Source organism: Curvibacter sp. EU05-FHT14A10, from assembly GCF_058791075.1.
In genome coordinates, this window is sequence record NZ_JBYTDE010000007.1 from 112,629 (window position 1) to 223,396 (window position 110,768).

Below are 110,768 nucleotides of genomic sequence, written 5' to 3' on the forward strand. Positions count from 1 at the left end.
AGGAGGCAGGCACAATCGCGACCTGACCTTGCGCAAGCGGCATTCGCCCTTGCAGGGGTGTTTGGCCGACATGAATGGATGTAAAGCAGGAGTGAGCAGGACATGACATGGGACGCAGAGGCTGATTTCGACGTTCAGGGCACGGTGGCGCGCCTGTTTGTTCACCCCATCAAATCCTGTGCGGCCGTCGAAGTGCAGGAGGCCGTGCTGACCGAAACCGGCCTGGATCTGGACCGGGCCTGGATGGTGGTCGACCCGGACGGCCTGTTCGTGAGCCAGCGCGAGCTGCCGCGCATGGCCCTGATCCGGCCCCAGCTCAAAACCTTCGAGATGGTGCTGCGCGCCCCGGGCATGCTGGCCTTGCACCTGGCCATTGAGGGTGTCGAGACGCCCTGCACCGCTCAGGTCTGGAAAGACCGGGTCAAGGCCTACGACATGGGTGACCTGGCCGCCCAGTGGTTCAGCGATTTTCTGGGGCGTCCCCTGCGTCTGGTGCGTTTCGACCCCGAGCAGCGCCGGCTGTCCAGTCTGCAGTGGACTGGCGGCCTGGAGGCCCCCAACCAGTTCAGTGATGGCTTTCCGGTCCTGGTCTGCAGCGAAGCGTCGGTGGACGACCTCAACCAGCGCCTGGGGCAGGCCGGCCATGCGCCGGTCGGCGTGGAGCGTTTTCGGGCCAACGTGGTGCTGGCGGGGGTGGAATCGTTCGACGAAGATCGTCTGGAAGACCTCGTGATCCGGGCCGACGAGGGGCCCGTGGTGCTGCGCCCGGTCAAGCCCTGCACCCGCTGCCCCATCCCCGACATCGATCCCGTCACCGCCACCAGCAGCCCCGAAGTGGGCGACACTTTGCGCACCTTCCGCCGGGATGACCGGGTGGGCGGCGGCATCACCTTCGGCATGAACGCCATTGTGATCGAGGGCGCCGAGCGCCTTTTGCGCGTGGGGCAGGTGGTGCAGGGGCGGTATCGCTTCGATTGATTCGGCGCTGATCAGTACAATCAGCGCCAATTTCCCCAGGCAAGGCAAGAGGTCGATCCATCAGGGCGCCGCTTGCAGGTTTGGCGCGTGGCCCAGTCACTTGCGCCGCGGAGCCCGGGAACCATCACCAAGAAAGCAACCTCCATGAGCCTCAAATGCGGCATCGTGGGCCTGCCCAACGTCGGCAAGTCCACTCTTTTCAACGCCCTGACCAAGGCCGGCATCGCGGCCGAGAACTACCCCTTCTGCACCATCGAGCCCAATGTGGGCACGGTCGAGGTGCCGGATCCGCGTCTTGACCAATTGGCCGAGATCATCAGCCCCGAGCGCATCGTTCCGGCCATCGTCGAGTTTGTCGACATCGCCGGCCTGGTGGCTGGTGCCAGCCAGGGTGAAGGCCTGGGCAACCAGTTTCTGGCCCACATCCGCGAAACCGACGCCATCGTCAACGTGGTGCGCTGCTTTGAAGACGACAACGTGATCCACGTGGCCGGCCGTGTCGACCCGATCGCTGACATCGAAGTCATCCAGACCGAGCTGTGCCTGGCCGACCTTGGCACGGTTGAAAAGACCTTGCAGCGCTCGATCAAGGCCGCCAAGTCGGGCAACGACAAGGAAGCCGCCAAGCTGGTGCAGGTGTTGACCCGCGTGCAGGCCACCCTCGACGAGGGCAAGCCGGTGCGCACCCTGGACCTGAGCAAAGAAGACCTGCTGGTGATCAAGCCGCTGTGCCTGATCACCGCCAAGCCGGCCATGTTCGTCGGCAACGTCAGTGAAGACGGCTTTGACAACAACCCCCTGCTGGACCGCCTGAAGGAATACGCCGCCGGCCAGAACGCCCCCGTGGTGGCCATCTGCGCCAAGATGGAAGCCGACATGGCCGACATGAGCGACGAAGACCGTGCCATGTTCCTGGCCGAGCTGGGCCAGGACGAACCGGGCCTGAACCGCCTGATCCGCGCCGGCTTCAAGCTGCTGGGCCTGCAGACCTATTTCACCGCGGGCGTCAAGGAAGTGCGCGCCTGGACCATCCATGTGGGTGACACGGCGCCCCAGGCCGCCGGTGTGATCCACGGTGACTTCGAGCGTGGCTTCATCCGGGCCCAGACCATTGCCTTCGAAGACTTCATCGCCTTCAAGGGCGAGCAGGGCGCCAAGGATGCCGGCAAGATGCGCGCCGAAGGCAAGGAATACGTGGTCAAGGATGGCGACGTGATGAACTTCCTGTTCAACGTCTGATCCCGTTCCCCACGGACTGACCACGAAGCCGCACCCTGGTGCGGCTTTGTCGTTTTCAGGGGACGCCCGGGTGAGCGGCTTGGCAAGACCGGTCGCTGACAGGGCATTCTTTGCACCGTCTGATCTGCCCACACCATGAGCCCTTCTTTGCCCGACCTCACCCTCATCATCCCTACCTTCCGCCGCGAGGGCTTGCTGCTGGAGGCTTTGCACAGCGCGCTGGCGGTGCCGGGGCTGGCCCTGGAGGTGCTGGTCATCGACGACAGCCCCGAGGGTGGAGCTCGGGCTGTGGTTCAGGCCCTGGGGGATCCCCGGGTGCAGTACCTGCAGCAGGTGCCGCCCAGTGGAGGCCGTCCGGCGGTGTTGCGCAATCGGGGGGCTCAACTTGCCCGGGGACGGCTGTTGTATTTCCTGGACGACGACGATCACGCCATCCCGGAGGCCCTCGCTGAGGCCTGCAGGCGTCTCGATGGCACTGCTTGCGGGGTGGCGATCGGTTTGCCCCGGCCTTTTGGGGCGGTGCCTGCCCGGGTCGAAGAGGAGCGCCGCTATTTCGAAGGGGCCGCTCGTTTCCTGGCTCGTCACCCCTCACGTTGGGCGGTGACCGCGCGACTGCTCTTCGGTCATGCCCTGGTGGTTTGCAGTACCTATGTCGTCCGCCGTGATGCCTTTCTGGCCGTGGGCGGCTTCCTCACCGACATGGCGGTCTACGAAGACATCGACCTGTGCATGCGCGTGGTACGCCAGGCCGGGCATCTGCACCTCGGGCAGGCCATTGTGGAGCGACGGGTGGGCGGCCCCAGCCTGATCAGTCAATCGACCCAGGCCCAGATGCTCGATGCCTATCGCCTGTCGCAGGCGCACTACCGCAGCCAGCGTGGGCCGATTGAAACCCTGGCCCTCAAGCTCCTGAACCGTGGCCTGGCCTGAGGCGTCGGGGCACGGTGATCAGCGAAGGGTGATCGACGCAAAGGCCGCTTGGCTGGTGTTTTGAGGGGCAAAGGCCGATAATTCGGTCAAATTAACCGGCTGTCCGCTGCGAATTCGCCATGAACGCCATCAACTCTTCTACCCCCAACGGCTTGCTTGCGGCCCAATCGGCGTCACTCACGCGGCTGCAGTCGCTGGGGCAGAAGCTGTCGTCGGGCCGGGCGATCAACTCGGCGCTGGACAACGCAGCCGGCCTGGCCCAGTCCAGTTCCTTCAGTGTTCAGCTGTCGAGCACGGCCGTGGCCATGCAGGGCTTGCAGGATGGCAGCTCTCTGTTGCAGACCGCGTCCGGGGCCTTGGGTGAGGTCAGTTCCAACCTGCAGCAGCTCAATGATCTGGCCGTGCAGGCCGGCAACGGCAGCCTGTCGGCCAGCGACCGGCAGGCCCTGCAGGCGCAAGCCAGCCAGCTCACCCAGAACCTCAACCAGATTTCGGGCAACACCCAGTTCAATGGCCAGAACCTGCTGGACGGCAGTTTCAGCGCCAGCCTGCAGACGGGCCCCAATGCGGGCGACACGCAGAGCCTGAGCCTGGGCAGTGTGTCGGCCAATGCCCTGGGGGTGGGTGGCATCGACCTCACCAGCAGCAGCGGGCAGGCCAGCGCCATGCAGGCCATCGGTCAGGCGCTGCAACAGGTGAATGACCAGCAGGCGGGGGTGGGGGCGTCGCAGTCCGGGCTGCAGGCCAATTTCGATCAGCTCAGTGCGCAGTCCGGGGCCTTGGCGTCGTCAAATGCCAGCCTCAGCGATGCCGACCTGGCCCAGTCCGCCTCCAGTTTTTCTCAGGAGCAGGTGCGCCAGACGGCTGCCACCCGCATGCTGTCGCTGTACCAGTCGATGCAGAAGGACACGCTCAGCCTGCTGCCCAAGTAAGGGGGCTGCCCGGGGGCTTTCAATCCTGGTCGCCCGCGCTCAGGGCGCCTTCCACCAGCACCTGATGGATCAGGCGCCGGTCCAGGGCCAGCCAGATCAGGATCGGGGCCAGCGTGGGCAGCAGCAAGAAACCAATCTGGTAGGCCGCGCCGATCAGGTTGACGTCGAAGGCATCGAACCGAGTCTGGCTGCGCGTGGCTTCACCGGCCTGCACCGCCACCTGCAGCAGCCAGGTGAAGCACACCCCCCAGGCCTGAAAGGGCAGCAGGGCGACCGCACCGGCCGGGATCTTCCACCACCAGCCCTTGGCCCGCACGGCCAGGAACAGCGCGGCCAGCAAGGGGATGCCATAGGCGTAGGTGAGCACGTTGGCCTCGGGGGCCACATCGGCCAGGCGCCCGCCGGGCATCTTCACACTGAGGCCGGTCAGCAGCACCTGCTGGGTGCCATGCAGTTCAGAGCCCTGGGCCCAGAACGGAAACACGGCCTTCATGGCCCATTCGGCCAGCCAGGCCGGGGCCACGGCCACGTAATTGCGCCCCAGGTACCACAGCGCCAGGCAGGGGATCAGCCACAGCAGGGCGCGCAGAAAAAAGCCGCTGATGACGCTGTGCGAAGCCCGCTTCATGAGGCGGCCCCGGTAGCGGTCCCGGCATGGGCCTGCAGGTGTTCACGGCGGAAATCCTGGCGTGCCACCCAGCGCATCCAGACCAGCCAGACCACCACCACGTCAAGCATGATCAGGGCCTGCCACAGGTAAAGGTGGGCAAATTCGAAGGCCTGGGCGTTCCAGCCTGCCAAGTAGAACAGGGTGATGATGCGCACCAGGTTCACCATCTGGATGGCGACAAAACCGATCCCGATGCCCACCAGCTTGTAGCGCCAGCGGGCCGGGTACGCCGTGAGGGCCGCCAGCAGGATCAGGCAGGCTTCGACACCGTTGCAGCCGGCTTCGATGGACACGCCCATGCCCGTCTTGGCGTTTTGCAGCACCTTGCCGTACGAGACCACATTGGCGTCCACCGCCTGCACCAGAAAGGCGCTGGCCGAGGCCAGAAAGGTTGTCCAGGGCACGATCAGCCACTGTTGGATCGGCGGGGTCAACTCACCCACGAACAAGACCACCAGCAACACCAGGAAGATCGAGAAGAAACGCAGCATGGACAGGTCGCTCTTGAAGGGGGGTGTGAGTTCAGTTCAAGCCGGCACTGTAACTCAGACGCCTGCCCCTGGCCGGTGCTTGCGATCAGCCTGGAAACAGTTTCATCAGCACCGTGGTCATGGCCAGATAACGCAGGCCCTTGCCCAGCAGCATCCAGCCCACGCAGGGCCAGAACGGCAGGCGCAGCCAGCCGGCCACGGCACACAGCGGGTCGCCCAGCAAAGGCAGCCAGCTCAGCAGACAGGCCATGGGCCCCAGGCGCTGCAGCCAGCCCAGCACGCGCAGGTGGTGGGGGGAGCGGTGATAGTGGTCGGCCACCCGATGGGCGCCATAGCCCATCCACCAGTCCAGCGCGCCACCCAGGGTGTTGCCCAGGGTGGCCACCGCGATGGCGGGCCAGAACAGCTCGGGGTTGAGCTTGAGCAGGCCGAACAGGGCCGGCTCCGAGCCCAGGGGCAGCAAGGTGGCCGAGATGAACGACACCACAAACAAGGTGCCCAGGCCGTATTGGGGCAGGGCCAGAAGGGCGAGCAGAGAGTCGAGCCAGGCTTGCATGGGGCCCAGTATAGGCAGGCGCAGCGTGCGCCAGATCGACAGCCGGCAAGCTCACGGAGCGCGCATTTCAATTGCTGAAATTTTGAGCAGCTACAATCGTGCCTCATTTTTCAGCATGCCGTTGCCGACGGCCCCCATTTCCCCTCCACCCATCCCCCCCTGCTTGACCCATGCAGATCGGACACCTGTCGCTTGAAAATACGCTGTTTGTCGCCCCCATGGCGGGGGTGACGGACCGGCCTTTCCGTCAGTTGTGCAAATCGCTGGGGGCCGGCTATGCGGTGAGTGAGATGGTCACCTCGCGCCGTGATTTGTGGAACTCCCTGAAGACGTCCCGCCGCGCCAATCACGAGGGCGAGAAAGAGCCGATCGCGGTGCAGATCGCCGGCACCGAGCCCCAGATGATGGCCGATGCCGCGGTCTACAACATCGAGCGCGGTGCCCAGGTCATCGACATCAACATGGGCTGCCCGGCCAAGAAGGTGTGCAACAAATGGGCCGGTTCGGCCCTGATGCAGGACGAGGCCCTGGCCCTGTCCATCGCCGAGGCCGTGGTGCAGGCCTGCCTGCCCCACGGTGTGCCGGTCACCCTCAAGATGCGCACCGGCTGGTGCCAGACGCACAAGAATGCGGTGGTGCTGGCGCGGGCCTTCGAGTCGGCAGGCATCCAGATGTTGACCGTGCATGGCCGCACCCGTGAGCAGGGCTACAAGGGCCAGGCCGAGTACGACACCATTGCCGCCGTCAAGGCCGCGGTGCAGGTGCCTGTGGTGGCCAACGGTGACATCGACAGCCCGCACAAGGCGGCCGAGGTCCTGGCCTATACCGGTGCCGACGCCTTGATGATCGGGCGGGCGGCCCAGGGCCGCCCCTGGATCTTCCGCGAGATCGGGCACTACCTGAGCACAGGCACCCTGCTGGCCCCACCTTTGGTGGCCGAGGTGCGTCGCCTGCTGCTGGAGCACCTGCAAGACCATTACGCGCTGTACGGTGAATTCACCGGCGTGCGTTCGGCCCGCAAGCACATCGGCTGGTACGTGAAAGGCCTGCCTGACGGCGAAGCCTTCCGCACCCGCATCAATGGCCTGGAAGACAGCGCCGCCCAAACGGCGGCTGTCGCTGATTATTTCGACGCCCTGGGAGACCGCATGGAGCGCTTGCCGGACAGCCCGGCTGCCGCCCTGGCCGGCGAGGACGAAGAACCCCTGGAAACCGCTGCATGAGCAACAAGAACATTGAAGACTGTGTCCGTGACAACCTGCTGGCGTATTTTCGCGATCTGCACGGCGAAGAGCCCCATGGCATGCACGAGATGCTGATCCGCCTGGTCGAGAAACCGCTGCTGGAGGTGGTGATGGCCCAGGCCGAGCACAACCAGTCGCGCGCGGCCGAGTGGCTGGGCCTGAACCGCAACACCCTGCGCAAGAAGTTGATCGAGCACGAACTGCTCAAGTAAAGAACCCGGCCCAGCGCCCCGGCCAGAGCCGCCTCCCCCTTTTTCCTATCCAAAACTGAAGACCCTCGCATGAACGCACTTCTTTCTGTTTCCGACAAGACCGGCATCGTCGAATTGGCCCGGGAACTGCACGCCCTCGGCATCAAGCTGATCTCTACCGGCGGCACTGCCAAGCTGCTGGCCGAACAAGGCTTGCCGGTCACCGAGGTGGCCGAGGTGACGGCCTTCCCTGAAATGCTGGACGGCCGTGTCAAGACCCTGCACCCCAAGGTGCACGGTGGCCTGCTGGCCCGCCGCGACCTGCCCGAGCACATGGCCGCCCTGGCCGCACACGGCATCGACACCATCGACCTGCTGGTGGTCAACCTGTACCCGTTCGAAGCCACCGTGGCCAAGCCGGGCTGCACCCTGGAAGACGCGATCGAAAACATCGACATCGGTGGCCCCGCCATGGTGCGCAGTGCGGCCAAGAACTGGAAGGACGTGGGCGTGTTGACCGACGCTTCGCAGTACGCCGGCGTGGTGGCCGAACTCAAGGCCAACGGCAACAAGCTCAGCGACAAGACCCGCTTCGGCCTGTCGGTGGCTGCCTTCAACCGCATCAGCAACTACGACGGCGCCATCAGCGACTACCTGTCGGCCTTGAACTTCGAGGAAGGCAACAACACCCCCTCCAAGCAACTGTTCCCGGCCCAGAGCAATGGCCGTTTCATCAAGCTGCAAGACCTGCGCTACGGCGAGAACCCTCACCAGCAGGCCGCCTTCTACCGTGACCTGTACCCCGCACCGGGCTCGCTGGTCACCGCCGAGCAGCTGCAGGGCAAAGAGCTGAGCTACAACAACATCGCCGACGCGGATGCGGCCTGGGAGTGCGTCAAGAGTTTTGACGTGCCGGCCTGCGTGATCGTCAAGCACGCCAACCCCTGCGGCGTGGCCGTGGGCAGCGGTCCGCTCGAGGCCTACAGCAAGGCCTTCCAGACCGATCCCACCTCGGCTTTTGGCGGCATCATTGCCTTCAACCGCACCCTCGATGCCGCAGCGGCCCAGCAGGTCAGCAAGCAGTTTGTCGAGGTGCTGATGGCGCCCGACTTCACGCCTGAAGCGCTGGAAGTCTTCAAGACCAAGGTCAATGTGCGCATCCTGAAGATCGCGCTGCCGGCCGGTGGTGCCACTGCCTGGGACAAGGGCCAGAACCTGATGGACGTCAAGCGCATCGGCTCGGGCCTGCTGATCCAGAGCGCCGACAACCACGAGCTGCAACTGACTGACCTCAAGGTCGTCACCACCAAGCAACCCAGCGCCGAAGAGCTGCAAGACCTGCTGTTCGCCTGGAAGGTGGCCAAGTTCGTCAAAAGCAACGCCATCGTCTTCTGCAAGGGTGGCATGACCATGGGCGTGGGCGCCGGCCAGATGAGCCGCCTCGACTCGGCCCGCATCGCCAGCATCAAGGCCGGCCATGCGAACCTGAGCCTGCAAGGCACGGCCGTGGCCAGCGATGCCTTCTTCCCGTTCCGCGATGGCCTCGATGTGGTGGTGGACGCGGGTGCCACCTGCGTCATCCAGCCCGGTGGCTCGATGCGCGACCAGGAAGTGATCGATGCGGCCAACGAGCGTGGCGTGGCCATGGTCTTCAGCGGCGTGCGCCACTTCCGCCATTGATCAGGGATTGATCGCAGCAGGGCTTCGGGGCCTTCAGCCCCCACAACCTGCCCAGCGCCCTGCAGCCTCACGGTTGCAGGGCGTTTTTTCTGGGCGTTCAGCGTCGGGCCGACACCACGATGCCGCCCACGATGAAGGCGAACGCCACTGCGTGGTACAGGTGCGGGTGTTCGCCCAGGAACAGCGTGGACATCAGGGCGGCAAACAAAGGCGTGAGGTTGATGAAAAACCCCGCCACCCCGGGGCCGGCCTGTTGCACCCCACTGCCCCAGCAGCGGTAGGCCAGCAGGGCAGGGCCCACGGCGATGAAGGCCAGCGCGGCCAGCAGCGGCCAGCCCCAGCTGATGTGGGCGGGGGTCAGCAGCCACTCACCGCCCGCGAACAGGCCCGACCAGCCCAGGCCGAACACCATCTGGGCGATCAGAAACCCCGACCAGTCCTGGTGCAGGCCGGGTGGCTCGGCGGTGCGCACCAGCAGCCAGCTGTAAAACGACCAGGCGATCGTGGCCAGCAGCATGAACAGGTCGCCCGCCACCAGCTTGAAAGCCATCAGCTGGGCCCATTCGCCGCGGCTCAGCACCAGCACCACCCCCACGATGGACAGCAGGGCGCCCAACAACTGCTGGCGCACCACCGGCACGCCAAAGAACAGCGCGCCCACACTCAGCATCCACACCGGCATGCTCGATCCCACCAGCGTGGCATTGATCGGGGTGGAGGTCTGCAGCGCCAGGTACTGCAGGGCGTTGTAGCAGCCCACCCCCAACAGGCCCAGCACGCTGTAGCGCCGCCAATGGGCCCACAAGGGGCTGTCGCGGCGCAGGGTGCGGCCCGCCAGCGGCAGCAGCAGGACGAAGGCGATGGCCCAGCGCAGCAGGTTCAGCGTCATGGGCGGCACCAGCTCATGCACCAGCCGGCCCACCACGGCATTGCCCGCCCAAAGCAGGGGGGGCAGGGTGAGCAGGGCGATGGTCGAGGGGCTGAGTCGGTGTTGCATGGGGGCGCACTTTACAGGGCCGGCGCCGGCCTTGCGCCCAGACCTCTGCACACCCCGCCGATTCGTGGCACCATTTCGCCCGGTTTGGCCTGCACCGCAGCTGCTGGATGCAGCGGCCGTCCTCAACTTCGTTCCCTTCGCCCCCCGCAACCGGAGACATCCCATGACCCGCGCCGTACGCATTGACCAGCCTGGTGGTCCTGAACAACTCAAGATCGTGAATGTGGACGTGGGCCAGCCCGGCCCCGGCGAGATCCGCATCCGCCACCATGCGGTGGGCCTGAACTACATCGATGTGTACCAGCGCACTGGCCTGTACCCCTTCCCCATGCCGCTTCAGCTCGGCATGGAAGGCTCAGGCGTGGTCGAATCCGTGGGCGAGGGCGTGACCCACCTGCGCGCTGGCGACCGTGCCGCCTACGCGGCCAACCCGCCGGGCAGCTATTCAGAGGTGCGCGTGATGCCGGCCCGCAACGTGTGCAAGTTGCCCGACGACATCTCGTTCGAGACCGGCGCCGCCATGATGCTCAAGGGCCTCACCGCCCAGTACCTGCTCAAGAAGACCCGCCCGGTGGAAGGCCTGCAGCCCGGCGACTTCGTGCTGTTCCATGCTGCTGCCGGCGGTGTCGGCCTGATCGCCTGCCAATGGGCCAAGGCCCTGGGCCTGCAGCTGATCGGCACCGCAGGCTCGGATGCCAAGTGCGCGCTTGCCAAGGCCAACGGTGCGGCCCACGTGATCAACTACAGCACCGAAGATTTTGCGGCCCGCGTCAAGGAGATCACCGGCGGCCAGGGCGTCAAGGTGGTGTACGACTCGGTGGGCAAGGACACCTGGGACAAATCCCTCGACTGCCTGCGTCCCTTCGGCCTGATGGCCAGCTTCGGCAACGCCTCCGGTCCGGTCGCACCCTTCGCCCCCGGCATGCTGGGCGCCAAGGGCTCGCTGTATGTCACGCGCCAGACCCTGTTCACCCACATCGCCACCCGCGAAAGCAACCAGGCCATGGCCGATGACTTGTTCGAGGTGGTGCGCAGCGGTCAGGTGAAGATCCACATCGAGCAGCGCTACCGCCTTGAAGACGTGCAGCAGGCGCACCGCGACCTCGAAGCCCGCAAGACCACGGGCTGCACCATCCTCACGCTGTGAACCCCGGCAAGCCTTCGAGTCCGCCCTGGCTGCTGGACCTGCGTGCACAGGCCCGCCAGGCGCCACGTCGCCCTCGTCTGCCTTTGGTGGCGGCGGGGCACACCCTCGGCTCGGTCGAAGACGGTGTGCTGGCCAGTCTGCCGGGCGCGGCCGGCCTGGGCTTGTCGCGCCAACTGGATGAGCGTGGCCCGAGCTGGCACCTGCAGGCCGAGGCCTCCGAGGCTGGCCTGAGTGCTGCCCTGCAAACGTTGGCCCTGGCCCTGCGGGCGGCTGGTCGCTGTGGCCCCTGGCGCAACGAACAATTGGCGGTGGTTGGGGCCCAGGGGCAGCGCCTGGGCACCATCGAGCGTGGTGCGGTGCGCGTGCTCGGCCTGGCCACGCAGGCCGTGCACCTGGTGGGGCTGGCCCCCGACGGGCGCCACTGGGTGCAGCAGCGCGCCCACGACAAACCCAACGACCCCGGGATGTGGGACACCTTGATGGGCGGCATGGTCTCGGCTGCCGACACCCTGCACGAGGCCCTGGCCCGCGAAACCTGGGAGGAAGCCGGCCTGCATGTCGAGCAGATGGCCGCCCTGAGCCATGGGGGGCATGTCGAATTTGCGCGCCCCAGCGCCGAGGGGGGCGGCTGCGGCTACATGGTCGAGCGCATCGACTGGTTTGTCGGCCAGGTGCCGGACGGGCGTCCGCCCGAGAACCAGGATGGCGAGGTGGCCCAGTTCGCCCTGCTCACCCGCGATGAACTGGTCCAGCGGGTGGCGGCCGGCGAATTCACCCTGGAAGCCAGCTTGATCATTGCGGCCAGCCTGGGGCTGTAGCCGAATTCAGCGCTGGGCGAAGCGATCGGTGGCAGCCAGCAACTGATCCTGGATGCCGGGTTCGGTCCAGGCATGGCCGGCCCCCTCGATCAGGTGGAACTCCGAGCCGGGCCAGGCCTGGTGCAGGGCGTGCGCGTAACGTGCCGGGCAAGGCATGTCATAGCGGCCATGCACGATCACCCCCGGGATGCCCGCCAGGCGATGGGCCTCGCGCAGCAGTTGGCCATCTTCGAGCCAGGCGCCGTGCATGAAATAGTGGTTCTCCAGCCGGGCGAAGGCCAGGGCAAAGTGGGCATCGGCATGCTGGTCGTGGTTGGTTGGGCTGGGCAGCAGGGTGATGGTCTCGCCCTCCCAAAGGCTCCAGGCCAGGGCCGCTTCCTGCTGGCGGGCCGGGTCCGGGCCGGTCAGCAGGCGGTGGTAGGCCGCCATCATGTGGCCGCGTTCGGCCTCCGGTATCGGGGCCTGGAAGCGCGCCCATTTCTCGGGAAACATCTCCGACACCCCGTACTGGTAGTACCAGTCCAGCTCGGCCCGGGTCACGGTGTAGACCCCGCGCAGCACCAACTCGCTCACGCGCTGCGGGTGCTTCTGCGCATAGGCCAGCGCCAGGGTCGAGCCCCACGAGCCCCCGAACACCAGCCAGCGCTCGGTGCCGGGCCGCAACTGCCGCAGGGCCTCGATGTCGTCCACCAGGTGCCAGGTGGTGTTGGCCTCCAGGCCCGCATGCGGCGTGGAGCGGCCGCAGCCGCGCTGGTCAAACAGCAGCAGGTCGTAACGCGCCGGGTCGAACAGTCGCCGGTGCTCGGGCGAGATGCCCCCGCCCGGGCCGCCATGCAGAAACACCGCCGGCTTGGCGCCCGGGGTGCCCACGCGCTCGTAGTAGACGCGGTGGCCGTCGCCCACGTCGAGCAGGCCGGTTTCGTAGGGTTCGATGGCGGGGTAGAGGGGGCGGGGTGGGGGCATGGCGTGAATTGAGGTAAGAAGGACGGCCTGTTCGGTCGTCGGCCGAGACGCATGTTTGTACCAGCCGAAACCCTTGTTGCGTTTGCTACCTTGTCTTGGACCCAAGCGTTCCTACGATGTGCTGTCGAAAGGAGGCTGCAATGTCTGACAAGACACTGAGTTGTTCCCCACGCGAGTTCACAGGTCCACTCAAGGTATCTGATCATGATGCGGTACGGGGATTGATCAAGAGGCTGGAGACCCTCTATCGAGCAAGCACTGCTGCAGGCGAAGATGCAACCCAATACTGGGCAGACATCGCGATCCGTTCGAAAAGCCCATTCGCACCGCTCGCCCATGTCCCTGGTGTCTTCGCTGCGCTTTGGACGCCCGATGTCGCTCCTCAAACTGCGTTGATCCTTGGGACTGCAGGCTTCAACTTTTTAGGGGTCCCTCGTTCGCTGGTGCACTTCTCCACGGCGGATGGGGCTGCAGGCATCGCCCGCACGGGCGTGATCCATTCGACTCGATGGGGACTCTTTGGTCCAGGGGCTTACCTGGCAAATGTTGGACGGCCCCTGAACCTCTTTGTCAGGGCCTCGGCGCGAACGCCGGTCCTCTTGGAGACGCCCGCTGGCACCGCTCGTATCATTCCGTATCTGGTCTATGTTCGATGGGGCCTGTCGTCTTTGCCCATTGTTTTGAAGTAGGCACCTCTTGAAACTTGCTCGCGCCGCCGCGATCCTCTTTGCCTGGGCCTGTTGGGGCTGGGCCGCCTACAGTCGTCAGTGGCTATGGCTCGTGGTGTCCCTGGTGCCCTATTTCATCGTCAACGCTATGGACCCATGAGCGCCGGTCGATTGCGCTGAGTGCGCCTCCCTGAAGGTCTGGAGGGCCTGCATCCTTTGAGGAACCGGTTGCCTGGGTGTGGGGCGCTGGCTGATGGCGTGGCTTCGGCTGGGTGGGGCCCTCAGACCGCCGGCACGGCTTGGCGCTGCCGGGCCACGTCTCGGATCAGCTCCCACGCGGCCTGGGCCAGGGGCGACAGGGCGCGGTTGCGGCGGTGCACCAGCATGATGTCGCGGTCCACCCGGGGCAGCAGGGGGCGAACGGCCAGGCCATTCAGGCCTTCGGGGGGCAGGGCCAGGTGGGGGACCACCGACAGGCCCAGGCCGGCCTCGACCATGCGGAAGATGGTGGTGGGGTGGCCCACGTCCTGGGCGTTTTCGGCCACCACCCCCTGGGCTTCCAGGGCCCGGTCGATCAGGCGTCGGCTGCCGGAGGCGTGGTCCAGCAACACCAGCGATTCGCCGGCCAGGTCGCGCCAGTGCACCTGGGCCTGCCGGGCCAGGGCGTGGCCGGGCGGGCAGACCAGGCAGAAGGGCTCGGACAGGATGGGCTCGCAGTGCAGGTCCTCGCGTTCACCGGGGTCGATCACCACCCCGAAATCGACCTCGCCCGAGCGCACGCTGTCCAGCACATCGTGCTGGATGCGGTCCAGCAAGGTCAGTTGCAGGCCGGGCCATTGGCGCCGGCACAGCGCGATGCATTCGGGCATCAGGTTGGCCGACAGGGTGGGGCTGCTGGCCACGCGCACCCGCCCCCGGCGTTCAGTGGCCATGCCCTGCACGTCCAGCAAGGTGTTGTCCAGCTCCTCCAGCACGCGCTCCAGGCGGGCCGCCAGCTTGCGGCCGGCCTCGGTCAGCTCGACCTCGCGCGTGGTGCGGTTCAGCAGTTTCAGGCCCAGTTGGGCTTCCAGTTCGGTGATGCAGCGGCTGACGGCGGGCTGGGTCAGGCCGATCAACTGGCCGCTGCGGCTGAAGTTGCGGGTGAGGGCCACGGAGCGGAACACCTCCAGTTGACGCAGGGTGACATTCATGAGTGCACATGATAAATCCATCAGTGAAATGCATTTCACTTTTGAATCGGGCTCAGGCCTAATCGCCCACCTGGGCTCGGCATGGCGCGGGGCCCACCCCCTTTGGAGGCCGCATGGCGCGTTCCCGATTCCTTCCCGACAACTACACCTTCGCCATCCTGGGCACCGTGGTGCTGGCCAGCGTGCTGCCGGCCTCGGGCCAGGTGGCCCAGGGCTTCGAGTGGCTCACCGTGGCCGCGGTCAGTCTGCTGTTCTTTCTGCACGGCGCCAAACTCTCGCGTGACGCGGTGCTGGCCGGCATCAGCCACTGGCGCCTTCACCTGGTGGTGGTGGCCAGCACCTTTGTGCTGTTTCCGCTGCTGGGTTGGGCGCTGCGGCCCGTGCTGCAGCCGCTGGTGACGCCCGATCTGTACCTGGGCGTGCTGTTCCTGTGTGCCCTGCCGGCCACGGTGCAGTCGGCCATTGCTTTCACGGCAGTGGCCCGCGGCAACATGCCGGCTGCGATCTGCAGTGCCTCGGCCTCCACCCTGATGGGCATCTTCATCACCCCGCTGCTGGTGGGCCTGTTGCTGCAGCGCCATGCGGCCGGGGGGGATCCGCTGGCCGCCATCGGCCACATCATGCTGCAGTTGCTGGTGCCTTTTTTGGCGGGCCACCTGCTGCGCCCATGGATCGGCGACTTCGTCAAGAAGCGTGCCGCCATGCTCAAGTACGTGGACCAGGGCTCCATCCTGCTGGTGGTCTACACGGCTTTCAGCGCCGCCGTGATCCAGGGCCTGTGGAAGGACATGCCGCTCACCTCGCTGCTGGGCTTGCTGGTGGTGTGTGCCGTGATCCTGGCCCTGGCCCTGGCCAGCACGACCTTGCTGGCCCGCAAGCTCGGCTTCTCGAAGGAGGACGAGATCACCATCGTGTTCTGTGGCTCCAAGAAAAGCCTGGCCAGCGGCGTGCCCATGGCCAAGGTGCTGTTCGCTTCGGGCACCGTCGGGGCCATCGTGTTGCCCCTGATGCTGTTCCACCAGATGCAGTTGATGGTGTGTGCGGTGCTGGCCCAGCGCTACGCCAGCCGGGCCCAAATCGCCAACGACGAGCACTGAAGCCGTCCGGGTGTCTTCGGGCTCCCCGTGTCGCCTGACGGACTGACACCTGGTGGGCCTCTCCTTACAACGGTGGCGCTGCGGCTGTTCGCAGCGCGACATCATTTGCAGGGAGACAACACCCATGGCGATCGAACTCGAACTCACATGCCTTGCCTCAGGCCTTCAATTTCCCGAGGGGCCTGTGCTGCTGCCCGACGGGCATCTTTTGCTCACCGAGATCCAGCGCGGCACGCTGAGCCGCATCACGCCGCAGGGTGAGGTGCAGGTGGTGGCCGAGCTGGGGGGGGGCCCGAACGGCGTGGCCATCGGCCCCGATGGGGCGGCCTATGTGACGAACAACGGGGGCTCGTTCCGTTTTCACGCGGTCGATGGGCTGAACATCCCGGGCGCCACGCCGCCCGAGCACCAGGGCGGCAGCATCCAGCGGGTCGACCTGGCCACCGGCGAGGTGCGCACCCTGTACACCCATTGCGAGGGCCAGCGCCTGATCGGCCCCAACGACCTGGTCTTCGACCGCCAGGGGGGCTTCTGGTTCACCGACCATGGCTGCGGCAACGAGCACTCACGCCAGTTCGGCGGTCTGTATTACGCCCTGCCCGATGGCTCGCGCATCGTGCGTGCCGGCCCGCCGCTGCTGGCCCCCAACGGCGTGGGCCTGTCGCCCGACGAAAAAGTGGTCTATGTGGCCGACACCTACCTGGGCCGGCTTTGGGCCTTCGATGTGCTGTCGCCCGGCGTGGTGCAGACGGTGTCGCCGTTCCAGCCGGCGCGGGTGGTGGCCAACCTGCCGGGTTGCCAGTTTCTGGACAGCCTGGCCGTGCAGGGCGACGGCAAGGTGTGCGTGGCCACCATCCTCAACGGCGGCATCACGGTGTTCGACCCGGCCACGGGCCTGACCGAGCATGCCGCGGTGCCCGATCTGATCTGCACCAACCTGTGCTTTGGCGGGCCCGACTTGCGCGATGTCTGGATCACCGCCTCGGGCACGGGCAAGGTGTACCGCGGCCGTTGGCCCAGCCCGGGCTTGAAGCTCAATTTCTGATCCGTCGATCAGTCAATCAGTTGCCCGCCGTCGTGAAACGGGTAGGGGCCCGGGTAGTTGCCGCTGGCCACGGTGTGGCTGATCAGCACGCCGGCCTCGCTCCAGGCGTGCAGGCCGAAGCCCGGGGGCTCGAGTGTCCAGGCCGAGGCTGCGTCGGGCGCCAGGTCCAGGCAAACCTGGTGGGCCGGTGACGGCACGGTCTGCGCGAGCGTGCCGCCAAAACGCACCTGGATGCTGCGGTGCAGGTGGCCGCAGATGACCCGCTGCACCTGGGGGTGGCGCGCCACCAGGGCCTCCAGCTCGGCGGCACCCTGCAGCAGGCCGATCCGGTCCATGTGACCGATCAGGGTCTGGAACGGCGGGTGGTGCAGGGCGAGGATCACGGGCCGCTCGCGCTGCCGCTCCAGCTCCTCGGCCAGCCAGGCCAGCCGTTGCGGGCACAGCGCGCCATGGCTGGCGCCGGGCACCACGGTGTCGAGGGCGATGAGTTGCAGCGGGCCCACCGGCACGCTGTACTGAACAAAGCCCTCGGTGCCCAGGTAGGCGTGCTCAGGAAAGCTGGCGCGCAGCTGGTCTCGGTCGTCGTGGTTGCCGGGCAACAGGTACACCGGCATGGGCAAGGGGGCCAGCAGCTTGGCCAGGTGCTCGTATTCGGCCGCCCGGCCAAAGTCGGTCAGGTCGCCGGTGATCACCACGGCCTGGGGCACTTGCGGCAGGCGCAGCAGGGTCTGGACGGCCTGGGCCAGGTAGGGGGCGGTGTCGAGGCGGCCATAAGCCAGGCGGCCGGGCTCGCGGATGTGCAGATCGGACAGTTGGGCCAACAAGGTGTTCATGGGGGGCAAGGCATCGGTCGGGTGGGGGAGGGGCAGACCGTTCAGGCGCTGACGGCTTCGGCCGGCATCAGGCTCTGGGGGGCGACACGAACCCCGACGGTATCACCGGCGCGGGCCGGGTGATCGCGGTCCACGTCGACCGAGATCAGCGGCTGGTGCGGCAGGCTGAGGCTGAGCTGCACGCGCTCACCCAGAAAGCGCCGTTGCATCACCTGGGCCTCGGCCACGTCGGGGCGGGCCTCGCACAGCTCGATGTCTTCGGGGCGCAGCAGCAACTGGGGCTGATCACCCCAGACGGGGGGGCAGGGCAGTTCGATCCGGCCCAGCTTCAGCACGTGGCGGCGGCGCGCGTCTTCGTCGCGCTGCAGCCGGTTCACGCGGCCCAGAAAAGTGGCCACAAAGGGGTGCTCCGGGCGGCGGTAAAGGGTTTCACCGTCGCCCACCTGCACGATGCGCCCGGCCTGCATCACGGCCAGGCGGTCGGCGATGGCCAGGGCCTCCTGCTGGTCATGGGTGACGTGCACCGCGGTGATGTGCAGGCGACGCAGCAGTTCGGCCAGCTCGTCGCGCAACTGCTCCTTGAGCTTGGCGTCCAGGGCGGTCAGCGGTTCGTCCAGCAGCAGCACGCGCGGGCGCACGGCCACGGCGCGGGCCAGGGCCACGCGCTGGCGCTGGCCGCCCGAGAGTTCGGCCGGGCGCCGGTGCTCCAGCCCGTTCAGGCGCACCAGATCGACCAGTTCGCCCACCACGCGCCGCTGCTCGGCCACCGGGGTGCCGCGCAGGCGCAGGCCGTAGCCGATGTTGGCCGCCACCGTCATGTGCGGAAACAGCGCGTAATGCTGAAACACCATGCCGATGCCGCGCCGTTCGATCGGCAGCCGGGTGACGTCGGTGTCGCCAAACAGCAGGCGACTGCCCTCATCGGGCAATTCCAGCCCGGCGATCAGGCGCAGCAGCGTGGTCTTGCCGCAACCTGAGGGGCCCAGCAGCGCCAGCACTTCGCCGGGTTCGATGGTCAGGGTGGTGGGGTGCAGGCCACGGGTGCCGTCGGGGTAGGTTTTGGCGCATTGGACGATGTCCACGCGCGTGCGTTCAAGTTCCAAGGTGTTTCTCCATCAGGCGACCCAGGCCCTGCAGGCCCCACAGCACCGGCAGGATCACCAGCAGGAAGACCAGGGTGTAGGCCGAGCCCACCTCCAGGCGCATCGAGGCGTAGCTGTCGGCCAGGCCCACGGGCAGGGTTCGGGTCAAAGGGGTGTGCAGCATCCAGGTCAGGTTGAATTCACCCACCGAGAGCGTGAAGACCATCAGGCAGCCCGACACGATGGCCGGCAGCACGGCGGGCACCAGCACGCCCAGAAAGCGTTGGTCGAAGCGCGCGCCCAGCGAGCGGGCCGCTTCTTCGAGCGAGCGCAGCTCGTCACGCTGAAAGGCCGCGGCCACGGTGCGCACCATGAAGGGCAGGGTGAAGACGATGTGGCCGATCAGCACAAAGCCGTAGCTTTGGCGCAGGCCCTGCCAGGCGCCATAGGTGAGGATCAGTGCCAGTGCACTGGCCAGGCCGGGCACGGCCACCGGGAGGGTCAGCAGCTCTTCCAACAAGCGGGCCCAGCGCGAGCGGCTGCGCGCCAGCGCGTAGGCACAGGGCACACCCAGCAGCAGGCAGGCCAGCACACAGGTGCCCGCCAGGCCCAGCGAGGCCAGCACCGTGCTGCCATAGGTGTCCCAGACCTCGCCCAGCCAACGGGTGGTGAGGCCGCTTTTCAGGCCCCGGGGGTAGTTGTTGAGCAGGCCGGCCAGCACTGACAGGGCCATCGGGGCCAGCATGAACAGGGCGACCAGGGCCGTCAGTGCCAGCAGCAGGGGGGAGGTGGATCGCGCGTGGCGCATGGCATCAGGCTCCGGCAAGGGGCGCTTTGTGGGCGTTGCGGGCGTCGGGGCCCAGTTTTCGGGCCAGCCACAGCACGCCCCAGGTCATCGCGCCCAGGCTCAGCGAGAGGCTGGCTGCCAGCGCGAAGTTGGCGTAGTTGGTGAACTCGTTGTAGATCGTGATGGGCAGCACCTCGTACTGGCTGGCCAGCGTGAAGGCGGTGCCGAAGGCCCCCATGGCGGTGGCAAAGACCATGGCGCCACAGGCCACGGTGGTGGGGGCCAGCTCGGGCCACCAGACATCGCACACCACGCGCCAGGGGCCTGCGCCGAGCGAGCGGGCGGCCTCTTCCAGGGCCGGGTCCATGGCGCCTGCGGCGGCGGTGTAGCTGCCGATGGCCCGCGGCAGCGAAAAGTACAGGTAGGCCAGGAACAAGCCACCCAGCCCGTAGGCCAGGGTCACGCGGCCCGCACCCAGGGCTTCGGTCAGGTCGGCCACCAGGCCCTGGCGCCCGCCCAGCAGGATCATGAAGAAGCCGATGATCACGCCCGGAAACGACAGCGGCAGCGTCAGCAGCGACAGCAGCAGCCCCCGCCCCGCAAAGCGCCGCCGCACCAGGGTCACGCCCACACCAGCGCCCAGCGCCAGGGTGGCTGCGGTCACCACCAGTGACAGGCCCAGGGTCTGCAGCAGGCTCTTCAGGTAGCGGGCCTCGGTCAGCACGGCGAAGTAGGTGGCCCAGCCCTTCTGGGCGGGCAGGGCCACGAGTTGCAGCACGGGCAGCAACCAGAAGGCGGCAAAGAAGGCCAGCGCCGGTGCGGCGCAGGCCAGCCTCAGGGCCTGGGGGGACAGTGTGGGCATGGTGAGGCCGTGGTGGAGGGCTTACTGGGCTTCTTTGAGGTAGCGCTCGGAGAAGGCCTTCTGCACGGCCGCCATCTTGGCGTAGTCGATCGTCCGGGCGCGGGCGTACTCGCTGGCGGGCAGGAAGCGGGCCTGCACCTCTTTGCTCATGGCACTGGCCCGCACCGGGCGCAGGTAGGCGTTGGCCCACAGGGCCTGGCCTTCGTCCGACAGCACGAAGTCGAGCACCTTGCGGCCGTTGTCGGCGTGCGGGGCGTTGGCCACCAGGCTCATCACATAGGGCACCACCAGCGTGCCTTCGGCTGGGATCACGAACTGCACATTGGCCTGGTCCTTGTACTTGGCGCGGTAGGCATTGAAGTCGTAGTCAAGCAGGATCGCGATCTCACCCGACAGCACGCGGGCGTACGAGGTCTGCTTGGGCACGATGGGCTCGTTTTTCTGCAGGGCCTTGAAGTAATCGATGGCCGGTCCGAAGTTGTCCAGCGAGCCGCCGCGGGCCTGGTTGATGGCCACGGCACCCACGTAGCCCACAAAGGCCGAGGCCGGATCGAGGTAGCCGATCAGGCCCTTGTAGTCGGGCTTGAGCAGGTCGGCCCACGACCTGGGCACCGGCTTGCCCTTGAGCGCATCCACATTGACCATGAAGCCCAGCGTGCCCGAGTGGATGGTGAACCAGTGGCCTTGCGGGTCTTTCAGGCCCTCGGGGATGTCGGCCCAGGTCGCCGGCTTGTAGCTGGCCACCACGCCTTCTTTCTGGGCCTGGATGGCAAAGGTGACGCCGAGGTAGGTCACATCGGCCACCGGGCTGGCTTTTTCGGCCACCAACTGGGCCAGCGACTGGCCCGAGTTCTTGTTGTCGGGCGGCACGGTGACGCCGGTCTTGGCCTTGATGGCCTTGATCTGGCTGCCCCAGTCGGCCCATTCGGTCGGGCAGTTGTAGCAGATGGCGTTCTGGGCCAGGGCCAGGGTGCTGGCGGCCAGGCCGGCGGCCAGGACGCTGGCACGCAGCAAGGGGGTGATGAGTTGTCGCATCGGTTCACTCCAAGGTTGTGAAAAGAGAGAGGTAAAGAGAAGGTGTCAAGAGGCCAGGGGTTGGTCGGGCGAGGCGCAGGTCTCGCCCACCCGGAAGCCATGGGCCAGGCTGCGGCTGCCGCTGGGCGGCGGTGGCAGGCCTTCCTGCAGGGCCTGCAGCAGCCATTCGACGCTTTGGCGCCCCAGCTCGGCATTGGGTTGGGTGATGGTGCTCAGGCGCAGGCTCAGGTCTTCGCCCAGGGCGATGCCGTCAAAGCCCACCACACTGAGCTGGCCGGGCACCGACAGCCCGGCCAGGCGGGCGGCGCGCAGGCAGCGCAGGGCCAGCAGGTCGTTGGAGCCGATCAGGGCGGTGGGCCGGTGCGGCCCGCGCAGGTGTTCGATCAGGGTGTGCTGGCTGGGCTCCAGAAAGGGCACCTCCAGCACCGGGGCCGGGTTCAGGCCGGCGGCGCGCATGCCGGCAGCGTAACCACGGCAGCGTTGCTGGGCGCGGTCGGAGGCGGTGCGCTGGCCGCTGACCATGGTGATGTGCCGATGTCCTTGCTGCACCAGCCGGCCCACCAGGGCCGCCACCGCCTGTTCACCGTCCACCGACACACAGGGGTGGGCCGGGTGGCGGTTGTAGCAGAGCACATAGGGGTGGCCCAGGGTCTGCAAGCGCCGCAGCGCGGACGACTCGGCCGGGTCGCTGACCACCAGGATCATGCCGTCCACATTGCCCGCCAGCAGGCTGGCCACGGCCTGCTCTTCGTGGGCCAGGCGGTAGTCGGTGGTCAGCGGCACGATGGCATGCCCTGCCGCGCTGGCGGCGCTGGCAATGCCCTGCAGGCATTCGGCAAACACCGGGTTGACCAGGGTGGGCAGCACCACGCCCAGCGTGCGGCTGCGCTGCGTGCGCAGGGTGCGGGCACTGGCGTTGGGCAGGTAGCCCGTGTCTTGGGCGGCTTGCTCGACGAGGGCCCGGGTCTCGGGGGCCACCTTGGCGGGCAGGTTGAACACCCGCGACACCGTGGCCACCGACACCCCGGCCCGGCGAGCTACTTCCTGGATGCTCATGGGGGCTGGAGATTCAATGTAAACGTTTACATTGAACCGTCAGCGTGTGACGAGGTGATGACGGGAAGAGGAAAAAACGAGAAAGCCCGATCCGGTCGCCGGATCGGGGCTGGGGCGTTCAGCGCCCGCGCTTCACGCGCAGCAACTCATCGAGCACCAGGCAGATGGCGCCCAGGGTGATGGCACTGTCGGCAATGTTGAAGGCTGGGAAGTAGCCACCCGGGAACATGGGGGCCAGAAAGTCCCAGTGGAACTGCAGAAAGTCGACCACATAGCCATGCAGCAGCCGGTCCACCACGTTGCCGATGGCGCCGCCCAGGATGCTGGACAGGGCAAACGAGAACAGGCGTTGGCCGCTGTGCTGACGCAGCTGCCACAGGATGAAGCCAGCGGCGGTCAGCCCGATGCCGGTGAACAGCCAGCGCTGCCAGCCCGCCGCGGTGGCCAGGAACGAGAAGGCTGCACCGGTGTTGTGGGCCCGCACGATGTTGAAGAAGCTCAGCACGGTGGTGCTGTCGTGCAGGTGGTAGTAGCCCAGGATCAGCACCTTGGTGAACTGGTCCACGATCAGCACGATCAGCGCCCAGGCCAGCCAGGGCAGCAGGGCCCCCAGGGGGCCGCCCCCTGTCTTCACCATCTGGGCCTTCGGGGCACCGCCGCCCTTGCCGCGTGGCGCAGCCATCAGGCGAAGGCCCGGCTTTCGCCAGCCCCATGCAGGTTGCTGTCACAGCGGCCGCACAGGGTCGGGTGGGCGGGGTTGCTGCCCACATCGTCACGGTAGTGCCAGCAGCGTTCGCACTTGGCGGCGCTGGAGGGCGTGACGCTGGCGCTGGGTTCGCTGTCGGCGGCGGCCTCGGTCAGGCTGGCAGCCGAGGTGATGAAGACGAACTTCAGGTCATCGCCCAGGCTTTGCAGGGCGGCCAGCAAGTCGCTGCCCGCCGGCACGGCCAGGTTCACATTGGCCTGCAGCGAGGCGCCCACCTGGCCGGCCGAGCGCAGGGCTTCGATTTCCTTGTTGACCACTTCACGGGCGGCACGAATGCGGTCCCATTTGTCGAGCAGGGCGGCTTCGGTGGCGCCGAAGTTCCAGTAGGTGTCGATGAAGATCGATTCGGAGTGGCCCACCAGCTTCCAGGCCTCTTCGGCCGTGAAGCTGAGGAACGGTGCCATCCAGCGCAGCATGGCCTGGGTGATCTGGTACAGCGCCGTCTGGGCGCTGCGGCGTGCCAGGCTCTTGGGCGCGGTGGTGTAGAGGCGGTCTTTCAGCACGTCGAGGTAGAAGGCGCCGAGGTCTTCCGAGCAGTAGACCTGCAGCTTGGCCACCACGGGGTGGAACTCGTACTTTTCGTAGTGCGCCAGGATGGTGTCCTGCAGCTGGGCCGCGCGGGCCAGGGCATAGCGGTCGATCTCCAGCAACTGGTCGGCCGGCACGCTGTCGGTGGCAGGGTTGAAGTCGCTGGTGTTGGCCAGCAGGAAACGCAGGGTGTTGCGGATGCGGCGGTAGCTGTCGACCACGCGGGCCAGCACCTTGTCGTCACCGGCGATGTCGCCCGAGTAATCGCTGGCGGCCACCCACAGTCGGATGATCTCGGCGCCCAGCTTCTTGCTGACCTCATCGGGCTCGATGCCGTTGCCCAGCGACTTGCTCATCTTGCGGCCCTGGCTGTCCACCGTGAAGCCGTGGGTCAGCAGCCCGCGGTAGGGCGCGCGACCTTCGACGGCCGAAGCCAGCAGCAGCGAGGAGTGGAACCAGCCGCGGTGCTGGTCATGGCCTTCGAGGTACAGGTCGGCCTCGGGGCCGCTTTCGTGGTGAGCGGCCGGGTGGGTGCCGCGCAGCACATGCGAGAAGGTCGAACCCGAGTCAAACCACACCTCCAGGATGTCGCTGCTCTTGGTGTAGTGCGGCGCGTCTTCGGCGCTCAGGATGTCTTCGACCGTGACGCGGCTCCAGGCCTCGATGCCACCCTGCTCGATCAGCGCGATGGCGCGGTCGATGATGGCCATGGTGTCGGGGTGCAGCTCGCCGCTGTCCTTGTGCAGGAAGAAGGGCAGGGGCACGCCCCAGCTGCGCTGGCGGCTGATGCACCAGTCGGGGCGGCCGGCAATCATGTCGTGCAGGCGGGCCTTGCCGTTCTCGGGGTAGAAGCTGGTCTGTTCGACCGCGGCCAGGGCGATCTGGCGCAGGGTCTGCGGGGCCTTGTCGGTGGTGAAAACGCCCTCGCCTTCGTCCATGCGCACAAACCACTGCGCGGCGGCGCGGTAGATCACCGGCGTCTTGTGGCGCCAGCAGTGCGGGTAGCTGTGGACGATGTCGTGGGTGGCGAACAGGCGGCCGGCGTTGCGCAGGGCCTCGATGATCACCGGCACGGCCTTCCAGATGTGCTGGCCGCCGAACAGCGGGAAATCGGCCGCGTAGGTGCCGTTGCCCTGAACCGGGTTCAGGATGTCGTCGTAGGCCATGCCATGGGCGACGCAGCTGTTGAAGTCATCCACGCCATAGGCGGGCGACGAGTGCACCAGACCGGTGCCGTCGTCGGCGGTGGCGTAGTCCGCCAGGTACACCGGGCTGAAGCGGGCGTAGCCGGGGTCGACGTCGTACAGCGGGTGCTTGAAGTTGATCAGGCCCAGGTTCTTGCCCAGGGTGGTGGCCAGCACCTCGCCGTTCAGGGCGTAGCGCTCCATGCACTTCTCGACCAGCGAGGCGGCCAGCACCAGCAGGCCACGCTCGGTCTTGACCAGGGCGTAGTCCAGTTCGGGGTTCAGGTTCAGTGCCTGGTTGGCCGGGATGGTCCAGGCGGTGGTGGTCCAGATCACGGCAAAGGCGGGCTGGTCCAGGGCCGCCAGCCCGAAGGCCGCGGCCAGCTTGGCGGGCTCGGCGCACTCGAAGGCCACGTCCAGGGTGGTGCTCTTCTTGTCGGCGTATTCGATCTCGAACTCGGCCAGCGAGCTGCCGCAGTCAAAGCACCAGTACACGGGCTTGAGGCCGCGGTAGACGAAGCCGCGCTCCATCACACGCTTCAAGACACGCAACTCGCCGGCCTCGTTGGCGTAGTTCATGGTCTTGTAGGGGTTGTCCCATTCGCCCAGCACCCCCAGGCGCTTGAAACCGGCCATCTGGATGCCGATCTGTTCATTGGCGAAGGCGCGGCTCTTGGCCTGCATGTCGTCGCGGCTGAGGTTGCGCCCGAACTTCTTTTCGATCGCGTTTTCGATCGGCAGGCCGTGGCAGTCCCAGCCCGGCACGTACATGGCGTCCATGCCCTTGAGCTGGCGCGCCTTGACGATCATGTCCTTGAGGATCTTGTTGACCGCGTGACCCATGTGGATCTGGCCGTTGGCATAGGGTGGGCCGTCGTGCAGGATGAACTTCGGGGCACCGCAGCGGGCGTCGCGCAGCTTTTTGTAGATGCCTTTGTCCTCCCAGTCCTGCACCCAGCCCGGTTCGCGCTTGGGCAGGTCGCCCCGCATCGGGAAGGGGGTGTCGGGCAGGTTCAGGGTGCTGCGGAAATCAGGGGTTTGTTCAGCCATGGCTTTGTGTTGGATGGGGCATTGACAGGCTCAAACCCGGGCGCGGCCCGGTACGGGGAGAAGTCAGCCGTTTGCCCTGAGCCTGTTCCAAGGGGCGCGCAGCACGGTGTGCCGGCGTTAAATTCGGTCGCGGGTGGTCTGGCGATGGGTCTCTGCGTGCATGGACGCCAGAAACCGGCGAGCGTCATCGCAGTCCTGGTTGATGCCCTTCATCAGGGCGTCCAGACCGTCGTACTTGAGCTCGTCATGCAGTTTGTGCAGCAGTTCCACGCGGACAATTTTACCGTAGCCCCCGTCGGCACCCAGCGAGGCAGGCCAATCGAAGCAATGGGTCTCCAGCAGGACGCGTCCGCCATTGACGTCATTCGGGTCCAGGGACGGGCGCACACCCAGGTTGGCAACGCCCTCGACAGGGCGTTCGACCAGCCCATGCACGCGCACCACGAAGATGCCGCTGGCGGCGGGTTTCCAGTGCGAAAAGCGCAGGTTCAGGGTGCGGAAACCCAGCTCACGCCCCAGTTTGCGGCCATGCACCACATGACCGCTGATGGCATAGGTGCGGCCCAGCAGGCGGCCCACCGCCTCCAGGTCGCCGCGGCCCAGGGCCTCGCGCACGGCGGAGCTGGACACCCGCAGCCCGCGCACCTCGTAGCTGTTCATGCGCGCCACATCAAAGCCGCGCGCCGATCCGCTGGCGTCCAGCAGGGCGTAGTCCCCGGCGCGCTTGGCACCGAAACGGAAGTCGTCGCCCACCAGCACGTAGCGCACGCCCAGCCCTCGGATCAGCACATCGTCGATGAAGCCCTCGGGGGGCTGGCTGGCCAGCCGGGCATCAAAGGGCAGCACCACGGTCTGGTCTATGCCGCAGCGGGCCAGTTCTTCGAGCTTGTCGCGCAGGGTGCCGATGCGCGCCGGTGCCAGCTCGGCCCGGCCGGTGGCAGCTGCAAAGTAGTCGCGCGGGTGGGGCTCGAAGGTCAGCACGCAACTGGGCACGCCGCGGTGCTGGGCCTCGTTGCGCAGCAAGGCCAGCATGGCCTGATGGCCGCGGTGCACGCCGTCGAAGTTGCCGATGGTGAGCGCGCAGGCAGGGGCAATGCCCGGGTGCTGGAAGCCGCGGAATATCTTCATTGGAATGTTATCTTTTTGATAGCAAGGGGTGCCCGTCAGTCAAGCGCCTGAAGCCAAATTGTCATGAAAACAGGTTATATTGTGCGGCAGCAGGCGCGGCTTCGATGCAAATCGCTGCGGCTGCTCCCGAGATCTGCGTTCCAAGTCAGTGGTTTTCAACCCTTGTAGGAGTGTCACTTGAAGGTCTTGAAGCTGTCCGCCCAGGGCTTGCCCCAGTCCTGGATCACCCTGGAGCAGGCCGTGATTCATTACGCGGCCGGCGAAGTCCGATGGGAGTCCGGCGCCCAGATCGCGGTGTTCCGCGGCGGGCACAATGCCATCACGGGCGAGCAGTCGCAGATCGTGGTCAACAGCATCATCGGCACCAAGGGTGTGCCCAACATCAGCCCTTTTCAGTTGCGCCCGGGCCTGACCAACAGCAAACTCTTTGCACGTGACCGCAATGTGTGCGCCTACTGCGGCGAGCATTTCCATGAAGCCGAGCTGACCCGCGAGCACATCGTGCCCTTCGCCCAGAACGGTGTCGACACCTGGATGAATGTGGTCACGGCCTGCAAGGCCTGCAACCACCGCAAGAGCCATCGCACCCCTGAGCAGGCCCGCATGCCCCTGCTTTACGCCCCCTATGTGCCCAGCCTGTGGGAAGACTTCATCCTGCGCAACCGGCGCATCCTGTCGGACCAGATGGAGTTCCTGATGGCGCATGTGCCCAAATCCTCTCGCCTGAGTGCGCATTGAGCGGTGTCTTGGCTTGTGCTGAAGCCAGCGTGCGCTGGGCAAAAAGCCCGCGCACGTGGCTTTCGAGACCTCAGTAGGTGAGCTCCAGCACGGTCAGGTGCCCCGCTTCTGCGGGCCAGTTGCGCCCGGCCACGGTTTCTCCATTGAACTGACCCACGACCGCCCGCTGTGCCTGCGCGGGCAGGTGCAGCCGTGCCGATGAGGCGCCCGCCGTGCCACTGGACGGCACGCCGGGCAGGCTGGCTTGTCCATCCAGGCTCAGGCTGTCGCGGCGCGGGTCAAAGTACCCGCGTGGGCGGGTGAATACCACCACGCTGCCGGGCTGTCGGGCTTCTGTTTCAGCCAGCCGCTCAGCCCGCAGGTGCACCCAGTCGCTGGAGCGGGCAAAGGGGCTGCGGTAGAGGTGGGTGGTGGCGTAGCCCGGTGCGCTGATCACAAATTCGTAGGCCTGCCCCGCTTCGGCGGTGAAGGGGCCCCACAGGCCGTCGCTGCCCACGGTCTTTTGATGCACCGGGGCGCCCTGGCGCAGCCCTGTTTCAGCGCCCACCGCGTAGATTTCAAGCTTGGCCCCGGGCAGGGGCAGGTTGTTGGTGTAGCTGCCGCTGGCGGGGTCGAGCGGGTTCAGGCCCAGGCCGGTGATCTTGCCCTGCAGCACCGGTCGGGTTTGCATGGCAATGCCCTGGCGGCGCGGGGCCTCCCCGGTGAGAAAGCGCCACATGGCCTCGAAGGCGGGGCGCGAATAGGCGGTTTCGCGGTGGTCCACGCCTGGGATGATCACGTTCTCGGCCCCCTTGAGTTCGGGGCCGGCGGCCGTCACGAAGGTGGGCTGGCCGGGGCGGCCGATCCAGACCCCGTCGGGCGAGGCGAATTTGTCGTTGTGGTCGGACCGGATGGTGAGCCAGCGGGTGGGGCCGTCCACCTCGTCACCGGCCGGGTTGCGGGGGCGGTTGAGCTCACTCAGGAAGGGGCCTGTGCCCGAGAACTCGTTGCCTTCGCGAAAGCCGGGAATCGCCCACACGCCGTGGTTGGGCGTGCCCCCCAGGATGGCGTGGCTGACGGTGCGCTGGCCCCCACCATGGCGGATGTAGTTGCGGATGGCGTTGCCGCCCCGCGAGTTGCCGATCAGCACCACCTGGGTGCTGCCGGTGGCTTGCAGCACCCGCTCGACCTCGGCCTTCAGGAAGGCCATGTGCTCGGCGCTGGAGCTGCGACCGGGTTGAGGCTTGGCATCGTCGTCACGGGCCAGGGGGTAGGGCAGATCGATGGCGAACAGGCGGTCGGCAGGCCAACCTTCGGTCTCGAAGCGCCAGGCCGTGGTGATCCACAGGGCGGCCGTGTCGCCATTGCCGTGCACGAAGACGATGGGCGGGCGAGGTGTCGCTGGGGGCGCCAGGCTGGCGCAGCCCGACAGGGCGCCCAGAGCCAGCGCGCTGCCGGACAGTCCGAGGAAGCCGCGGCGTGACAGAGGGGCTTGATGCGGGGTGGTGCGGGGCATGACAAGGTTCCTGAAATTAAAAATGGCCCGCTGCGAGGGGCAACGGGCCATGTTGATGCCGTGATTTGACGGCGCTGTGGCAAGAACCGGGCGGGCTCAGGCAAAAACGCCGGCCGTGTCCTGCATGCGGCTGGACACCTCACCCAATTGGTGCAGGCTGTCGCCGAAAGTCATCTCGAGTTGGGTGAGCTTCTTGAAGTAGTGGCTCACGATGTACTCGTCGGTCACGCCGATGCCGCCATGCAGCTGCACGGCTTGCTGGCCCACAAAGCGCATCGACTGGCCCAACTGGTACTTGGCCCGTGCCATGGCGGCGCGGCGTTCGGCGGTCGGGGCATTGAGCTTGAGTGCGGCGTAATAGCTCATCGAGCGCGCCAGCTCCAGCTGCATCTTGATGTCGGCCACGCGGTGGCGCAGGGCCTGGAAGCTGGAGATCACCACATTGAACTGCTTGCGCGTGTTCATGTACTCGACCGTCACGGCCAGGGTCTTGTCCATCACGCCCACGGCTTCGGCACAGGCGGCGGCGATGCCGATGTCCACGGCATGCTCCAGGGCGGTCTGGCCGTCGGCGGTGACCAGGGTGGCCGGGGCATTGCTGAGGCTCAGCTCAGCCGCACGACCACCGTCCTGGGTGCTGTAGCCCCGGGCACTGACGCCGGCAGCCTGGCGCTCGACCAGGAACAGCGCGGTTTGGCCGTTGAGCTGGGCCGGCACCAGGAAGGCGTCGGCCTGGTCGCCTGCAGGCACCAGGCTCTTGTGGCCGCTGACCGTGTGGCCTGCGCCGGCGGCCACGGCGGTGGCTTCGGTCGCGTCCAGTCGGTAACGGGCCTTGCGCTCCTGATGGGCCAGCACCACCAGGGCTTCGCCCGAGCCAATGCGGGGCAGCCAGGCCGCCTTGAGTTCGGCGCCGGCGTAGTGGGCCAGCACCGCGCCCGAGATCAGGGCGTGGGCGAAGGGCTCGATCACGATGCCGCGGCCCAGTTCCTCGAGCACCACCATGCCCTCGACCGGGCCCATGCCCAGGCCGCCATCGGCCTCGGGGATGTACAGGCCGGTCAGGCCCAGTTCGGCCAGTTCGCCGTAGGCCTCGCGCGAGAATCCACCGCTGTTGGCAATGCCGCGGCGGCGCTCGAAGTCGTAGCCCTTGTCAACCCATTTGCGCACGGCGTCGCGGAGTTGTTCCTGGTCGTCGGTGAAATCGAAATCCATGTGTGTCTCCTCTCAGCCCAGCACCGTCTGCGCGACGATGTTGCGTTGCACTTCGTTCGAGCCGCCGTAGATGGTGGTCTTGCGCATGTTGAAGTAGGTGGATGCCAGGGGCGCGCAGTAGGCGGCGCCCACGTGCTCGCCCTGCCAGCCGGCGTCCATGGCCTCGTGGATGTAGGGCAGGCTGTAGGGGCCGGCGGCCAGCATCATGAGTTCGGAGTAGCGTTGCTGGATCTCGCTGCCGCGGATCTTCAACAGACCGGCGATGTCGAGCGAGTTCTTGCCCGATTTCTCGGCCGACAGCACGCGCAGCACCAGCATTTCGAGGGCCACCACATCGACCTCCAGCTTGGCGATCTCGTCACGGAAGCGCAGGTCGTCGTACACGCCTTCGGCCTTGGCGATGCGCTTGAGGCGTTCGAGTTCGCGCTTGGCACGGTTCACGTCGGCGATGTTGGTGCGTTCGTGGCTCAGCAGGTGCTTGGCGTAGGTCCAGCCCTTGTTCTCTTCGCCGATCAGGTTCTCGGCCGGCACTTCGACGTTGTCGAACCAGACCTCGTTGACCTCATGGTCGCCATCGAGCAGCTTGATGGGGCGCACGGTCACACCGGGCGACTTCATGTCGATCAGCAGGAAGCTGATGCCGGTCTGCGGCTTGCCTTCGTTGCTGGTGCGCACCAGGCAGAAGATCCATTCGCCATACTGACCCAGCGTGGTCCAGGTCTTCTGGCCGTTGACGATGAACTTGTCGCCACGGCGCTCGGCGCGGGTCTTGACCGAGGCCAGGTCCGAGCCCGAGCCCGGTTCGCTGTAGCCCTGGCTCCACCACACTTCGCCGCTCGCAATGCCGGGCAGGAAGCGCTGTTGCTGTTCGGCGTTGCCAAAGGCCATGATCACGGGGGCCACCATCACCGGGCCGAAGGGCACGACGCGGGGGGCGCCGGCCAGGGCGCATTCTTCTTCGAAAAGGTGCTTTTGCACGGCATTCCAGCCGGGGCCGCCGAATTCCTTGGGCCAGGCATGGCCCAGCCAGCCCTTCTTGCCAAGAATCTTGGCCCAACGTTGCATGTCGTCACGGGTCAGGCGCAGCGCGTTGTGCACCTTGTGTGACAGGTCGGCGGGCAGGTTTTCCTTGACCCAGGCACGAATCTCTTCGCGGAACTTCTGTTCTTCAGGGGTGAATGCCAAATCCATGGGGTTGTCTCCGAATGAAGCTTTTTGTCGTCCGACCGAGGCGTCGGAAGGCAACCCGCGATTTTTAGCACGGTCGTTCGATCAGCCCTGTCCGGGGTGTGACAAGCCCAGTTGTTCGCACAGTTTTTCCAGGGTGGCGCGCAGCGTGGCCACCTCGGCCTCCAGCACCTCGACCCGGGCCTGCAGCGCCGGGCTGGCGGCCGGCGCCGTGCCTGCGGCCGGGGTGCTCAGCAGGGACTCATCCACCGGTCCGCACAGCAGGTTGGCCCAGCGGGCTTCGCGCGAGCCCGGTGCACGGGGCAACTTGAGCACCAGCGGCCCACCTTTTTCGCTGGAGCGCTCCTGCAGTTCCTCCAGAAAGCCTTCGACCGAGGAAATGTCGGCAAACCGGTGCCAGCGCTCGCTGTTGATGCGCAGCTCGCCTGCGGTCTGGGGGCCGCGCAGCATCAGCAGGCCGAGCAGCACGGCGGATTGATCCGGCACTTCAAGCACGCGCTTGAAGTTGTGTTCGTAGCGCGAGGCCCGTCCGCCACTGGTTTCGAACACCAGCGACAGGTGCTTGAGTTCATCAAGCGCCTCCTGGGCTTCGGCATCGCTGAGCTGCATCAGGGGTTCTCGGCTGGTCTTCTGGTTGCAGCCCGAGACCACGGCATTGAGGGTCAGAGGGTAGCTGTCGGGCACGGTGCGCGCCTTTTCCATCAAGGTGCCCAGGACGCGGGCTTCGGTGGGGCTGAGGGGGCGAAGAGGCATGGTGGGGGTCCTGAAACAGAGATCGGTGCAGCGGCCAGGGCGACAGGGCCGGGCCTGCTGGTGGCAAGCCGGATTTTGCCTGCAGCGGGCGGGGCGCGGGTCGAACGGCCGTCGCCTGGTTCGCTCTGGGATAATCGCGGGCTGTTTCCAGAGGGCTCCGGTATGCCGCGGGCCCGTCCCATCCATGAAAAACATCGTGATCCTGATCTCCGGCGGCGGCTCGAACATGAAGGCGCTGGTCCGCGCCGCGCAGCGCGAGAACTGGGCGCAACGCCATGGCGCACGTGTCGTGGCCGTGATCAGCAACAAGGCCGATTCGGCCGGTTTGGCGTGGGCGCAGGCGCAGGGCCTGGCCACCGCTGTCCTGAGCCACCGCGACTTCGCGAGCCGCGAGGCCTTTGATGCGCAGCTGGCGCAAATGATCGACCAGCATGAGCCAGCACTGGTCTTGCTGGCCGGGTTCATGCGCATCCTCACGCCCGGTTTTGTGGCTCACTATGCAGGCCGCCTGATCAACATCCACCCCTCTTTGCTGCCGGCCTTCACGGGGTTGAACACGCATCAGCGCGCCATCGAGGCAGGCTGTTGCTTTGCGGGTGCCACGGTGCACCGCGTGACGGCCGAACTCGATCACGGCGAAATTCTGGGCCAGGCCGTGGTGCCGGTGCTGCCCTCGGACCAGCCTGAGCAGCTGGCCGCCCGGGTCCTGAGCCAAGAGCATCAGCTGTACCCGGCCGTGGTGGCGCGACTGCTGGCGCGTCAGGTTCAGGCCGATGCGCTGAGCTGACTGCCGATTTCGTTCCAGCCGTGCATGTGGGCCTGGTATTCGCGCCGGGCGGCCTGCACCAGTTGCACCAAATCCTGGGTCGAGGCGTTGCTGCTGGCATCGTTGTCGCTGCCTGTGCCGTTGGAGCCGCTGCCGGCGCTGGAGCTCGTCGCTGTCGTGCTGTCGACTTGGCTGGCCAACTGGCTCAGGAAAGTCTGGGCCTCGCTGCTGCTGATGTCGCCGCTCTGATCGCTGTCGATGGTGTCGAACAGGGCTTGCAGTGGATCTTCCGAGCTGCTGGTGCCCGCCGTGCTGCTGCTGTTCAGGCTGTCGGTCGGGGGTGGCGGGGGCGGCATGCCACCGGCTTGAGGAGGGCCATCCCGGCCTTGTGGGCGGGCGGCATCGAACTCGCTGGCGCTCAGGCTGCCGTCGCCATTGGCGTCGAGCTGACTGATCACATCCGAGGCGCTGAGCGCCGAGCTGCTGGTGCCCTGGTCTGAGGCCATCTGATCGAGCAGGCTCTGCAGCTCGTCCTGACTCACGCTGTTGTCGCTGTTGGTGTCGAGCTGGCTGAACAGGTCATCGCCGGCCTGGCCAGTGGCCGTCGAGGCGGACGAACTGCTGGCGGTGTTGCTGCGTGACTGGACAAAGTCCAGCGTCGATGGGGGTGGCGGCAGCACGGATTTCAGGGCATCGCCCAGTTCGCTGGCGCTCAGGCTGCCATCACCATTGCTGTCATTGGCCGTCAGCAGGTCGGTGGCACTGGTGCTGCTGGTGCTGAGACCGGTTTTCTGGGAGACATCGGACAGCAGGTTCTGCAGTTCCGTGCTGTCCACACTGCCGCTGTTGTCGGCGTCGAATTGACTGAACAGGCGCTCGGTCAGACGCCCGCCGCCTGGGGGCCGGGGCGGCATGGCATTGGTCCAGCCACTGCTGGCGCTGGAGACGGTGCTGAGGCTGGTCATGGTGCTTCCTTTCAGATCAGGCTGAAGCGGTTCCCATGCAGACGTCGACCGGTCAATTTGCAGCAGCGTTCATGGGCTGGCCTCGATTTTTCGGGGCCTGGGTAAATCTGGTTTGTCGGTGATGTATCCGGGCTGATACGAAAGTCTTTTCAAAGCTTTGAAAAGCGGGGGTAAAGAAGTTGGACAACCGTTTCCAAGGGCTAACGGGCTGCTTACACTGCCGCCACAAAACGCCTCTTTCATCGCCTCCCCCTTTGCCTCTTTCGACGACCCATGCAACACATTTTGGTGGTGGACGATGACGCAGACATCACCACCTTGCTGGCTCAGTACCTGGGCCGTTTCGGATTCACGGTGCACACGGCTGCCGACGGTGAGTCCATGCGAGCACGCCTCAACAGCCACCCCATCGATCTGGTCGTGCTGGACCTCATGCTGCCCGGTGTGGATGGTTTGGCGCTGACGCGCGAACTGCGCGCCCGCTCCTCGCGCCTGCCCATCATCATGCTCACGGCCCGAGGCAATGCCTATGACCGCGTGCTGGGCCTGGAGATGGGGGCTGACGACTACATGAGCAAGCCCTTCGAGCCGCGAGAGCTGGTGGCGCGCATCCAGACGGTGCTGCGGCGCAGCGCTGCGGGTGCCACTTCGGTACCCCAGGCCGTCGAGGCCGAGGTGGTGCATTTCGATGGCTGGTCGCTTTACCGCATGGAGCGCCATCTGGTGTCGCCAGAGGGCGTGGTCATCCCTTTGTCGAATGCAGAGTTCCGCTTGCTGTGTACCTTCCTGGGCATGCCCCGGCGCATCTTCAGTCGTGACCAACTCATGGAGCAGGCGCGGGGGCGCGCCATGGACGCCTTTGAGCGCAGCATCGATTTGCTGGTGTCCCGGCTGCGGCAGAAGCTGTCGGACGACCCTCGCGAACCGCGCCTGATCAAGACCGTGCGAGGGGCGGGTTACCTGCTCAACGTGCGTTCCGTGCAGGGTCACGTCGGATGGCAGCGCTGAGGCCGGCAAACCCCAAGCAAGACGCGCGAGGCCAGGGCACTGGCGCGCCGCAGGCGGTGCTGTCAGCGCCAGCCTGGCGGCGATGGTTGTACCGTCGGGTACCGAGCACCTTGTTCGGCCGCCTGGCCTTGTTGTTGTTTGTGGCGGTGCTGGCCAGCCATGTTCTGGCACTCACGCTGATGTTCAACCTGCACGACCTCACCGGGCATGGCCCGCCGCCACCGCCGCAGGTGCTTCAGGAGGCCGCTGGCGAGCCCTCGGCGCAGGCTGGGGAGCGGCGTCCGCCCCGGGCTCCGGGCGAGCCAGGCCGACGTGAGCCGCCTGGCCCGCCCAGCCTCTGGGATGCCGGTTTGCTGCTGGACATCGGTGTGCGGCTGGCGGCCTTGATGGTGGCGGCCTGGGTGGGTGCGCGCTGGCTGTCCAAACCCATCGACCGACTGGCGCTGGCGGCCCGCGAGCTGGGCAAGAACATCGATCGTCCGCCCTTGTCCGAAGATGGCCCGGCCGAATGCAAGGCGGCGATCCAGGTGTTCAACCAGATGCAGGCCCGCATCCGCCAGCAGCTGGAGGAGCGCGATCGTTTCGTGGCCGCGGTGTCGCACGATTTGCGCACGCCCCTGACCCGCTTGCGCCTGCGTGCAGAAACCCTGGAGAGCAGCGAGGACCGCCGGCAGTTCGGCCGCGACATCGTCGAGATGGATGAAATGATCACGGCCACGCTGGATCACCTGCGTGGGGTGGCCGACCCGGAACCCATGGTTCAGCTGGACGTGAAGGCCCTGGTGGACAGCCTGGCGGACGACCAGCAGGCCTGTGGCCACTGGGTGCCCGTGCATGGGCGCGCGGGTTTGCTGCCGGCCCAGGCCGGGGCCTTGCGCCGTTGTGTGGGCAATCTGATCGGCAATGCAATCCGCTATGGCGGTCAGACCGAGGTGTTTCTGTGGGACACGGGGGATGAGGTCGGCATCGAGGTGCGCGACCATGGCCCCGGGCTGCCCGAGGCCGAGCTGGAGCGAGTGATGGCCCCTTTCTACCGTGTGGAGGGGTCGCGCAACCGGCACCATGGCGGGGTGGGTTTGGGGCTGTCGATTGCGCGCGACATCGTGGCCCGCCACCAAGGCAGTCTGCAGTTGCGCAACGCTCAGGGCGGTGGCCTGTTGGCCATCGTGGTGTTGCCGCGCCCGCAGGCGGCCCACTGAGGCTCAGGCCGCTGCGGGGTCGGCCTCGTCGACAGGCGAAAAGCGCGGCACTGACCGGCCTCCGATGTCGACGAGTTCCAGGAACATGGCGGCGGGCCTCACCCACAGCCCCTGTTGCCCGTAGAGGGCCCGGTACAGCGTCAGGGGTTCCAGCGTCTCGCTGTGGCGCACGGTGTCGATGACCCGGTACAGGCCCCCGCGGTAGTGCCGGTAAAGCCCGGGTGGAACGCGCGGGCTGAGTTCGGGTAGATCTGAGTCGTCAGGCATGGGGTTTGTCGGCATGAAGGGGCCGGGCAGTATGCCGCAATGGCCGTGCATCCGGGCAAGCGTGGGAAAATGCAGTCTATGCACCCTAAAGCCCTGTTGGATGCCTGCGCCGAACTGGTCAGGCTCTCCCTTCTTTTCGACCACCCCGCTGACTCGGTGGTGTCCCGTTTTTTCCGTGATCACCGCAACCTCGGTCCCCGCGAACGCGCCACGCTGGCCGAGACCACCTACAACGTGCTGCGCCAGAAGTTGCGCTTCGAATACCTGGCCCGCTCAGGCTCCGGTCCGAAGGAGCGCCGGTTGGCCATTCTGGGCTTTCATGGCCCGCGCGATTTCGTCAAGAGCGCGTTGACCGATCAAGAGCGCAACTGGCTCGATGCCTGCGACGCAGTCACCGACGCTGATCTGATGGAGCCGCATCGGCACAACCTGCCCGAGTGGCTGGCGGCGCCGCTCAAGGCCCAGGTTGGCGAGGGCTTCTGGGCCCTGGCGGCCAGCATGAACCAGGGCGCACCCCTGGATTTGCGGGTGAACGCCCTGGCCGACAAGCGCGAGGCGGTGCAAAAGGAGCTCAAGACCGCCGGCATCAAGGCCGAGCCCACGCCTTATTCGCCCTGGGGCCTGCGTGTCGATGGCAAGCCGGCCCTGACCAAGCTCGATGCCTTCACCCGCGGCGCCATCGAGGTGCAGGATGAGGGCAGCCAACTGCTGGCCCTGCTGCTGGATGCCCACCGTGGCGAGATGGTGGTTGATTTCTGTGCCGGCGCCGGGGGCAAGACCCTGGCCATCGGGGCCAGCATGCGCAACACGGGGCGTCTGTATGCCTTTGACACCTCGGGCCATCGCCTGGATGCGCTCAAGCCCCGCCTGGCCCGCAGCGGGCTGTCGAATGTGCACCCCGCTGCCATTGCCCACGAGCGCGATGACCGCATCAAACGCCTGGCCGGCAAGATCGACCGCGTGCTGGTGGACGCTCCTTGCTCCGGCCTGGGGACCCTGCGCCGCAACCCTGATCTGAAATGGCGTCAAAGCCCCAAGGCGATCGAAGAGCTGGTGGTGAAGCAGACGGCGATCCTGCAAAGCGCGGCGCGCCTGCTGAAGCCGGGCGGCCGTCTGGTCTATGCCACCTGCAGCATCCTGCCCCAGGAGAACGAGGCCATTGCCGAGGCCTTTTCGGCGGCCAACCCCGACTTCCTGCCACTGGATGCCGCGCCCACGCTGACCCAACTGAAGGTGCCGCAGGCCGAATTGCTGTGCACCGGTGAGGGCGGGCGTTACCTGCGCCTGTGGCCGCACCTGCATGCCACCGACGGCTTCTTTGCCGCCGCCTGGACGAAAAAGCCCTGAGGCGGGGCGGGGCCGGCCGGCCCCGTCAAGGCGGGATAGCAGGGCAATCCATAAGGTTAAAAAAACCGTGTATAGGCTTTGAGCGATTAAAATTCGTGCTAGCTGCGTCCTGCAGCTTTGTTGTTTGGGGAGCAGTCCCCATGAATTCCTTCATCGAGGACAAGGTTCATACATGTTTTTACCGGATTGGGCTGTGCTGAATGCGGCCATCGACTGGCTGGGTCACGGCCTTTGGGATCTGACCTGGTGGCAGGTCGTGCTGTACACATTGGTGACCACCCACCTGACCATCTGCGGCGTGACCATCTTCCTGCACCGTTCGCAAGCCCACCGCGCGCTGGATCTGCACCCCATTCCCCAGCATTTCTTCCGCTTCTGGCTGTGGATCGGCACCGGCATGGTGACCAAGCAGTGGGTCGCCATCCACCGCAAGCACCACGCCAAGTGCGAAACCCCGGAAGACCCGCACAGCCCGCAGACCCGCGGCATTGAGACCGTGTTCTGGCAAGGGGCCGAACTGTACCGAGCCGAAGCCAAGAACACCGAAACCATCGCCCGTTTTGGCCACGGCACACCGGACGACTGGATCGAGCGCAACCTGTATACGCGTTTCAGCTGGCAGGGCGTGGGCCTGATGCTGATCCTGAACCTGGCCATGTTTGGCGCTTTGGGCGCCACCGTGTGGGCTGTTCAGATGCTTTGGATCCCGATCACTGCGGCAGGCATCATCAATGGCATCGGCCACTACTGGGGTTACCGCAACTTCGAGGCGCCAGACGCCAGCACCAACATCTCGCCGATCGGGATCATCATTGGTGGCGAAGAACTGCACAACAACCACCACACCTACCCGACCTCGGCCAAATTCGCGGTCAAGCCCTATGAGTTCGATATTGGCTGGGTCTACATCAGCCTGATGTCCAAGATTGGATGGGCCAAGGTCAAGAAGACGCCGCCCAAGCTGCAACTCGGCGATATCCGTCCGGTGGCCGACGAAAAGACGCTGGAGGCCTTGATCGCCAACCGCTACGAGGTCATGGCTGGTTACGCTCGCGGCGTTCGCCAGGAGCTGGCGGCGCTCAAGGTCAAGCAAGGTGATGCCCGTCTGCTGGATGCCGCCCGCCGCTGGCTGCACCGTGATGCCGAAAAGGTGCCTGCTGCAGCCCAGCCCGAGCTCGCACAGGCACGTGCTGCCTACCCGGCGCTCGACAAAATGGTGGTGATGCGCGAAGAACTGCGCCAGCTGTGGCTCAACACCTCGCAGTCGCGCGAACAACTGACGCGCGACCTGCAGGCCTGGTGCCGCCGTGCCGAAGAGAGCGGCATTGCCGCCCTGCGCGATTTTTCGATCAGGTTGCGCGCCGCCCAGGCCTGATCGCTGTCAGCCAGTTCGTCAAGAGCCGCCCCCAGGTCATCAGGCCGGGGCGGCTTTTTTGTGGCCGGATCGGGTTGGCCGCGACGGCTGGGGGCGCCTTATTCTCAGCGGCCATGTGCCACCGGCCCCGGCAAGCGGCGATCCCGGGGTTGTGCAGGCTGACCCAGCCCGTGGCTGGGCAGCGCCAGCCTTGAGCGGCCTGTAGCTGAAGTGGCTGACCCCGGTCGGGTTGGCCTGGGTACAGCAGGATTTGCAGCGGCCCGCTCAGGCCTCGCAATTCGCTGCCTTCAGCCACCCACATCAGGCGCTGGCCTGAAGGTTCGAGCGACAGGGTGTGCTGAGACGAGGGCGCACGCGTTGGAGGTCGGGCTGCAAGGGAAGGGGGGGTGTCGTTCTTCATGCCTTCAGCGTAGGGCGCCGACGTCTCGCCCAACAGGCACAGCAGGGCGAAGCTGGAGGCGCATCAGATCTGAAAAATCAGGGCTGTTACGGTAGCAAGGCTGTCTTTCTGTATCTGTTGTGCTCTGGTGCCTTGGGGCATCATGGTCACCTCATGTCCGATCTCCAAACCAGTCTGCGCGCCGAGCCTGTTCCACTTTACCGGCAGGTGGCCGAGCACTACCACCAGGCGATCCGGCAGGGGGTGTTGGGGCTTGGCACCCGCATGCCCTCCGTTCGCGAGCTGATGCAGCGCCATGACGTGAGCTTGAGCACCGCTTTGCAGGCCTTGCGCACGCTGGAGTCCCTGGGCTGTGTGCAGGCGCGGCCTCGGGTCGGGTATTTTGTGTGCGAAGGCCCTCAGGCTTTGCTCGGTGAGTGCTCTGAGCCCGACCTGAAAGTGCCGCTGCACCGTCTGGATGGCGCTGAATTTGCGGGCATCAATGAACGCATTTCGCTGTGGCTTGAAAAGAGCCGCCTGGCCCAGGTGCGCATCGATCTGGGCTCGGCGATGCCGGCGCCCGAATTGTTTGATGGCGCGGCCTTGAATCGCATCGGCGCTGCCTTGTTGCGGGAACAGCCTGAGATCCTCGTGCAGGGGCATTCGCGGCCTGGAACGCATCCGATCTTCCAGGCGGCGATGGCCCGGCGTGCCCTGGAGTCGGGTGTGCATGTGGCGCCCCACGAGGTGATGTCGACGCTGGGTAACTCCGAGGCGGTGAATCTGGCCCTCAGCGCGGTGGCTGAGCGGGGCGATGTGATTGCCGTGGAGTCGCCTACTTTCTATGGCCTGCTGCAGGCGGTGGAGGCGCAGAACCTGCGGGCCATCGAGATTCCCAGCAGTGCCCGCACCGGCTTGTCGCTGGAGGCCCTGGAGTTGGCCGTGCAACAGGAGCCGCGGCTCAAGGCGGTGGTGGCGGTGCCTCATTTGCAGATGCCACACGGGGCGGTGATGCCGGACGATCACAAGGCGCGCCTGGTCGCCTTCTGTGAGCAGCACCGTCTGGCGCTGATCGAGGACGACATTTACCGTGAATTGGTCGATGCCCAGGGCATTTCACGACCGCTCAAGGCCTGGGATCGGACGGGTCAGGTGATCTACTGCGTGTCGTTCAACAAGACCCTGGCGCCGGGCTTGCGTCAGGGCTGGATGAATGGGGGGCGCTGGCACACCCGGGTCCAGATGCTCAAGTTTGCCAAGACCCGCAACATGCAGGTCTGGGCGCAATTGCTGGCGGCGCGCTGTGTGGAGTCAGCGGCCTTTTCGCGGCACCTGAGCCGCTTGCGTGCTCACTTGGGCCGGCAACGTGAGCGCAGCGTTCAGGCCGTGGCACGTCATTTTCCGGTCGGTACGCGCCTCAATGTGCCACCGGGTGGCCTGAGCCTGTGGATCGAGTTGCCTTTGGGGGTTTCTTCATCCCTGTTGTTCGAGCGTGCGCTGGCCTGTGGCATCCGTGTGGCGCCAGGGCCGATGTTCTCCAACACCGGTCGCTATGAGCGATTTGTGCGCCTGAGTTGCGGCCTGCCCTTCACGCCCGAGGTCGAGGCGGCCTATGTCACGCTGGGCCAGTTGGCCAAGGCCATGATCGCGGAGGATCCGCTGGGCCTGTCGGCCGCCTGAGTCCGGACGACTCGGGCTCGGGGGGCTGAGTCCTGGTGGCGCGGGCAACAAAAAAGCCACCGGGCCGGGGCCGGGTGGCTTCGAGGGAAAGGGCTGAATTACTTCAGCTTGATTTCCTTGTAGTCGACGTGCTTGCGAGCTTTCGGATCAAATTTCTTGATCAGCATCTTCTCGGGCGTGGTCTTCTTGTTCTTGGTGGTGGTGTAGAAGTGGCCGGTACCCGCAGTGGATTCCAGCTTGATCTTTTCGCGTCCGCCTTTGGCTGCCATGGTGATTCTCCTTAAGCCTGGCCACGTGCGCGCAGATCTGCGAGCACAGAGTCGATACCGTTCTTGTCGATCAGACGCAGAGCGGCGCTGGAAACACGCAGGCGAACCCAACGGTTTTCAGTTTCAACCCAGAAACGGCGGTATTGCAGGTTCGGCAGGAACCGGCGCTTGGTTTTGTTGTTGGCGTGGGAAACGTTGTTCCCGACCATCGGGCCCTTGCCCGTGACTTCACATTTGCGTGCCATGTGGACACTCCTAAGACTGTTAACGGCCTGAGCCGCACCTCGCCACCCGGGCCGGTCAAGGCACTTGCCAACGTGTTTCGGGACAGGCCCGAGGCACCCGGCAGGGTGGCGGTGGAGGTAATTTGCAAATTGGGTGCAGCCTGAGACCGCGCCTTTTCAGCAAAGCTAAAGATTATAGCCTGGGGCCGGATCTGCCTACAAGCGGTTTGCAGGCAGCGGTCAGTGGTACTGCGTCAGCCCCGTCGTTTTCAGGCCTGACCGTCCTGCTCCAGGAAGCGCTGGGCGTCCAGCGCGGCCATGCAGCCCGTGCCGGCGCTGGTGATGGCCTGGCGATAGATGTGGTCTTGCACATCGCCGGCGGCGAACACGCCCGGCACGCTGGTCATGGTGGCAAAGCCCTGCAGACCCGAGCGGGTGACGATGTAGCCGTCCTTGGTGTCGATCTGGCCCTGGAAGATCTCGGTGTTGGGCTGGTGGCCGATGGCGATGAAGCAGCCGGTCAGTGCGATGTCTTCGGTGCTGCCGTCTTCGGTGCTTTTCAGCCGCACGCCGGTCACGCCCGAGGCATCGCCCAGCACTTCTTCCAAGGTGCGGAACAGCTTGAGTTCGATCTTGCCCGCCGCCACTTTTTCAGCCACCTTGTCCACCAGGATGGGTTCGGCCTTGAACTTGTCGCGGCGGTGGATCAGGGTCACCTTGCGCGCGATGTTCGACAGATAAAGGGCTTCTTCGACCGCGGTGTTGCCGCCGCCGACCACGCACACATCCTGGTCACGGTAAAAGAAGCCGTCACAGGTGGCGCAGCCTGACACGCCGCGGCCCATGAAGCTTTGCTCCGAGGGCAGGCCCAGGTATTTGGCCGAGGCGCCGGTGGCGATGATCAAGGCGTCGCAGGTGTACTGGCCGCTGTCGCCGCTCAGGGTGAAGGGGCGCTTGGACAGGTCCACCGAGTTGATGTGGTCAAAGACGATCTCGGTCTTGAAACGCTCGGCGTGCTCCAGAAAACGCTGCATCAGCTCGGGGCCTTGCACGCCATTGACATCGGCTGGCCAGTTATCGACCTCGGTGGTGGTCATGAGCTGGCCGCCCTGGGCCATGCCGGTGACCAGCACCGGGTTCAGGTTGGCGCGCGCCGCATAGACTGCAGCGGTGTAGCCGGCAGGGCCGGAGCCGAGGATGAGAACTTTGGCGTGTTTGGTGTTAGACATGGTAAAAGCCTGATGAAATAGCGACCGTGGGGTCCCTGTATATGGGGGCGCTGCAGAAGTATCAACTGGTGCCACCGGATCGGTGGCCCTGTGTTTTCAATGATCGCGATTGTAAGAATCTAATCCAGATTCAGGCCCCGGGTGGGTTTACAAGCCCCTGTTAACCTCAGCATCCGGTGATGACGCCGGGTGTGCCAAGGAGATTTCACGACATGACGACCATGGTGTCCAACCTTGAACTGCTGCGGCGTGTGCCCTTGTTCGCTTTGCTGACAGCGGCCCAGGCCGAGCTCATTTCGCGGGTGGTGGTCAAGCGGCGCTTCAAGCGCGGCGAAGCCTTGGTGGAGCAGGGCAGCAAATCGGATGCGCTCTACATTTTGCTCAATGGCCGTGTTCGCGTGCTGACCACTGACAAGCGGGGGCGTGAAGTGATTCTGGCCACCTTGCGCACGGGTGATCACCTGGGCGAAATGAGCCTGATCGACAACCAGACCCATTCGGCCACCGTGCGGGCCGAGATCCAGACCGATGTGCTGACTTTGGGGCGGGCCGAGTTCCTGCGTTGCCTGCAGGACAACAGCAGCGTGGCCTATGCCGTGATGAAGCGACTGGTGCAGCGTTTGCGCCAGGCGGATCAGAAGATCGAATCGCTGGCCCTGATGGACGTGTACGGCCGGGTGGCCCGGGCCTTGATGGAGCACGCCAGCGAGGGCCCTGAAGGGGTGCTGGTGATCCGCGACAAGCTGTCGCGCCAAGACATTGCGAAGATGGTGGGCGCCTCGCGTGAGATGGTCAGCCGGGTCATGAAAGACCTGGAGGAGCGTGGCTTTGTGCAGACCGACGAGGCCGGCTGCATGACGGTCAAGGACCGGCTGCTGCAGCTGACCTGAACACCGCCGGCCCCAGCGCCGCGACACGCTTGCGCTGCGCTAAGCTTGGCGCCCTTGACTGCCTATGACCTATTCCCTTCACACCCTGAATTCCTCCGCCCCGGCCCGTGACCGCGACGCTCCGGTGCGCTATGGGGTCAGCCGTTTCACCCACGAGATCGGCCTGATCGTCTGGGCGGCCCTGCTGGTGCTGTGGCTTCTGGCCTTGCTCACCTACCATGCGCAAGACCCGGCCTGGTCGACCACGGGGGGCGGCCTGAAGGTGCTGAACTGGAGTGGGCGCCTGGGGGCCTGGCTGGCTGATGTCAGCTATTTTATGCTGGGCTTTTCCGTCTGGTGGGGTGTCGCTGCGGCCGTGCGGGCCTGGCTGGCCAGCCTGGCGCGCTGGATGCGTGCAGACGAGACCGGGCAGCCCGGGTCGCGCTGGCCTTTCTGGTTGGGCCTGGTGTTGCTGGTGCTGGCCAGCACGGCGCTGGAATGGACCCGGCTGTACCGCTTCGAGGGGCATCTGCCGGGCCACGCCGGGGGCGTGCTGGGCTACCTCACGGGCCCCTTGCTGATGAAGTGGCTGGGCTTCACCGGGTCGGCGCTGCTGACCCTGACCGTGGGCCTGATCGGCAGCGCACTGGTGTTCCGTTTCTCCTGGGGCCATGCGGCCGAGCGCCTGGGTGCGGCGCTGGATTCGCTGGTGCAGTCGCGCCGCAAGAAGAGCGAGATCGCCGAAGACCTGGCGGTGGGCAAGCGTGCTGCGCGCGAACGCGAGGAGGTGGTGCACGAAGAGCGCATCGAAATCCGTGAACACCACCCGAAGCCGGTGCAGATCATCGAGCCGGTGATGCTGGACGTGCCCAAAAGCGAGCGCGTGGTCAAGGAGCGACAAAAGCCCCTGTTCACCGACATGCCCGACAGCAAGTTGCCGCAGGTCGATCTGCTGGACGGTGCACTGTTGCGGCAGGAGACGGTCTCGCCTGAAACCCTGGAGATGACCAGCCGCCTCATCGAGAAAAAGCTGAAGGACTTTGGCGTCGAGGTGCGCGTGGTGCTGGCTTCGCCGGGCCCGGTCATCACCCGTTACGAGATTGAACCCGCCACGGGCGTGAAGGGCTCGCAGGTGGTGAACCTGGCCAAGGACCTGGCCCGTTCGCTGAGTCTGGTGTCGATCCGGGTGATCGAGACCATTCCGGGCAAGAACTACATGGCGCTGGAGTTGCCCAACGCCAAGCGCCAGACCATCAAGCTCAGTGAGATCCTGGGCTCGCAGATCTACCACGAGGCCAAATCGCTGCTCACCATGGGCCTGGGCAAGGACATCATCGGCAACCCGGTGGTGGCCGATCTGGCCAAGATGCCCCACGTGCTGGTGGCCGGTACCACGGGCTCGGGCAAGTCGGTGGGGATCAACGCCATGATCCTGTCGCTGTTGTACAAGGCCGAGGCCCGTGATGTGCGCCTGCTGATGATCGACCCCAAGATGCTGGAAATGTCGGTCTACGAGGGCATTCCCCATCTGCTGGCCCCCGTGGTCACCGACATGAAGCAGGCCGCCAACGGCCTGACCTGGTGCGTGGCCGAGATGGAGCGCCGCTACAAGCTGATGAGCAAGCTGGGGGTGCGCAACCTGGCCGGCTACAACACCAAGATCGACGAGGCCAAGGCGCGGGAAGAGTTCATCTACAACCCCTTCAGCCTGACCCCCGAGAGCCCGGAGCCCCTGCAGCGCCTGCCCCACATCGTGGTCGTGATCGACGAGCTGGCCGACCTGATGATGGTGGTGGGCAAGAAGATCGAAGAGCTGATTGCCCGCCTGGCCCAGAAGGCCCGTGCGGCCGGCATCCACCTGATCTTGGCCACCCAGCGCCCCAGCGTGGATGTGATCACCGGCCTGATCAAGGCCAACATCCCGACTCGAATCGCCTTCCAGGTGAGCAGCAAGATCGACAGCCGCACCATCCTGGACCAGATGGGGGCCGAAGCCCTGCTGGGCATGGGCGACATGCTCTACATGCCCAGTGGCACCGGCTTCCCCGTCCGGGTGCACGGTGCGTTTGTCAGCGATGAAGAGGTGCACCGCGTGGTCAGCTACCTGAAAAGCCAGGGCGAGCCCGACTACATCGAAGGTGTGCTCGAAGGCGGCACCGTGGACGGTGACGACGGCCCGGGCGGCGAGGGCGGGGGTGAGGGCGGCGAGAAAGACCCGATGTACGACCAGGCCGTTGAAGTGGTGCTCAAGGATCGCAAGGCCAGTATCTCGTATGTGCAGCGCAAGCTGCGCATCGGCTACAACCGGTCAGCCCGCCTGCTCGAAGACATGGAAAAAGCCGGCCTGGTGAGTGCCCTCACCACCAGCGGCCAGCGCGAGGTGCTGGTGCCCGCACGCAACGAATGAGAGTGAGCCCATGAAGATCCGAAACCCTCTGGCAGCCCTGGGATTGGGCTTGATCCTGGCCGGGCCCGCCCTGGCCGGCGGCCTGGATGCGCTCGAAGCCTTTGTCAAAGGCACCCGCAGTGGCAAGGCCGACTTCACCCAGGTGGTGACGGCGCCGGCGCGTGAGGGGCAGGTGGCGCGCAGCAAGAGCTCCAGCGGCGTGTTCGAGTTCCTGCGCCCGTCGCGCTTCCGGTTCGACTACCGCAAGCCGTTTGAGCAGCAGCTGGTCGCCGATGGCCAGACCGTGTGGCTTTATGACGTGGACCTGAACCAGGTCACTGCGCGCAAACAGTCGCAGGTGTTGGGTTCGACCCCGGCGGCCCTGCTGGCCTCGGCACCCGATCTCAAGTCGCTGGAGGCTGAATTCAAGCTCGCGGCCTTGCCCGAGCAGGATGGGCAGCAGTGGGTGCAGGCCCTGCCCAAGTCGCGTGACGGCCAGATCCAGAGCGTGAAGATCGGCTTCAAGGGCGAGCAACTGGCCACCCTGGACATCGTGGACAGCTTTGGCCAGCGATCGGTGCTGAGCTTCACCGGTTTTCAGGCCAACCCCAGCCTGCCGGCCGATGCCTTTCAGTTCAAAGCCCCTAAGGGCGCCGACGTCGTGCAGCAGTAGCCGCGGCTGAAAACAGGTGTTCATCAGGCGGTCTTTACCATCCGTTTGTCAACGTCTGCGTGTCGCTCGTCGTTGCGTGTTCATCGCTTGAAGACTGCTTGGCCACCCGGCCGGTGCGGGCGGCAGGCGGTCCACCAGGAAACCGATCATGGATCTGATGCGTCGCCACCTGCTCGGCGGATCTGCCGCCGGCGCCTGCCTGGGCTTGGCGGGCTGCGCTGCCGTTCCGGCGTCCGACAGTGGCCCGCGTGATCCGCAGGCTGACAGCCCGGCGGCCCAGGTGCGCTGGCTCAACCGCCTCAGCTGGGGCGCCACCCCTGAGGCGGCACGGCAGCTGGCGGGTCTGGGCCTGTCGCGCTGGCTGGCCCAGCAGCTCAAGCCGCAGCCCGGTGCGCTGCTGCCGCCCGAAGCCAAGGCCCAGATTGACGCCATGACCATCACCCGCGAGCCCTTGGTGGCCCGCGTGGTGGCCCTGGAGGCGCAGCGGCGCGCGGCCGATGCCCTGAAGGATGACGAGGCCAAGAAGGCCGCCCAGCAGGCCTATCAACAAGAGCTGAACCGCCAGGGGCGCGAATCGGCCCAGCGTTTCGTGCTGCGCGCTCTCTATTCACCCCAGCAGGTGCAGGAGCAGATGGTCTGGTTCTGGATGAACCATTTCAGCCTGCACCTCTACAAAGGCAATCTGCGCGCCCTGATCCCGGACTTCGAAGAGCAGGCCGTGCGCCCGCATGCGCTGGGGCGCTTTCGTGAGCTGCTGGGGGCCACGGTGTACCACCCGGCCATGCTGCGCTACCTGGACAACGAGCACAACGCGGCAGGCCGCCTCAACGAGAACTACGCCCGCGAGCTGATGGAGCTGCACACCCTGGGCGTCGGCGGGGGCTACACCCAGCAGGACGTGCAGGCCCTGGCGCGGGTGCTGAGCGGCCTGGGCGTGGTCAACCCGCCCGATGCACCCCCTCCGCAGTTGCCACCGGCCCTTCAAGGGCAGTACGTGCGACGGGGGCTGTTCGAGTTCAACCCGCGCCGCCACGACGACAGCCCGCAGACCCTGTTGGGCCAAGCCTTGCCGGGGCGGGGGCTGGCCCGCGTGGAGGTGGCACTCGACTGGCTGGCCAGGCACCCGTCCACGGCGCACTTTGTGGCCCGCAAGTTGATTCTCTTCTGGGTGTCGGATACGCCGGCACCCGGGCTCGTGGACAAAGTGGCGGCGGCCTTTTTGCGCAGCGACGGCAACATGGCGGCGACGCTGAACGCCTTGTTTGCCAGCCCGGAGTTCGCGGCTTCATTGGGCACCTTGTTTCGCGACCCGGTGCACTACGTGCTGGCCGCCGTGCGCCTGGCCTATGACGGGCGCGTCATCCTCAACCCCAACCCGGTGCTGAACTGGATCAACCGCCTGGGCGAGCCCCTGTACGGCCGCAGCACGCCAGACGGCTACCCGCTGGAGGCGGCGGCCTGGTCCAGCGCGGGCCAGATGAGCACCCGCTTCGAGGTGGCCCGGGCCATCGGCTCGGGGCCGGCCGGCCTGTTCAAGACCGAGGCCACGCCCCCGATTGAGAAGCCCGCCTTCCCCCAGTTGTCAAACGCGCTGTACCACCAGGGCCTGGCGCCCAATCTGAGCCCGCGCACCCGGCAGGCCCTGGACCAGGCCACCTCGCCGCAGGAGTGGAACACCTTCTTGCTGTCGTCCCCTGAATTCATGAACCGCTGACCCGAAAGCGAGGCCCTCATGCAACGCCGACACCTTCTTCAGCATTTGGGCGCCGCCAGCCTGGCACCCCTGGCCCTGCACGGCAGCCACAGCTGGGCCGCGCCGGGGGCGGGGGGCAGCAAGTTTCTGCTGGTGTTTCTGCGCGGGGGCTACGACGCGGCCAATCTGCTGGTGCCCACGGCCAACACCTTTTACGAGGAGTCACGGCCCAACATCGCCATCGCCCGGCCCGGTCGCCCACAAGGGGCCTTGTCGCTGGATGCGCAATGGGGCTTGCACCCGGCCCTGGCCAGCAGTGTGCTGCCGCTGTACCAGCGTGGGCAGGCGGCCTTCATCCCGTTTTGTGGCACCGATGACCTCACGCGCAGCCACTTTGAAACCCAGGACAGCATCGAGCTGGGGCAGGGCGTGGGCGAGCGGCGCGATTTTCGATCCGGTTTCCTGAACCGGCTGTGCGCCGAGTTGGGCGGGGCCGAGGGCCTGGGCATTGCCTTCACCGAGCAGTTGCCCATGGCCCTGCGCGGCCCGGTGCCCGTGGCCAATGTGGCCCTGTCCTCGGTGGGCAAGGCGGGGGTGGACGAACGCCAGGCCCGCATCATCGAGGCCATGTACGGCGGCGGCACCCTGGCCACCCCGGTGCGGGAAGGCTTTCAGGTGCAGGCCGAGGCGCGCCAAAGCCTGCAGGCCGAAATGGAAAGCGCCGACCGGCGGGCCATGTCGGCCCGCGGCTTCGAGCAGGTGGCGCGGCGCTTGGCCTATCTGCTGCAGTCGGGGCACGACATCGGCTTTGTCGATGTGGGCGGCTGGGACACCCATGTCGCACAAGGGGGGGCCACCGGTGCGCTGGCCAGCCGCTTCGACGAACTGGGGCAGGGCCTGGCCGCGCTGGCCGAGGGCCTGGGCGAGGCCTGGGGCCGCACCACCGTGGTCGTGATCAGCGAGTTTGGCCGTACCTTCCGCGAAAACGGCAACCGTGGCACCGACCACGGCCATGGCTCGGTGCTGTGGGTGCTGGGCGGTGGCCTGCGTGGCGGGCGGGTGCTGGGCGAGCAGGTGGCCATCAGCCCGTCCACCCTGTTCCAGAACCGGGATTTTCCGGTGCTCAACGATTACCGCAGCGTCCTTGCCGGTCTGCTGGGGCGCCAGTACGGCTTGGGGCCCCAGGCGCTGCAGCGGGTCTTTCCGGGCGCTGCGGTGCGTGATCTGGGACTGGTCTGAGATTGCACGCGGGCCGCAGAAGTCCATGCCCCGATGCGTGGACAATCGAGGAATGAACACGACGCTTCGTTTGGACAAGACGGTCAAGTCATTCCTGTCTCCACATCTCAGGAAGGCGGTTGAACAACGCCGGCTGCTCTCCCCTTGTTCCCTAGGGGCAAGTCATGGCTGATTTGTTCGCTCAAGAGCCTTCGGCCCCCCTGGCTGAAGCACTTCGCCCCAAGACTTTGGACGAGGTGGTCGGGCAGTCGCATTTGCTGGGCGAGGGCAAGCCTCTGAGGCTGGCGTTTCAGTCGGGCAAACCCCACTCCATGATCTTCTGGGGGCCGCCAGGCGTCGGCAAAACCACCCTGGCACGCCTCACGGCCTCCGCCTTCAAGTGCGAGTTCATTGCCCTGTCGGCGGTGTTCTCGGGGGTCAAAGACATCCGGGCTGCGATGGAGCAGGCCCAGCAAAACCTGTCCATGGGCAAGCACACGATCCTGTTCGTGGACGAAATCCACCGATTCAACAAATCTCAGCAAGACGCTCTTTTGCCCTATGCAGAAAGCGGCTTGGTCACCTTCATCGGTGCCACCACGGAGAACCCTTCCTTTGAAGTGAACTCGGCGCTGTTGTCGCGGGCGCAGGTCTATGTTCTCAAATCGCTGACCGATGACGAACTGAAGCTGCTGCTGGCACGTGCCCAAGAACTCGCCCTGGGCCATCTGGTCTTCGACGACCTGGCGCGGGACACGATCATTGGCTATGCAGACGGCGACGCGAGGCGTTTCTTGAACCTGCTCGAACAGACGAGCACTGCCGCCAAGGCTTCTGGCATCACGGCCATCACAGCCGACTTCTTGCAGAACGCCCTGACCTTGAACAGCCGTCGCTTCGACAAGGGCGGTGACAATTTCTACGACCAGATTTCAGCCTTGCACAAGTCGGTGCGGGGCTCCCATCCTGACGCGGCCCTTTACTGGCTGACCCGCATGTTGGATGGGGGGGCGGATGCCCGGTATCTGGCGCGGCGCATTGTCCGCATGGCATGGGAAGACATCGGCTTGGCCGACCCCAGGGCCATGCAGATTGCCAACGATGCGGCCCTGACCTATGAACGCCTGGGCAGTCCGGAAGGGGAGCTGGCCCTGGGCCAAGCGGTCATCTACCTGGCTGTGGCCGCCAAGAGCAACGCGGGCTACAAGGCCTACAACGAGGCCAAGGCCTTCGTGAAGCAGGACAAGAGCCGTGAGGTTCCGGTGCACCTTCGCAATGCGCCCACCAAGCTCATGAAGGAATTGGGCTACGGGCACGAATACCGCTATGCCCATGACGAGCCCAACGCCTATGCAGCGGGTGAAACCTACCTGCCTGAGGGCATCGAGGAACCCGCCTGGTACCAGCCCGTGCCGCGTGGGCTGGAGCTCAAGATTGGCGAGAAACTGGCCCATTTGCGGGCGCTGGACGACGCCGCACGTCGCGGCTGAGTTTTTTTTCATCCCGAATTTCTGAGGTTCGGCGCATTGGCGGTGAGCATTTCTGGTCATGGATGCACTGCTGTGGTGCGTTCTGGATTGAAATCAGCGTTGACGTGGCCCGCACCGCTTCATCGGCTTGGCGAGCCGTCGTTGCTATTGAACTTGTAGCGATGATTTATGATGCCAAGCCATCTTGCGCCACGATGGGTGGGTTCTCGGTTGACGCTGTCAGCCGTTTTCACATCGGGTCTTGTCAGCAGATGCATGAATGAACAGCGTTTTTCATCAGTTTTTGTGATGCCCAAATAGGCCTGCTGATGCAGGTCAAAACACGGGTAAACCCCGGTCAGTCAATAACTTTTTCATTCTGTACCGTTGGCTACAATCCCGCCCACCAACCCGCATCCGATTTTTCTGGCGGGTTTTTTGCTAGGTGGAAGACGGCTTTGTTGTGCCCCGGCGATCCGCCCGGGGATCGGCACGGCATCTGACTCAACGGAGAAACTTTATGGAAATATTGCTGCAGCAGATCATCAACGGTCTGGTACTCGGCAGCATGTATGCCTTGGTGGCCTTGGGCTACACCATGGTGTACGGCATCATCAACCTGATCAACTTCGCCCACGGCGAGGTGCTGATGGTCGGGGCACTCACCAGTTGGACCATCATCGGGTTCATGAAGGACGCGATGCCTTCAGCCCCCGGTTGGCTGATCCTGCTGATCGCGGTGATCATCGCCTGCGTGGTCTCGGCAACGCTGAATTTCGTGATTGAAAAAGTGGCTTACCGGCCGCTGCGCAACAGCCCCAAGCTGGCGCCGCTGATCACGGCCATCGGCATGTCGATCCTGCTGCAGACCCTGGCCATGATCATTTGGAAGCCCAACTACAAGCCTTATCCCTCGCTGCTGCCTTCGGCACCGATCGAAGTGGGTGGCGCGGTGATCACGCCCACCCAGATCCTGATCCTGGGTGTGACGGCGGTTTCTCTGGCGTCGCTGATGTGGCTGGTCAACTACACCAAGCTGGGGCGTGCCATGCGTGCCACGGCTGAGAACCCCCGCGTGGCTGCGTTGATGGGTGTGAAGCCCGACATGGTCATCTCGGCCACCTTCATCATCGGGGCCGTGCTGGCCGCCATTGCCGGCGTGATGTACGCCGCCAACTACGGCACCGTTCAGCACACCATGGGCTTCCTGCCCGGCCTCAAGGCCTTCACGGCCGCTGTGTTCGGCGGCATCGGCAACCTGGCGGGTGCCGTGGTGGGCGCCATCCTGCTGGGCCTGATCGAGTCGATCGGCTCGGGCTACATCGGCGCGCTGACCGGCGGTCTGCTGGGCAGCAACTACACCGACATCTTCGCCTTCGTGGTGCTCATCATCGTGTTGACCCTGCGTCCGTCCGGCTTGCTGGGTGAACGTGTGGCCGACCGCGCCTGATCGGGGGAATCAACATGAACCAAGACAACAAGACCCTCAAGTACGTGGCCGCCGGCGCGGCCCTGCTGTTGCTGCCTTTGCTGCTGCAGTTCTTTGGCAACGCCTGGGTGCGCATTGCCGACCTGGCCCTGCTGTACGTGATGCTGGCCCTGGGCCTGAACATCGTGGTCGGCTATGCCGGCCTGCTGGACCTGGGCTACGTGGCGTTCTATGCCGTGGGCGCCTACATGTTCGGCCTGCTGGCTTCGCCCCAGCTGACCGACAACTTTGCGGCCATCGCCGCCATGTTCCCGGGAGGCTTGCACACACCGTGGTGGGCCATCATCCCGCTGGGTGCGGTGATCGCAGCCTTCTTTGGCGCCTTGCTGGGGGCCCCGACGCTGAAACTGCGCGGTGACTACCTCGCGATCGTGACCCTGGGCTTCGGTGAGATCGTGCGGATCTTCATGAACAACCTGGACCACCCGATCAACATCACCAACGGTCCCAAGGGCCTGGGCCAGATCGATTCGATCAGTTTCTTCGGTCTGGACCTGGCCAAGCGCCTGTCCATCGGCGACTACGACATCAACTCGGTCACGCTGTACTACTACCTGTTCCTGGTGTTGGTGATCTTTACCGTGATCATCTGCTACCGCCTGCAGGACTCGCGCATCGGTCGTGCCTGGATGGCCATCCGTGAAGACGAAATTGCCGCCAAGGCCATGGGCATCAACACCCGCAACATGAAGTTGCTGGCCTTCGGCATGGGCGCCAGCTTCGGCGGTGTCGCCGGTGCCATGTTCGGTGCCTTCCAGGGCTTTGTGTCGCCGGAATCCTTCAGCTTGATGGAGTCGGTGATGATTGTGGCCATGGTGGTGCTGGGTGGCATTGGCCACATCCCTGGCGTGATTCTGGGCGCTGTGCTGCTGTCGGCCCTGCCCGAGGTGTTGCGCTACGTGGCCGGCCCCTTGCAGGCAATGACCGACGGCCGTCTGGATTCGGCCATCCTGCGCCAGCTGCTGATTGCGCTGGCCATGATCATCGTGATGCTGTTGCGTCCGCGTGGCCTGTGGCCCGCGCCCGAACACGGCAAGTCGCTGCAGCAAGTTCGTTAAGGAGAGACACCCATGGCAGAAACCGTACTCAAGGTGTCCGGCATTTCCAAACGTTTCGGTGGCCTGCAGGCCCTGAGCGATGTGGGCATCACCATCGAACGTGGCCAGGTCTATGGCCTGATCGGCCCCAACGGCGCCGGCAAGACCACGTTCTTCAACGTCATCACCGGGCTGTACACGCCCGACACCGGCAACTTCGAGCTGGCCGGCAAGCCCTACCAGCCCACGGCCGTGCATGAAGTGGCCAAGGCGGGCATTGCCCGCACCTTCCAGAACATCCGTTTGTTCTCCGAAATGACCGCGCTCGAGAACGTCATGGTGGGGCGCCACATCCGCACCGGCTCGGGCCTGTTGGGCGCGATCTTCCGCACGGCGGGCTTCAAGGCCGAAGAGGCTGCGATTGCCAAGCGCGCTCAAGAACTGCTCGATTACGTGGGCATCGGCAAGTACGCTGATTTCAAGGCCCGCACGCTGTCCTATGGTGACCAGCGTCGCCTGGAGATCGCCCGTGCCCTGGCCACCGATCCGCAGCTGATCGCTCTGGACGAACCAGCCGCCGGCATGAACGCCACCGAGAAGGTGCAACTGCGCGAGCTGATCGACCAGATTCGGCGCGACAACCGCACCATTTTGCTGATCGAACACGACGTGAAGCTGGTCATGGGCCTGTGCGACCGCGTCACGGTGCTGGACTACGGCAAGCAGATTGCCGAAGGCCTGCCCGCGGACGTGCAGAAGAACGAAAAGGTGATCGAGGCTTACCTCGGCGCCGGTGGCCATTGAGTGAGAAAGACAAACCCATGACAGCGAAAACGCTTTTGAAAGTGGCTGGCCTGAAGGTGTCCTACGGGGGCATCCAGGCGGTCAAGGGCGTGGACTTCGAGGTTCACGAGGGCGAGCTGGTCTCGCTGATCGGCTCCAACGGTGCGGGCAAGACCACCACCATGAAGGCCATCACAGGCGGTCTGGCGGCCAACGCCGGCGACATCTACTACCTGGGCAAGCCCATCAAGGGGCAGGGCGCCTGGGACCTGGTCAAGCAAGGCCTGGTGATGGTGCCCGAGGGCCGCGGCGTGTTCACCCGCATGACCATCACCGAAAACCTGCAGATGGGCGCCTTCATCCGCAACGACAAGGCCGGCGTGCTGGCGGATATCGACAAGATGTTCGCCCTGTTCCCCCGCCTCAAGGAGCGCCGCGACCAGTTGGCCGGCACCATGTCGGGTGGCGAGCAGCAGATGCTGGCCATGGCCCGGGCCCTGATGTGCCAGCCCAAGGTGCTGTTGCTGGACGAGCCCTCGATGGGCCTGTCGCCCATCATGGTCGACAAGATCTTCGAGGTGGTGCGTGATGTGTCGGCCCAGGGCGTGACCATCGTGCTGGTCGAGCAGAACGCCAGCCGTGCGCTGGCCATCGCCAGCCGTGGCTATGTGATGGAGTCGGGCCTGATCACCATGACCGGCAAGGGCAAGGACCTGCTGAGCGACCCCAAGGTGCGCGCCGCCTATCTGGGCGAGTAAGCCACAGCCCTCCGCGGCGTCTGCGGATGGGGCGCTGTGGCTGTCAAGGCCGGGTTTGAACCCGGCCTTTTTCATGGGCGGTGCTTTGGGGCACCCGGCCGCGATGGACCCAGTGGATTGGTGGACATACGGTAAATCTGGGGGATCAGGCGGGGTGCCTGCGGATAATGGCGCCCATGCTGACCTTTTTTCAATCGTTTCCGGTGCCGCTGCAGGCTGCTGCCCTGCTGGTGCTGTCCAACCTGTTCATGACCTTTGCCTGGTACGGGCACCTCAAGAGCCTGGCGCAGACGCCCTGGTACACCGCCGCCTTGATCAGCTGGGGCATCGCCTTGTTCGAGTACCTGCTGCAGGTCCCGGCGAACCGCATCGGCTACACCCAACTCAATGTGGGGCAGCTCAAGATCATGCAGGAAGTGATCACCTTGACGGTGTTCGTGCCGTTTTCGGTGCTGTACCTGCAACAGCCGCTCAAGCTCGATTACCTCTGGGCCGGGCTGTGCATGGTCGGGGCGGTGTACTTCATCTTCCGGGGTGCCTGAGTCTGGCACGGGGGCGGGTTGGGGGGCTCTGCAGCCGCCCATCCAGGCCGGCCGGTTAGAATCAGAGGCTTTGTCATTTTTTCGTCACAATCTGTGACCCCCCTCAGTCCGCTAGGAGTCGCCATGCTGTTTGGCAAGCTGTTGCCCCGAGAAGGCAATTTTTTCGAGATGTTCAACCAGCACGCCCAGCACATCGTGGAGGCTGCGCGTGCGTTCTCCCAGTTGGTGGCCAACTATGCCGACCCCCACCTGCGCGAGAAGTACAACCAGGACGTGGATGCCGCCGAGCATGCAGCTGACCGCGTGACCCAGGATGTCAACCGCCTGATCCACAAGACCTTCATCACCCCGATTGACCGCGAGCAGATCCACTCGCTGATCAACACCATGGACGACGTGGCTGACCTGATTCAGGACTCTGCCGAAACCATGGCCCTGTATGACGTGCGCGTCATGACCGATGAGATCAGCCGCCTCACCGACCTGAGCCTGAAATGCTGTGAACGCCTGCGCGACGCGGTGCAACTGCTCGACAAGATCGCCGATCAACCGGTGGCCGAAGCCGCGCTCAAGACCTGCGAAGAGATTGACCGCCTGGAGTCGGATGCCGACCGCGTGATGCGCTCTGCCATGAGCAAGCTGTTCCGCGAAGAGCCCGATGTGCGCGAGGTGATCAAGCTCAAGGCCATCTACGAGCTGCTGGAAACCATCACCGACAAGTGTGAGGACGTGGCCAACCTGATCGAGGGCATCATCCTCGAGAATTCCTGATCTGGGGCACTCACATGAGCAATGTTCCGGTAGCACTGTGGGCTGTCATGGTGCTGGTCGCCATGGCCCTGGTGTTCGACTTCATGAACGGGTTTCATGATGCTGCCAACTCGATTGCCACGGTGGTGTCCACCGGGGTTCTGAAGCCCGGGCAGGCGGTGGTGTTTGCGGCCTTCTTCAACTTTGTCGCCATTTTCATCTTTCACCTCAGCGTGGCGGCCACGGTGGGCAAGGGCATTGCCGATGCGGGGGTGATCGATATCCACGTGGTGTTCGGTGCTCTGGCAGGGGCCATTTTCTGGAACCTGATCACCTGGTATTACGGGATCCCCAGCAGCTCGTCGCACGCCTTGATCGGTGGCATTGTGGGGGCGGTGATCGCCAAGGCCGGGGCCAGTGCCCTGATCGGTGCCGGCATCCTGCGCACGGTGGCCTTCATCTTCATCTCGCCCCTGCTGGGCTTTCTGTTTGGCTCGCTGATGATGGTGGCCGTGGCCTGGATCTGCCGCCGCACGCGCCCGTCCAAGATCGACCGCTGGTTCCGTCGCCTGCAGCTGATCTCGGCTGGGGCCTACAGCTTGGGCCACGGGGGCAACGACGCCCAAAAGACCATCGGCATCATCTGGATGCTGTTGATTGCCACGGGCTATGCCTCGGCCCAGGAAACAGCCCCACCGACCTGGACCATCATCTGCTGCTACATGGCCATCGGCCTGGGCACCATGTTTGGCGGCTGGCGCATCGTCAAGACCATGGGCCAGAAGATCACCAAGCTCAAGCCCGTGGGCGGCTTCTGCGCCGAAACCGGCGGGGCCATCACGCTGTTCATCGCCACCTTGATGGGGGTTCCGGTGTCCACCACCCACACCATCACCGGTGCCATCGTCGGCGTCGGCTCGGTGCAACGCGCCAGCGCGGTGCGTTGGGGCGTGGCCGGCAACATTGTCTGGGCCTGGGTGCTGACCATTCCGGCGTCGGCCTTTGTGGCTGGTGTGGCCTATTGGGTGAGCCTGCAGCTGTTCTGAACCTGCCCGCGGTGTCGGCCCAAGGGCCTGCCATCTGCTGACAACCCCGCCATCCGGTTCTCCGGGGCGGGGTTTTTTGTTGTCAGGCGTTCAGCGATTCGTACAGGGCCACCAACTCCTGGGTGAGCTTGTGGCGTGGGTCCAGATGGATCATGGGGCGGGCCAGCTCGTGCGATTCCTTGATCTTCACGCTGGCGCTGAGGTAGGGCTGGCACACCGGCAGGCCTTCATCGATCAGCTCTTGCACGGTGCGGCGGGGCAGGGCGGCACGGGGCTGGAACTGGTTCACCACAATGCCGTCCACGCGCAGATCGGGGTTGTGGTCGGCCTGGATCTCCTTGACGCTGTCGAGCAGGCCATAGAGCGCCCGGCGCGAGAAGTCGTCGCAGTCAAACGGAATCAGGCAGGACTCGGCCGCGATCAGGGCCGAGCGGGTGTAGAAATTGAGTGCGGGTGGCGTGTCGATCCAGATGGCGTCGTAGTCATCGGCCAGCTCTTGCAGGGCGTCGCGCAGCTTGTAGATCTTGTAGCGGCTCTCCAGCTTGCCATGCAGTTCTTCCAGCGCCGGGCTGGAGGGCATGACGTGCAGGTTCTCCCAGGGCGAGGCCACAATGAAGTCGCTGGTGGCGGGCGCCCGCAGCGTGAACTTGAGCGTGGTGTCGAAGAAGTCGGCCACCCCACTCAGGCCTTGCTCCACCGCATCACCGAGCAGGTAGCGGCTGGAGTTGCCCTGGGGGTCCAGGTCGACCACCAGGGTGCGTTGGCCCAGGTGGGCGCCGATGGCGGCCAGGTTGCTGGTGATGGTCGATTTGCCGACCCCGCCCTTCTGATTGAAAACAACGCGTCGCATGACCGATTCCGTGCAGTTGCAATGGGGGTATTGTGCATTGCAACATGCCTGCGGTCAGCGCCGGATGGGTCGCCGGGGCGAGCTCGCCCGCTGCGGGGCACTCACAGGTCGGTGCGCAGGCGCCAGATTTCGGGGAACAACACCACGTCGAGCATCTTGCGCAGGTAGCTCACGCCGCCGGTGCCGCCGGTGCCGCGCTTGAATCCGATGACGCGCTCGACCGTGGTCAGGTGGCGGAAGCGCCACAGGCGGAAGGCATCTTCGAGGTCGGTGAGTTCCTCGCCCAGTTGATACAGATCCCAGTGCGCCTTGGGGTCGCGGTACACCGTGAGCCAGGCTTGTTCGACGCCATCGCTGGCCTCGTAGGGCTGGGTCCAGTCGCGCTCGGTGTGGCTGGCGGGCACGGCCAGGCCGCGGCGGGCCAGCAGGCGCAGGGCTTCGTCATAGAGAGAGGCGCTCTGGTAGCGCTCCTGCACCATGGCCAGCAGTTCGGGGCGGTGTTCGTGCGGCTTGAGCATGGCGGCGTTCTTGTTGCCCAGCGCGAACTCGATGCAGCGGTACTGGTAGCTCTGGAAGCCGCTGGAGCTCACCAGGTAGGGGCGGATGGCGCTGTATTCGGGGGGGGTCATGGTGGCCAGCACATCCCAGGCATGCACCAGCTGCTCCATGATCTTGCTGACGCGGGCCAGCATCTTGAAGGCCGTCTGCAGGTCGTCGGCCGCGATGTGGCGGATGGCCGCCCCCAGCTCGTGCAGCATCAGCTTCATCCAGAGTTCGCTGGTCTGGTGCTGCACGATGAACAGCATTTCATTGTGGTCGGGCGAGCGCGGGTGTTGTGCCGTCAGGATGCTGTCCAGCTGCAGGTAGTCGCCGTAGCTCATCGACTGGCTGAAGTCGAGCTGGGCGCGCTCTTCTTTCACGATTTGCGCTGTGGCGTGGGCTGGGGCTGCCGTTTCAGGCGGCTCCGGGTTCGCTGAGGTGTTGTGATAGGGGCACATGGTGGGGGTCCTTCTGTTGTTGGAGGGGGGGGTGTTTGTGTCAGGTCAGCCGTCGCAGCACGGCCCGCACGGGCGAGGCGTCGGCGTTGATCAGCTTCAGGGGCAGGGCGATCAGCTCGTAGTCGCCTTCGGGCACCTCATCGAGCACCAGGTTTTCGAGCACACGCAGGCCACGGCGCCGGATCACCTGATGGCTGTCCAGCGTCTTGCTGTCGGCGGGGTCGATGCTGGCGCTGTCAATGCCGACCAGGCACACACCCAGGTCGGCCAGTTGCTCCAGCGTCTCGGGGGCAAAGGCGGGCAGATCGGGGTCCCATCGTGTGGGGGCTTGGCGGTAACAGCGCACCAGCACGCGGGGGGGCATGGCCTGATGGGCGGGCAGGGCGTGGGCCAGATCCGACCAGTGCAGCAGCGGGCCGCAACCCACGGCATGGATCACCCGGCAAGGGCCCAGAAACGGCTCCAATGGCAGGAGCCCGACCGGGCTGCCGGCGGCGTCGTAGTGCAGCGGGGCATCGGCATGGGCCCCCACATGGGGCGACAGGCAGAGGGTGGCGACGTTCACCGGACAGCCCGGACCCAGAGTGGCGGCCCAGTGCTGCTGGTAGGGGGCATCACCCGGAAACACCGGGGTGCCCGCGTGGATGGAGGGGGAGATATCCCAGATCTGTTGCATGGGCGCTGACGTTACTGGCGCCAGAATTTCGTGGTGTCGCTTATTTCCGACAGGCGGCGCATTTTCTGGAAGGGCTAGAATAAGAATAGTTTTCATTCAGAAGGCGACTGTGCCGATGTCCAAGCCCTCCGTGGCCAGCTCCCCCGCCCAGGAGATGGGAGTCCATGAATTGCCACTGCGCGTGGATGCGCAGGTGGTGCGCCTGGAGTTGCCCAGCTCGCCCGAAGACCAGGAGTTGCTGTTGCGCCTGCTCGAGATCGGTTTTCTGCCCGGCGAGCCTGTGCGCGTGATTGCGCGCGGCTTTCCGGCCGCCGATCCGATTGCGGTGCGGGTGGGCCACACCACGTTTGCCTTGCGCAGCCATGAAGCGGCGCTGATCCGGGCGTCTCTGGCCGCCCCTGAGGAAAAGAGCATCTGATGACCGAGACCGCTCCCGACCTTCGTGCCGCCTTGCTGGGCAACCCCAATTGCGGCAAGACCGCGCTGTTCAACCTGCTCACCGGCAGCCGCCAGAAGGTGGCCAACTACGCGGGCGTGACCGTCGAGCGCAAGGAAGGGCTGGTCACCACACCGGCCGGCCGGCGGGTGGTGGTGCTCGACCTGCCGGGGGCCTACAGCCTGAACGCCTTGAGTGCCGACGAGGCGGTCACGCGCGACATCGTGACCGGACACCGCGCTGGCGAGCCTGTCCCTGACCTGCTGGTGTGTGTGGCCGATGCCACCAACCTCAAACTCAACCTTCGCCTGGTGCTGGAGGCCCGTGCCCTGGGGCTGCCCATGGTGCTGGCCCTCAACATGAGCGATGCGGCCCGCCGTGAGGGCATCCACATCGACCGCGAGGTGCTGGCGCGTGAGCTGGGCATGCCGGTGCTGGAGTCCGTGGGCATCCGGCACGATGGGGCACAAGAGTTGCTGGCCTTCTTTGAGCAATGGCAGTCCACGCGCCGACCTGGCCAGGCCGCACGGGCCTGGCATGCGCCGCATTTCGACGAGGTGATGGCGACCCAGCTGGAGGTGCGGCGCATCCTGGGCCTGGCCGTCCAGACGCCGGCCGACACCCTGCACACCGACGACGCCATCGACCGCGTGGTGCTGCACCCGCTGTGGGGCATGTTGATCCTGGCCTTCACGCTGTTCATGATGTTCCAGGCGGTGTTCAGCTGGGCGACCGTGCCCATGGATGCCATCAAGGGGGCGGTGGATGGCCTGGCTGAGCTGGTGCGCGAGCAGGTGCCCGCCGGCGTGCTGCAAAGTCTGCTGGCCGATGGGGTGCTGGCCGGGGCCGGTGGTGTGCTGGTGTTCCTGCCGCAGATCCTGATCCTGTTCTTCTTCATCCTGGTGCTTGAGGATTCGGGTTACCTGCCCCGGGCGGCCTTTTTGCTGGACCGGGTGATGGGCACGGTGGGCTTGTCGGGCCGCTCCTTCATCCCGCTGCTGTCAAGCTTTGCCTGCGCCATCCCCGGGGTGATGGCGACCCGCACGATCACCCATTGGCGTGACCGGCTGGTCACCATCATGATTGCCCCGCTGATGACCTGTTCGGCCCGGCTGCCGGTGTATGCCCTGCTGATCAGCGCTTTCATCCCTGAGCGCACGGTGGGCGGTGTGTTCAACCTGCAAGGCCTGGTGATGTTCGGCCTGTATGTGATGGGCATCGTGGGCGCCATGGCGGTGGCCGCCGTGTTCAAGCTGTGGCGCGGCCATGCCCGGCACACGCCGCTGGTCATGGAGTTGCCCGCCTACCGCTGGCCCAGCCTGCGCAACCTCGCCCAGGGGCTGTTCGAGCGCGCTTCGATCTTTGTCAAACGCGTGGGCAGCATCATCCTGGCCCTGATGGTCGTGTTGTGGTTTTTGTCCACTTACCCGGGGGCGCCTGAAGGGGCGACCGGCGCTGCCATCCAGTACAGCTTTGCCGGCCAGTTGGGCCGCCTGCTGGAAACCGTGTTTGCACCCATCGGCTTCAACTGGCAGATCGCCATCGCCCTGGTGCCGGGTCTGGCCGCGCGTGAGGTGGCGGTGGGGGCCCTGGGCACCGTGTATGCCCTGTCGGCCAGCGGTGAGGATGTGGCGGCCGAACTGGGGCCGCTGATCGCGCACAGCTGGTCCTTGGCCACGGCGCTGTCCTTGCTGGTCTGGTACGTGTTTGCACCCCAGTGCATTTCGACCCTGGTCACCGTGCGCCGTGAGACCAACAGCTGGCGTTATGTGGCGCTGATGGCCGGGTACCTGTTTGCGCTGGCCTACGGGGCCAGCTGGCTCACCTATCGAATCACCTTGATGCTGGGAGGCGCTTGATCATGTGGCAGCAATGGATTGTGGGTCTGGTGGTGGCCTTGGCCGGGGGCTATGCCCTGTGGTATTGGCTGCCTTCGGCCTGGCGCAAGCCCCTGGGGCGCCTGCAAAAGAAGCTGGGCGAGGCCCCTGGCTGTGGTGCTTGCAGCGACTGCACAGGTTGCGGCCCGGCCAAGAAAGCGCCAACCGGGAGCGCCAGCGGCCATGAGCCGCTGTGGATGAAGCCAGGCCGCTGAGCCGGGCCGCTGAAGCCGGCACAAGGATCGCCTCAAACGATCCGGTCGCCCAGTACCTCGGCATACGGGGGCAGGCCGTGGCGGGCCCGCGCCTTTTCGCAGCCGAGGTCGCCAGCCTGCAGCTCATGACAGGGGGCTGGACGCCATTCGTAAATACCACACGCCACCTTCTCACCCACTTTGCCTGTGAGGGCCGCGCAGCGCATCGGCACATGATCAGTGCCCCGCATGCGGCACGTGCTGCGGTTGACTTCGACCGTCAGCCCGGCGGGCACCGTGCCACCTTCTTCGTCCAACTCATGGATTGAAAAATCGACGCGGTAAGAGGCACAGCAGGCACCGCAGGTCAGGCAGGGATGGCTCATGAGAAACGATTTGAAACAGATTCAGCGGGCGCTGATTCTAAAGCGCCATCTTTGAACAGTTCAAACCGTCACGGCCGCGGATCCCTGGGCGCCCGCCTGCCTGCTGCCTGGGTCAGGAGGGGGCTTGCTTGTGCGCTGTCCATGGGCACCGATGCGCCTCGCGCCTGAGAAAACGGGCAAGGCGCAGGTTGGGTGGCCCTGCGGGCCGGCGTGCGGTTGACGCCACCCGGCCGAGCAAAAGGAACGCCATGAGTGCCTTTTGCACGTGGGCATGAGGGAGGGGGTTCTGGTGCCGGCCGCAGGCTGCGCCTGCTTCACGTCCGCGTGGCGGACATGAGCCGGCCCCAAACCGAATGCCGGCCCTGCGGGCCGCCGTGCGGCTTACGCCACCCGGCCGAGCAAAAGGAACTCCATGAGTGCCTTTTGCACGTGGGCATGAGGGAAGGTTCTGGTGCCGGCCGCAGGCTGCGCCTGCTTCACGTCCGCGTTGCGGACATGAGCCGGCCCCAAACCGAATGCCGGCCCTTCGGGCCGCCGTGCGGCTTACGCCACCCGGCCGAGCAAAAGGAACTCCATGAGTGCCTTTTGCACGTGCATTCGGTTCTCTGCTTCGTCCCAGACGACGGATTGGGGGCCGTCGATCACGTCGGCTTCGACCTCTTCACCGCGGTGGGCGGGCAGACAATGCATGAACAAGGCGTCCGGTCGAGCCACCTTCATCATCTCGGTGTCCACGCACCAGTCGGCAAAGGCGGCACGGCGGGCCTCGTTTTCGGCCTCGTAGCCCATGCTGGTCCAGACATCGGTGGTCACCAGGTCAGCGTTGCGGCAGGCTTCCAGCGGGTTGCTGAACACCTCGAAGCAATCGCGGCGGCTGACACCGGCCACGCTTTCGTTCACCTCGTAGCCATTGGGGGTGCTGACATGGACCTTGAAGTCGAGCAGTTCGGCCGCCTGCAGCCAGGTGTTGGCCATGTTGTTGCCATCGCCCACCCAGGCCACGGTTTTGCCCTGGATCGAGCCGCGGTGCTCGATGTAGGTGAAGATGTCGGCCAGGATCTGGCAGGGGTGGAACTCGTTGGTCAGGCCGTTGATCACGGGCACGCGCGAGTGCTCGGCAAAGCGCTCGATCTTGTCCTGGCCGAAGGTCCGGATCATCACCAGATCGACCATGCGGCTGATCACCTTGGCACTGTCGTCGATGGGCTCGGCGCGGCCCAGCTGGCTGTCGCCCGTGGTCAGGTGCACCACCGAGCCGCCCAGCTGGTACATGCCGGCCTCAAAGCTCACCCGGGTGCGGGTGCTGGCCTTCTCGAAGATCATGGCCAGCGTGCGGTCGGCCAAGGGATGGTACTTCTCGTAGGCCTTGAACTTCTTCTTGATGATGGCGGCGCGCTGCAGCAGGTGCGCATACTCATCGGCGCTCAGGTCCTTGAACTGCAGGTAGTGGCGCAGGGCGGTCGTGCTCATTGGGTGCCTCCTGCCAGGAAGGCCTTCACCAGCGGTGCCAGGATCGCCACGATCTGGTCGGCTTCATCGGTGCTCAGGATCAGCGGCGGCACGATGCGGATCACGCTGTCGGCGGTCACGCTCAGCAGCAGGCCGGCTTCGGCCGCCTGGCCGGTCAGGGCGCCACAGGGGCGGTCCAGCTCGACGCCGATCATCAGGCCTTGGCCGCGGATCTCCTTGACCCCGGGCAGGCTGCCCAACTCGCGGACCAGGGCGGCGCGCAGGTGGGCACCAACACGGGCGGCGTTGTCCAGCAGGCCGTCTTCTTCCATGATGCGGATGGTTTCAACCCCGGCGCGCATGGCCAGCGGGTTGCCCCCGAAGGTGGTGCCGTGGTTGCCGGGCTGGAAGATGGCCGCAGCCTTGGGGCCGGCCACCACGGCGCCGATCGGCACGCCCGAGCCCAGGCCCTTGGCCAGGGGCATCACGTCGGGCACGATGCCGGCCCATTGGTGGGCAAACCACTTGCCGGTGCGGCCCATGCCGCACTGCACTTCGTCGATCATCATCAGCCAGTCACGTTCGGTGCACAGGGCGCGCAGCTGCTGCAGGTACTCGATCTGCATCGGGTTGATGCCGCCTTCCCCCTGGATGGTCTCGAAGAACACGGCCACCACGTTGGGGTTGCCTTCGGTGGCCTTCTTGAGCGCTTCGATGTCGTTCACCGGCACCCGCAGAAAACCCTCGACCAGGGGGCCAAAGCCTTGCTGGATCTTGGTGTTGCCGGTGGCCGACAGCGTGGCGATCGAGCGACCATGGAAGGCCTTCTCGTAGACCACGATGACGGGCTTGTCGATGCCCTTGTCATGGCCAAACTTGCGGGCGAGCTTGATGGCGGCTTCGTTGGCTTCCAGTCCGGTCGAGCAGAAGAACACATTGCTCATGCCCGAGAACTCGACCAGCTTGGTCGCCAGGGCTTCCTGGCCGGGCACGTGGTAGTAATTGCAGCAATGGATCAGCTTGGCGATCTGGTCTTGCAGGGCAGGCACCAGCTTGGGGTGGTTGTGTCCCAGGGTGTTGACGGCAATGCCAGCCAGACCGTCGAGGTACTTTCGCCCATTCACGTCCCAGACCCAGGCGCCTTGCCCGTGCGACATCGCGATGGGCAGGCGGCCATAGGTGTTCATCACGTGGGGTGAAGAGGCCTCAATCAGTGCGGTCATGCTGTACTCCAAAACAGGGCTTAGGGTCGCCAAAAACCAGGGCTCGCTCTATAAAGGCGTGTCGGTCGGGCTTGGCATCGGTCTTGCGATGCCTTTCAGCCTGTGACGGGATGAATTCCCGGGCAGGCCTGAAGGGCATTTCGCTTGGCGGATTTCGAGCCCGGCTGGGTGCCAGCGGGGCCGGTTTGTGGCCGGTAGCTCAGCGACTGTCAAACCGCTGAAACGCAATTCTAGGCGCTGCTTGGCGAAGCTTTTTTGACCATTTCGCATTACAGCAATGCATGTCGTCAGGTGGTTTTTAGTCTTATATAAGATAGAATACTCATGCTGAACCGGCCAGTGATCCTGGCTGAGCTTCTTCCAACCCCCACAAGCCCTCACCCCCATGGTTTCTGATTCCGCCAAAGAAGTCTTCATCCAGGGTCTTACCCATGATGGCAAGACCTTCCGGCCCAGCGATTGGGCAGAGCGCCTGGCGGGGGTCATGAGTCAGTTCCGCCCTGGTGGGGCGCATCCGGGCAGTCACCTGAGCTATTCGCCCTGGTGCATCCCGACCACACTCAACGGGGTCAAGTGCGTGGTGGTGCATCGGGATCTGCGCGATTTCGAGCCCATGGCCTGGGATTTCGTGCTGAATTTCGCCCGTGACAACCACCTGCAGGTGGCCGAGGCCTGCCTGGTTCCCGACGCGCCCTCCAAGCCCTGAGCTGGCTGATTTGCGTCAGGTGCTTGCATTTGTAACGCAGGCGGACCATTCGACTCTCCTATCATCGGTCGCATGACGACCCATCTGATTCTTGCCTGCGGTTTGGCGGCACTCGAAACCGGTTTGCTGCTGGGGATCCTGTGGGGGATCTGGCGACTGGCGGCGCGATTGCGTCATTGGCTGGACGATTCCTTGGTGCGATCTGCCGACGAGGAGGCCGGGGATCACCACACAGAGGCCCATCCGGATCGCTTGGCGCTGCCTGTGCGTGTGCCTGGCTGGATGCCCTATCTGCGCTCGCTGCTGGCCCGGATCGTCGAGTTGATGGCGGTCTTCCTGTCCGCGGCCTTGTTGTTCTCCTGGCTGAGTTCGGTGTTGCTGCTGTTTCCGATCACCGAGGCCGTGGGGCAGCGGCTGGGTAGTTTTCTGGGTGATGCGCTGTCCACGGTGGGGCATGGGCTGCTCAAACAATTGCCTGGTCTGATCGTGGTGGTGGTGATCGTGGCCCTGGCGCAGGCTGCGGTTCAGGCGTCCAACACCGTGTTCCGTGCGGTGTCGCGGCGGCAGTTGCAGTTGTCTTCGATCCATCCGGAGACGGCCTCGGCCACTCGGCGCCTGGTGGCATTGGCCATCTGGGCCTTTGCGGTGGTGGCGGCCTACCCCTATTTGCCCGGCTCGCAGAGCGAGGCCTTCAAGGGCTTGTCTGTGTTGTTGGGAGCCATGGTGACTTTGGGCTCCAGTGGGGTGGTGAACCAGCTCATGAGTGGCCTGGTCCTGGTGTATTCGCGGGCCCTGCGGGTGGGCGACCATGTCGTGATTGGGCAAGGCACCGATGCTGTCGAGGGTGTGGTGCAGCAGGTGGGCGGGCTGGCGACCAAGCTGGTCAACGTGCGCAATGAGGAGATCACCATCCCCAATGCGGTGCTCATGAGCAACGCCATCAAGAACTATTCCAGGCTGTCTGGTACCTCGGGCACCCTGTTCAGTACCCGCATCAGCATCGGCTACGACGCCGAGTGGCGCCAGGTGCATGCCCTGATGTTGCAGGCCGCCAGCCGCACACCGGGCCTACGCCCGGACCCCAGGCCCTATGTGTTGCAACGGGCGTTGGGTGATTTCTATGTCGAATACGAACTGCTGGCTCATCTCGACAGGCCGCTGCAGCGGCTCCTGGTGCTGTCGCACCTGCATGAGAACCTGCAGGATTGTTTCAATGAGGCCGGGGTCCAGATCATGTCGCCGCACTTCATGGTGCAGCCGGCCCAGCCCGTGATGGTTCGGCGCGACGCGCCATGACCCTGCTCGGCTCTCAGGCATGACGCAAAAACGACAGACAACAAAAAACCGCCCGTAGGCGGTTTTTGCTTTGCTGACAGCGCACCCGTGGCAAACGGCGGACAGATCGCTTTGAAAGCGGCCCGTCCGGGCTGTTTTACCTGATAACTCAGGCGGCGAGGGCCAGGGCCTTCACCTTGGCGGCCAGGCGGCTCTTGTCGCGCGCGGCCTTGTTCTTGTGGAAGATGCCCTTGTCGGACACGGTGTCGACCACGCTCTGGGCCTTGGCAAAGGCTTCAGCAGCCTTGGTCTTGTCGCCGGCGGCGACGGCCTTTTCGACGTTCTTCACAGCGGTGCGGTACTTGGAGCGCAGCGAGGTGTTGGCGGCGTTGATCTTGACGTCTTGGCGAACGCGCTTGCGGCCGGAGGCCAGACGCGGGTTCTTTTTCTTGGGCTTGGTAGATGCCATTTTTTAAATTCCTTGTGTGTTTGGAGATGTTGCCAGCAAAGCCCGCGATTGTAGCCCAAGTGTCATGAAGCGTCCAAGATTGGCGCCTTGTACTGCGCATACACTTGGTGCGTGACCCTTTTCAAAGCCGCCTCTACCGTTTCGCTGCTCACGCTGGCGTCCCGAATCACCGGTCTGGTGCGGGAACTGCTGGTGGCTTCGGCCTTTGGTGCCAGCGCGATGACCGACGCCTTCAACGTGGCGTTTCGCATTCCCAACCTGTTTCGGCGCTTTTTTGCCGAAGGCGCGTTCAGCCAGGCCTTCATTCCGGCGCTGGCGGCCAGCAAGGAGCAGCACGGTGAGGAAGCCACCCGGCGCGTGATCAGCCAGGTGGCCACGGTGCTGGCCTGGGCCTTGGTGGCCACCTGTTTGCTGGGCGTGCTGGGCGCGCCCCTGATGGTCTGGGGCATGGCCAGCGGCCTGCAGCAAGACCCGGCGGGTTATGACGCGGCCGTTTTCATGACGCGCTGGATGTTCCCCTACATCGGCTTCATGTCGATGGTGGCGCTGTCGGCCGGGGTGCTCAACACCTGGAAGCGCTTTGCCGTGCCGGCCGCCACGCCGGTGCTGCTCAACCTGTCGATGATCCTGGCGGCCTGGCAGGGGGCGCCCTGGCTGGCGCGCATGAACATCGAGCCCATTTTTGCCATGGTCGGTGGGGTGATGCTGGGCGGTGTGTTGCAGCTGTTGGTGCAAGTGCCGGCCTTGCGTCGTCTGGGCCTGTTGCCGCGCATCGGCTTGAGCTGGCGCCAATTGCGCCAGGCCTGGCGCGACCCAGCCACCCAACAGGTGGTGGGGCTGATGCTGCCGGCCTTGCTGGGCGTGGGCGTGGCTCAGATCTCGATGATGATCAACACCCAGATCGCCTCGCACCTGGCTCCCGGCAGCGTGAGCTGGATCACCTATGCCGACCGGCTGATGGAGTTCCCGACCGCGATGCTGGGCGTGGCACTGGGGGTGGTGCTGATGCCACAGCTGGCGGCCGCAAGATCGCGCAAGGACACCGCAGGGTATTCCGACCTGCTCGACTGGGGCTTGCGCCTGGTCATGCTGATGTCGGTGCCCAGCGCCGTGGCCCTGCTGACCTTTGCCAAGCCCCTGGTGGCCACGCTGTACCACTACGGCCATTTCAGTGATCGCGACGTGTTGCAGACCACCACGGCCCTGATGGGCTGGGGCGTGGGCCTGGTGGGCGTGGTGGCGATCAAGGTGCTGGCACCGGGCTACTTCGCCAACCAGGACACGCGCACGCCGGTGCGCATTGCCATCGGCGTGCTGGTGCTGACCCAGGTTTTCAACTACCTGCTGGTGCCTTATCTGCAGCACGCCGCACTCACCCTGTCGATCGGGCTTGGGGCGCTGGTGAATGCGGCATGGCTTCTGGTCGGCCTGATGCGCCGGGGTTCCTACCGGCCGCTGCCCGGCTGGGGCCTGTTCATGCTGCAGGTGGTGGCGGGCAGTGCGGTGCTGGCCATCTTCCTGATCTGGGCGGCCAACAACTACGCCTGGCTGACGCTGCGCGACACCCCCTTGGTGCGGGTGGCGCTGCTGGGCGGGGTGATGCTGGGCGCCATGTTGATCTATTTCGGCGCCTTGTGGGCCGCCGGGCTCAAGTTGCGACATCTGCTGCGGCGTTGATCTGCGGCGTTGACCCGGGGCCAGGCCTGCCGGCCGGTTGGCGTTGCGGGCTTGACGGTCGTGTTCACCCCATTTAAAACCTGACCATGGAACTGCGTTTTTCCACTCCCACGCCCTTGGCGTATTTCCGTACGCTGGTGCAGAGCGACGAGCAATTTCCGCTGCTGGAGGCCGTGGCCAGCCTGGGCCACGACGAGTACCCCGAGCTGGACGTGCAGCAGGTGCTGGGCGACGTTGATCAGTTGCAGGCCCGGCTGCGTCGGCGCATGGCCGCCGATGCCGGGGCCATGCAGAAGCTTCAGGTGCTCAACCAGTTCTTTTTTGCCGACCTGGGTTTTGGCGGCAACCTCAACAACTACTACGACCCCGACAACAGTTACCTGCACGCCGTGCTGCGCACCCGTCAGGGCATTCCCATCTCGCTGGCGGTGTTGTGGCTGGAGCTGGCCCAGGGCTTGGGGTTGCAGGCCCAGGGTGTGGGGTTCCCGGGGCATTTCCTGGTCAAGGTGAACCTGCCTGAGGGGCAGGTGGTGATCGACCCGTTCAATGGCCAGTCACTCGGGCGCGAAGCCTTGTCCGAACGGCTGGAGCCCTTTCGGCACCGCAGCGGCCTGGGCGACGATTTCGAGGCCCCGCTGGGCCTGTACCTGCAGGCCGCGCGGCCGCGCGATGTCGTGGCGCGCATGTTGCGCAACCTCAAGGAGATCCACCGGGCCCAGAAAGACTGGGAGCGCCTGGTGGCGGTACAGAACCGCCTGGTGATTCTGCTGCCCGATGCCTGGATCGAGTACCGCGACCGCGGTCTGGCCTTGGCCGAGCAAGGCCAGGATGCGCTGGCCCGCGAAGACCTGCAGACCTACCTGCGCCATGCCCTGGACGCGATGGACGTGGCCGAAGTGGCCGATCGGCTGGCCAGTCTGCGCCCCTCGGGGGCCTGAACCTGGCCGGGAAGTCCGTCCTCAACCCGCGCCTTCAACCCGCGCCAGACAAGCCGGAGGGCAGGCCGGCCATGCCCAGGTCATGCCAGGTGCGCCGCAACTGGGTGTCTGAGCTGAAGCCCGCCATCGCAGCAGCCTGGGTGACGTTGTGACCGGATTGCAAGGCCGCCTGGGCCACGGCCAACCGTAGCTGGCGCAGATAGGCCAGCGGGGCGATGCCTGCATGTTCGGCGAACAGCCGGCCCAGGTGCCGGGCCGAGGTGTGGGCCACATCGGCCATGCGGGGCACGGTCCAATCCAGCTGTGGCGCCTGGCTGACGGCATCCTGCACGCGGTGCAGCGCCGGGTGCAGGTGGTTGCGGTGGTTCAGAAAGGGCGACAGCTCCGGGTCTTGCGGGCCGCGGCGCAGCGCCACCACCAGGGTCTGGGCCACGAGGGCGGTCACGGCCGGTCCGCATTCTCCGGCAATGCGGTGCAACATCAGGTCGATGCCCGTGGTCACACCGGCGCTGCTGCTCAGGGGCGGGTCGAGCACAAAGACCCGGTTTTGCACCACCTCGCAGCGGGGCTCTGCTTCGCGCAGTTCGTCCAGGTGCTGGTGGTGGGTGGTGGCCCGGCGCTGGGCCAGCAGGCCCGCATGGGCGGCAATCACAGCACCGGCGCAGACGCACAGCAGCTCCAGCCGATCGGGGGCCAGCCGCAGGCCGCGCAGCCAGTGCAGCACGGCCCGGCCCTCGGCATGGTCCAGGTCCAGCCGGCGCCCGGGTTGTCCCACCAGCACCACCCAATCGCAGCGGGTGGCAGCGCCAGCCTCGGCCTGCGCCGTCGGCTGCAGCTCGGGCAAGGGCTCGATCTGGCTGATGCAGGCCCCGACCGAGCTGCGCGCATCGGGGCTGGGCCCCACGAAATGCAGCTCGAACAGCGCCTCCTGTCCCTGGGCCAGCAGCACCTGATTGGCGATGCGCAAGGCCTCGGCCGGCCCGGCCCAGTCGAGGATCAGGCTGTCGGGCAGCAGCACGAAATGCACCGCCACCCGCCGCGGCTGTCGGGTTGCAGGCATCAGCCCGCCTGAGTCAGCCATCGGTAGTCCATCTGATGTGCGGTGCGCTCTGCCAGGGCCTGCCCAGCCAGGCGGGCCACCAGGTGCAGACTCATGTCGATGCCCGCGCTGATGCCAGCCGAGGTGAGCAAGCTGCCGTGTTCTACCCAGCGCACACCTGCTCGCACCTGCAGGGCCGGGTGCTGGCGATGCAGGTCGTCCAGGTCTTCCCAGTGGGTGGTCACCGGCTCGTCGTGCACCACGCCGGCGCTGGCCAGGATGAACACCCCCGTGCACACCGAGGCCGTGAGCCGGGCGTGGCGCGCGGCCTCGGCCACCCAGGCCAGGGTGGCCGGGCAGCGAGCCGCCTGGTCAACCACCCCACCGGGCACCACCAGCACGTCGGGCCGTGGGCATTGGGCAAAGCTGCGCGAGGCCTGGATCACCAGCCCGGCACGGGCCCGCACGGCCTGGCCCTGGTGGCTGATGCAGTGCACCTGCCAACGGCTGGCCTCGTGCAGGCCGGTGCTGGCGCCGGGCTCAGCCATTCGGCTGGCCATGCGGGCCGCGGTGGTGAACACCTCGTAGGGTCCGGCCAGGTCCAGCACCTCGACCTCGTCAAAGCCCAGGATGCCGATCTGCAGCGCCGCCTCGCTCATGCGGCCTCCGTGGCGCGTTGCAAGGCTTCGTCGACGCTGCACAGGGTGCAGAAGCGGCCTTGCAGCACCGTGCCGGTGCGCAGCTTGATGTCGGCGGCGCTCAGGGTGCTGCCGTCGGGCTGGGTCATGTCCCAGGTCAGGGTGGCCTCGGTCACGTAGTCGACCGTCCAGCCCAGGTCCGAGGCGTGGCGGGTGGTGGTCTCGCAGCATTGCTCGGTGCGGATGCCACTGATGATCAGCCGCCCCACCCCGTGGCGGGTCAGCCACACGTCCAGCCCCGTACCCACCAGGGCGCTGTGCCGGTGCTTGATGAAAGTGGCTGCGGGTTCGAAAGCGGCCAGGCCCTCCAGGGGTCGTACCTGGCCGGAGGCCTGTGCAAACGGGTTGCTGGCCACTTCGGGCCCATCGCTGTGCAGCACGCGGATCACCGGCAGGCCCTGGGCCACAGCGCCTTCGATCAGGGCGTTCTGCGCGGCCAGGTAGGCCGGCAAATCATGTTCGGTGAAGAAAGGGCGATGCCGGAAAGACTCTTGCACATCGATCACGATCAGGGCGGTGTTCATTTTCAGACTCCATCAAGGTGGTTTGGAGCTTTGATTTTTCCCAGTTTCATGGGGATTGGCCGCTCAGGTCAAGACCGGAATCGATCATTTTCAGACTTCATGATCAGACGTCTGGCGAATCGTCCTTACCGCTTCGGGGCGCTTGCCCATTGCACGGTCAGGATGCTGCCGAACACCAGCACCAGGCCCAGCAGCGACCAGCCCGTCATGGCCTGGCCCAGCCAGACCCAGCCCAGCACCACGGCGGTGAGCGGGCTCAGCAGGCTCAGCGAAGACACCGCCACCGAGGGCAGGCGGGCAATGCCGCGAAACCACAGTGAATAGGCCAGCAAGGCCCCGACCAGCGACAGGTAGGCATAGCCCAGGCCGGCGGTCCAGCCCAAGGTGGGCAGGGGTGGGTCGATCGCCCAGGCCAGTGGCGCCAGGATCAGGCCGCCCAGCAGCAATTGCCAGCCCGTGAAGGCCAGCACGGGCAGGTCGGTGCGCCAGCGCCGGGCCAGCAGGGTGCCTGCCGCCATGCAGGCCGTGCCGGCCAGCGCGGCGCCCAGGCCCACCGGGTTCCAGCTGGCTGTGGGCGACAGCAACAGGGCCGCCATGCCGAACACCCCCAGTCCAGCCGCCCCCAGGGCCAGCGGCATCGGCCGTTGCCGGTCCAGCAGCCAGGCCAGGCCCATCACCAGCAAGGGCTGGAGGGCGCCCACCACGGCGGCCAGCCCCCCGGGCAGGTGGTAGGCCGCGATGAACAGCAAGGCCTGGAAGAAGCCGATGTTCAGGGCCGACAGCAACAGCAGGCGCCCCCAGTCGCCGGCCCGCGGCCACTGGCGGCAGTAAAGCGTCAGCAGCAGGCCGGCCGGCAATGCGCGCAGCAGAGCGGCAGTGAAGGGGCGATCGGGTGGCAGCACCTCGGTGGTCACCAGGTAGGTCGTGCCCCAGATCATGGGGGCCAGCGCGGTCAGCAGGGCGTCGCGCCAAGGGGACGAGGGGGTGTTTTCAGGCATATTTATCTCTACTTCAAGATAAATAAGCGTAGCAGATAATCTTGAGATCGAGATAAAACCCTGTCAGGAGTGAGCATGTCCCCCCTTGAAAACAGGCCGCCGGATGCGGTCGATGCCATCCTGGCGCAGTGGCATCAGGAGCGCCCTGACCTGGATGTGAGCCCCATGGGCTTGATCGGGCGGCTCAAGCGCTGCGAGGTCTTGATGCGGCGCAGGCTGGACGAGAAGTTCGCCGAGTTCGGTCTGGCCGGCTGGGAGTTCGACATGCTGGCCACCTTGCGCCGCTCGGGCGCGCCGTACTGCCTGGCGCCAACGGCCTTGTTCTCCGCCATGATGGTGAGCTCGGGCACGATGACGCACCGCCTCAAGGGCCTGGAGTCTGCCGGCTGGGTGCAGCGTGTGGCCAACCCGGAGGATGCGCGCAGCACCCTGGTGCAGCTCAGCGAGGCGGGGCTGCAGCTGATCGACCGGGCCGTGGCGGCCCATGTCGACAACGAACACGCGCTGCTGGCCGCCCTGTCAGCAGCCGAGCAGCAGGCGCTGGACGAGGGGCTGGCCCGCTTGCTGGCCTCGCTGGAGCCAGCCCCATGAAAAAACCAGCCTCGAGGGCTGGTTGATTCAGAAGCGGGCCATGCCGGGCCCGCTCGGTTCAGAAGGGCAGGGGCCTCAGGCCACCACGACGGCGGCACCGTCACCCCGCTCGGCGATGGCGCCGATGGTGTAGACGGTTTCGCCGGCAGCACGCAGCGTGGCGGCCGTGGCTTCGGCCTCAGCCGCATCCACCACCACCACCATGCCGATGCCGTTGTTGAAGGTGCGGTTCATCTCGATGTCGTCGATGCCGGCCACCTTCTGCAGCCAGGCGAACAGCTCGGTCTGCGGCCAGCTGCCCTTTTGCAGGTGGGCGGCCGTGCCTTCGGGCAGCACGCGGGGGATGTTTTCGAGCAGGCCGCCGCCGGTGATATGGGCCAGCGCCTTGATGGGGTGCTGGGCCAGGGCTTGCAGCACCGGCTTCACGTACAGGCGGGTCGGGGCCATGATGGCCTGCTTGAAGGGCTGGCCGTCCAGGGTGGCAGGCAGCTCGGTGCCGGCACGTTCGATCACCTTGCGCACCAGGCTGAAGCCGTTGGAGTGCACGCCGGCCGAGGCCAGGCCCAGCACCACGTCACCGGGCTTCACGTTCTGGCCGGTCAGGATCTTGGATTTTTCGACCGCGCCGACGGCAAAGCCGGCCAGGTCGTATTCGCCATCGGGGTACATGCCCGGCATTTCGGCGGTTTCGCCGCCGATCAGGGCGCAGCCCGACAGTTCACAGCCGCGGGCAATGCCGCCCACCACGGCGGCGGCCGTGTCCACGTGCAGCTTGCCGCAGGCAAAGTAGTCGAGGAAGAACAGCGGCTCGGCGCCTTGCACCAGCACGTCGTTCACGCTCATGGCCACCAGATCGATGCCCACGGTGTCGTGCATGTTCCATTCAAACGCCAGCTTGAGCTTGGTGCCCACGCCGTCAGTGCCGCTCACCAGCACGGGTTCCTGGTAGCGCTTGGGCACTTCGAACAGGGCTCCGAAGCCGCCGATGCCGGCCAGCACCCCTTCGCGCATGGTTTTCTTGGCCAGCGGCTTGATGCGCTCAACCAAGGCGTCGCCAGCGTCGATGTCAACGCCGGCGTCTTTGTAGGACAGGGGGGTGGAGGAGGTATTGGAGGAGCTCATTTGAAATGGACGGCACGGACAGGCGTGCACGGCGACTAGAATTTGAGGTGATTTTAAGGGGTGCCCCGCCCGGGCAGCCTGCAACCCCCACCTTCATGCATTTTTCCACCACTCAAAAACGTGCCTTTACCTGGGTCGGTCTGGCCCTGGCGGCCTGGCTGTTGCTGTGGGCGCTCAAGCCTGTGCTGGCCCCTTTCGTGGTGGCGGCCGTGCTGGCCTACGCCCTGACGCCCATGGTCAATTGGCTCGACGGCCTGGGGCGTGGGCGCATGCCCCGGGTGGTGGCGGTGGTATTGGTCGAGGTGGTGTTCATTCTGCTGGCGCTGGGCCTGGTGATGCTGATCGTGCCCATCCTCACCAAAGAGCTGCCCTTGATGCGCGATCAGGTGCCGCTGTTGTTTGACCGCCTCAACGCGCTGCTCAAGCCCCTGGCGGCGCAGTTCGGCGTCACGCTGGCGGTAGATGTGGACACGCTCAAGGCCTTGGTCCTCAAGTACCTCAATACCAACACCGAAGACTTGCTGACCCCGGTGCTGTCCTCGCTCAAGCTGGGCGGCAGCGTGGCCCTGGCCCTGGTGGGCAATGCCGTGCTGATCCCGGTGGCGCTGTTCTACCTGCTGATGGATTGGGACACTTTTGTGCATCGCCTGGTCGAGCTGGTGCCCCCCCGCCTGCGCGAGGGCTACGACAGCTTCATGGACGACGCCGATGAGGTGCTGGGCCAGTACCTGCGCGGTCAACTGCTGGTGATGCTGTTGCTGGCCATCTTTTACAGTGCGGGCCTGGCGGCATTCGGGCTGGACCTGGCCTTGCCGATCGGCATCTTCACGGGCTTGGCCGTGTTTGTGCCCTACCTGGGCTTCGGACTGGGGCTGGTGCTGGCCACCGTGTCGGGCCTGATGCAGTTTGCCTCGCTCAAGGCGCTGATCATGGTGGCCGTGGTGTTCGGCCTGGGGCAGTTCGTTGAAAGTTTCATTCTTACCCCCCGCCTGGTGGGCGAGCGCATCGGTCTGCACCCGCTGACCGTCATTTTTGCATTGCTGGCCTTCGGGCAGGTGCTGGGCTTTGTGGGCGTGCTGATCGCCCTGCCTGCCAGCGCCGTGCTGCTGGTGGCCGTGCGGCGACTGCGTTCGGGCTACCTGGCCAGCCGGCTCTACACGGGTTGAAGAGGGGCTGGGAAACACGCGTCATGATGAAGCAACTGGCACTCGACATCGGCCTGGCCACAGGTCCCACCCTGGACCGGTTTTTTGCCGGCCCCAATGAAGCGGCCTTGCGCCACCTGCAGCTGTGGACCGGCGACGGCGCCCACGAAGCCCAGCGCTCGCCCGTGCCCACCTACCTGTGGGGCGACAGCGGCTGCGGCAAGACCCACCTGCTCAAGAGTGTGCAGACCGCGTTGCGCGAGCAGGGGGCCCGTGTGGGCTGGCTCGATGCCTCGATCCACGAGCCCCCCGAGTTCGACGAAACCTGGGCTGCCGTGCTGATGGACGAGGTGCACCTCTACACCGCGGTGCAGCAGCACGCCGCCTTCAATTGGTTCGTCAATGCCCACACGCACCAGCGCTGGGTGCTGGCCGCCGGCGAGCTGCCGCCCGCCGACCTGAAACTGCGCGAAGACCTGCGCACCCGCCTGGGCTGGGGCCATGTGTTCCACCTGCACGTGCTCAGCGAGCCCGAACGCCGTGCCGTGCTGCGCCAGGAGGCCGATGCCCGCGGCATCTTTCTCGGCGACGAGGTGATGGACTTCATGCTGAACCGCTTTTCGCGCGATCTGGGCAGCCTCATGCAACTGCTCGACCAGCTCGACGGCTATGCCCTGCGCACCCAGCGCGCCATCACCATTCCCCTCATCAAGGCCATGCTCGAATCCGAGTGAGGCCGCTACCAGCACCCAAAGCATCCCGAATGCCAAGTCAGCCCCGCATGAAACTGGTTCTGTTCGACCTCGACCACACCCTGCTGCCCATCGACTCCGATTACGCCTGGGGCCAGTTCACCACCCGCATCGGCTGGACCGACCCGGTCGAGTTTGCCCGCCGCAACGACGAGTTCTTTGCCCATTACCAGGCCGGCACCCTGGATGTGCACGACTACGTGCGCTTTGCCATCGAGGCCGTGCGCGTCAAAGGCCCGCAGGCGGCAGCCGAGGCGCATGAGCGCTTCATGCAAGAGGTGATCCAGCCGGCCATCACACCGCAGGCGCTGGCTCTGCTGCGCCAGCACCAGGACGCGGGCGACACCGTGCTCATCATCACCGCCACCAATGAATTCGTCACCCGCCCCATCGCCCGCGCCCTGGGCGTGAGCGAGCTGATTGCGGTGCAACTGGCCCGCGATGAGCAGGGCTGGTTCACCGGCGAAATCGACGGTGTTCCCTCCATGCGCGAGGGCAAGGTGCTGCGCATGGAACAATGGCTGGCTGCGCGCCAGCTCGACTGGACGCAGGTCGAGAGCACTTTCTACAGCGATTCCACCAATGATGTGCCGCTGCTGGAGCAAGTGAATCACCCTGTGGCCACCAACCCTGACGACCGTTTGCGTACCCTGGCCCAAAGCCGCGGCTGGCGCATTCTGGACCTGTTCACCGAGACACCATGATCAAGAAGTTCATCGACAAATTGCTGGGCAAGGGCGCTGCGGCAGCCCCCAAGGCGGGCCGCCCCAAGTTCGGCAAACGCGAGGAGGTGCCCTTCAGCGAGCACGGCATCAACCCCGACCTGGTTGACCGGCGTGCCAACGACGTGGTGCACACCCTGAAATCCGCCGGGTACGAGGCCTACATCGTCGGCGGTGCGGTGCGCGACCTGTTGCTGGGCCTGCGTCCCAAGGATTTCGACGTGGCCACCAACGCCACGCCCGAGCAGGTCAAGAGCCTGTTCCGCCGCGCCTTCATCATCGGCAAGCGCTTCCGCATCGTGCACGTGGTGCATGGCCGCGGACGTGAGCACGAGGTGATCGAGGTCTCCACGTTCCGGGCCTACCTCGACAACACCGCGGCCGAGCAGGTCAGCGGCAACGAGCGCACCAGCAAGCAGGCCCTGGCCGGCATGACGCATGCGGTCGACGCCAGCGGCCGCGTGCTGCGCGACAACGTCTGGGGCCCGCAGGAAGAAGACGCCGTGCGCCGCGACTTCACCATCAACGCCATGTATTACGACCCCGAGGCGCAGGTGGTGGTTGACTACCACAAGGGCATCCAGGACGCCAAGAAGAAGGTCCTGCGCATGATCGGTGACCCCGCCACGCGTTACCGCGAAGACCCGGTGCGCATCATCCGCGCGGTGCGCTTCGCCGCCAAGCTCAGCCCGCTGGGTTTCGAGATCGAGCCCAAGACGGCGGCCCCTCTGCGCTCGTCGCAGACCCTGCTGGCCGACGTGCCGCAAAGCCGCTTGTTTGACGAAATGCTCAAGCTGCTGCAGACCGGCCACGCGCTGGCCACGATAGCCACCCTCAAGAAGCTGGGCCTGGAGCGTGGCATCTATCCGCTGCTGGATGTGGTGGTGGAGCGTGCCGATCAGCCCTTCGTGACGGCAGCCCTGCAAGACACCGACCGACGCGTGGGCGAGGGCAAGCCGGTGGCCCCGAGCTTTCTGCTGGCCACCGTGCTGTGGCATGACGTGCGCGAAGGCTGGGAGCAACGCCTGGCGCAACGCCAACACCCCTTCCCGGCGTTGCAAGACGCCATTGACGAGGTCTTCAATGCCCGCATCGGCGACGTGTCCGGTCGCGGCAAGCTGGCCGCCGACATGCGTGAGATCTGGGTGATGCAGCCGCGTTTTGAAAAGCGCACCGGCAGCGCCCCCTATGGCCTGGTCGAGCAGGCACGCTTCCGCGCCGGCTTCGACTTCATGCGTCTGCGGGCCGACATTGGCGAAGTGGATGAGGCCCTGGCCGAATGGTGGGAAGAGTTCAGCACCGGTGACGACACCACCCGAGAAGACCTGCTGGAGCAGGTGCGCGAAGAGCAGCGTGCACGCCAGAAGGCCAGTGCACCCAAGGTGCGCCGTGTGCCTCGCCCGGCCGAGCCGCGGGCTGAAGGCGAGCCTGCAGGCGCCAGCCGCGAGCCGGTCGCGGCCGCCCCGTCATCGTCCGAGCCCGCGCCAGACGGCGAGGGCGCCATCCCAGCACCGCGCAAGCGCCGCCGTCGCAAGCCGTCGGGTGCGCGGGGCGGCAGTCAGGGCGGGGGGCAAGGCGGCCCTTCCGACATGGGCGGCGACGCTCAGGGCTGAGGCCTGGATCTGAAAGCCATGACCGACACGCTTGCTTCGCCCGTGCTCGCCTGCATCGGCGTGGGCGGGAACCTGGGCGACGCCCAGGCCACCGTTCGCCAGGCCCTGGCCGACCTGGCCCAACTGCCGCACAGCCAGCTGCTCAAGGCCTCCTCCCTGTACCGCAGTGCCCCGGTGGATGCGGGCGGGCCCGATTTCATCAACGCCGTGGTCTTGCTGCAGACCCGGCTGGCGCCCTTGGCGCTGCTGCATGCCCTGCAGGCCCTGGAGCTGGCCGCCGGCCGCGAGCGCCCCTACCGCCACGCGCCGCGCACGCTCGATCTGGACCTGCTCAGCCATGGCGAGGCCCGGCTCGATGGTGCCGAGCTGACCCTGCCGCACCCCCGCATGCGCCAGCGTGCCTTTGTGCTGCTGCCGCTGGCCGAAATCTGGCCCGAGCAAGTGCCAGCTGCCGAACTGGCGGCGGTGGCCGATCAGGCCATCACGCGCCTTTGACGGCCTGAAGCGGCCCCGGGTCTCAGTCCACCTTGGCGCCAGACGCCTTGACCACTTTCTCGTACTTGGCCAGTTCACCTTTCATGAAGGCGCCGAACTGCTCGGGCGAGGTGGGCACCGGCTCGGCCATCAGGCCCGCAAAGCGGGTCTTGGTCTCGGGCGAGTTCAAGGCCGCCACAAAGGCCTGGTTCAGGCGCGCGATCACGTCCTTGGGCGTGTGCGCCGGGGCCACCAGACCCCACCAGGTGTCGATGCTGAAGCCCTTGTAGGTTTCGGCCACGGCCGGCACCTCGGGCAGCAGCGGGCTGCGCTGGGCGGTGGTCACGGCCAGGGCCTTGAGCTTGCCCGAGCGGATGTTGGGCGCTGCCGTGGCCAGGTTGTCGAAGTTGAAGTCGACCTCACCTGCCAGCAAGGCCAGTTGGGCCGGGTTGCCGCCGTTGTACGGGATGTGCAGCGCGTAGATGCCGGCCTGGGCCTTGAACATCTCGCCGGCCAGATGCCCTGCGCTGCCACTGCCGCCGCTGCCGAAATTGAGCTTGGCCGGGTTGGCCCGCGCATAGGCCACCATGTCGGCCAGGGTGTTGATCTTGAGGCGCCGTGCGGTATCGGCATTGATCACCAGCACGTTGGGCACGCGCACGATCTGGGTGATGGGGCTGAAATCACGCAACGCATCAAACGGCATGCGGCTGTACAGCCAGGGGTTGACCGCATGGGTGGCGGTGGCTGCGATGCCAATCGTCAGCCCGTCGGGGGCTGCCTTGGCCACCTGATCGGCACCGATGTTGCCCCCCGCGCCGGGCTTGTTCTCGATGATCACGGGCCCAAGCGAATCTTTCACCCGTTCGGCCAGCACGCGGGCCGTCACGTCGATGGGCCCGCCGGGGGCGTAGGGCACGATGATGCGGATCGGGCGCCCGGCACCAGCGGTCTGGGCCAGGGCGGGCAGGGTGGAAAGCGCCGGCAGGGCGGCCAGCGGGCTGAGGAGGACGTTTCTGCGCTTCATGGGCTGATTGTCGTACGGTGAAGGCTGGGTACACAAATGCTTACATCCGTTTGCAATTCAGGCGTCATGCGCTTGAACAGCCCGGGGCGTTGTCATCCACATGGAGGTCGTCTCCATGCCAATGAAGGAAGTCATCATGAAAGTCCAAGCTCTCGTCTCCGCTGTGGTTGTTGCCCTGGCTGCCGGTGTGTCCGGTGCTGCGTTTGCCCAGGCTCCCGCTGCGGCGCCGGCTGTCGGCCCTGCACCTGCCACGGCCACCGTGAAGACCCCTTCCACCGTCACCCCGGTCGCCGAGCCCGCTGCCGCCACCCCGGCCACCCCGGCCGCCGCCGCCAAGGCCGAGCACAAGCACAAGCGCCATCACAAGCATCACAAGGATGCCGCTGCCGCGGCTCCTGCCACCCCGGCAGCACCTGCTGCGCCTGCCGCCCCCGCCATGCCGGCCGCACCAGCCAAGTAAGAAGGCCAAGTCAGCTGGCCAAGAGTCCGCCTTGCCTGAGGGGGTTCAGGCGGATGTGAAAAAGCCACCCTGATGAGTGTCAGGGTGGCTTTTTTTGTTGGAGGCCCCCATGCAAGCTCATGGCGGGCGCTTCGTGCTGGGTGATAGCGGGATTTTGTTGCCTATTTCGCATCATTTGCTGCTCAATAGGCAACAAGCTGTCGCAAGTCTGGCGGTGGTCGATCCAGCCCCATTGGGGCTTGGACCCACCCCGCTCGATCCGACTCAGGCCGCAGCGTGCTTGTCGGCTTCGCTGGTGAAGGCGTCGGCGTAGAACTCTTCGGCGGGCAGGCCACGCTGGGCGCTGTAGGCGACGCGGGCCGATTCGACCACGATGGGGGCGCCGCAGGCATAGACCTGGTGGCCCGACAGGTCGGCAAAGTCGTCCAGCACCGCCTGGTGCACAAAGCCGGTGCGGCCGCTCCAGCCGTCTTCGGGCAGGGCATCGGACACCACCGGCACGTAGCGCAGCTGAGGCATCTCGGCCGCACGGGCCAGTACCCAGTCGTGCAGGTACAGGTCTTGCGGCCGGCGGCCACCCCAGTACAGCGTGACGGCGCGGGTGCTGCCCTTGAACTGCAACTGCTCGATCAGGGCCTTGATCGGCGCAAAGCCCGTGCCCGAGGCCAGCAGCACGATGGGCTTGTCGCTGTCTTCACGCAGGTAGAAGCTGCCGAAGGGGCCTTCCACGCGCAGGATGTCCTTTTCCTTCATGGCGCCAAACACGTGATCGGTGAACTTGCCGCCGGGCATGTGGCGGATGTGCAGTTCGACGCCGGGAGCCTCGGTTTGGGTGTGCGGGGCGTTGGCCATCGAGTAGGCGCGGCGGGCGCCATCGCGCAGAATGAACTCGATGTACTGGCCGGCGTGGTAGCGGAAGGTCTCGGTGGCCGGCAGTTGCAGGCGCAGCTGCACCACATCCGCCGATTTCTTTTCAAGGGCGGCCACGCGCACCGGCATCTTCTTGATCGGAAAGGCGCTCTCGTCGGTCACCTGGCGCGACTCCAGCACCAGATCCGACTGTGGCACGGCGCAGCAGGTCAGGATGAAGCCCTGGGCCGCTTCTTCGGCGCTCAAGGCCTTGCTCTGGTGTTCGCCATGCACCACCTCGCCTTCGAGCTTCTTGCATTTGCACGAGCCACAGGCCCCGTCCTTGCACCCATAAGGCAAACCCACGCCCTGGCGGATGGCTGCGGCCAGCACGGCTTCTTCGGGGTTGGCGGTGAAGGCTCGCCCACTGGGCTGCACGGTGATGTTGAAGCTCATCTTTTCGGTATCCTCGGGGCCGTCTTTAGAAACTGGAAAGCCCCGATTTTGCCTTCAAACCAAAGCCCTCTCGGCGCCTTGCCCGCGCGGTTCCGGCGCCAACGCCTGTTGATCGTGGGCTGTGGTGACGTCGGTCAGCGCGTGGCGCGCCAGTTGCACGGGCGTGTGCGTGTGCTGGCGCTGACCTCGTCGCCCGCCCGGGTGCCCGGCCTGCGCGCCCAGGGCATCACGCCGCTGGTGGGGGATCTGGATCAGCCGGCGACCCTGCATCGCCTGGCCGGCCTGGCGCACCGGGTTCTGCACCTGGCACCACCGCCTTCGCAACCCACGGGTGAGTGGTGGCGCGACCCCCGCAGCCTGGCGCTGGCCCGCAGCCTGCGGCAACGCAGCCTGCCTCGGGCCCTGGTCTATGGCTCGACCAGTGGTGTGTATGGCGATTGCGGTGGGGCGCTGGTGGATGAGACACGCACCTTGCAGCCCACCACCCCGCGCGCCCAGCGCCGGGTGGATGCTGAACGGGTGATGCGTCACCTGGGCCACAGCCTGCGCGTGAGTGTCTTGCGCATTCCGGGCATCTATGCGCCCGACCGCGAGGGGGGCACGCCGCGCGAGCGCCTGCTGCGCGGCACACCCGTGTTGCGGCACGAAGACGATGTCTACACCAGCCACATCCATGCTGACGACCTGGCTGCGGCCTGCCAGCTCGCCTTGTGGCGGGGTCGCCCGCAGCGGCTGTACAACGTGTGCGATGACACGCGCTTGCGGATGGGCGACTACTTTGATCTGGCCGCCGACCTGTATGGCCTGCCGCGCCCGCCCCGGGTGGCCCGTGATCAGGCCCGCGAGCAATTGCCTGTGAGCCTGCTGAGTTTCATGAGCGAGTCGCGCCGGCTGCTCAATACCCGGCTCAAGCGGGAGTTGCGACTGGCGTTGCACCACCCCACCGTGAACGAGGGGCTGGCAGGCTGAAAGGCGGGCGGCCCAGCCCCAGCCAGCCTGTGGATTCAGTCGGGCCGATGGGCCTCCACCTCGGCCTTGGAGACCCGTCGGCGCAAGCGGATGTTGAGCATTTCCACCGCCACCGAGAACGCCATTGCGAAATAGATGTAGCCCTTGGGCACGTGGTGGTCAAAGCCCTCGGCGATCAGCACCACCCCCACCACGACCAGAAAGGACAGGGCCAGCATCTTGATCGTGGGGTGCTGCGACACAAAGTGGCCGATGGCGCTGGCAAACACCATCATCAGGCCCACCGAGGCCACCACGGCCGCAATCATCACGGTGACGTTGTCGACCATGCCGACGGCGGTGATGATCGAGTCGAGCGAGAACACCAGGTCGACCAGCATGATCTGCACGATCACCGAGCCGAAACTGCTGCGCCCGCCAGCACTGTCGTGATGCTCTTCACCCTCCAGGGTCTGGTGGATCTCGCCGGTGCTTTTCCAGATCAGGAACAGGCCACCTGCGATCAGGATCAGGTCGCGCCCCGAAATGTCCTGGCCCCAGGCACTGAACACCGGGGCGTTGAGCCCGATGATCCACGACAGCACCATCAGCAGGCCGATGCGCATGAACATGGCCATGAACAGGCCCAGGCGCCGGGCCCGGTCGCGCTGGGCTTCGGGCAGCCGGTCGACCAGCACCGAGATGAAGATCACGTTGTCGATGCCCAGCACCAGTTCCAGGGCCGTCAGGGTGGCAAAGGCCAGCCAGGCCTGCGGAGAGCTCAGAAGTTCCATCATGGGATGTTGTCTCGTTGCGAAAAGCCGTTTGTAGCCGGTTTCGGCACTTCTGGGCAGGCTCAGATGTAAATGACGGATGCCTGGATGGGCGGCGGACCGCAGGCGGTTGTCCATTGATACGGGTCAAGTCTGTGCAGCAGGCGGAGGTCGAAAATGACACTTTGATGACCGATGGGGCGGCCTTCGTGGTGCTGCCCCAGACAGGTTCTGAGCACGGCCACGATGTTTTCCGGAGACCCTGACATGACAGAACGCCCATCGCCCTCCCGAGCGGCTCCCGCACCGACCCCACCCACCGCTGGCGCCCAAGCCAAGTCCGGCGTCAAGGCAGGCGCTGCTGCCGCCAAACCCCGCACGGCGCGCAGCGAACGCAGCACGCGCCGTGGCGACGTGGCCCCCTCGGTGGCGCCCCGTGCGCTGGCCCGTCATGTGGCCCGCGAGGCCACCGATGCGGCCCAGCACAAGCAGCTGTCGGTGCTGAAGTCGCTGGTGGCCGGGGTGTCGGCTGAGGCCGGTGAGGCTGGTGACGTGGCCGGCACGCCCGAGCAACGCACCGCCACGCTGCGCGCCATGCTCGACGGGGTGTCCCAGGACGACCTCCAGATGCTGCTCCATGAGTTGCGTCCCAACCAGGCCCTGACCGGCGAAAAAGACACCGGCAACCCCGACGAGGAACTGGCCCGCGACTGGCGCCAGGGCGGCTATCCCTACCGACATCTGATGCGCCGCGCCAGCTACGAGCGTGAGAAATTCAAGCTTCAGGTTGAATTGCTCAAGCTGCAGGCCTGGGTCAAGGAGACCGGTCAGCGCGTGGTGATCCTGTTTGAAGGGCGCGACGCGGCCGGCAAGGGCGGCACCATCAAGCGCTTCATGGAGCACCTCAACCCCCGGGGCGCCCGGGTGGTGGCCCTGGAGAAACCCTCCGAGATCGAACGCGGCCAGTGGTACTTTCAGCGCTATGTACAGCACCTGCCCACCCGGGGCGAGATCGTGATGTTTGACCGCAGCTGGTACAACCGTGCCGGTGTCGAGCGCGTGATGGGCTTCTGCACCGATGCCGAATACACCGAGTTCATGCGCCAGGCGCCTGAGTTCGAGCGCAACCTGGTGCGCAGCGGGGTGCACCTGATCAAGTTCTGGTTCTCCGTCAGCCAGAGCGAGCAGCGCCGCCGCTTCAAAGAGCGCGAAGCCCATCCGCTCAAGCAGTGGAAGCTCAGCCCCATCGACAAAGCCTCGCTCGACAAATGGGACGACTACACGCGGGCCAAAGAGGGCATGTTCTTCGAGACCGACACCGCCGATGCCCCCTGGACGGTGATCAAGAGCGACTGCAAGAAGCGCGCGCGTCTGAACGCCATGCGCTATGTGTTGCACATGCTTCCGTATGGCAACAAAGACAGCGAGCACATCGGCAAGCTGGATCCCCTGATCGTGGGCCGCGCCCATGTGGTCTATGAGCGTGGTGAGCGCCCGGGCGGCGCCTTGCTCTGAACCGCGGGGCCTCAGACCCCCGAGCAGGGCGGGGGCCCGCATGTCGCAGAAGTGACCAGGGGGTGCCCTGGCGCCGATAGCATGGCCGACGGGTCCCCGGGCCCAACGGCCAGGGCCGGGGCGCTTGCGCAACCGCCGGGCGGCGGGCCAACGGGGGCTTGGCCTTGTCAGGGGGGCAGCCATGTTGTCTGGCAAGGCATTCATCACCGCCGAACCGGAGACAAGCCATGCCTTTTCAGCCCTCTGTCATCCAGCGCATCGCCATTGGCGACATGCTGCGCCGAGCCGCCGCCCGAACGCCGGGCAAAACCGCCCTCATCGAAGGCGAGCGCCGACTGAGCTACCGCGAGCTCGATCAGCGCTGCAACCAGTTGGCCAACCACCTGCTGGCCCGGGGCTTGAAGAAGGGCGATGCGGTGGCCACGCTCTGCCTCAACAGCATCGAGCAGGTGGTGATGGCCTTCGGCATTGCCAAGGCCGGCCTGGTCTGGGTGCCCATGAACGTGATGCTGGCGGGCGAGCAGATCCAATACATCCTGGGCCAGGTCGAGGCCCGCCTGGTGATGGCCGACGACGAGTTGCTGGCGCCAGTGCGCGGCAGCATCGAGGCCGTCTGCCCTGGCGTGCTGGTCAACCGGGTCAGCGGCCAGTCCGGCATCGCTGGCCCTTGGCTGCATGAGGCCTTGCAAGCCGCCCCGGTGAGCGAACCCGAGGTGCAGATCGAAGACCGCGATGTGGCCCAGATCATGTTCACCAGTGGCACCACGGCCCATCCCAAGGGGGTGGCCATCAGCCATCTGGCGGTGTTTGTGGCTTCGCTCAGCGGGGCGATCGAAGGGGGGATCCAACATGACGATGTGACAGGCGTGGTGATGCCGGTTTTTCACTGTGCCGAGCACTCCCTGGTGGCGGCCTTTGTGCACCTGGGGGCCACGATGGTCATCGTGCGCCGCTTCGATCCGGTGGCTTTCATGCGCACGGTGCAGCAGCACCGCCTGAGCTGGATCTTTTTGTTGCCCATGATGTACCGGGCCCTGCTGGACCACCCGCAGCGCGCCGAGTTTGACCTCAGCTCATTGCGGCTGTGCCTATACGCCATGCAACCCATGGAGCCGGCCCTGCTGCGGCGCCTGACCGAAGAGATCTGCCCGCGTTTTGCCCTGGCCAGCGGCCAGACCGAAACCTACCCCGGCACCACCTACTTCAAGCCCGAGTACCAGCTGAGCAAGCCCGGGCCTTACTGGGGTACGCCGGCGCTGATCAACGACATGGCCATCATGGACGACGAGGGGCGGCTGTCGCCCCAGGGCGAGGTGGGTGAGCTGGTGGTGCGTGGCCCCAACGTCATGAACGGCTACTACAAGAACCCCGAGGCCACGGCCGAAGCCTGCCGCCATGGCTGGCACCACACCGGCGACCTGTGTTTTTACGACCCCGATGGCCTGCTGGTGTTTGTCGACCGCAAGAAAGACATGATCAAGACCGGCGGCGAGAACGTGGCCTCGATCACCGTTGAAACCGCCTTGCTGGGCCATCCGGCCGTGGGCAACGCGGTGGTGGTGGGGCTGCCGCACGCGCATTGGACCGAGGCCGTGACCGCCTTTGTGGTGCTCAAGGCCGGTCAATCGGCCGATGCCGAGGCCGTGCTGGCCCATTGTCGGCAGCGCCTGGCGCGCCACGAGGTGCCCAAGGCGGTGGTGTTTCTGCCGGCGCTGCCCACCACGGCCACCGGCAAGATCCAGAAAAACGTGCTGCGCCAGCAATACCAGCAGCACTTTCAGGCCTGAGGCCGGCGCTGGCCGCGCTCCAGACCCAGTTCAGGGCGCCTTCAGAGCACGTTCTGGGCGCGTAACTCGGCGATGCGGGCCGTGTCCAGCCCCAGCTCGCGCAGCACCTCGTCGGTGTGCTGGCCCAGGGCTGGCGGGGCGTTGCGCAGCACGGGGGGGTTGTCGGCCAGGCGCAGGGGGCTGGCCACACCCCGGATCTGTGCAATGCCGTCGCCCGCGTCGCGCGGTAGGGTCACGGCCAGGCCACGGGCCTGCACCTGGGCATCGTCAAAGGCGCGCCCGATGTCGTTGATCGGGCCGCAGGGCACGGCCTTGTCTTCGAGCAGGGCGATCCAGTCGGCGGTGTGGCGGGTGCGGGTCAGCTCGCCCATCAGCGGGATCAGGGTTTCGCGGTGCTTCACCCGCAGGGTGTTGGTCGCAAAGCGCTCGTCCTGGGCCCACTCGGGCCGACCGGCCGCGGCGCAGAAGCGCGCAAACTGACCGTCGTTGCCAATGGCCAGCAGCATGGCGCCGTCGGCGGTCGGAAAGTCTTGGTAAGGGGCCAGGCTGGGGTGGCTGTTGCCCTGGCGCCCCGGCACCTTGCCGGTGTTGAGAAACCCCGCCGCCTGGTTGGCCAGGATGGCCATGCCCACGTCGAGCAGCGACATGTCGATGTGCTGGCCTTTGCCGGTCTGATGCCGCACGTTGAGTGCGGCCAGGATGGCGGTGGAGGCATAGATGCCGGTGAACAGGTCGGTCAGCGCCACGCCCACCCGCAGCGGGCCGCCGCCAGGCTGGTCGTCGGCGCGGCCGGTGATGCTCATCATGCCGCTCATGGCCTGGATCATCAGGTCATAGCCGGCGCGCTCGGCATAGGGCCCGTCCTGGCCGAAACCGGTCACCGAGCAATAGATCAGGCGCGGGTTCAGGGCCAGCAGGCTGGCATGGTCCAGCCCGTACTGCTGCAACCCCCCCACCTTGAAGTTCTCCACCACGATGTCGGCGCGCAGTGCCATCTCGCGGATCAGGGCCTGTCCTGCGGCGCTGGCCATGTCGATGGTCACGGATCGCTTGTTGCGGTTGCAGGCCGTGAAATAACTGGCCTGATCCGTGTCCTGCCCCGCCGCATCCTTGAGGAAGGGAGGCCCCCAGTGCCGGGTGTCATCCCCCGCCCCGGGCCGCTCCACCTTCACCACATCCGCCCCCAGATCCGCCAGGATCTGCGTGCACCAAGGCCCCGCCAGCACGCGGGACAAATCAAGAACTTTGAGACCGGCAAGGGCCCCAGGCTGGGGTGTGGGGAGTTGAGTCATGAGGCAGTTTTTGGCGATAACAGACTGAATCTCCGAGTGCCGCTCAGGCAGACATGGATGTCGGGCGATACAGAGTGCGAGGAATCAAGCGGGGGTTTGGAGAACAGGCGCTCGACATGTCGCACGGCCTTGTCTTCGACCGGCAAGCGAAGCGAAGCCCGTTCCAGGATACCGCGGAGCTGGCTCTGCCAGTCCGCAGGTATCGCCCCCTTGAGGGGGGACGGGCTACACGCAGTGAGCCCGACAGGGGTGGGTCAGTTCCCGAAAGCCGCGATCCCAGTCTGCGCACGCCCCAGGATCAGAGCATGCACGTCGTGGGTGCCTTCATAGGTGTTGACCACCTCCAGGTTCACCAGGTGGCGGGCCACACCGAATTCGTCGCTGATGCCGTTGCCGCCCATCATGTCGCGGGCCAGGCGGGCAATGTCCAGCGCCTTGCCGCACGAGTTGCGCTTGATGATCGAGGTGGTTTCGACCGCTGCCGTGCCTTCGTCCTTCATGCGGCCCAGGCGCAGGCAGCCTTGCAGGCCCAGTGCGATCTCGGTCTGCATGTCGGCCAGCTTTTTCTGGATCAGCTGGTTGGCGGCCAAGGGGCGGCCGAACTGCTTGCGGTCCAGGGTGTATTGGCGTGCGGTGTGCCAGCAGAACTCGGCGGCACCCAGGGCGCCCCAGGCGATGCCGTAACGGGCGCTGTTCAGGCAGGTGAACGGGCCCTTCAGGCCTTGTACTTCGGGGAAGGCGTTTTCTTCGGGCACGAACACGTCGTCCATCACGATTTCGCCGGTGATCGAGGCGCGCAGGCCGACCTTGCCATGGATGGCGGGGGCGCTCAGGCCCTTCATGCCTTTTTCAAGCACAAAGCCGCGGATCGGGCCCACGGCGCCGCCTTCAGACACTTCCTTGGCCCACACCACGAACACGTCGGCGATGGGGCTGTTGGAGATCCACATCTTGCTGCCCTTGAGCTTGTAGCCGCCGGCCGTCTTGTAGGCGCGGGTGGCCATGCTGCCGGGGTCGGAGCCGTGGTCGGGTTCGGTCAGGCCGAAGCAGCCGATCCACTCACCGGTGGCCAGCTTGGGCAGGTACTTCTGGCGCTGGCCTTCGGTGCCGAATTCATAGATGGGCACCATCACCAGCGAGCTTTGCACGCTGGCCATCGAGCGGTAGCCCGAGTCCACACGCTCGATCTCGCGGGCGATCAGGCCATAGGCCACGTAGTTCAGGCCCGGGCCGCCGTATTGTTCGGGGATGGTGGGGCCCAGCAGGCCCAGCTCGCCCATTTCGCGGAAGATGGCCGGGTCGGTCTTTTCGTGGCGGAAGGCTTCCAGCACGCGCGGTGCCAGCTTGTCCTGGCAGTAGGCCGCAGCGGCGTCACGGATCATGCGCTCGTCGTCGGTGAGCTGTTGGTCAAGAAGAAAGGGGTCAGCCCATTGGAAGGCGGCACGGCTCATGAGGGGTCTCCGGTCAGTGGCAGAAAAGTCAATGCTTGATGCTGTGCATCGTAGCCGGGGCCGCAGCCTTGCGCAAACGAGTATTTGACATCCAGATATTCCTTTGATGCATTTCTTGTTTCAAAAAAACCTGGAAAATGCGGCCAATCCGCTTCACAAGTTCCATAACGGCATGAAACGCAAAATCCCCTCCACCCAGGCGCTGGCCTGCTTCGAGGCCGCCGCCCGGCACGAAAGCTACACCCGTGCGGCACAAGAGCTGGCCCTGACCCAGAGCGCGGTCTCACGCCAGGTGACGGCGCTGGAGGAGTTTCTGGGCGTGGCCCTGTTCCGCCGCACCCGGCATGGTGTGGCGTTGACGCCCAGCGGCGCCAATTACTGGCGTCAGGTGTCGCGCCGGCTGCAGGGCCTGGAGCGCGACACCCTGGACGTGATGGCCCACCAGGGCCTGGGTGGGGGGCTGGTGTTGGCCGCCGTTCCCACCTTTGCCACGCGCTGGCTGATCCCCAGGCTGCCCGATCTGGCCCAGCGCCACCCTGATCTGGTGGTGCACATCGAGACCCGCACCCGCCCGTTTCTGTTTGCCGATACCGAGTTCGATGCCGCCCTGTACGCCGGTACCCCCGAGCAGGTGGCCAATTGGCCCGGGGTGCGGGCAGTGCCCCTGTTGAGCGAAGACGTGTTGCCGGTCTGCAGCCCCGCCTGGCTGCACCGCCGGGGCCTGAGCCCGGGCGGGCTCACGCCGCAGGCCCTGGCCGGCCTGCCCCTGCTGCAGCAAAGCACCCGGCCCTACGGATGGCGTCAGTGGTTTGATGCCCAGGGCACCGAGGCGCCAAGGGCCATGGAAGGGCCGCGCTACGAGCTGTTCTCGATGCTGGCGGTGGCCGCCTCGCACGGTCTGGGGGTGGCGCTGATGCCGCCGCTGCTGATTGAATCTGAGCTGGCGCGTGGCGAACTGGTGCCGGCCTGCACGGCCTCGCTGCAGGGTGAGCGAGGCTACTACCTGGTCACGCCCGCACAAGACGACCCCCCTGTGCTGACCGCTTTTCGAGACTGGTTGATGGGGCAGGTGGCTGAGGTGAAACCGCTGCAGCGTGCCGCCGTCGTGACGCGGTGAAATCTGCGTTTTTTTAGCATTTGCAGGGGCTTTGTTCATCCGCGGCTGACCGCTTTCCGTTAGGCTTTTGAGCTTTGCCTGAACCGCTTGCCAAGGACGCTGCCTTGAACCCGAATTGCTCCGAAGTCCCCCTGACCTCTGTCTTGTTGCGTCGCCGTCTGTTGGGGCTGACGGTGGCTTTGCTGGCGGCGCCAGCCCTGGCGACCCCGCAAAAAACCAAAGCCCATGCGGCCCCGGCCGGCAAGGCCGCGGCAGGCAAGGGCAAGGCGGCTCCGGTGCACGGCGGGCGATCTGCGGCATCCGCGGCGTCGTCGACCCCGGCGCCCCGCATCGTGCAGCGTGAACCGGCCCTGGTGCCACGCCTGACCTCGGCCGCACCCGAAGGGCCGCATTACCTTGATGCCTCGGCCCTGATGCGTGCCGACATCAGCGAGGGGCTGCCCGGCGTGCCGATGGAGCTGCGTTTCGTGGTGGTCGACCAGACCGCCATGCCCTTTGCCGGGGCCCTGGTCGAGGTCTGGCATTGCGACGCGCAGGGCGTGTACTCCGGCTTTGCGGGGCAGGGCGACAACGGCGACATCGATGCCCGCGGGCGCAGTTTTCTGCGCGGCCGCCAGGCCACCGACCGCAATGGCGTGGCGGCCTTTCGCACCATTTACCCCGGTTGGCATGCCGGGCGCACCGCACACATCCATTTCAAGGTCTGGAACGGCGAGCGCTGTGTGTTGACCTCGCAGCTTTTTCTGCCCGATGCCTTGAGCGAGTACCTCTTCAGCCAGCAGGAGGCTTACTTGCGCACCCGCCTGCGCGACACACTCAACAGCACCGATGCGGTGGCCCTGCAGGCCGGCAACAGCGTGGTGGGCTCGGTGCGCGAGGAGCGTGAGCAATACGTGCTGACCTTGGCCGTGGCGGTGGACCGATCGGGCCGTCCTGCCGGGGAGGCCGCCGACATGGCTGCGCCGGGGGCGCCTGCCAACGCCCTGCGCCTGGACCTCGACAGCCCCGAGCGCCGCCAGGCCCTGGTGCCGGGCCTGCGCCGCTGAGTTGGGCCGAACTATCCCCGCCCAAGCTGGACAACATTGTGGACAAGCCGTGGGGCGAGCGGGGAGGGCCTGCACAAGCCCTTGATTTCATTGGGAAAGCCTTGCGTTGCTCAAAAATTGAGCAGGTGGATGATTCAGGCCGGGTGAGCGCCTGAAACCACGCTGAAACACGGCCTTTCAGGCCCTGTTGTGCCTGCCAAGGCCGCTTGATCACACCCGCTGCCGGATTGGGATGCGGGCCTGGCCGTGCGGCATCGCTTTGTCCCTGCGAAACGAGGAGAACCCTGTGGACAAGCCGTGGGGGGACCCCTATCAAGTGGGCTAAGTGCTTGATTTCAAAGGGCTGTTCTTGCGCTGCTTAAAAAATGGGCAGTATCGACACCCTCGGCAGTAGGGGCTGGTGCCTGTTCGACCCGGGCGGGCCCATCTGGGCCCCATGGGTTCGAGGGCGGCCCCACCAGAAGGTGCGAGCCCATGCAAAAAGCCCTCGGGCACAGGGCGCACGAGGGCTTTTGGGGCCTGGGGCAGGGGCCTGCTCCCAGTGGCTCAGAGAAAAGAGGCCTCAGCCGCCCTTCTTGGAGCGCTTGCCAGGGTTCTTCTTGCTGCGGGTGGCCACGCCACGCTCCAGGCTCACGCGTTGGCCGCGGCCACCGGTGGGGTTGGGCATGCCCGGCAGGGGGGTCGGGGCGGGAGTGCGCTTGCGATCAGCTTCGGTGACGATTTTGTTGCCCATGGCGTTCTTCTGTACAAAAGGTTGAAACCCCCTATTAGGCCACAGGTCGAAAGTCCCTCGCTGAAACTCTGGCCCGGGCCGAAGGGTGGCTTGATGCGCAGGTGACCTGGCTCATGGGGCAGGCTCACTAGAATCGCGCTGCCCGCGGGCCCCTGGCCTGCTGTTTTCTCCAGCCAACAGAGGTGCCGATTTGCCCTTGCCCGAACCCAGCCCACGCCGCCCCTCGCACACCCGCGAGGTTCGTTATGAGGCTTTCCAGCGTGACGATGGCCTGTGGGACATCGAAGGCGAAATGCGTGACACCAAGAGCGAGGTGTTCGACATCCCGGGCGAAGGCCTGTGGCAGCCTGGCGAGGCCATTCACCACATGCACATCCGCCTGACGCTGGACACCACTTTCGTGGTTCAAGACATCCACGTGGCCATGGACAGCGTGCCGCACGGCGAATGCCCGTCGGCCCAGGCCACCATGCGCCGCATGGTGGGGTGTTCGTTGTCGGGGGGCTGGCGCCAGACCATTGAGCGCCAGCTGGGCGGCGTGCAGGGCTGTGCCCATCTGCGCGAGCTGCTCTTCAACATGGCCACGGTGGCCTTCCAGGCCCTGCCCAATGCGTTTTCGGGCGATGCCCAGCGCCCACCGCTGCACCTGGGGCGCTGCAAGGCCTGGGACTTTGACGGGCCGCTGGTGCAAAAGCACCATCCCGTGTTTTTTGGCTACCAGCCCAAGCCCAAGAAGCCGGCGCCGCCCCAGGCCTGAGGGGGGCCGGCGCGGTGCTGGCCCGGCTCAGGCCGCTTCGGAACGCAATCCCTTGAGGCGCTCGATCTCGGCCTTGAGTGCGCTGTTCTCGGTCGTCAGCTCCACGATGGTCTGGCGCAGGCGTGCAATCACCCCTTCAGGGGTTTCGGGCTCTGTGCGTTCCACCGCCTTGGCAGCACGCACCTTGCGGGCGGCCTGCTGCAATTCCTTCTTGCCGCCGGCTGCTGCGGCCACCTGCTCTTCGACCGGCAGGGTGGCCACGGTGGCGGCCGCATTGATCGAGATGGTGCCCGATTTGACCGCGGCCACCAGCTCGGGGGCGGCGGCCTTCTGGATCTTCTCGATCTGAACCATGGTGGCATTGCTCACGCGGGCTGCGCGGGCCAGGGCCTCGCGCGTGAGGGCCGCATCGGTCTCGACCGGGGGGGCGGCGCTGGCCGTTGCAGGGGTGGCCGGGGCTGCCGCGGCATCGCCCTCCCAGGGCGGGGTGTCTGTGCCTGCGCCGGACTCGGGGGCGGGCTGATGGGCGATGGGGTCGCTTGAGGCGGCTGCGGCTGCGCTTGCTGCGGGGGCCGCAGGGGCGGTCTCGCGGCCGGCGATGATTTCTTTTTTGCGCAAGGCCAGCACGCCACGCTGAAAGTCGCTCAGGCTGCGGCGGCCCAGGTGCTGGTCGATCATCCACAGGCGCACGTCGTCCATGGATTTGAACTGGGTGTTCTGCACCGTGTTGAAGGCAATGCCGTGCTTCTGGCAGATGCCGTAGCGGTTGTGGCCGTCCACCAGCACATCGCCCCACAGCACCAGGGCATCGCGGCAGCCTTCGGCCAGGATGCTGCGCTCCAGCGCGGCGTGTTCGTCGGGGGTGAGGGGGTCGATGTAGGCCAGCAGTTCTTCGTTGACGATGATGTCCATGGCGGTCAATAGCTTCGCGTGAGGCGCGCCGTCGGGCGGCGCGGGGGGAGGGTGATGGGTTGGGGCCACCGGCGGCGGCCTGTTCAGGCCAGCCGTCTTGATCAGCGGCCAGGGCCTGCTCAACAGCGCCGCTGTTGGCGGCCTGACCGGGGGCGTCGGCGGGGTGCGGAGTATAGCCGCCAGGCACCGGCCCGCTGGCCCGGCCTGACGCCGACCGCGCATCGATGGCGCCAGATGGCCGGTGGCGCCGTTGTCAACCTTCTGCTGGGGGCTTGCGCGGGTTTTCCCTAGGATGTAAACTCAAGCCTTGTCTCCCGGTCAACCCTGTTGATCGTTCATCCTCAAGGCCCAAAACCTTGGGGATTTTTTCTTTCTGGGGCGGCTTCAACCCATCGAAGCCTATCTGCCAGGGCTTGGCCAGGCTTTTCAGCTCACGTGGCCCTTGCTGCACCGCCCAGGCCTTCCATGCCGTCTGTGCCGTCAATCCCCCATTTGGATGCACCGGCCCCACTTTCATGCTGGGCGCCACAGGTTCATTGTTTCGCTGTTACAGGTTGCGCGGTCAACGCTACATTGGGCCGATGTCTGTTTGCCGCCCTGCCACGCCGTGATTCGCTTCGACCTGCCCACTGTGATTGCCTATGCGGGTGTCATGAGTTGCATGATGGGTTTGATCCTGGGTTTCATCGGCCGGGATCGCACGGCCGCCATCAAGGGCTTGAATTTCTGGGCCGCCGCCACCCTGGTGGCGGGGCTGGGCACCCTGACCCGCATCCTGTTGCGCAACTTCACCTCCGATGCGGTGGCCATTGGCGCGCAGAACGTGTGCTTGATTTTGACGGCCGCCCTGTTTCTGGCGGGCACCTGCGAGTTTTTTGATCGCGCCTTGCCGCGGCGATTTCTGTGGTGGCTGGTGGCGGTGGCTGCCACGGCCATGGTGGTTTTTGCCGGCTATGACGACGGGCCGATCCACCGGCGCATCTTTGCCAGGGCCGTGCTGGTGGCCCTTTTCGCCTACCACGCCTGGGTGATTTACCGGCAGGAAAAGACCTTTGCCCGCTACCTGACCCTGGCCACCATGGTCTCGCTGGTGCTGCTGATCTCGGTCCGCGCCGTGGTGGGCTATTGGGCCCCGGATGGCGATGGGGTCGACTCCATCGAGCTCATGCAGGTGGTGTATGCCGTGGGCTTTTCATCGGCCGACGTGCTGATCCCCGTCTGTGCCATTTTGATGACCCATGAAAACATCCGGCTGATGTTGGAGGACATGGCCCTGCGCGACAGCCTGACCGGCACCCTGAACCGCCGCGCCTTGTTTCAGCTGGGCGACAGTGCGCTGGCGGGTTGCCTGCGCCGCGGCCAGCCGTTGTCGGTGCTGCTGCTGGACCTGGACCACTTCAAGCAGATCAATGACCTGCAAGGCCACCATGTGGGCGACCTGGTGCTGAAAGAATTTGCCGACCGGGTCCAGGGCATTCTGCGGCGCCCGGCCTTGCTGGCGCGCTACGGGGGCGACGAGTTTGTGGTGGTGCTGCCCGGCACCACGGCCGAAGACGCCGAACAGGTGGCCGAGCGCATCAGAAACGGCCCGGCCGTGTGGCGGGAGGTCCCCAGTTGCCACGTCAGCATCGGGGTTGCCAGCTTGGTGCAGGGGCACCACGAAACGCTGGCCGCGCTGATTCAGCGCGCCGACAAGGGGCTTTACCGCGCCAAGAACGCGGGGCGCAACCGGGTCGAGATGATTGGGGTTTAAGGCCGGTGAAATCAGTTCAGCAGCGCGTGCCGGCTGCCCGATGGGTCGAGCCGGAAGCGGGCCACCACCTGGTTGAGGCGCTGGGCCTGGTCACTCAGGCTGTGGGCGGCGGCCGTTGATTGCTCAACCAGCGCGGCGTTCTGCTGGGTCATCTGATCCAGCTGCGACACGGCGGTGTTGACCTGGTCGATGCCCTGGCTTTGCTCGGCGGTGGTGGTGGTGATGTCGCGCATCATCAGGGTCACCCGCTCGATGCTGTTGACGATGTCGTTCATGGTCTGGCCGGCATCACCCACCTGGCGGGCACCGGTTTCCACGTTCTCGACGCTGGAGCCGATCAGCGCCTTGATCTCGCGGGCCGCCTGGGCCGAACGCTGCGCCAGCGAGCGCACCTCGCCGGCCACCACGGCAAAGCCCCGCCCCTGCTCGCCAGCACGGGCTGCTTCAACCGCGGCGTTCAAGGCCAGGATGTTGGTCTGGAAGGCGATGCCGTCGATCACGCCGATGATGTCGGCAATCTTTTTGGAGCTGCCATTGATCTGGTCCATGGTGCGAACCACCTCGGACACCACATTGCCACCGCGCTGGGCCACCTGGGCGGCCGAGCCCGCCAGGTTGGCGGCCTGCGAAGCGGCGGCCGCGCTCTGGTGCACCGTGCTGGTCAGTTGCTCCATGGCACTGGCGGTTTGCTGCAGGTTGCTGGCGGTCTGCTCGGTGCGTGCACTCAGGTCCTGGTTGCCCGAGGCGATCTCGCTGCTGGCCGTGGAAATGCTGTTGACCACCCCGTGCACTTCGCGCAGCGCCTGCTGCAGCGCCGAACGCATGCGGTCAATTGCCTGCAGCAACTGGCCCGTTTCGTCGCCGCTGTAGCTGGCCTGGGGCTGGCCCGTCAGGTCCATGTCGGCAATCTGGTGGGCAATCGCCTGCGCCTTGCGCAGCGGGCCGGTGATGCTGCGGGCCAGGTACCACGCCAGGGCCACGCCCAACACCAGTCCCAGGGCCGTGCACAACATCAGCAGGGTGCTGGTCTGCGTGCGCAAGGCCTCGCTGCGTTGGGCCGAATCGTCCAGCCGCTTGCGCTGGCGGTCGGCCACTTCTTGCACCGAGGCCAGGTACTGGCGCGACGTGGGCTCGAACACCTCGTTGAAGGCGCGGGCAGCAGCGTCAGCATCGCCTGATTTCTTGTGCTTGCTGACCTCTTCACGCGCGCTGAGGTAGGTTTTGCGCAGCTGGGCCACCTTGTCGATCAGTTGCTTGTCGTCGGGGGCGGTCATCTGGGCTTCGACCTGCTTTTGCAGGTCATTTGTCAGGCGGATCGACTCGGCCGTGGCTGGCGCAAAGTACTCGATCAAGGCCGCATCGCCACTCTTGGCAATGGCCGCCGCCCGCTGGATGCCGGCCGTGGTGTGGCGCAGCCAGTCAGACGTGGCCCGCTCGGTCTTGAGGTTGACGGTCAGCATCGCCTCAGACACCTCGCCCATCTCTTTGAGCTTGATCACAGCCACCAGGCTGCTCAGCAGCGACAGGGCCAGGATCAGCCCCAAAACCAGCGCCAGGCGCTTTCCAATCGAGAGTTGTGTGAGGGACATGATGGCAATCGGTAACAAGCGGGGTTCAGAATGAACGCTTGAATGTGCCATAAACCGGTGCAAGAGCGTGCACCTTGTGGGTGCAGTGCAGCATCGAATTCGTTGGCAGTGGGGCAAACCCGACCTCGCTTTGTCGCCTATTTGTCTATTGACGTCGGTGTGGCCTGCGGGCTGGGGTGCCAGTCGTGTAGGGCGCGGCGATGAACGCTAGCATCGGCGCCATGCAACGCAGACACTTCTTGGCCCTTCAGGTGGGCGCCCTATCAGGAATGGCCATGGCAAACACGCCCCTCGACAAGATCCAATCACTCAGCGACGCCCTGCGCTGGCTGGACCAACTGGACCAGGCCCGCAGCGTGAGCAGCAGCACCGACTGGAAGATGCTGGCCGTCTTCGAGCACCTGGCCCAAAGCATCGAGTTCAGCCTGGACGGCTTTCCTGAGCCCAAGAGTGCGCTGTTTCAGCAGACCGCGGGCACCTTGGCCTTTTCGTTCTTCAAGTGGCGCGGCCACATGAGCCATGGCCTGACCGAGCCCATCCCCGGCGCGCCCGCACTCACCCAGCAAGAGGCCTGGAAACCCGGCGCCCTGCGCCTGCGCGCCGCGATCGCCCGCTTTCAGTCCCATACCGGGCCGCTGCAACCCCACTTTGCCTACGGCGCCCTGAGCCGCACCGACTACGCCCTGGCCCACACCTTTCACATTGCCAACCACCAAGATGCGATCGTGGTGGCCTGAGTCCAGAACCGTCGATCATGACGTCAGAACCCTGACAAGTGCATGTCGGCAGCCGCAGTGATGCGTCTGCGCCACGCCTCAAGCCAGGACCTGGACCGGCGCCCAGCCAGAAGTTAGGCTGGGGGCATGCAAACACGGCAAGCTCGCGACGAAGCGCCGCCCTCCCGGCGCCAGATCAAACGACAGGCCCAGCGCCAAGCAGCGCTGCCCCCGCCCCGGGACTACCCAGAGCGGGATGTGGCGCCCTGGAAACCCTTGGGGTGATGGCACCCCGTAATCAAGCCCGACGCTCTCTGAGGCCGGCTCTTAGCCATGCCAGGCCCATGGCCACAGTCAGTGCCACCAATGCCAACCAAGACATGGACGGTACCGGTTGCGGTTGCGCCTGATCGGGCACCAGCCGAAGAACTTGCAGTTCGTCGATGCTCGCAGTCGCTCGTGAATAGATCGAGATGCGATCGAAGGCTGGCGCCAAGCCAGCATACTCGGCCGAAGGGGCTGGAGGATTGGTGTAATCGAACCCCGCCATACTGGGCAACACCCATAGTCGAGTCGTGTTGGCCGTGTAGTCAATTCTTAAGATCACGGCGCTGAGAGTCGCCAGACTGACGGAGCTGCACGAAGCAGTGATGGGTTGCAGCGACGTATCCAAAATCGCGTAGACCGCGCTTCCGCAGCCCCCATTGTTGCCAACCCCGCCACTCAAACTTCCGCTGGCTACCAAGCGAATCGTTGGTGTGCCTCCGCCCGACTGAGTGTCAAATTGAGACAGAAACCTGATGAACACCACGCCTGAGTTTTGCAGCGGCAGAGTGCGTGCTGCATCGTTGAGCAGTGTGTTCGAGACGAAAATCATCTTGCCACCAGTGCTGGTCACACCGGGAACGGACAAGCTGCTGCCATCTACAAAAAAATCAGTGAACGAAGGACTGTCGGAGACCCAGGCACCACTCCATCCGGAGCCGCCATTGTTTCCTACCAGAGATGTGCCGTTGACGTACGAGAAGGTGTCTTCTGCAACCAAGGTGGTGGAGGCGGCAACAGCCCGGTTTTGCAAAGCGAAGACCATCATGAAGGCCCACAAACATCGAAAGGCACGACTGCGAAAAAGATCAATGATTGAAATACCGAGTGGGGTCTTCATGGAGAGGTTGTCAGGCTGTGGCGAATGGGCTGGTGTGTCTCGCGGGAGCATATCGTATGCAGGGTATCTCGGAGTTGACGCAAGCGGGTGTTGGGAGTTTTTCAATTGCATGCAGGTCCTTGCTACGCTGCAGCAGATCGGCATGGGCCTGGCTCGTCGGCCGTGCTGCGTGAGTTGGTCAACTGGGCGTGGCCCTGGTTTCCGTGTCCACCAGCGGCAGGGCCAGGGCCTCATTGATCAGGTGTGACAGGGCGCAGGTCTTGGCGCTGCGGTGCCACGTCGTTGCAGGCACCGGCCTTGGTCGGGCTCAACAGCTTCTCCCGGCCCACATTGGCCGCCAAAACTGCTTCAGCTTGGCCATCTCGTCTCAAACCTCGACTGCCCAGGATGAAGCTTCTCGGACCTGTCTGCCGATAGGGCAGGGCTGCGAAATTAGGGGGGTGACTGGTCGTCGGAGTCGATGCCAGGGGCTGAGGCGTGCGTGGGCGCACAAGCCGAGCTAGCCATGAAAGGCCTCCCAAGGTTGCGTTTTGCTAAAACCACCGCCTTCGACGCCCATCGGGGTGGTCGCTTGATGAGGTTGGCGTACCAGGCAACCCTGCGGAAGCCGGTGGGCCTCGCGGCCCTTCCATCGAGCCACCAAAACTTGAGGCACGAGCGACCAGCCACAGTGGTCCTGCGGAGGAATCTGCGGCTTTCGCCGCAGTGTTGCTTTGGGGCGCCATTCCAATCACCCCCTTTTTTAATGTGACAGAAAAAGTACAGCTCGCGCAGTTGGGGCTGACCTGATTGGGCGCATGCCGGTGGCCGTGCTCAGGTCCATGCAGTCGCGTAGCAATTGGTCGCCCTCGTTGTAGACCGCTTCGAACAGCTCATCGAATACGCCCATGCGGCGGGGCGTTTCCTTGTTTTTTCACTTGGATCGCTCCATGCCGGCCGCAGGCCAGGGCAGGGCAGGCGCGTGAGACCTTCACCTTGGGCCCAGTTCCAGATGATGGACCGCAGTGACATCTCCCGGTTGCCCTGGGGCTTGGCTGTGCGGGCCTTCATTCAAACAGGGCTTGATTGATGGGGTGCCATGCACGTTCAGCGGCACCACGCCCCGGCTCCGGTAGATGTCGTTTGGATGCAGCGGTGCGTCCGCAGGCTATGGGGCGGCTTTGATGGATTCTGATCGGGCGGCCGCACTCTGCTTGTCCCTGTTTGGCGGCCGGCCGTACATGCGGGCATATTCCCGGCTGAATTGCGAGGTGCTCTCGTAGCCGACGTCAAAGGCAATCTGGCTGAGGATCTTGCCGGTGGAGAGGATCAGGCGGCGTGCTTCGATCAGCCGCAGCTGCTTCTGAAACTGCAGGGGTGTCAGTGAGGTGATGGCGCGGAAGTGTTGGTGAAAGGCAGAGCGGCTCATGCCGGCGGCCGCCGCCAATTGTTCGACTGATACCGTCTTGGCATAGTTGACGCGCAAGATCGCCACCGCTCGGGCAACACGCCGTGCGTGACTGTCTGGCGAGCCCAGTTGGCGAATGGAGGGCCCTTGTCGGCCCAACAGCAGCCAGTGGTGAATTTCTCGGATGAGGCCATCTTTGAGCACGGCCAGCGACTCTGGGCGATTGAGTAGCAGCACCAATCGGCGAAGCGCGTCGTGCAGCTCGTCACGGGTGTCCTGCCCGCAAGGGCGTGCATGCACTTCAGGTGAGTGGGTGACCAGGTCGGTGATCACGGCAAGGTCCAGGTCCAACGCCAAGGCCAGGTAGGGGGTGGCCACGCTGGCCTCGCTGATTCGGCTGACCGTTGGGACATTGCCTGTGACGATCAGGGTCTCGCCGGCCGCATAGGACGATTCGCCGTTTCCCAGGCTGATTCGCTTGCAGCCCTGTAGCACCCAGCAAACCAAGGGTTGAGCCACGGTGTGCTCCAGTTCGCTGGGCGCTGTGCTTCGTACCAAATACAGGCCGCGCACGGGTGTCACCGTGGTCGTGGTGGCCTCGCGCTGCTCGTCGGTGTGGCGCCGGAGCGCCCGTATCAGGTCTTTGTCCATGGCGCATTTTGGCTGGGGCGTGGCGCGCAACCCAGCCAGTCTGGACATTCAGGCAAGGATTGTCGACGTTCCTGCACGTGCAGGCTTGGGCTTCAAGCCACAGTGGTGAACCCCATTCAGGAGATGCCCTCATGACCACGACCCCAGTCCCGGCGATTCAGCCTTCTTCACATTCGTCCATGGCCCCGCACCAGGGGGTTCAGGTCTTGGGCGAACAAGGATCGGAGGGTCGCAAGGCCTTCTTCATCCAAATCGAGGCCCGTCCCGGAAAGGAGGAGGCGGTTGTGCAGATGCTGCGAGACATTCGGGCATGCGTTGAATCAGAGCCGGCGACAGGGCCGTGGTTCGCCGTGAGGTTCTCGCAGACCCGTTTCGCCATCTTCGAGGCCTTTCCCGATTTGGCGGGGCGCCAGGCCCATGTCGACGGGGGTGGGGGCGACATCTTCCGAGACCTCGCCCGCATGAACGCGATCCTGGCCGGCGCAGCCCAGGTGCACCGTGTGGATGTGCTCATGAGCAAAGACCACTTTTCTCATCGAAACGAAATTTGATCTGTTCGGCAGAACGGCAGGGCCGCCTGCGACGCGCTATTGCCGAAACGGTACAACGAGCCGGATCTGCGTGCCGCCTGTGGCGCCGGTTCCGGTTTGGGTTCATTCGCGTGACGCGCCAGGGGCCACCAGCCCACGGCGTGGAATGGGGGTGGAAAACACAATGGAGGTTCGGGTCTCGCCGTACCCGTTGATGGACGATAGAAACTGCTCCAGATCTTGCAGGCTGCGGGCCACCACCGTGAACAGGTACGAGTCTGCGCCGGCCACATGCTTGCATTCCAACACCTCGGGGGCACGACGCAGCTTGTCAAGGAATGCCTTCTTTCCGGGCTGCGCCACCGTGATGCCAATGATGGCGCTCACCGGGTAGCCGGCCAGCGCCGGGTCCAGCTCTGCGGTCACCGAGCGCACAACCCCTGCATCCTGCAGCCGCTTCAAGCGTTCAACCGTGGCAGGAACCGAAAGCCCCGCAGCGGAGGCCAGGGTCTTGAGCGGCGCCCGACCCTCAGCTTGCAAGGCCATCAGAAGGGCCCAGGCCTTCGCATCCAGTTCAACAACGGATTCAGTCATATCTCGTATTCACCTGAAAAATCGACGATGAAATCCATTTTTGCCTGAATTCTGTTCTGGGCGGCTGCCGTGTCTCTTCAGAAAATCCTAGGCATGGACACACATCACACTTTTCCATTGATGGGCCTGTTTGCCCAGTCGATGCTGATTGGCCTTTCCATCGCCGCGCCCGTGGGGCAAATCGGCATTCTTGCGATCCAACGCACCTTGGATCATGGTCGCGCATCCGGTTTGGCCACGGGCCTTGGCGCGGCCTTTGCAGATGCCATGTACGGTGCGATTGGTGCATTTGGCGTGACGGGCCTGATGGCTTGGCTGCTTGGCTTGAAGCTGTGGCTGGGTTTGTTCGGCGGGGGCTTTCTGCTGTGGCTTGCATGGCGAATCGCCAAGCAGCCGCCTGCCCGGGGCCGCCATGCGGCCCTGCCCAAGGGCAGCTTGCTGCGCTACGTGTCAGGGACGTTCTTTTTGACGCTGTCCAATCCGACCACCATCCTCTCGTTCATGGCCGTGTTTGGTGCATTGGCGGGGGGTGCCCCCGTTCCATCGCCTTGGGTGATGGTGCTGGGGGTGTTGGTCGGCTCAGCGTTGTGGTGGCTGATCTTGGCAACAGGCGTGGCTTGGCTGCGTGACCGCTTTGACGCCCGATGGCAGCGGGCGGTCAACCTGTGCTCTGCAGCGGCGCTCGCTGCGATGGGGCTATGGCAATTGAGCCAACTCATTTGAGGCGGCTCATTGTGTGATTGGCCGTTGTGCCTGCGTATCTCGGCTCTCCAGGACAACCAGTTCGGCACTGTGGTCACCGCTGGGCCGGCACCGCGAGCAGAGGGCTGTACATGGCCTACCGGACCCTCGCTGAGGGATGGCAGGGGCCGTGGGCTAGACTTTCGATAATGGCCCTCACCGCGCTATGAACGGTGCTGTCAGAATGCCGCCGTTCAACGCCGTTGTCGATACTTTGCCAAATTGGGTTTCAGTGATGCGAATGTCGTCTCAGCATTCGCCCGCTCTAAAATCGAACCGCGCACTTCATGTTTGCGCGCATTCCATTCCCTCTTTTGCGACTCACTTGTCCCAAACACCTGCATCCATGCGCTCGGACTGGGTGATGCGCGCACAGCCGTCAGAGGGCCTCGAACGCATCGAGGCTTGGTTTCACGGCAAGGCTTACGCCATGCATCGCCACGATACCTATGCGATTGGCCGCACGCTCGATGGGGTGCAGAGCTTTCACTATCGACGCAACAGGCGTGACAGCCTTCCGGGCAACACCATCGTGCTACACCCCGACGAAGCACACGATGGCCAGGCGGGTACGGACGAGGGCTTTCGGTATCGCATGATTTACGTGGAGCCAGCACTTTTCCAGGATGTGCTGGGTGGCCGGGCGCTTCCGTTCATCGAAGGCGGCGTGACCAATGATCTACATATTGCGGCCGCAGCCGAATCTTTGCTGCAACGCGTATGCCATATTTATGAACCGCTGGAACAGAGTGATGCGCTTGCCGCTCTTGCGCATGCGCTCGCCGCGGCCTCTGGCATGCGACTGGCCCGGGGCCAAGGGGATTATTTGGCGGCTCGCCGTGCTCGCGACCTTCTGCACGCGAACTTCACGCGCACGGTCACGCTGGAAGAAGTGGAAATGGCGACGGGCCGTGATCGCTGGAGCCTCTCGCATGATTTCCGCACCTTCTATGGCACAAGCCCGTATCGCTACCTCACGATGCGACGGCTCGATGCAGTTCGGCGTGAGCTGCTCTCGGGTGCATCGCTTGCAAGTGCGGCGGCTGATGCGGGCTTCGCCGATCAGAGCCACATGACCCGCCATTTCCTGAAGACCTTCGGTCTTACGCCAGGCCGCTGGATTCAGATCGTGAACAACCGGCCTATCGCTTGAAGGTTCTCCCACGATCGTTCAATACGGCTCTCCGGCGCTTCAGTATTCTCTGCGGCACATCCACATGGAACGGAGAAAACGATGCCTACACCAACTCATTCCCCAACCGCACCTGCCTCACGCGGTCAATGCGAGGCGATCAATCTGGCGGGCAAGATTTCACTGATCGACGGGCATTGGCAGCCACGCGTGGTCGCAGAAATGAACGATTACCAGTTCAAGGTCGTCAAGCTCGAAGGTGAATTTGTTTGGCACAAACATTCTGATACTGATGAGACCTTCATCGTGCTGGACGGCGAATTGCGCATCGACTTTCGTGATGGGCCCTTGGGTGACGGCTCCATCGTGTTGAGTGCCGGTCAAATGGCCGTCGTGCCGAGAGGCGTTGAACACAAGCCTTGTGCGCCTGCTGAAGTGAAGCTCCTGCTGATCGAGCCTCGCGGTGTCGCAAACACCGGCGACGGCGAAACAAGTGAGCGCACCGTTGTGAACGATCAGTGGATTTAAGGCGCACGCACGCAGCAACAAAAGTGGGCAGGTGCATCATTTGGGCCGGCAAGGCGACGCCGAGCACATCCGACGCAAGGGCGGGGCGTTGGGGATGACGCAGCAGGGGCATGTACAAAGCCGCAATTGAGGCGCGTTGCTCGATGGAGCGTCGCCTGCCGAGATCCGTTCAAGATGCGATCCAGCGCAACCCTGTCGGGTGTTGGGTTCCTGACGACCCAACAAAGTCCATCTTGGTTTAATCGGTTTCCTTGGGGTGGTGGCTTTTGAAAAATTCCCCCACCATTTCTATGTAGACTGCTGTGATTGTTTCAAGTTCTTACAAGTTCACATCCATGATTCGTCCTTCCTTCAACCGCAACCTTGGCAAGGTCGCTCTTGGCGTTCTGATTGCGACTGGCGCACTTTTCGCCAATGCGACAACAGCGACTTTCAATACGGTGGGTGCCACAACGTGGACAGTCCCCGCTGGGGTGACCACCGTGAACGTCGTCGCAACTGGGGGCGGTGGTGGGGGCGGCTATGGCGCCGCGGGGGGGCATGGAGGTGTTGTCACTGTAGCGTTGCCAGTCACTGGTGGTCAGGTGCTCAATCTGTTCATTGGTGGCGGAGGAACAGGTGGTGTGACTACGGCACCTGCTTCTGCTGGAGGTGGCGGCGGTTCAACGAACATTGATGCCGGAACGGCCAATCAAATCATTGCTGGAGGCGGCGGCGGTGGTGGTGCAGTTGCTGGCGGGAATGGCAATGGCTCTGCTGGCTCGAATGGATCGGCAGCCACAGGCGGTGGGGGAGGCTCTGGCGGTGTTGGCGGTGCGGCTGGGACTGGGACAAACCCCGCCGCTGGGCTATTGAATGGTGTTGCCGGCGGGAATGGCAACGGTGGTGCCGGCGGGACCGGTGGTCACGGCGGAAATACTTTGACTCCAGGAGGTGCTGGCACGGGTAGTGGTGTGGGTGGGGCAGGGGCAGACGGTCCGGTGGTCCTTGGGAGTTACAGTGGCAGCGGTGGTGGCGGTGGCGGGTACGGTGGTGGCGGTGGTGGTGGTGCGGGCAACCCCAATGATTCTGGCGGTGGCGGAGGCGGGAGCATCGGCCCTGCCGGCGCGACTTATTCCGTGGCCACCAATGGCGGCTTGGTTACCGCCAACGGTGGAGCAGGCTCCGTAGTTCTGACCTACGCCGTGGCGGTGGCAAATGCCTCAAGCATTCCAACGCTCAACGAGTATGCAATGGTCTCGTTGGCGTCTCTTTTGGCTATGGGTGGGGTATGGACGGTGCGTCGGCGTAGGAACGCCTGAGCCCGTTTGGACCCGTTCAAAAGCGTGCTTGGCACGCTTTTTTTACGCCGAGTCTTATTCAGGATCGGCACCAGTTGGGCAGAATTTTTGTGCATTTGAATGGCTCTTGGGCACCTGAAGTTGTGGGCTGTCCTCCTTCTGGATAATCATTTGTATTTCTCGTCGGATGTGGCATCCGAGTGGAAAATCACAAGTGCGATGCGGGAGTGCTGCATTAATGATGACGGCATCTTCTCTTACCTGAAATTCCGTCGCACTTTCCCCTTGAAATGCGACGACTTGGACAGCACGATCAGTGCATGTCCGAGCCCCAACCCCTGGGATTCAGACCCGCCGCGAGGCCCTGCTCCTGAGCACCCACAGTCAGTGGAGCCTTGAGGCCCAGCGCGGCGTGGTTGAGAGCCCTGCTATTCAAAACCGTCAGGCGCTGCAGGCCTTCGTGGCCAACATGAAGGTCGCCCAGTCCCAGGCGAGCAGCATCGTGCAAGGCCTGGGACAAGCTGGCATGCTGGAGGCAGCATTGCTGCGCATGGCGTCGATGATCTGGGCGTTGATGGCTGCGGGCTGTTCCGTGGGCGTCGTGTTGCTGGGGGCACATCCATGAATCGGATGTGCTGGGCGGCTTCAAGCCAATCGCCCTTTAGCCGTTAAATTTTTTTGCCAGGTTGGGCAAATCCTGGGCTTCCTCTGGGGAATGGCTCGAAAGCGGGCTTCTATGGCTTGCCCACGTCCTGGCTGACCAAGTATGGCCCCAGCCCGGGCGCCGCCCTGGGCGGCATATAAATGTGCCCCCAATTTGGGAATTTGTGCCCCAAAATGTGCCCCCAAAACTCGCGGATGCAGGCGGACTTGTCTGGAAGAGTGCGGACAGCGCGAGAGCTGTTTTCAGAGGAGAAATGAAAAAGTCCGGAAGAGTTTGGACTCTTCCGGACTTGTTCGTGGTGCCCGGGGCCGGAATCGAACCGGCACGCCTTGCGGCGGGGGATTTTGAGTCTGGAGAGAAATCTAATGGAATCAACGATTTATTATGAAAATGTTCCGCTTTTGCAATTGTAGCTTTCGAGTGAGTAAGGCAAGAAGCGGAACGTGCTTTGGCCGCTGTCGAGGTCATCGCCAATCTCGATCCAAGTCTATGCGGATGAGGGACACTATCCCCAGGCCCATAGACTTTTTTCGGCTCCGAATTTTCTCTACAAGTTGTTCAAGGTAGTACTCGTAAGGGACTATCACTTGGGTGTACTAGTTGGCATTCGCGAAGTCTGCAATGCGATTGCAGACATTCTTCGATGTGATTAAGAGTAATGCCGACTGATATAGCGCTTATTCTCTATTGTCGGATGATTTCGTATCCACGTCTGGCGCAAGGGGTTGCGAGCTTTCACTTCACAAACGCGATGAATTGTTTGATTTCGGTGTCCGGATATCCATTGCTAAGGAATCTTCGCACACTCGGCTTAAAGCTCGGGGAAATTTCGTAAAAATCTCCAATGGTTTTTGATTTTATAAGAGTGAAGTAACCCTTCGCCACCAGTCTATTAAATCGGTCTATTGCGAGGCCTGAAACTTTATTGGAGTACCTGATGAAGTCTATTCTCTTGTCGATAAAGCGGTTGCCTGAATAGAACGATCCCAAGAATTTTTTAACCTCTCCGTTGAGCATCTCAATCGCTCCGACCATTGTTGCATGAGACAACGTCAGTGCGTCTTCGAGATCTCCGAGGGTGCACGTGGGTCTATCGAACATTGAAGACTTCAGTTCAGTACTTGTGCAACCTAGATCAGCGCAGTCTTCAAAGGTTGAGTACATGAAACTTGTATTTTGAAAGCGGCCATGCATTAGGTTGCGGTAGCTTAGGAAGTTAGACTGGGTGACGATAAGGTTTGTGAAATCAAGCGGAGGAAATGCTCCCTTGATGTGTAGGCCGCTCAGTGTTCGCACCGTACTCGAAGAGCCTTCCAGGCCAAAGAATGAAAGTAGTTTTGTGGTCGCTTGATCAATTGCGAGCTTCTGGGTCGAGAAATAAATCTGTAGTAGCGCAGCCATTGCTCGCCTAGCATTTTCATGGTCTGGACCTTCAGACGCGTTATTTCCTATTTGTTTGCGTAGTTCCGAGACCATAGAGGTCAAGGCTTTCTCGACGTCTTCCCGGTGCTCTGAGAAATAACGCTTAAGCTCCTGCGATTCTTCGCTATCTTGGCCAAGCCGTGCGAAGGCTCGTATTGGGCCCTTTTCAGCACTATTGCGCATGAGAGCACGCAGCATTAAAAGCACTTCGAAATAAGAGCTTAAGAATGAATACCGAAGTTCAATGTCGTCGCCGGTTTTTATTAGTAATGGATTTAATTCCAGCTTGGATGCAATAGAATCGGCTTTAGCATCATATAGCATATGCAGACGGTCGAGCATCTGCTTTCTGGGCCAGCGCCTACCATATTCTTCCACGAGTTCTGAGATCAGGTCGACAACCTCTATTGCCGACATTTCTAATTCATGACGTGTCTTCTCGCGACGCAACATGGAATGAACGATATGGTCAGTCAGTCTGTTGTTTGAAGGATAGGGCGTCGGATCCTCTGATACATCGAACACATTGCTCACCCCGCTCTTCAATCCATCAATGACGACGGTGGCACAAATATCAGCTAGGAATGGAATGATGCGTCCCTCTTGGTCACGGATCTCCTGCTCAGCTATTTGTCCCATTACTTTCTCTGCTAACGCAGAGGAATTGGAATAAGGGGCGAATCGCCGATTAACATATTTTCTGCAGC

At 65.1% G+C, this 110,768-nt stretch carries 109 protein-coding genes (1 of these 109 only partly in view); 60 read left to right on the top strand and 49 right to left on the bottom strand.

Going from position 1 to position 110,768, the window contains the following annotated elements:
• Positions 1–102: 102 nt before the first annotated feature.
• From AC3WUT_RS15120 to AC3WUT_RS15135, 4 genes are all read left to right on the top strand, one after another.
• Positions 103–978 (top strand): MOSC domain-containing protein, encoded by an 876-nt coding sequence (locus AC3WUT_RS15120; RefSeq protein WP_492347904.1) that lies wholly within the window; start codon positions 103–105, stop codon positions 976–978.
• Positions 979–1,122: 144 nt separating this feature from the next.
• Positions 1,123–2,217, top strand: a complete 1,095-nt coding sequence (ychF, locus tag AC3WUT_RS15125; RefSeq protein WP_492347905.1) for a redox-regulated ATPase YchF — start codon at positions 1,123–1,125, stop codon at positions 2,215–2,217.
• A gap of 135 nt (positions 2,218–2,352) precedes the next feature.
• The gene (locus tag AC3WUT_RS15130; protein WP_492347906.1) at positions 2,353–3,147 is read left to right on the top strand and encodes a glycosyltransferase family 2 protein; all 795 of its coding nucleotides are present in this window, start codon (positions 2,353–2,355) and stop codon (positions 3,145–3,147) included.
• Positions 3,148–3,266: 119 nt separating this feature from the next.
• Positions 3,267–4,079, top strand: a complete 813-nt coding sequence (locus tag AC3WUT_RS15135) for a flagellin N-terminal helical domain-containing protein (RefSeq protein WP_492347907.1) — start codon at positions 3,267–3,269, stop codon at positions 4,077–4,079.
• A gap of 19 nt (positions 4,080–4,098) precedes the next feature.
• Here AC3WUT_RS15135 and AC3WUT_RS15140 read toward each other — a convergent pair whose 3' ends face one another.
• The 3 genes from AC3WUT_RS15140 to AC3WUT_RS15150 form a co-directional block, all read right to left on the bottom strand.
• Positions 4,099–4,707, bottom strand: a complete 609-nt coding sequence (locus AC3WUT_RS15140; protein ID WP_492347908.1) for an exosortase H-associated membrane protein — start codon at positions 4,705–4,707, stop codon at positions 4,099–4,101.
• Positions 4,704–5,240, bottom strand: coding sequence for an exosortase H (xrtH, locus tag AC3WUT_RS15145; protein ID WP_492347909.1), 537 nt, complete (start codon positions 5,238–5,240; stop codon positions 4,704–4,706). The genes AC3WUT_RS15140 and xrtH overlap by 4 nt, the downstream gene beginning before the upstream one ends.
• A gap of 85 nt (positions 5,241–5,325) precedes the next feature.
• Positions 5,326–5,796: a YqaA family protein gene (locus tag AC3WUT_RS15150; protein ID WP_492347910.1), complete on the bottom strand. Its 471-nt coding sequence runs from the start codon at positions 5,794–5,796 to the stop codon at positions 5,326–5,328.
• A 170-nt stretch (positions 5,797–5,966) separates the two neighbouring features.
• Between AC3WUT_RS15150 and dusB the strand changes: the two genes are divergently transcribed.
• The 3 genes from dusB (at position 5,967) to purH (ending at position 8,911) form a co-directional block, all read left to right on the top strand.
• A complete protein-coding gene (gene dusB / locus AC3WUT_RS15155; protein WP_492347911.1) occupies positions 5,967–7,019 on the top strand; it encodes a tRNA dihydrouridine synthase DusB in 1,053 nt (350 codons plus the stop codon).
• Entirely contained in the window at positions 7,016–7,252 is a 237-nt protein-coding gene (locus AC3WUT_RS15160; RefSeq protein ID WP_492347912.1) for a Fis family transcriptional regulator, read from the top strand. Before dusB ends, AC3WUT_RS15160 begins: the two co-directional genes overlap by 4 nt.
• 69 nt (positions 7,253–7,321) lie before the next feature.
• A complete protein-coding gene (gene purH / locus AC3WUT_RS15165; RefSeq protein ID WP_492347913.1) occupies positions 7,322–8,911 on the top strand; it encodes a bifunctional phosphoribosylaminoimidazolecarboxamide formyltransferase/IMP cyclohydrolase in 1,590 nt (529 codons plus the stop codon).
• Between the two features lie 97 nt (positions 8,912–9,008).
• On the opposite strand, the gene AC3WUT_RS15170 is transcribed toward purH, so the two are convergent.
• A complete protein-coding gene (locus AC3WUT_RS15170; protein ID WP_492347914.1) occupies positions 9,009–9,908 on the bottom strand; it encodes a DMT family transporter in 900 nt (299 codons plus the stop codon).
• A gap of 163 nt (positions 9,909–10,071) precedes the next feature.
• On the opposite strand from AC3WUT_RS15170, the gene AC3WUT_RS15175 reads away from it, so the two are divergent.
• Complete coding sequence (locus AC3WUT_RS15175; protein ID WP_492347915.1) at positions 10,072–11,055, top strand: quinone oxidoreductase family protein; 984 nt, start codon at positions 10,072–10,074, stop codon at positions 11,053–11,055.
• Complete coding sequence (locus tag AC3WUT_RS15180) at positions 11,052–11,873, top strand: NUDIX hydrolase (protein ID WP_492347916.1); 822 nt, start codon at positions 11,052–11,054, stop codon at positions 11,871–11,873. Before AC3WUT_RS15175 ends, AC3WUT_RS15180 begins: the two co-directional genes overlap by 4 nt.
• 6 nt (positions 11,874–11,879) lie before the next feature.
• Here the strand turns inward: AC3WUT_RS15180 and pip are convergent, their stop codons facing one another.
• Complete coding sequence (gene pip, locus AC3WUT_RS15185) at positions 11,880–12,836, bottom strand: prolyl aminopeptidase (protein WP_492347917.1); 957 nt, start codon at positions 12,834–12,836, stop codon at positions 11,880–11,882.
• A gap of 949 nt (positions 12,837–13,785) precedes the next feature.
• Complete coding sequence (locus AC3WUT_RS15190) at positions 13,786–14,694, bottom strand: LysR family transcriptional regulator (RefSeq protein ID WP_492347918.1); 909 nt, start codon at positions 14,692–14,694, stop codon at positions 13,786–13,788.
• 113 nt (positions 14,695–14,807) lie between these two features.
• Between AC3WUT_RS15190 and AC3WUT_RS15195 the strand changes: the two genes are divergently transcribed.
• Together AC3WUT_RS15195 and AC3WUT_RS15200 are read left to right on the top strand one after the other, a co-directional pair.
• Positions 14,808–15,791: a bile acid:sodium symporter family protein gene (locus AC3WUT_RS15195; RefSeq protein ID WP_492347919.1), complete on the top strand. Its 984-nt coding sequence runs from the start codon at positions 14,808–14,810 to the stop codon at positions 15,789–15,791.
• Positions 15,792–15,915: 124 nt separating this feature from the next.
• Positions 15,916–16,836: an SMP-30/gluconolactonase/LRE family protein gene (locus AC3WUT_RS15200; RefSeq protein ID WP_492347920.1), complete on the top strand. Its 921-nt coding sequence runs from the start codon at positions 15,916–15,918 to the stop codon at positions 16,834–16,836.
• A gap of 8 nt (positions 16,837–16,844) precedes the next feature.
• Here AC3WUT_RS15200 and AC3WUT_RS15205 read toward each other — a convergent pair whose 3' ends face one another.
• From AC3WUT_RS15205 to AC3WUT_RS15245, 9 genes are all read right to left on the bottom strand, one after another.
• Positions 16,845–17,669, bottom strand: a complete 825-nt coding sequence (locus tag AC3WUT_RS15205; protein ID WP_492347921.1) for a phosphodiesterase — start codon at positions 17,667–17,669, stop codon at positions 16,845–16,847.
• A 41-nt stretch (positions 17,670–17,710) separates the two neighbouring features.
• A complete protein-coding gene (locus AC3WUT_RS15210; RefSeq protein WP_492347922.1) occupies positions 17,711–18,772 on the bottom strand; it encodes an ABC transporter ATP-binding protein in 1,062 nt (353 codons plus the stop codon).
• The gene (locus tag AC3WUT_RS15215) at positions 18,762–19,559 is read right to left on the bottom strand and encodes an ABC transporter permease (protein ID WP_492347923.1); all 798 of its coding nucleotides are present in this window, start codon (positions 19,557–19,559) and stop codon (positions 18,762–18,764) included. The genes AC3WUT_RS15210 and AC3WUT_RS15215 overlap by 11 nt, the downstream gene beginning before the upstream one ends.
• Before the next feature lie 4 nt (positions 19,560–19,563).
• Positions 19,564–20,400 carry an ABC transporter permease gene (locus AC3WUT_RS15220; RefSeq protein ID WP_492347924.1) on the bottom strand — a complete coding sequence of 279 codons (837 nt, stop codon included), beginning with the start codon at positions 20,398–20,400 and terminating at the stop codon, positions 19,564–19,566.
• A 21-nt stretch (positions 20,401–20,421) separates the two neighbouring features.
• Entirely contained in the window at positions 20,422–21,435 is a 1,014-nt protein-coding gene (locus AC3WUT_RS15225) for an ABC transporter substrate-binding protein (RefSeq protein ID WP_492347925.1), read from the bottom strand.
• Between the two features lie 45 nt (positions 21,436–21,480).
• Entirely contained in the window at positions 21,481–22,491 is a 1,011-nt protein-coding gene (locus AC3WUT_RS15230; RefSeq protein ID WP_492347926.1) for a LacI family DNA-binding transcriptional regulator, read from the bottom strand.
• 118 nt (positions 22,492–22,609) lie between these two features.
• Positions 22,610–23,128 (bottom strand): signal peptidase II, encoded by a 519-nt coding sequence (gene lspA, locus AC3WUT_RS15235; RefSeq protein WP_492348123.1) that lies wholly within the window; start codon positions 23,126–23,128, stop codon positions 22,610–22,612.
• Positions 23,129–23,172: 44 nt separating this feature from the next.
• Positions 23,173–26,019 carry an isoleucine--tRNA ligase gene (ileS, locus tag AC3WUT_RS15240; RefSeq protein ID WP_492347927.1) on the bottom strand — a complete coding sequence of 949 codons (2,847 nt, stop codon included), beginning with the start codon at positions 26,017–26,019 and terminating at the stop codon, positions 23,173–23,175.
• 117 nt (positions 26,020–26,136) lie between these two features.
• Positions 26,137–27,147: a bifunctional riboflavin kinase/FAD synthetase gene (locus tag AC3WUT_RS15245; RefSeq protein ID WP_492347928.1), complete on the bottom strand. Its 1,011-nt coding sequence runs from the start codon at positions 27,145–27,147 to the stop codon at positions 26,137–26,139.
• A gap of 177 nt (positions 27,148–27,324) precedes the next feature.
• On the opposite strand from AC3WUT_RS15245, the gene AC3WUT_RS15250 reads away from it, so the two are divergent.
• Positions 27,325–27,885, top strand: coding sequence for an HNH endonuclease (locus tag AC3WUT_RS15250; RefSeq protein ID WP_492347929.1), 561 nt, complete (start codon positions 27,325–27,327; stop codon positions 27,883–27,885).
• Between the two features lie 70 nt (positions 27,886–27,955).
• Here AC3WUT_RS15250 and AC3WUT_RS15255 read toward each other — a convergent pair whose 3' ends face one another.
• The 4 genes from AC3WUT_RS15255 to AC3WUT_RS15270 all read right to left on the bottom strand — a co-directional run bounded on the left by AC3WUT_RS15255 (position 27,956) and on the right by AC3WUT_RS15270 (position 32,533).
• Positions 27,956–29,380: an alpha/beta fold hydrolase gene (locus AC3WUT_RS15255; RefSeq protein WP_492347930.1), complete on the bottom strand. Its 1,425-nt coding sequence runs from the start codon at positions 29,378–29,380 to the stop codon at positions 27,956–27,958.
• 96 nt (positions 29,381–29,476) lie between these two features.
• On the bottom strand, positions 29,477–30,592 hold the full coding sequence (locus AC3WUT_RS15260; RefSeq protein WP_492347931.1) for an acyl-CoA dehydrogenase family protein: 1,116 nt from the start codon (positions 30,590–30,592) through the stop codon (positions 29,477–29,479).
• Between the two features lie 12 nt (positions 30,593–30,604).
• Complete coding sequence (locus AC3WUT_RS15265; RefSeq protein ID WP_492347932.1) at positions 30,605–31,783, bottom strand: acyl-CoA dehydrogenase family protein; 1,179 nt, start codon at positions 31,781–31,783, stop codon at positions 30,605–30,607.
• An 81-nt stretch (positions 31,784–31,864) separates the two neighbouring features.
• Positions 31,865–32,533 carry a YceH family protein gene (locus AC3WUT_RS15270; protein WP_492347933.1) on the bottom strand — a complete coding sequence of 223 codons (669 nt, stop codon included), beginning with the start codon at positions 32,531–32,533 and terminating at the stop codon, positions 31,865–31,867.
• 184 nt (positions 32,534–32,717) lie between these two features.
• Here AC3WUT_RS15270 and purN point away from each other — a divergent pair, with 184 nt between their 5' ends.
• On the top strand, positions 32,718–33,320 hold the full coding sequence (purN, locus tag AC3WUT_RS15275; RefSeq protein ID WP_492347934.1) for a phosphoribosylglycinamide formyltransferase: 603 nt from the start codon (positions 32,718–32,720) through the stop codon (positions 33,318–33,320).
• Here purN and xopAW read toward each other — a convergent pair.
• Complete coding sequence (xopAW, locus tag AC3WUT_RS15280) at positions 33,299–34,264, bottom strand: XopAW family type III secretion system calcium-binding effector (protein ID WP_492347935.1); 966 nt, start codon at positions 34,262–34,264, stop codon at positions 33,299–33,301. The genes purN and xopAW overlap by 22 nt on opposite strands.
• A 273-nt stretch (positions 34,265–34,537) precedes the next feature.
• Between xopAW and AC3WUT_RS15285 the strand changes: the two genes are divergently transcribed.
• Positions 34,538–35,272, top strand: coding sequence for a response regulator (locus AC3WUT_RS15285; RefSeq protein ID WP_492347936.1), 735 nt, complete (start codon positions 34,538–34,540; stop codon positions 35,270–35,272).
• Positions 35,273–35,358: 86 nt separating this feature from the next.
• Positions 35,359–36,471 carry an ATP-binding protein gene (locus AC3WUT_RS15290; RefSeq protein WP_492347937.1) on the top strand — a complete coding sequence of 371 codons (1,113 nt, stop codon included), beginning with the start codon at positions 35,359–35,361 and terminating at the stop codon, positions 36,469–36,471.
• A 3-nt stretch (positions 36,472–36,474) separates the two neighbouring features.
• Here AC3WUT_RS15290 and AC3WUT_RS15295 read toward each other — a convergent pair whose 3' ends face one another.
• Positions 36,475–36,738, bottom strand: a complete 264-nt coding sequence (locus tag AC3WUT_RS15295) for a DUF1653 domain-containing protein (RefSeq protein WP_492347938.1) — start codon at positions 36,736–36,738, stop codon at positions 36,475–36,477.
• A gap of 78 nt (positions 36,739–36,816) precedes the next feature.
• Here AC3WUT_RS15295 and AC3WUT_RS15300 point away from each other — a divergent pair, with 78 nt between their 5' ends.
• The 3 genes from AC3WUT_RS15300 (at position 36,817) to AC3WUT_RS15310 (ending at position 41,519) form a co-directional block, all read left to right on the top strand.
• A complete protein-coding gene (locus AC3WUT_RS15300; protein ID WP_492347939.1) occupies positions 36,817–38,085 on the top strand; it encodes an RsmB/NOP family class I SAM-dependent RNA methyltransferase in 1,269 nt (422 codons plus the stop codon).
• A 172-nt stretch (positions 38,086–38,257) separates the two neighbouring features.
• Positions 38,258–39,460: a DesA family fatty acid desaturase gene (locus AC3WUT_RS15305; protein ID WP_492347940.1), complete on the top strand. Its 1,203-nt coding sequence runs from the start codon at positions 38,258–38,260 to the stop codon at positions 39,458–39,460.
• Positions 39,461–40,013: 553 nt separating this feature from the next.
• Positions 40,014–41,519, top strand: coding sequence for an aminotransferase-like domain-containing protein (locus tag AC3WUT_RS15310; protein ID WP_492347941.1), 1,506 nt, complete (start codon positions 40,014–40,016; stop codon positions 41,517–41,519).
• A 98-nt stretch (positions 41,520–41,617) separates the two neighbouring features.
• Here AC3WUT_RS15310 and rpmG read toward each other — a convergent pair whose 3' ends face one another.
• The 3 genes from rpmG to trxB all read right to left on the bottom strand — a co-directional run bounded on the left by rpmG (position 41,618) and on the right by trxB (position 43,241).
• The gene (gene rpmG / locus AC3WUT_RS15315) at positions 41,618–41,788 is read right to left on the bottom strand and encodes a 50S ribosomal protein L33 (protein ID WP_019574658.1); all 171 of its coding nucleotides are present in this window, start codon (positions 41,786–41,788) and stop codon (positions 41,618–41,620) included.
• Positions 41,789–41,799: 11 nt separating this feature from the next.
• The gene (gene rpmB, locus AC3WUT_RS15320; RefSeq protein WP_019574657.1) at positions 41,800–42,033 is read right to left on the bottom strand and encodes a 50S ribosomal protein L28; all 234 of its coding nucleotides are present in this window, start codon (positions 42,031–42,033) and stop codon (positions 41,800–41,802) included.
• A gap of 248 nt (positions 42,034–42,281) precedes the next feature.
• Entirely contained in the window at positions 42,282–43,241 is a 960-nt protein-coding gene (gene trxB, locus AC3WUT_RS15325) for a thioredoxin-disulfide reductase (RefSeq protein ID WP_027478048.1), read from the bottom strand.
• 212 nt (positions 43,242–43,453) lie between these two features.
• On the opposite strand from trxB, the gene AC3WUT_RS15330 reads away from it, so the two are divergent.
• The 13 genes from AC3WUT_RS15330 (at position 43,454) to AC3WUT_RS15390 (ending at position 57,954) form a co-directional block, all read left to right on the top strand.
• On the top strand, positions 43,454–44,131 hold the full coding sequence (locus tag AC3WUT_RS15330; protein ID WP_492347942.1) for a Crp/Fnr family transcriptional regulator: 678 nt from the start codon (positions 43,454–43,456) through the stop codon (positions 44,129–44,131).
• A 64-nt stretch (positions 44,132–44,195) separates the two neighbouring features.
• Positions 44,196–46,517, top strand: a complete 2,322-nt coding sequence (locus AC3WUT_RS15335; RefSeq protein ID WP_492347943.1) for a DNA translocase FtsK — start codon at positions 44,196–44,198, stop codon at positions 46,515–46,517.
• A 10-nt stretch (positions 46,518–46,527) separates the two neighbouring features.
• The gene (gene lolA, locus AC3WUT_RS15340; protein ID WP_492347944.1) at positions 46,528–47,169 is read left to right on the top strand and encodes an outer membrane lipoprotein periplasmic chaperone LolA; all 642 of its coding nucleotides are present in this window, start codon (positions 46,528–46,530) and stop codon (positions 47,167–47,169) included.
• Positions 47,170–47,317: 148 nt separating this feature from the next.
• Complete coding sequence (locus AC3WUT_RS15345; protein WP_492347945.1) at positions 47,318–48,883, top strand: DUF1800 domain-containing protein; 1,566 nt, start codon at positions 47,318–47,320, stop codon at positions 48,881–48,883.
• Between the two features lie 18 nt (positions 48,884–48,901).
• Positions 48,902–50,101, top strand: a complete 1,200-nt coding sequence (locus AC3WUT_RS15350; protein ID WP_492347946.1) for a DUF1501 domain-containing protein — start codon at positions 48,902–48,904, stop codon at positions 50,099–50,101.
• 164 nt (positions 50,102–50,265) lie between these two features.
• Positions 50,266–51,570 carry a replication-associated recombination protein A gene (locus tag AC3WUT_RS15355; protein ID WP_492347947.1) on the top strand — a complete coding sequence of 435 codons (1,305 nt, stop codon included), beginning with the start codon at positions 50,266–50,268 and terminating at the stop codon, positions 51,568–51,570.
• 499 nt (positions 51,571–52,069) lie between these two features.
• A complete protein-coding gene (locus AC3WUT_RS15360; protein WP_492347948.1) occupies positions 52,070–52,999 on the top strand; it encodes a branched-chain amino acid ABC transporter permease in 930 nt (309 codons plus the stop codon).
• Between the two features lie 14 nt (positions 53,000–53,013).
• Positions 53,014–54,096: an ABC transporter permease subunit gene (locus AC3WUT_RS15365; protein WP_492347949.1), complete on the top strand. Its 1,083-nt coding sequence runs from the start codon at positions 53,014–53,016 to the stop codon at positions 54,094–54,096.
• Positions 54,097–54,108: 12 nt separating this feature from the next.
• Positions 54,109–54,879, top strand: coding sequence for an ABC transporter ATP-binding protein (locus tag AC3WUT_RS15370; protein ID WP_492347950.1), 771 nt, complete (start codon positions 54,109–54,111; stop codon positions 54,877–54,879).
• Positions 54,880–54,896: 17 nt separating this feature from the next.
• On the top strand, positions 54,897–55,616 hold the full coding sequence (locus AC3WUT_RS15375) for an ABC transporter ATP-binding protein (protein ID WP_492347951.1): 720 nt from the start codon (positions 54,897–54,899) through the stop codon (positions 55,614–55,616).
• Between the two features lie 167 nt (positions 55,617–55,783).
• Positions 55,784–56,158, top strand: a complete 375-nt coding sequence (locus AC3WUT_RS15380) for a DMT family protein (protein WP_492347952.1) — start codon at positions 55,784–55,786, stop codon at positions 56,156–56,158.
• 123 nt (positions 56,159–56,281) lie between these two features.
• Positions 56,282–56,929 (top strand): DUF47 domain-containing protein, encoded by a 648-nt coding sequence (locus AC3WUT_RS15385; RefSeq protein WP_492347953.1) that lies wholly within the window; start codon positions 56,282–56,284, stop codon positions 56,927–56,929.
• Between the two features lie 14 nt (positions 56,930–56,943).
• Entirely contained in the window at positions 56,944–57,954 is a 1,011-nt protein-coding gene (locus AC3WUT_RS15390) for an inorganic phosphate transporter (protein WP_492347954.1), read from the top strand.
• Positions 57,955–58,036: 82 nt separating this feature from the next.
• Here AC3WUT_RS15390 and AC3WUT_RS15395 read toward each other — a convergent pair whose 3' ends face one another.
• The 3 genes from AC3WUT_RS15395 to kynB all read right to left on the bottom strand — a co-directional run bounded on the left by AC3WUT_RS15395 (position 58,037) and on the right by kynB (position 60,478).
• A complete protein-coding gene (locus tag AC3WUT_RS15395; protein ID WP_492347955.1) occupies positions 58,037–58,804 on the bottom strand; it encodes a ParA family protein in 768 nt (255 codons plus the stop codon).
• A 101-nt stretch (positions 58,805–58,905) separates the two neighbouring features.
• Positions 58,906–59,802 (bottom strand): tryptophan 2,3-dioxygenase, encoded by an 897-nt coding sequence (gene kynA / locus AC3WUT_RS15400; RefSeq protein WP_492347956.1) that lies wholly within the window; start codon positions 59,800–59,802, stop codon positions 58,906–58,908.
• 40 nt (positions 59,803–59,842) lie between these two features.
• Entirely contained in the window at positions 59,843–60,478 is a 636-nt protein-coding gene (kynB, locus tag AC3WUT_RS15405) for an arylformamidase (protein WP_492347957.1), read from the bottom strand.
• Positions 60,479–60,593: 115 nt separating this feature from the next.
• Here kynB and AC3WUT_RS15410 point away from each other — a divergent pair, with 115 nt between their 5' ends.
• The 3 genes from AC3WUT_RS15410 to AC3WUT_RS15420 are packed head-to-tail and all read left to right on the top strand — an operon-like array spanning position 60,594 to position 63,006.
• Positions 60,594–60,896, top strand: coding sequence for a FeoA family protein (locus tag AC3WUT_RS15410; protein WP_492347958.1), 303 nt, complete (start codon positions 60,594–60,596; stop codon positions 60,894–60,896).
• Positions 60,896–62,773 carry a ferrous iron transporter B gene (gene feoB / locus AC3WUT_RS15415; protein WP_492347959.1) on the top strand — a complete coding sequence of 626 codons (1,878 nt, stop codon included), beginning with the start codon at positions 60,896–60,898 and terminating at the stop codon, positions 62,771–62,773. Before AC3WUT_RS15410 ends, feoB begins: the two co-directional genes overlap by 1 nt.
• 2 nt (positions 62,774–62,775) lie before the next feature.
• Positions 62,776–63,006 (top strand): hypothetical protein, encoded by a 231-nt coding sequence (locus AC3WUT_RS15420; RefSeq protein WP_492347960.1) that lies wholly within the window; start codon positions 62,776–62,778, stop codon positions 63,004–63,006.
• Between the two features lie 32 nt (positions 63,007–63,038).
• Here the strand turns inward: AC3WUT_RS15420 and AC3WUT_RS15425 are convergent, their stop codons facing one another.
• The 3 genes from AC3WUT_RS15425 to AC3WUT_RS15435 all read right to left on the bottom strand — a co-directional run bounded on the left by AC3WUT_RS15425 (position 63,039) and on the right by AC3WUT_RS15435 (position 66,043).
• Positions 63,039–63,371: a YkgJ family cysteine cluster protein gene (locus AC3WUT_RS15425; RefSeq protein ID WP_492347961.1), complete on the bottom strand. Its 333-nt coding sequence runs from the start codon at positions 63,369–63,371 to the stop codon at positions 63,039–63,041.
• Positions 63,372–63,914: 543 nt separating this feature from the next.
• Positions 63,915–64,841, bottom strand: coding sequence for an ornithine carbamoyltransferase (argF, locus tag AC3WUT_RS15430; protein WP_492347962.1), 927 nt, complete (start codon positions 64,839–64,841; stop codon positions 63,915–63,917).
• Positions 64,838–66,043, bottom strand: coding sequence for an aspartate aminotransferase family protein (locus AC3WUT_RS15435; RefSeq protein ID WP_492347963.1), 1,206 nt, complete (start codon positions 66,041–66,043; stop codon positions 64,838–64,840). The genes argF and AC3WUT_RS15435 overlap by 4 nt, the downstream gene beginning before the upstream one ends.
• A gap of 385 nt (positions 66,044–66,428) precedes the next feature.
• On the opposite strand from AC3WUT_RS15435, the gene AC3WUT_RS15440 reads away from it, so the two are divergent.
• Positions 66,429–66,749 (top strand): DUF3579 domain-containing protein, encoded by a 321-nt coding sequence (locus AC3WUT_RS15440; protein WP_492347964.1) that lies wholly within the window; start codon positions 66,429–66,431, stop codon positions 66,747–66,749.
• 72 nt (positions 66,750–66,821) lie between these two features.
• Positions 66,822–68,045 (top strand): mechanosensitive ion channel family protein, encoded by a 1,224-nt coding sequence (locus tag AC3WUT_RS15445; RefSeq protein WP_492347965.1) that lies wholly within the window; start codon positions 66,822–66,824, stop codon positions 68,043–68,045.
• A 148-nt stretch (positions 68,046–68,193) separates the two neighbouring features.
• Here the strand turns inward: AC3WUT_RS15445 and rpsT are convergent, their stop codons facing one another.
• Positions 68,194–68,493 carry a 30S ribosomal protein S20 gene (gene rpsT / locus AC3WUT_RS15450; RefSeq protein ID WP_027478026.1) on the bottom strand — a complete coding sequence of 100 codons (300 nt, stop codon included), beginning with the start codon at positions 68,491–68,493 and terminating at the stop codon, positions 68,194–68,196.
• Between the two features lie 111 nt (positions 68,494–68,604).
• Between rpsT and murJ the strand changes: the two genes are divergently transcribed.
• Together murJ and AC3WUT_RS15460 are read left to right on the top strand one after the other, a co-directional pair.
• Complete coding sequence (gene murJ / locus AC3WUT_RS15455; protein WP_492347966.1) at positions 68,605–70,170, top strand: murein biosynthesis integral membrane protein MurJ; 1,566 nt, start codon at positions 68,605–68,607, stop codon at positions 70,168–70,170.
• A gap of 86 nt (positions 70,171–70,256) precedes the next feature.
• Positions 70,257–71,108 carry a SirB1 family protein gene (locus AC3WUT_RS15460; RefSeq protein WP_492347967.1) on the top strand — a complete coding sequence of 284 codons (852 nt, stop codon included), beginning with the start codon at positions 70,257–70,259 and terminating at the stop codon, positions 71,106–71,108.
• Between the two features lie 34 nt (positions 71,109–71,142).
• On the opposite strand, the gene AC3WUT_RS15465 is transcribed toward AC3WUT_RS15460, so the two are convergent.
• The 4 genes from AC3WUT_RS15465 to AC3WUT_RS15480 form a co-directional block, all read right to left on the bottom strand.
• The gene (locus AC3WUT_RS15465; protein ID WP_492347968.1) at positions 71,143–72,168 is read right to left on the bottom strand and encodes a GlxA family transcriptional regulator; all 1,026 of its coding nucleotides are present in this window, start codon (positions 72,166–72,168) and stop codon (positions 71,143–71,145) included.
• The gene (locus AC3WUT_RS15470) at positions 72,168–72,806 is read right to left on the bottom strand and encodes a DJ-1/PfpI family protein (RefSeq protein WP_492347969.1); all 639 of its coding nucleotides are present in this window, start codon (positions 72,804–72,806) and stop codon (positions 72,168–72,170) included. Before AC3WUT_RS15470 ends, AC3WUT_RS15465 begins: the two co-directional genes overlap by 1 nt.
• A complete protein-coding gene (locus tag AC3WUT_RS15475; RefSeq protein WP_492347970.1) occupies positions 72,803–73,369 on the bottom strand; it encodes an isochorismatase family protein in 567 nt (188 codons plus the stop codon). Before AC3WUT_RS15475 ends, AC3WUT_RS15470 begins: the two co-directional genes overlap by 4 nt.
• A 125-nt stretch (positions 73,370–73,494) precedes the next feature.
• Positions 73,495–74,367, bottom strand: coding sequence for an EamA family transporter (locus tag AC3WUT_RS15480; protein ID WP_492347971.1), 873 nt, complete (start codon positions 74,365–74,367; stop codon positions 73,495–73,497).
• Positions 74,368–74,442: 75 nt separating this feature from the next.
• Here AC3WUT_RS15480 and AC3WUT_RS15485 point away from each other — a divergent pair, with 75 nt between their 5' ends.
• On the top strand, positions 74,443–74,958 hold the full coding sequence (locus tag AC3WUT_RS15485; RefSeq protein WP_492347972.1) for a MarR family winged helix-turn-helix transcriptional regulator: 516 nt from the start codon (positions 74,443–74,445) through the stop codon (positions 74,956–74,958).
• A 75-nt stretch (positions 74,959–75,033) separates the two neighbouring features.
• Here the strand turns inward: AC3WUT_RS15485 and purM are convergent, their stop codons facing one another.
• Complete coding sequence (purM, locus tag AC3WUT_RS15490) at positions 75,034–76,080, bottom strand: phosphoribosylformylglycinamidine cyclo-ligase (RefSeq protein WP_492347973.1); 1,047 nt, start codon at positions 76,078–76,080, stop codon at positions 75,034–75,036.
• Positions 76,081–76,175: 95 nt separating this feature from the next.
• Here purM and AC3WUT_RS15495 point away from each other — a divergent pair, with 95 nt between their 5' ends.
• Genes AC3WUT_RS15495 through folK form a run of 5 tightly spaced genes read left to right on the top strand, consistent with a single transcriptional unit; the run spans position 76,176 to position 80,807 of the window.
• On the top strand, positions 76,176–77,246 hold the full coding sequence (locus tag AC3WUT_RS15495; RefSeq protein WP_492347974.1) for an AI-2E family transporter: 1,071 nt from the start codon (positions 76,176–76,178) through the stop codon (positions 77,244–77,246).
• A gap of 26 nt (positions 77,247–77,272) precedes the next feature.
• Positions 77,273–77,959 carry a DnaA regulatory inactivator Hda gene (hda, locus tag AC3WUT_RS15500; protein ID WP_492348124.1) on the top strand — a complete coding sequence of 229 codons (687 nt, stop codon included), beginning with the start codon at positions 77,273–77,275 and terminating at the stop codon, positions 77,957–77,959.
• Between the two features lie 47 nt (positions 77,960–78,006).
• Complete coding sequence (locus AC3WUT_RS15505) at positions 78,007–78,681, top strand: histidinol-phosphatase (RefSeq protein ID WP_492347975.1); 675 nt, start codon at positions 78,007–78,009, stop codon at positions 78,679–78,681.
• Positions 78,678–80,312 (top strand): polynucleotide adenylyltransferase PcnB, encoded by a 1,635-nt coding sequence (gene pcnB / locus AC3WUT_RS15510; protein WP_492347976.1) that lies wholly within the window; start codon positions 78,678–78,680, stop codon positions 80,310–80,312. The genes AC3WUT_RS15505 and pcnB overlap by 4 nt, the downstream gene beginning before the upstream one ends.
• An 18-nt stretch (positions 80,313–80,330) precedes the next feature.
• On the top strand, positions 80,331–80,807 hold the full coding sequence (gene folK / locus AC3WUT_RS15515; protein ID WP_492347977.1) for a 2-amino-4-hydroxy-6-hydroxymethyldihydropteridine diphosphokinase: 477 nt from the start codon (positions 80,331–80,333) through the stop codon (positions 80,805–80,807).
• Between the two features lie 22 nt (positions 80,808–80,829).
• On the opposite strand, the gene AC3WUT_RS15520 is transcribed toward folK, so the two are convergent.
• Positions 80,830–81,813 (bottom strand): Bug family tripartite tricarboxylate transporter substrate binding protein, encoded by a 984-nt coding sequence (locus AC3WUT_RS15520; protein ID WP_492347978.1) that lies wholly within the window; start codon positions 81,811–81,813, stop codon positions 80,830–80,832.
• A gap of 136 nt (positions 81,814–81,949) precedes the next feature.
• On the opposite strand from AC3WUT_RS15520, the gene AC3WUT_RS15525 reads away from it, so the two are divergent.
• A complete protein-coding gene (locus AC3WUT_RS15525; protein ID WP_492347979.1) occupies positions 81,950–82,273 on the top strand; it encodes a hypothetical protein in 324 nt (107 codons plus the stop codon).
• 264 nt (positions 82,274–82,537) lie between these two features.
• On the opposite strand, the gene AC3WUT_RS15530 is transcribed toward AC3WUT_RS15525, so the two are convergent.
• A complete protein-coding gene (locus tag AC3WUT_RS15530) occupies positions 82,538–83,578 on the bottom strand; it encodes a CDP-6-deoxy-delta-3,4-glucoseen reductase (RefSeq protein ID WP_492347980.1) in 1,041 nt (346 codons plus the stop codon).
• 48 nt (positions 83,579–83,626) lie between these two features.
• Here AC3WUT_RS15530 and AC3WUT_RS15535 point away from each other — a divergent pair, with 48 nt between their 5' ends.
• Complete coding sequence (locus tag AC3WUT_RS15535; protein WP_492347981.1) at positions 83,627–84,547, top strand: SDR family oxidoreductase; 921 nt, start codon at positions 83,627–83,629, stop codon at positions 84,545–84,547.
• A gap of 35 nt (positions 84,548–84,582) precedes the next feature.
• On the opposite strand, the gene AC3WUT_RS15540 is transcribed toward AC3WUT_RS15535, so the two are convergent.
• Complete coding sequence (locus AC3WUT_RS15540; RefSeq protein ID WP_492347982.1) at positions 84,583–85,323, bottom strand: TerC family protein; 741 nt, start codon at positions 85,321–85,323, stop codon at positions 84,583–84,585.
• A gap of 243 nt (positions 85,324–85,566) precedes the next feature.
• On the opposite strand from AC3WUT_RS15540, the gene ppk2 reads away from it, so the two are divergent.
• Complete coding sequence (gene ppk2 / locus AC3WUT_RS15545) at positions 85,567–86,814, top strand: polyphosphate kinase 2 (RefSeq protein WP_492347983.1); 1,248 nt, start codon at positions 85,567–85,569, stop codon at positions 86,812–86,814.
• 227 nt (positions 86,815–87,041) lie between these two features.
• Entirely contained in the window at positions 87,042–88,601 is a 1,560-nt protein-coding gene (locus AC3WUT_RS15550; RefSeq protein WP_492347984.1) for an AMP-binding protein, read from the top strand.
• 41 nt (positions 88,602–88,642) lie between these two features.
• On the opposite strand, the gene AC3WUT_RS15555 is transcribed toward AC3WUT_RS15550, so the two are convergent.
• Positions 88,643–89,893 (bottom strand): CaiB/BaiF CoA transferase family protein, encoded by a 1,251-nt coding sequence (locus AC3WUT_RS15555; protein WP_492347985.1) that lies wholly within the window; start codon positions 89,891–89,893, stop codon positions 88,643–88,645.
• A 254-nt stretch (positions 89,894–90,147) separates the two neighbouring features.
• The gene (locus tag AC3WUT_RS15560; RefSeq protein WP_019574607.1) at positions 90,148–91,344 is read right to left on the bottom strand and encodes an acyl-CoA dehydrogenase; all 1,197 of its coding nucleotides are present in this window, start codon (positions 91,342–91,344) and stop codon (positions 90,148–90,150) included.
• A gap of 172 nt (positions 91,345–91,516) precedes the next feature.
• Between AC3WUT_RS15560 and AC3WUT_RS15565 the strand changes: the two genes are divergently transcribed.
• Together AC3WUT_RS15565 and AC3WUT_RS15570 are read left to right on the top strand one after the other, a co-directional pair.
• The gene (locus AC3WUT_RS15565; protein ID WP_492347986.1) at positions 91,517–92,461 is read left to right on the top strand and encodes a LysR substrate-binding domain-containing protein; all 945 of its coding nucleotides are present in this window, start codon (positions 91,517–91,519) and stop codon (positions 92,459–92,461) included.
• 104 nt (positions 92,462–92,565) lie between these two features.
• The gene (locus AC3WUT_RS15570) at positions 92,566–93,507 is read left to right on the top strand and encodes a dioxygenase family protein (RefSeq protein ID WP_492347987.1); all 942 of its coding nucleotides are present in this window, start codon (positions 92,566–92,568) and stop codon (positions 93,505–93,507) included.
• Between the two features lie 562 nt (positions 93,508–94,069).
• Here AC3WUT_RS15570 and AC3WUT_RS15575 read toward each other — a convergent pair.
• Positions 94,070–94,240, bottom strand: a complete 171-nt coding sequence (locus tag AC3WUT_RS15575) for a hypothetical protein (protein WP_169737782.1) — start codon at positions 94,238–94,240, stop codon at positions 94,070–94,072.
• A gap of 196 nt (positions 94,241–94,436) precedes the next feature.
• Here AC3WUT_RS15575 and AC3WUT_RS15580 point away from each other — a divergent pair, with 196 nt between their 5' ends.
• A complete protein-coding gene (locus AC3WUT_RS15580; protein ID WP_492347988.1) occupies positions 94,437–94,997 on the top strand; it encodes a DUF2889 domain-containing protein in 561 nt (186 codons plus the stop codon).
• Positions 94,998–95,024: 27 nt separating this feature from the next.
• On the opposite strand, the gene AC3WUT_RS15585 is transcribed toward AC3WUT_RS15580, so the two are convergent.
• Together AC3WUT_RS15585 and AC3WUT_RS15590 are read right to left on the bottom strand one after the other, a co-directional pair.
• Positions 95,025–95,909: a ParB N-terminal domain-containing protein gene (locus tag AC3WUT_RS15585; RefSeq protein WP_492347989.1), complete on the bottom strand. Its 885-nt coding sequence runs from the start codon at positions 95,907–95,909 to the stop codon at positions 95,025–95,027.
• A gap of 253 nt (positions 95,910–96,162) precedes the next feature.
• Positions 96,163–96,426, bottom strand: coding sequence for a hypothetical protein (locus tag AC3WUT_RS15590; protein WP_492347990.1), 264 nt, complete (start codon positions 96,424–96,426; stop codon positions 96,163–96,165).
• Between the two features lie 90 nt (positions 96,427–96,516).
• Between AC3WUT_RS15590 and AC3WUT_RS15595 the strand changes: the two genes are divergently transcribed.
• Positions 96,517–97,662, top strand: coding sequence for a GGDEF domain-containing protein (locus tag AC3WUT_RS15595; protein WP_492347991.1), 1,146 nt, complete (start codon positions 96,517–96,519; stop codon positions 97,660–97,662).
• 11 nt (positions 97,663–97,673) lie between these two features.
• Here the strand turns inward: AC3WUT_RS15595 and AC3WUT_RS15600 are convergent, their stop codons facing one another.
• Positions 97,674–99,251 carry a methyl-accepting chemotaxis protein gene (locus AC3WUT_RS15600; RefSeq protein WP_492347992.1) on the bottom strand — a complete coding sequence of 526 codons (1,578 nt, stop codon included), beginning with the start codon at positions 99,249–99,251 and terminating at the stop codon, positions 97,674–97,676.
• Positions 99,252–99,526: 275 nt separating this feature from the next.
• Between AC3WUT_RS15600 and AC3WUT_RS15605 the strand changes: the two genes are divergently transcribed.
• Complete coding sequence (locus AC3WUT_RS15605; protein ID WP_492347993.1) at positions 99,527–99,988, top strand: DUF1569 domain-containing protein; 462 nt, start codon at positions 99,527–99,529, stop codon at positions 99,986–99,988.
• Positions 99,989–100,265: 277 nt separating this feature from the next.
• On the opposite strand, the gene AC3WUT_RS15610 is transcribed toward AC3WUT_RS15605, so the two are convergent.
• Both AC3WUT_RS15610 and AC3WUT_RS15615 read right to left on the bottom strand, forming a co-directional pair.
• The gene (locus AC3WUT_RS15610; protein WP_492347994.1) at positions 100,266–101,132 is read right to left on the bottom strand and encodes a hypothetical protein; all 867 of its coding nucleotides are present in this window, start codon (positions 101,130–101,132) and stop codon (positions 100,266–100,268) included.
• Between the two features lie 1,147 nt (positions 101,133–102,279).
• Positions 102,280–103,170 carry an AraC family transcriptional regulator gene (locus tag AC3WUT_RS15615; protein ID WP_492347995.1) on the bottom strand — a complete coding sequence of 297 codons (891 nt, stop codon included), beginning with the start codon at positions 103,168–103,170 and terminating at the stop codon, positions 102,280–102,282.
• Positions 103,171–103,349: 179 nt separating this feature from the next.
• Between AC3WUT_RS15615 and AC3WUT_RS15620 the strand changes: the two genes are divergently transcribed.
• On the top strand, positions 103,350–103,721 hold the full coding sequence (locus AC3WUT_RS15620) for a putative quinol monooxygenase (protein ID WP_492347996.1): 372 nt from the start codon (positions 103,350–103,352) through the stop codon (positions 103,719–103,721).
• A 102-nt stretch (positions 103,722–103,823) separates the two neighbouring features.
• On the opposite strand, the gene AC3WUT_RS15625 is transcribed toward AC3WUT_RS15620, so the two are convergent.
• Complete coding sequence (locus tag AC3WUT_RS15625; RefSeq protein ID WP_492347997.1) at positions 103,824–104,294, bottom strand: Lrp/AsnC family transcriptional regulator; 471 nt, start codon at positions 104,292–104,294, stop codon at positions 103,824–103,826.
• A gap of 93 nt (positions 104,295–104,387) precedes the next feature.
• Here AC3WUT_RS15625 and AC3WUT_RS15630 point away from each other — a divergent pair, with 93 nt between their 5' ends.
• The 6 genes from AC3WUT_RS15630 (at position 104,388) to AC3WUT_RS15655 (ending at position 108,600) form a co-directional block, all read left to right on the top strand.
• Complete coding sequence (locus tag AC3WUT_RS15630; protein WP_492347998.1) at positions 104,388–105,017, top strand: LysE/ArgO family amino acid transporter; 630 nt, start codon at positions 104,388–104,390, stop codon at positions 105,015–105,017.
• Between the two features lie 364 nt (positions 105,018–105,381).
• Positions 105,382–106,188, top strand: coding sequence for an AraC family transcriptional regulator (locus tag AC3WUT_RS15635; protein WP_492348125.1), 807 nt, complete (start codon positions 105,382–105,384; stop codon positions 106,186–106,188).
• An 81-nt stretch (positions 106,189–106,269) separates the two neighbouring features.
• Positions 106,270–106,695, top strand: a complete 426-nt coding sequence (locus AC3WUT_RS15640) for a cupin domain-containing protein (RefSeq protein ID WP_492347999.1) — start codon at positions 106,270–106,272, stop codon at positions 106,693–106,695.
• A 675-nt stretch (positions 106,696–107,370) separates the two neighbouring features.
• Positions 107,371–107,550 (top strand): hypothetical protein, encoded by a 180-nt coding sequence (locus tag AC3WUT_RS15645; RefSeq protein ID WP_492348000.1) that lies wholly within the window; start codon positions 107,371–107,373, stop codon positions 107,548–107,550.
• Positions 107,551–107,885: 335 nt separating this feature from the next.
• Positions 107,886–107,996 carry an IPTL-CTERM sorting domain-containing protein gene (locus AC3WUT_RS15650; protein ID WP_492348126.1) on the top strand — a complete coding sequence of 37 codons (111 nt, stop codon included), beginning with the start codon at positions 107,886–107,888 and terminating at the stop codon, positions 107,994–107,996.
• A gap of 295 nt (positions 107,997–108,291) precedes the next feature.
• Positions 108,292–108,600: a hypothetical protein gene (locus AC3WUT_RS15655; protein ID WP_492348001.1), complete on the top strand. Its 309-nt coding sequence runs from the start codon at positions 108,292–108,294 to the stop codon at positions 108,598–108,600.
• Positions 108,601–109,374: 774 nt separating this feature from the next.
• Here AC3WUT_RS15655 and AC3WUT_RS15660 read toward each other — a convergent pair.
• Positions 109,375–110,768 carry the 3' portion of an SEFIR domain-containing protein gene (locus AC3WUT_RS15660; protein WP_492348002.1) on the bottom strand. Its footprint extends 1,498 nt past the window's final position, so the window shows 1,394 of its 2,892 coding nt (coding positions 1,499–2,892); its start codon lies off the right edge, out of view; the stop codon is at positions 109,375–109,377.

Bases quoted from the DNA above. Each gene is read 5' to 3' on its own strand.
- AC3WUT_RS15620 (WP_492347996.1), top strand. From the start codon at position 103,350: ATGGCCCCGCACCAGGGGGTTCAGGTCTTGGGCGAACAAGGATCGGAG.
- AC3WUT_RS15310 (WP_492347941.1), top strand. From the start codon at position 40,014: ATGTCCGATCTCCAAACCAGTCTGCGCGCCGAGCCTGTTCCACTTTAC.
- kynB (WP_492347957.1), bottom strand. From the start codon at position 60,478: ATGCAACAGATCTGGGATATCTCCCCCTCCATCCACGCGGGCACCCCG.
- AC3WUT_RS15585 (WP_492347989.1), bottom strand. From the start codon at position 95,909: ATGGACATCATCGTCAACGAAGAACTGCTGGCCTACATCGACCCCCTC.
- lolA (WP_492347944.1), top strand. From the start codon at position 46,528: ATGAAGATCCGAAACCCTCTGGCAGCCCTGGGATTGGGCTTGATCCTG.
- AC3WUT_RS15445 (WP_492347965.1), top strand. From the start codon at position 66,822: ATGACGACCCATCTGATTCTTGCCTGCGGTTTGGCGGCACTCGAAACC.
- xopAW (WP_492347935.1), bottom strand. From the start codon at position 34,264: ATGACCAGCCTCAGCACCGTCTCCAGCGCCAGCAGTGGCTGGACCAAT.
- AC3WUT_RS15350 (WP_492347946.1), top strand. From the start codon at position 48,902: ATGCAACGCCGACACCTTCTTCAGCATTTGGGCGCCGCCAGCCTGGCA.
- AC3WUT_RS15495 (WP_492347974.1), top strand. From the start codon at position 76,176: ATGCATTTTTCCACCACTCAAAAACGTGCCTTTACCTGGGTCGGTCTG.
- AC3WUT_RS15140 (WP_492347908.1), bottom strand. From the start codon at position 4,707: ATGAAGCGGGCTTCGCACAGCGTCATCAGCGGCTTTTTTCTGCGCGCC.
- AC3WUT_RS15625 (WP_492347997.1), bottom strand. From the start codon at position 104,294: ATGACTGAATCCGTTGTTGAACTGGATGCGAAGGCCTGGGCCCTTCTG.
- ychF (WP_492347905.1), top strand. From the start codon at position 1,123: ATGAGCCTCAAATGCGGCATCGTGGGCCTGCCCAACGTCGGCAAGTCC.
- AC3WUT_RS15365 (WP_492347949.1), top strand. From the start codon at position 53,014: ATGAACCAAGACAACAAGACCCTCAAGTACGTGGCCGCCGGCGCGGCC.
- AC3WUT_RS15205 (WP_492347921.1), bottom strand. From the start codon at position 17,669: ATGAACACCTTGTTGGCCCAACTGTCCGATCTGCACATCCGCGAGCCC.
- AC3WUT_RS15385 (WP_492347953.1), top strand. From the start codon at position 56,282: ATGCTGTTTGGCAAGCTGTTGCCCCGAGAAGGCAATTTTTTCGAGATG.
- argF (WP_492347962.1), bottom strand. From the start codon at position 64,841: ATGAGCACGACCGCCCTGCGCCACTACCTGCAGTTCAAGGACCTGAGC.
- AC3WUT_RS15230 (WP_492347926.1), bottom strand. From the start codon at position 22,491: ATGAGCATCCAGGAAGTAGCTCGCCGGGCCGGGGTGTCGGTGGCCACG.
- AC3WUT_RS15395 (WP_492347955.1), bottom strand. From the start codon at position 58,804: ATGCGACGCGTTGTTTTCAATCAGAAGGGCGGGGTCGGCAAATCGACC.
- AC3WUT_RS15265 (WP_492347932.1), bottom strand. From the start codon at position 31,783: ATGGATTTGGCATTCACCCCTGAAGAACAGAAGTTCCGCGAAGAGATT.
- AC3WUT_RS15460 (WP_492347967.1), top strand. From the start codon at position 70,257: ATGGAACTGCGTTTTTCCACTCCCACGCCCTTGGCGTATTTCCGTACG.
- AC3WUT_RS15440 (WP_492347964.1), top strand. From the start codon at position 66,429: ATGGTTTCTGATTCCGCCAAAGAAGTCTTCATCCAGGGTCTTACCCAT.
- pip (WP_492347917.1), bottom strand. From the start codon at position 12,836: ATGCCCCCACCCCGCCCCCTCTACCCCGCCATCGAACCCTACGAAACC.
- feoB (WP_492347959.1), top strand. From the start codon at position 60,896: ATGACCGAGACCGCTCCCGACCTTCGTGCCGCCTTGCTGGGCAACCCC.
- AC3WUT_RS15295 (WP_492347938.1), bottom strand. From the start codon at position 36,738: ATGCCTGACGACTCAGATCTACCCGAACTCAGCCCGCGCGTTCCACCC.
- AC3WUT_RS15640 (WP_492347999.1), top strand. From the start codon at position 106,270: ATGCCTACACCAACTCATTCCCCAACCGCACCTGCCTCACGCGGTCAA.
- AC3WUT_RS15520 (WP_492347978.1), bottom strand. From the start codon at position 81,813: ATGAAGCGCAGAAACGTCCTCCTCAGCCCGCTGGCCGCCCTGCCGGCG.
- AC3WUT_RS15245 (WP_492347928.1), bottom strand. From the start codon at position 27,147: ATGAAGATATTCCGCGGCTTCCAGCACCCGGGCATTGCCCCTGCCTGC.
- AC3WUT_RS15410 (WP_492347958.1), top strand. From the start codon at position 60,594: ATGTCCAAGCCCTCCGTGGCCAGCTCCCCCGCCCAGGAGATGGGAGTC.
- AC3WUT_RS15420 (WP_492347960.1), top strand. From the start codon at position 62,776: ATGTGGCAGCAATGGATTGTGGGTCTGGTGGTGGCCTTGGCCGGGGGC.
- ileS (WP_492347927.1), bottom strand. From the start codon at position 26,019: ATGGCTGAACAAACCCCTGATTTCCGCAGCACCCTGAACCTGCCCGAC.
- AC3WUT_RS15200 (WP_492347920.1), top strand. From the start codon at position 15,916: ATGGCGATCGAACTCGAACTCACATGCCTTGCCTCAGGCCTTCAATTT.
- AC3WUT_RS15530 (WP_492347980.1), bottom strand. From the start codon at position 83,578: ATGAGCTTCAACATCACCGTGCAGCCCAGTGGGCGAGCCTTCACCGCC.
- lspA (WP_492348123.1), bottom strand. From the start codon at position 23,128: ATGGTGAAGACAGGGGGCGGCCCCCTGGGGGCCCTGCTGCCCTGGCTG.
- AC3WUT_RS15615 (WP_492347995.1), bottom strand. From the start codon at position 103,170: ATGGACAAAGACCTGATACGGGCGCTCCGGCGCCACACCGACGAGCAG.
- purM (WP_492347973.1), bottom strand. From the start codon at position 76,080: ATGAGCTCCTCCAATACCTCCTCCACCCCCCTGTCCTACAAAGACGCC.
- AC3WUT_RS15220 (WP_492347924.1), bottom strand. From the start codon at position 20,400: ATGCCCACACTGTCCCCCCAGGCCCTGAGGCTGGCCTGCGCCGCACCG.
- dusB (WP_492347911.1), top strand. From the start codon at position 5,967: ATGCAGATCGGACACCTGTCGCTTGAAAATACGCTGTTTGTCGCCCCC.
- AC3WUT_RS15380 (WP_492347952.1), top strand. From the start codon at position 55,784: ATGGCGCCCATGCTGACCTTTTTTCAATCGTTTCCGGTGCCGCTGCAG.
- AC3WUT_RS15255 (WP_492347930.1), bottom strand. From the start codon at position 29,380: ATGCCCCGCACCACCCCGCATCAAGCCCCTCTGTCACGCCGCGGCTTC.
- trxB (WP_027478048.1), bottom strand. From the start codon at position 43,241: ATGTCTAACACCAAACACGCCAAAGTTCTCATCCTCGGCTCCGGCCCT.
- AC3WUT_RS15550 (WP_492347984.1), top strand. From the start codon at position 87,042: ATGCCTTTTCAGCCCTCTGTCATCCAGCGCATCGCCATTGGCGACATG.
- AC3WUT_RS15645 (WP_492348000.1), top strand. From the start codon at position 107,371: ATGCCGGAACGGCCAATCAAATCATTGCTGGAGGCGGCGGCGGTGGTG.
- AC3WUT_RS15215 (WP_492347923.1), bottom strand. From the start codon at position 19,559: ATGCGCCACGCGCGATCCACCTCCCCCCTGCTGCTGGCACTGACGGCC.
- AC3WUT_RS15470 (WP_492347969.1), bottom strand. From the start codon at position 72,806: ATGAGCGAGGCGGCGCTGCAGATCGGCATCCTGGGCTTTGACGAGGTC.
- AC3WUT_RS15335 (WP_492347943.1), top strand. From the start codon at position 44,196: ATGACCTATTCCCTTCACACCCTGAATTCCTCCGCCCCGGCCCGTGAC.
- AC3WUT_RS15170 (WP_492347914.1), bottom strand. From the start codon at position 9,908: ATGCAACACCGACTCAGCCCCTCGACCATCGCCCTGCTCACCCTGCCC.
- AC3WUT_RS15130 (WP_492347906.1), top strand. From the start codon at position 2,353: ATGAGCCCTTCTTTGCCCGACCTCACCCTCATCATCCCTACCTTCCGC.
- AC3WUT_RS15225 (WP_492347925.1), bottom strand. From the start codon at position 21,435: ATGCGACAACTCATCACCCCCTTGCTGCGTGCCAGCGTCCTGGCCGCC.
- AC3WUT_RS15525 (WP_492347979.1), top strand. From the start codon at position 81,950: ATGAAAGTCCAAGCTCTCGTCTCCGCTGTGGTTGTTGCCCTGGCTGCC.
- AC3WUT_RS15505 (WP_492347975.1), top strand. From the start codon at position 78,007: ATGAAACTGGTTCTGTTCGACCTCGACCACACCCTGCTGCCCATCGAC.
- AC3WUT_RS15195 (WP_492347919.1), top strand. From the start codon at position 14,808: ATGGCGCGTTCCCGATTCCTTCCCGACAACTACACCTTCGCCATCCTG.
- AC3WUT_RS15360 (WP_492347948.1), top strand. From the start codon at position 52,070: ATGGAAATATTGCTGCAGCAGATCATCAACGGTCTGGTACTCGGCAGC.
- hda (WP_492348124.1), top strand. From the start codon at position 77,273: ATGAAGCAACTGGCACTCGACATCGGCCTGGCCACAGGTCCCACCCTG.
- rpmG (WP_019574658.1), bottom strand. From the start codon at position 41,788: ATGGCAGCCAAAGGCGGACGCGAAAAGATCAAGCTGGAATCCACTGCG.
- xrtH (WP_492347909.1), bottom strand. From the start codon at position 5,240: ATGCTGCGTTTCTTCTCGATCTTCCTGGTGTTGCTGGTGGTCTTGTTC.
- AC3WUT_RS15345 (WP_492347945.1), top strand. From the start codon at position 47,318: ATGGATCTGATGCGTCGCCACCTGCTCGGCGGATCTGCCGCCGGCGCC.
- AC3WUT_RS15480 (WP_492347971.1), bottom strand. From the start codon at position 74,367: ATGCCTGAAAACACCCCCTCGTCCCCTTGGCGCGACGCCCTGCTGACC.
- AC3WUT_RS15600 (WP_492347992.1), bottom strand. From the start codon at position 99,251: ATGTCCCTCACACAACTCTCGATTGGAAAGCGCCTGGCGCTGGTTTTG.
- AC3WUT_RS15540 (WP_492347982.1), bottom strand. From the start codon at position 85,323: ATGATGGAACTTCTGAGCTCTCCGCAGGCCTGGCTGGCCTTTGCCACC.
- AC3WUT_RS15285 (WP_492347936.1), top strand. From the start codon at position 34,538: ATGCAACACATTTTGGTGGTGGACGATGACGCAGACATCACCACCTTG.
- AC3WUT_RS15390 (WP_492347954.1), top strand. From the start codon at position 56,944: ATGAGCAATGTTCCGGTAGCACTGTGGGCTGTCATGGTGCTGGTCGCC.
- AC3WUT_RS15190 (WP_492347918.1), bottom strand. From the start codon at position 14,694: ATGAATGTCACCCTGCGTCAACTGGAGGTGTTCCGCTCCGTGGCCCTC.
- AC3WUT_RS15635 (WP_492348125.1), top strand. From the start codon at position 105,382: ATGCGCTCGGACTGGGTGATGCGCGCACAGCCGTCAGAGGGCCTCGAA.
- AC3WUT_RS15565 (WP_492347986.1), top strand. From the start codon at position 91,517: ATGAAACGCAAAATCCCCTCCACCCAGGCGCTGGCCTGCTTCGAGGCC.
- AC3WUT_RS15435 (WP_492347963.1), bottom strand. From the start codon at position 66,043: ATGACCGCACTGATTGAGGCCTCTTCACCCCACGTGATGAACACCTAT.
- AC3WUT_RS15120 (WP_492347904.1), top strand. From the start codon at position 103: ATGACATGGGACGCAGAGGCTGATTTCGACGTTCAGGGCACGGTGGCG.
- AC3WUT_RS15160 (WP_492347912.1), top strand. From the start codon at position 7,016: ATGAGCAACAAGAACATTGAAGACTGTGTCCGTGACAACCTGCTGGCG.
- ppk2 (WP_492347983.1), top strand. From the start codon at position 85,567: ATGACAGAACGCCCATCGCCCTCCCGAGCGGCTCCCGCACCGACCCCA.
- AC3WUT_RS15475 (WP_492347970.1), bottom strand. From the start codon at position 73,369: ATGAACACCGCCCTGATCGTGATCGATGTGCAAGAGTCTTTCCGGCAT.
- AC3WUT_RS15305 (WP_492347940.1), top strand. From the start codon at position 38,258: ATGTTTTTACCGGATTGGGCTGTGCTGAATGCGGCCATCGACTGGCTG.
- AC3WUT_RS15560 (WP_019574607.1), bottom strand. From the start codon at position 91,344: ATGAGCCGTGCCGCCTTCCAATGGGCTGACCCCTTTCTTCTTGACCAA.
- AC3WUT_RS15260 (WP_492347931.1), bottom strand. From the start codon at position 30,592: ATGGATTTCGATTTCACCGACGACCAGGAACAACTCCGCGACGCCGTG.
- rpmB (WP_019574657.1), bottom strand. From the start codon at position 42,033: ATGGCACGCAAATGTGAAGTCACGGGCAAGGGCCCGATGGTCGGGAAC.
- AC3WUT_RS15300 (WP_492347939.1), top strand. From the start codon at position 36,817: ATGCACCCTAAAGCCCTGTTGGATGCCTGCGCCGAACTGGTCAGGCTC.
- AC3WUT_RS15485 (WP_492347972.1), top strand. From the start codon at position 74,443: ATGTCCCCCCTTGAAAACAGGCCGCCGGATGCGGTCGATGCCATCCTG.
- AC3WUT_RS15375 (WP_492347951.1), top strand. From the start codon at position 54,897: ATGACAGCGAAAACGCTTTTGAAAGTGGCTGGCCTGAAGGTGTCCTAC.
- rpsT (WP_027478026.1), bottom strand. From the start codon at position 68,493: ATGGCATCTACCAAGCCCAAGAAAAAGAACCCGCGTCTGGCCTCCGGC.
- AC3WUT_RS15150 (WP_492347910.1), bottom strand. From the start codon at position 5,796: ATGCAAGCCTGGCTCGACTCTCTGCTCGCCCTTCTGGCCCTGCCCCAA.
- AC3WUT_RS15605 (WP_492347993.1), top strand. From the start codon at position 99,527: ATGGCAAACACGCCCCTCGACAAGATCCAATCACTCAGCGACGCCCTG.
- folK (WP_492347977.1), top strand. From the start codon at position 80,331: ATGACCGACACGCTTGCTTCGCCCGTGCTCGCCTGCATCGGCGTGGGC.
- purN (WP_492347934.1), top strand. From the start codon at position 32,718: ATGAAAAACATCGTGATCCTGATCTCCGGCGGCGGCTCGAACATGAAG.
- kynA (WP_492347956.1), bottom strand. From the start codon at position 59,802: ATGTGCCCCTATCACAACACCTCAGCGAACCCGGAGCCGCCTGAAACG.
- AC3WUT_RS15270 (WP_492347933.1), bottom strand. From the start codon at position 32,533: ATGCCTCTTCGCCCCCTCAGCCCCACCGAAGCCCGCGTCCTGGGCACC.
- AC3WUT_RS15370 (WP_492347950.1), top strand. From the start codon at position 54,109: ATGGCAGAAACCGTACTCAAGGTGTCCGGCATTTCCAAACGTTTCGGT.
- AC3WUT_RS15135 (WP_492347907.1), top strand. From the start codon at position 3,267: ATGAACGCCATCAACTCTTCTACCCCCAACGGCTTGCTTGCGGCCCAA.
- AC3WUT_RS15175 (WP_492347915.1), top strand. From the start codon at position 10,072: ATGACCCGCGCCGTACGCATTGACCAGCCTGGTGGTCCTGAACAACTC.
- purH (WP_492347913.1), top strand. From the start codon at position 7,322: ATGAACGCACTTCTTTCTGTTTCCGACAAGACCGGCATCGTCGAATTG.
- AC3WUT_RS15330 (WP_492347942.1), top strand. From the start codon at position 43,454: ATGACGACCATGGTGTCCAACCTTGAACTGCTGCGGCGTGTGCCCTTG.
- pcnB (WP_492347976.1), top strand. From the start codon at position 78,678: ATGATCAAGAAGTTCATCGACAAATTGCTGGGCAAGGGCGCTGCGGCA.
- AC3WUT_RS15610 (WP_492347994.1), bottom strand. From the start codon at position 101,132: ATGAAGACCCCACTCGGTATTTCAATCATTGATCTTTTTCGCAGTCGT.
- AC3WUT_RS15355 (WP_492347947.1), top strand. From the start codon at position 50,266: ATGGCTGATTTGTTCGCTCAAGAGCCTTCGGCCCCCCTGGCTGAAGCA.
- AC3WUT_RS15425 (WP_492347961.1), bottom strand. From the start codon at position 63,371: ATGAGCCATCCCTGCCTGACCTGCGGTGCCTGCTGTGCCTCTTACCGC.
- AC3WUT_RS15590 (WP_492347990.1), bottom strand. From the start codon at position 96,426: ATGAAAGTGGGGCCGGTGCATCCAAATGGGGGATTGACGGCACAGACG.
- AC3WUT_RS15575 (WP_169737782.1), bottom strand. From the start codon at position 94,240: ATGGGCAACAAAATCGTCACCGAAGCTGATCGCAAGCGCACTCCCGCC.
- AC3WUT_RS15465 (WP_492347968.1), bottom strand. From the start codon at position 72,168: ATGCCTGCAACCCGACAGCCGCGGCGGGTGGCGGTGCATTTCGTGCTG.
- AC3WUT_RS15555 (WP_492347985.1), bottom strand. From the start codon at position 89,893: ATGACTCAACTCCCCACACCCCAGCCTGGGGCCCTTGCCGGTCTCAAA.
- AC3WUT_RS15630 (WP_492347998.1), top strand. From the start codon at position 104,388: ATGGACACACATCACACTTTTCCATTGATGGGCCTGTTTGCCCAGTCG.